The following is a 110,281-nucleotide window of genomic DNA, read 5'->3' on the forward strand; positions in this document are numbered from 1 at the left end:
GCGCAGGTCGGGCAGGACCGGGCCGGTGCGCAGCACGACCTCGCCCGAGAAGTCGGGACTGATCGTCGCCTCGTGGCTGGCGAGGTCGATGGTGCGCTCGCTGCCGGTGAAGATGACCGCGGCGATGGCGAGCGCCAGCACGGCCCAGCCCAGCACACCGAGGACGATCCCCAGCAGGCGGAGCAGCGACGCGCGCGTCATCGGGCCGGACCGGTCAGCGGCGAGCGCGGGCCTCGGAGATGGCGTACAGCGCGACCGAGGCGGCGACGCCGGCGTTGAGCGACTCGAGCACGCCGGCCATCGGGATCGAGAGCAGGCGGTCGCAGTTCTCCGACACCAGGCGCGAGAGGCCGTCGCCCTCGGAGCCGACCACGACCACGAGCGGACCGTTGGCGAGGTCGGCGTCGGCGACCAGCTCCGGGAGGGTCAGGTCGCCGTCGGCGGCCAGGCCGACGACGAAGCAGCCGGCTTCCTGGTAGGCCTGGATCTGCCGGGTGAGGTTGACCGCCTGCGCGACCGGGCAGCGCGCGGCCGCACCGGCCGACGTCTTCCACGCCGCCGCCGTCATCGAGGCCGCGCGCCGCTCGGGGATCACCACGCCGTGGGCACCGAAGCCGGCCGCGCTGCGGACGATCGCCCCGAGGTTGCGCGGGTCCGTGATCGAGTCGAGGACGACGACCAGGGGCGCCTGCCCCGCCTCGGCCGCCAGCTCCAGCAGGTCGTCGGGGTGGGCGTACTCGTAGGCCGGGATCTTTGCGGCGAGGCCCTGGTGGACCGCGCCGTCGGTGAGCCGGTCGAGCTCGCCGCGGCTGACCTCGAGCAGGCCGACGCCGTGCTCGGCGGCGAGCTTGAACACCTCGCGGAGCCGGTTGTCGCGCTCGGCGCCCTCGGCGACGTACACCGAGGTGACGGGCACGCGCTCGCGCAGCGCCTCGAGCACGGAGTTGCGCCCGGCGATCCACTCGGCGTCGCCGGGCTTGCGGCGCGAGCCGCCACGACCGCGCTTGGCCTCCGCGGCCTTCTTGGCCTGCGCGATCTTGTGCGCCTTGTGGTACTCGCGCTCGGTCGCCTTCGGCGTCGGCCCCTTGCCGGCGAGTCCGCGGCGGACCTGCCCACCGGACCCGGCCTGCGGCCTCTTGCTCGACTTGCGGATCGCGCCCTTGCGGGAGGAATTGCCAGCCACGTCAGTGTCCTTGCTCTCGGTGGTCGAGTAGCCCGCCGCGAGGGACGAGCGACGGGCGAATCGAGGCCCCAGTCATGTCAGCTCACCGTCCAGGTGGGTCCGTCGGGGGTGTCGGTGACCTCGATGCCGGCCGCCTTGATGCGGTCGCGGATCGCGTCCGCGCGCGCCCAGTCCTTGTCGGCGCGCGCCTGGGTGCGCTCCTCGAGCAGTCCGGCGACGAGGGCATCGACGGCCGCGGTGAGCCGCTCCTCGCTGTCGGAGCCACCGGTGCCGGCCCACGCGGGGTCGGCCGGGTGCACGCCGAGCACGTCGAGCATCGCGGCGACCGCGCCCGCGGTCGCGGTGGCGTCCTCGCCGGCGGCGAGCTGGCGGTTGCCCTCGCGCACGGTGTCGTAGAGGACGGCGACGGCTGCCGGCGTACCGAGGTCGTCGTCCATCGCCGCGGCGAAGGCCTCCGGCAGGTCGCCGGATTCGGGCGAACCGGCACGGTCGAGGAAGGCCTCGATGCGGCGGTAGCCCACGGCGGCCTCGTCGAGGGCGTCGAAGGAGAACTCCACGTGCGAGCGGTAGTGCGCCGCCACGACGTAGAAGCGCAGCTCGGCGCCGCGGTAGCGCTCGAGGATCGCCGGGATGGAGAGCGTGTTGCCGAGCGACTTGCTCATCTTCTCGCCGGCCGTGGTGATCCACGCGTTGTGCATCCAGTACGACGCGAAGGCGCCGCCCGCGGCCCGGGACTGCGCCTGCTCGTTCTCGTGGTGCGGGAAGCGCAGGTCGACGCCGCCACCGTGGATGTCGAACGCGTCGCCGAGGTACTTGCCGGCCATCGCGGAGCACTCGATGTGCCAGCCCGGGCGGCCGCGGCCCCACGGGCTCGGCCAGCTCGCGGTCTCCGGCTCGGAGTCCTTGCGGCCCTTCCAGAGGGCGAAGTCGCGCGGGTCGCGCTTGCCGCGCGGGTCGGCGTCGGCCGCGGGCTCCATGTCGTCGACGCCCTGGTGGGTCAGCTCGCCGTACGACGGCCACGACCGGACGTCGAAGTAGACGTCACCGGAGCCGTCCTCCGCCGGGTAGGCGTGGCCGCGCTCGATGAGCCGCTCGATGAGGACGATCATCTCGGGGATGTGCCCGGTGGCGGCCGGCTCGTAGGTCGGCGGCGCGACGTTGAGCGCGGCGTACGCCTTGTCGAGCTCGATCTTCATCGCATAGGCGAGGTTGTACCAGGGCCGTCCCTGCTCGGCCGACTTCGTGAGGATCTTGTCGTCGATGTCGGTGATGTTGCGGATGAACGTGACCTCGAAGCCCCGGTGGCGCAGCCACCGCTGGAGCACGTCGAAGTTCACCGCGGAGCGCACGTGCCCGACGTGGGGCTCGCTCTGCACCGTCAGGCCGCAGACGTAGAGACCGACCTTGCCGTCCACAAGGGGCACGAAGTCGCGGACTTCGCGGGTCGCGGTGTCGTACAGCCGGATGCTCACCCGGCAAGTCTAGGGATCCGGCGGGGTCAGTCGCGCATCGTCAGGCTCAGCAGCCGTAGCCGCCGTCGACGTCCAGCTTCTGCCCGGTGATGAAGCCCGCGCGGGGCGAGGCGAGGAAGCACACGGCCTCGGCGATGTCGGCCGCCGAGCCGAAGGTGCGCAGCGGGATGTTGCCGCGGGTGACCTCGAGCGCGCGCTCGTCCAGCTCGCCGCTGCTGATCAGCCGCTCGGCCATGCCGTCGGTCAGCATGCCGGGACCGACGGCGTTGACCCGTACGCCGTAGCGGCCCTCCTCCACGGCGAGCCCGCGCACCAGCGCCTCGACGGCCGCCTTGGGCGCCGCGGAGAGGCCGTCGCGGATCGGGAAGCGGGTGGTCGCGGCGGTGGTCACGGCGGTGAGCGAGCCCCGCGACTCGCGCAGGAACGGCAGCGCCGCGTGCGCGACGGCGAAGAAGCCGGCGGCGTCGACGGCGAGCTGGGTCGCCATGTCGGCCGGCGCCACGCGGGAGAGGTGGACCATCGGCACGTGCGGGCCGGCGGCGTACACGACCGTGTGGAGGCCACCGAGCTCGGCGGCGGCGTGGCCGACGACCCGCGGCACCTCGGCCGTCTCCGCCAGGTCGAGCCCGTACGACGCCACCCCGATGTCGACGGGACGGGAGCGGTGCGTCACCGCGACCCGGGCGCCGCGCTCCTCGAGCAGCTCGGCGATCGCGCGGCCGAGACCGCCCGAGCCGCCGACGACGAGGGCGCCACCGTCGCGGTCGGTGAAGTCCTGCATCCTCATCCCTTCGCGGTGACGTCGATGGTGTGCCAGCCGGTCGCACCGTCGGGCAGCACGTCGGCGACGGCGCCGGTCTGCACCTGGCCGTCGAGGTCGATGGCGCGGACCCGGATCCGGTGGTCGCCCTCGTCGACCCGGACGGTCACGCGCCACTGGACCCACGTGTCGACGTTGGGGGTCGTCGCGAGCTCGGCGTCCTGCCAGGGCCCGCCGTCGACCTGGACCTGGACGCCGGAGATGCCGGTGTGCTGCAACCAGGCGGTGCCGGCGCAGAGGAGCTCGCCGGCCCGGACGTCGTCGCCGTCGTGCGGGAGGTCGATGCGCGAGGCGATCTTGACCGGCCCCTGCTCGGCCCAGCCCTTGTCGGTCCAGTACGCCGTGATGTCGTCGAAGCGGGTGACCTCCATGTCGACGACCCACTTGGTGGCCGACACGTAGCCGTAGAGGCCCGGCACGATCGTGCGGACGGGGAAGCCGTGCTCGATCGGCAGCGGCTCGCCGTTCATCGCGACGGCCAGCATCGCGTTGCGGCTGCGGTCGGTGAGCGCGGCGAGCGGGGTGCCGCAGGTCCAGCCGTCCTCGGAGGTCTGGAGCACCGCGTCGGCGCCCTCCTGCGGACCGGCCTCGGCGAGCAGCCCGGCCAGCCGGACGCCGCTCCACCAGGCGTTGCCGATCAGGTTGCCGCCGACCTCGTTGGACACGCAGTTGAGGGTGATCCAGTCCTGGGTGAGCTCACGCTCGACCAGGTCCGCGTAGGTCAGCGTGATCTCCTTGTCGACCATGCCGTGGATGCGCAGGGACCAGTCAGCGGGCTCGATGGCGGGCTTGATGAAGGTCGTGTCGATCAGGTAGAAGTCCTCGCTCGGCGTCTGCCAGGGCGGCACGTTCTCGATGTCGAACGCGACGCCGTCCGGGACGGCCGGCGCGGTGACACCCTCGATCCGCAGCAGGCGGCGGCTCTCCTCCGCCCGTCGCCGCGCACTGCCCGCGACCCGGCCGACCAGGCCGGCGGCCGCGGCCAGCGCGGCCGCACCGCCGATCGCGACGAAGAAGTGGCGACGGGTGTGGGCCGGCTCGGCCGCCGGGTCGTCCTCCTCGACGACCTCCCAGTTGCGCAGCCACTCGGCGAGCACCGCGAGCGCGACCACCCAGACCAGGAGGCCGACGACGACCGGCGCGAAGTCGATGGGCGAGGGCGTCGGCTTGGTGGCCACGGCGACGACGGCGATCCCGGCCAGCACGGCGTACCCGGCGACGGCCGCCCACCAGCGCCGACGGGCGAGGCGGCCGAGCAGCGCGAACGCCACGGCGAGGAAGAGCAGGATGCCGACGATCAGCACCTTCTTGTCGTCGCGGTCGAAGGTGTTGATCGCCCACTTCACGACGGCGCCGGGCGTGAGGGCCGTGAATCCCTCGGCGACCGCGACGACCGGCGACTCCCGCACGTGCAGCAGTGCCGCGGCGGCATAGCTCATCGCCAGACCGAGCGCGCCGGCCACCAGGCCGGACAGTGCCCACCAGGCACGGGAGGTCCTCACACCCCGATTCTTCCTCAGGCATGATCGGCGCGTGAACACCACCGGGCTGCGCGTCGGGATCGGCTCCGACGTCCACCGTCTCGTCCCGCGCGCCGCGGGTGCCCCTCCCCTCGCCCTCGGCGGCCTCCAGTGGCCCGACGAGGACGTCGTCCTGGAGGGCCACTCGGACGCCGACGTCGCCGCCCACGCCGCCTGCGACGCCCTGCTGTCGGCCTCCGGGCTGGGCGACCTCGGCAGCAATTTCGGTACGGCGGAGCCGGAGTGGTCCGGCGCCAGCGGCGCGGCCCTGCTCGGGGAGACCCGCCGGCGGGTCGAGGCCGCCGGCTTCCGGATCGTCAACGTCGCCGTCCAGGTCATCGGCAACCGGCCGAAGGTCGGTCCCCGCCGGGCCGAGGCCCAGGCGGCCCTGTCGGGCGTCCTGGGCGCGCCGGTGTCGCTGTCGGCGACCACGACGGACGGGCTCGGCCTCACCGGGCGCGGCGAAGGCGTCGCCGCGATCGCGACGGCGCTGCTGTCGTCGTAGGGGCGTCGGCGTCCTGACCTGCGACACGCTGTCGCAGGCGGCGGGCGGCGTGGCAGGCTGGTCCTCCGACACCGACGTCGAGGGGGACCGCATGAGCGACCGCAACGTGATCACCGAGGACGGGCTCCGCATCCACGTGACCGTGCGCGGGCGTGATGACGCCCCGCTGACCGTGCTGCTGTCGCACTGCTGGACCGCCGAGGAGTCGGACTGGCACTACCAGGTCACCGACCTGCTCGCCCGCTACGGCCACGACATCCGGCTGATCACGTGGGACCACCGCGGGCACGGCCGCTCCGACCGCGCGCCCGAGGCGCAGTTGACGATCCCGCACCTCGCCCGCGACCTCGGCCTCGTCGTCGACACCTACGCACCCCAGGGCCCGCTGGTCGTCGCCGGCCACTCGGTCGGCGGCATGACCATCACGGCCATCCCCGAGGAGCGGCCGGACCTGATGCCGCGCATCGTGGGCGTGCTCTTCGTCAGCACCACCAGCGGCGAGCTCTCGAAGGTCACCCTCGGCCTGCCGGCCGCGGCCGGCGCCCTGCTGCGCGACCGGCTCCCGTTCGTGCTCGCCAACCGGGCGCGGATGCTCAGCCTCAGCCGGCGCGAGAAGTACCCCGTCATCGAGCGCCAGGTCACCAAGCGGTTCCTGTTCGGGCGCCCGGCGCGCCCGCGCGACGTCGGCCACGTCGTCGACCAGCTCGTGCACACCCCGCCCGAGACGATGGCGGGCTTCTTCAGGGACATGATGGAGCACGACCGGATCGGCAACCTCGCGGCCTTCGACGACGTCCCGGCCACCGTGCTGGTGGGCAGCCGCGACCTGCTCACCCCGCCCGAGCACGCCGGCAAGATCGCCCAGGGCATCCGCGGGGCCCGGCTCCTCGTCGCCCCCGACGCGGGCCACTACCTGCCGTTCGAGCGGCGTGAGCTGGTCTCCGACGAGCTCTGCGTGCTCGTCGACCGGGCGCTGGCCCGTGCCGCCGCTCAGCCGTCCAGCGAGCGCAAGGCGCCGCGCGGCAAGCACCACGCCCGCGCCTGATCCGGCCTGAACCGGTCCGGGTCTCAGGCCGCGGGGACCTTCCGGCTGCCGATGAGTACGACGCCCTCGACCACCTTGACGTCATACGCCGGGACGGTCACGTGGTGGTCGTCGAGGCAGCGCCCGTTGCGCAGGTCGAAGGCGTGGCGGTGGGCCACGGACGCGACGAACGGGGTCTCCCCCCGCCGGCCGACGATGCCGCGTGAGATCCCGCCGGCGGTGTGCCGCGCGAACGGATCGTGGTTGCCGAGCGCGTAGACCGCGTCGTCACCGGTACGGAAGATCGCAATGGCCTGTCCGTGCACCAGCGCGGTCACACCGCGATCGACCTCCAGCTCGGCCATCCGGCAGACCGGCTGCCACTCCTCCGCGGCGCGGTGGCCCGGGCGTCCCGTCATGCAGCGAACGTAGGCGGCGACTGTTCTCAGCGACGTTTCGCCGTGTAACGGGCGTGAAAACAGGTGCTCTCGGCCGCGGCCGGCCGTCGACCGGTCCTCGCTAGGCTTCGCCCGTGCCGACTCCCACCGCCGCCGTCGTCGTGCTCGCCGCGGGCAGCGGCTCCCGGGTCGGCGCCGAAGTCAACAAGATCCTGCTGCCCCTGCGGGGGGAGCCGCTCATCGCCCGGTCCGTCCGCACCGCCCTGGAGGTGCCCGGCGTCGACCCCGTCGTCGTCGTGTGCCGGCCCGGCGAGCGGGCGCTGGTGGCGGCGGCCGTGCAACCGGTCGTCGAGGAGCGCGAGGTCCTGCTGATCGACGGCGGCGCCACCCGCCAGGCCTCCGAGCAGGCTGCGCTCGACCTGCTCGCGCCCCGGGTCGCCGCGGGCGCGGTCGACGTGGTCGCGATCCACGACGGCGCCCGCCCGCTGGCCGGGGTCGAGCTGTTCGAGGAGGCGATCGCCGTCGCGCGCGAGCACGGCGGCGCCGTACCCGCGTTCGACCTGCCGGGCCTGCTCCCCCGCTCCCCGGGACCGGCGGGCGGCACCGGGGCACGGCTCGCCGGCGTGCAGACCCCGCAGGCGTTCCGCGCGGCCCCGCTGCTGGCGGCCTACGCCGCGGCCAGCGCTACCGGCTTCGAGGGCACCGACACCGCCGCTGCCTTCGCCGAGTTCGCACCCGGCGCGGACCTGGCGATCCGGGCCGTGCCGTCCAGTGCCCGCAACCTCAAGGTCACCTTCGCCGAGGACCTCCCGGTCGCCGAGCGCCTGCTGGGGTAGTCCCGGGCCAAAGCACCGGATCTCGCCGAATTCTGGTGCTTTTGACCCGGGACTACCGCTCAGCGAGGGTCGGTCAGGGCCTGCAGAAGCGCGATGTCGTCGTCCGAGCCGACGCGGCGGGCCTCGGGCGGGGCCTCGACGAGCAGGACCCGCTCGTCGCCGTACCGCTCCCGCAGCAGGCCCACCAACGCGACGAAGTCGGTCGACGGCAGGTCCTCCCCGTCGCCGAGGAGGTCGACGACGACCGCCGGCGGCAGCACGACGGGCGAGCAGACCATGACCAGTCCGTCGCGGTCGACGGTCGCGCCGAGGACGTCGCCACCTGCCCCGGGCGCGACCTCCTTCACGGTGTCGGTGACCGGCCGTACGCCGACGACGACCCGGTCCTCGACGGCGGCCCGGTCCGCACAGGAGGCGAGGAAGGCCGGTGGCGTCATCGGGCACAGCGGGTCGTGCAGCACGAGGGCGTCGCCGCGCTCGGCGAGCACCGACCAGGCCACGGTCAGGTCGACGAGGTCGATCCCGGCCTCGCCGGCCGCCCAGGCGGCGGTGGCGACCAGGGACTCGCCGTGGATCAGGTGGAACGGAAGGGCGCCACGGCCCTCATCGACGACCACCCCGGCGGCGGGGACGGAAATGTCGAAGGCGTCATACGGTTCGGGGCTCATCAGAGTCCCACCGTATGACGCCTTCGATGGTTGGCGAGGAGGTGCCTCAGGTCGCTCGACCCGAACTAGCTGGCGAGCACCTCGTCGAGGATGGTCTCGGCCTTGTCCTCGTTGGTGTTCTCGCACAGGGCGAGCTCGGAGACGAGGATCTGGCGCGCCTTGGCCAGCATCCGCTTCTCACCCGCGGACAGGCCGCGGTCGCGCTCGCGGCGCCACAGGTCGCGCACGACCTCGGCCACCTTCATGACGTCGCCACTGTGGAGCTTCTCGAGGTTCGCCTTGTAGCGCCTCGACCAGTTGGTCGGCTCCTCGACGTGCTCCGCGCGGAGCACCCCGAAGACCCGGTCCAGCCCGTCCTTGTCCACGACATCCCGAACACCCACGAGATCGAGGTTGTCGGCCGGCACACGGACCACGAGGTCCTGCTGGGCGACAATCCGAAGCACGAGGTACTGCCGTTCCTGGCCCTTGATCGTCCGCATCTCGATGTTCTCGATGACAGCGGCCCCGTGATTGGGGTAGACGACCGTTTCGCCGACGGTGAAAGTCATATGAGCAAAACCCCTTCCTAGGGCACCTATCCTACCACGCCCCAACGGCTCACCAGAAAGCGTTTGCGCAGGTCAGCACGGCAATCGGGGCGGCAACGGTGGCTTGACAACCCGGGTGAGGTGTGCGTCCCGGGCACCGTCGGCCTGTGGGACAGATCACCCGACAGGGGTACGACGGCCGCCCCCGGGCCGGCGATCCGGCGGGCGTGTGGGATTGGCGGCCCGATCGGCGGGCCCGCGCCCATGCGGGCGGCCGGTGGTCAATACTGCTCGCCATGGCAAGGATGCAGCGCTGGAAGCGCAGTCGCTCTGCCGGGGAGGGAACAGGCCCGGACGCGGAGGTCGACGAGCACACCGACGAGGAGCTCGACGTCGACCCCGCCGACGAGGCCGGTGAGGTCGATGAGGCCGGTGAGGCCGGTGAGGTCGACGAGGTCGGTGAGGTCGAGCTCGTCGAGGAGCCCGACCCGGCCGAGCCGGACGTCGACCTCGACCCCGCCGCCGAGAGCGACGAGGACCTCGAGGACCTGGACGATGATGTCGAGGAGCTGGACGAGGAGCTGGACGAGGATCTCGACGACGAGCTCGACGAGCTGCCCGAGGACGGCCGACCGCTCCTGCCGAGCGCGACGGACAGCCGGTTCGGCGGCGGGCTGCTCGCCGTCCAGCTGCTCCAGGCGGCGCACGCCAAGCAGGCCATCACCACCGCGCTCGCGATGGGCCTCGCCGCCGCCGTCTCCGGTCGTCCGGCACGCGAGACCGCCGTCGTGCTGCTCACCGTGCTGGTGGGCCAGACCATCCTCGGCTGGCACAACGACATCGTCGACCGGCAGCGCGACCAGGCCCACGGCCTGACCGGCAAGCCCGTCGCGATGGGGCGGATCTCCACCGAGACGCTCTGGTACGCCCTCTTCGTCGCCGCACTGCTGCTCGTCCCGCTCGCGATCACGACCGGCATCAAGGCCGGCTGCCTCTACCTCGCCTCGGTCGCCGTCGGCCTGCTCGGCAACGTCGTGCTGCGCACGGGCTTCTTCTCGTGGTGGTCGTGGGCGGCGTCGTACGCACTGCTTCCGGCCTACCTGTCGTTCGGCGGCTGGGGCGGCCAGGCGGAGGGCAACCCGCCCGAGCCGGTCATCCTCGTCCTCGCCGCCCTGCTCGGCATCGGCGTCCACTTCATGCGCGCGGTGTGGGGCCTGGTGGCCGACCACGAGGACGGCTGGACCTACCTGCCGCTCAAGCTGGGACTGAAGCTGGGCGCGACCCGGCTGCTGGCGCTGTCGACGGTCTACACCGCGATCGTCGCGATCCTGATCGCGGTGATGGGCGCCAAGGTCGGCCTGAGCAAGTAGCGGCCATCCCGGACCGCTAGAGTGTGGCCGCTCACCCGGTTCCACCGGCCGCCCGGCGGCCGACCACGACAGACCAGCGGAGGCCTGCCGACATGCCCCACCTGCGCCCGACCGCGATCGCCGGACTCCTGCTGGCCCTCGTGCCTGCTGCCGCGACGCTCTCGTCCTGCGGCTTCGACTACCCCACCGACCGGGTGAACACGATCGCCGCGGGCGCGAACAACCGCGACCACTCCGTCGACGCGCTCGGCATCCGGGTGCTCGCCACCGCGAAGGGTGAGGGCCGCCTGATCGGCGCCCTGTCCAACAACTACGACGACGACGCGTCGCTCGAGTCCGTCTCGTCCCCCGACGGCACCGCCCGGGCCGCCGACTTCAAGGCCATCGAGGTCGCGGGCCGCGGCACGGTCAACCTCGCCAACGTCGACCCGATCGACCTCACCGGCGACTTCACCGCCGGTGACGTGATCTCCCTCGACCTGACGTTCAGCACCGGCGAGACGGCCAGCCTCGACGTACCGGTCGTCAAGAACTGCTTCCAGTACACCCAGGTGCCGACGCCCGAAGCCGCCCAGTCCGAGGCCGCCGAGTCGGAGGACACCGAGGGCGAGGCCGCCGAGGCCGGCGCCGAGGAAGAGGCCCACGCGGGCGAGAGCCACGAGGAGGAGGGCGGCGACGCCACCTTCAACTGCGCCGACGTCGCGCCGGCCCCCGAGGGTGCGCACTGATGACCTTCACCCTCGTGCTGCTCCGCCACGGCGAGAGCGAGTGGAACGCCAAGAACCTCTTCACCGGCTGGGTCGACGTCGCGCTGACCGAGAAGGGTCGCGGCGAGGCCGTCCGCGGCGGCGAGCTCCTCAAGGAGGCCGGCCTCCTGCCGGACGTCGTCCACACCTCGCTGCAGCGCCGCGCGATCAACACCGCCGCCCTCGCGCTCGACGCCGCCGACCGCCACTGGATCCCGGTGCGGCGCTCCTGGCGCCTCAACGAGCGCCACTACGGCGCCCTGCAGGGCAAGGACAAGGCGCAGGTGCGCGAGGAGTACGGCGAGGAGCAGTTCATGCTCTGGCGCCGCTCCTTCGACGTCCCGCCGCCGGACCTGGCCGATGACGACCAGTACTCCCAGGTGGGCGACCCCCGCTACGCCGACCTCGGTGACGAGATGCCCCGCGCCGAGGCGCTCAAGCAGGTCATCGACCGCCTGCTCCCCTACTGGGACGCCGGTATCGTGCCCGACCTGCGCGCCGGCCACACGGTGCTCGTCGCCGCCCACGGCAACAGCCTGCGGGCGATCGTGAAGCACCTCGACCAGATCAGCGACGCCGACATCGCCGGCCTCAACATCCCCACCGGGATGCCGCTGGTCTACGAGCTCGACGAGGACACCCTGGCGCCCACCGTCCCCGGTGGCCGCTATCTCGACCCGGAGGCTGCCGCCGCGGCTGCTGCTGCCGTGGCCAATCAGGGTCGCTGACCCGTCTGACGCTTCGTGCCAGTTTCACCGGCCGACCGGTGAAACTGGCGCGCTTGGACGACGAAACTCACGCTTGGACGATGAAACTTCGTCGTCCAACCATGAGTTTCACCGGCCGGCCGGTGAAACTCCCACCGTCAGCCCGCCAGCACCCCGTCCGCCACGACCGCGAGCATCGCGTTCGCCGCGGCGGGCTCCAGCTCGCTGTTGTCGACGACCGCGGCGACTCCGCCGACCAGCCGGCACAGCTGCATCGCGTCGACGTCCCCGCGCAGGGCGCCCTCCCCGGCCAGCGCGTCGATGACCCGCTGGTTGGCGTTGAGGTAGGTGCGGCACTTCGCCGCGAAGGGTGAGCCCTCGTCGCCGAGCGCGCTGGTGATCCGCCAGGCGGCGCCCTTGTGGCGGGTGAGGAACTCGACGTAGGACTCGAACCACGCCAGCAGGCGGTCGCGCGGGGTGCCGTCTCCGGCGAGGGCGGTGTCGGCGGCGGCCGTCACGGTCTCGACCCAGGCCTGGATGGCGGCGTCGTAGAGGGCTTCCTTGGTCGGGAAGTGGCGGTAGAGGGTGCCGACGCCGACCCCGGCGCTCTTGGCGACCTCGTCCATCGAGACGGCGTCGAAGCCCTTCTCGCGGAACAGCTTGCGGGCGATGTCCGCGATCCGCTCACGGTTGCGTACGGCGTCGGCGCGCAACGAATTCACCCATCTCCCTTGCTAAACGGAGACACCCTCCGTATCGTTGAGGACTAACCGGAGTCATCCTCCGCTAAAGCCTACCTCGACCTTCCAGGCCAGAACAGGACATCACCCTTGTCTTCTTCAGCAACCACCACGCCGCCCGCCGCGGCACCCCGGGCAACCGCCCGGACGACCACCGCCGCGGGCATCTACATCGTCCTCCTCGCCCAGCTGATGCTGGTGCTCGACTCGGCCGTCATGAACGTCGGCCTCCCCCACATCGCCACCGACCTGAACTTCGGCGCCGCGTCGCTGTCGTGGGTCCTCAACGGCTACGCCCTCGCCTTCGGCGGCCTGCTGCTGCTCGGCGGCCGGCTGGGCGACGTCCTCGGCCGCCTCTCGGTCTTCTGGATCGGGCTCGCGGTCTTCACCCTCTTCTCGCTCCTCGGCGGCCTCGCCACCGAGCCGTGGATGCTCGTCGCCGCCCGCGCCCTGCAGGGTGTGGGCGCCGCGATCGCCGCGCCGTCGGTGCTGGCCCTGATCACCACCAGCGCCCGCGACGAGGCGGCCCGCAACCGGGCGCTCGCGCTGTTCACGGCCGTCTCGTCCGGTGGCGCCGCACTCGGCATGCTGCTCGGCGGCGTCCTGACCGACCTGCTCTCCTGGCGCTGGACGCTGTTCATCAACGTGCCGATCGGCCTCGCCGTCCTCCTGACGGTCCGTCGCCACGTGGCGGACACGCCCCGCCGCCCCGGCCGCTTCGACGTCGTCGGCGCCATCAGCGCCACCGGCGCCGCCGTCGCCCTCGTCTGGACGCTCATCAAGGCGCCCGAGCACGGCTGGGGATCGGCCGCGTCCATCGGCGGCTTCGTCCTCGCCGCGGCGCTGGTCGTCGTCCTCCTCGTCACCGAGGCGCGCCACAGCCACCCGCTGCTGCGCCTGGGCCTGCTCCGCAGCCGGACCCGCGTCGCCACCCTGGTCACCATGGCCGCGCTGTACGGCGGCATGCTGGCCACGTTCTTCCTGATGGTCCAGTACTTCGAGGAGGACCTGGGCTACGGCCCACTGCAGACCGGCTTCGCGTTCCTGCCGATCCCGCTCAGCGTGTTCACCATGTCGCGGATCACGCCCCGCCTGGTGGCCCGGTTCCGGCAGCCGCCGATCATCGTCGCCGGCGCGGTCGGCGTGCTCGGCAGCTTCGTGTTCCTCAACCAGATCGACGCCACGACGGGCTACTGGACCGGCGTCTTCCCGGCCCTGCTCGTGATGGGCCTGAGCATGGGCGGCAGCTTCATGCCGATCACCTCGCTCGCGCTGCAGGGCGTCGAGCCGGAGCACGCCGGTGCCGCCTCGGGCCTGCTGCAGACGATGCAGCAGCTCGGCGGCGCGGTCGGCCTGGCCGTCATCGCGTCGGTCTTCGCCTCGCACGGCGTGGCGGGCGACTTCCTCGTCGGGGCGCACGCCGGCTTCGCCGCGGCGTCGGTCATCGCCGCGATCGGCCTCGCCAGCGCCGCCTCCCTGCTGGCCCGGCCGCGCGCGGTCGTCGTACCGGTCCCGGAGCGGGCGGCGGTGGACGCGGAGGCGGCCTGAGGCCCCGCCGCACGACGAGCAGAGCGGCCCGCCCCTCCCGGGGCGGGCCGCTCCGTGTGTCGGTGGAGGATCAGGCAGCCGGGGCCGGGTTGTGGCCGGTGACCACGAAGACGACGCGATTGGCGACGGACACGGCGTGATCGGCGATCCGCTCGTAGTAGCGGCCGAGCAGGGCGATGTCGACCGCGGCCTCGACGCCGTGGCTCCAGTCGTCGCTGAGCAGCTCGGTGAAGCTGCGGCGGCGCAGCTGGTCCATCTCCTCGTCGTCGCGGCCCAGCGCGATGGCGGCCTCGACGTCGCGGCCGGCGATCACGTCGGTCACCCGGGCGACCATGTCCTCGGCGACGGTGGCCATCCGCTCGACGGTCGGACGGACCTCGGCGGGGATGGCGATGTCCGGGACCCGCAGCCGGGCGATCTTGGCGACGTGGACGGACAGGTCGCCCATCCGCTCGAGCTCGGCGACCATCCGCAGCGCGGCGACGACCGTGCGCAGGTCGCCGGCGACCGGCTGCTGCAGGGAGAGCAGGCTGAACGCGTTCTCCTCGACCTTCTCGCGGGCGCTGTCGATCTGGGCGTCCTCGCTGATGACCCTCTCGGCGATCGAGGAGTCGCCGGTCAACAGGGCCTGGGTCGCGTCCTTGACGGCCGTCCGGACCTGGCGGCTGATGCCGGCCAGGTCCTCGAAGATGGCGTCGAGCTCGACGGTGTACGCATCACGCATGGTGCGAGACTACGGTCGCGAGGTGTCGCGCAGGCGGTGCCCGGTGAACGCAGGATGAACATCGCGAAGCACGGCTTTCCCGATTCCGGGACGCACCTGCGCATCGCCGTACGATCGAGACGTGGACCCGACGACGCAAGCCTTCCTGGCTGCGCTCCTCGGCGCCGTCGTAGCAGGCGGTGCCATGCTCGCATGGCACCTCAGCGACCGCCAGCAGAACCTCTACAAGGCTCCTGAGGAACCGCTCCTCCCCGACGGCGTCGCGGCCGTGCTCTCCGTGCTGCGCAGCAGCGCGGTCGTCGTCGACGAGTCCGATGTCGTCCTCAAGGCCTCGGCGCCCGCCTTCGCGATGGGCTTCGTGCGCGGCTCGACGCTGCTGTCCGACGAGCTCGGCGACCTCATCCGGCAGGTGCGCCGCGACGGGCAGATCCGCGAGACCGAGCTGATCGTTCCCCGCACCACGGGCAGCCCGCGCCACGTCACCGCCCGCGTCGCGCCCCTGGGCTCGCGGCTGGTGCTGGCCCTCGTGGAGGACCGCACGCGCGAGCGCCAGGTCGACGCCGTACGCCGCGACTTCGTGGCCAATGTCAGCCACGAGCTGAAGACCCCGGTCGGGGCCATGCGGTTGCTCGCGGAGGCCGTCCAGGACGCCTCCGACGACCCGGACGCCGTCTACCGCTTCGCCTCGCGGATGCTCACCGAGAGCGACCGGCTCTCGCGCCTGATCCAGCAGATCATCGAGCTCTCGCGGCTGCAGGGCGACGAGCCGCTCGAGTCGCCGGTCCCGGTCTCGATCGACGACGTCGTCGCGTCGGCCGTCGACTTCGTGAGCATGACCGCGACCGCCAAGGACATCTCCGTCATCGCCGAGGGCGAGGAGGGCCTCAAGGTCCTCGGCAGCGAGAAGCAGGTCGGCGCCGCGGTCAGCAACCTCGTCGCCAACGCCGTCGCGTACTCCGAGCCCAACTCGCGGGTCGTGGTGACCCGCAAGCGCGTCGGGCACAACGTCGAGATCTCCGTCATCGACCAGGGCATCGGCATCCCCCAGGGCGAGGTGGAGCGGATCTTCGAGCGCTTCTACCGGGTCGACCCGGCCCGGCACCGCTCGACCGGCGGCACCGGCCTGGGCCTCTCGATCGTGAAGCACGTGGCCGCCACGCACGGCGGGGACGTGCGAGTGTGGTCCGTCGAGGGCCAGGGCTCCACCTTCACGCTCTCGCTCCCCCAGCACCCCCACCAGGACGAGGGGTCGCCCTTCATGGGGCTGGCCCCGCTCGCGTCGTCGCCGGACCACCCGGACCGCCGCAGGCACGACCACCAGGAAGACCAGGAGGAACGCCCGTGACACGGGTACTTGTCGTCGAGGACGAAGAGAGCTACAGCGATGCCCTCGCCTATCTGCTCCGCAAGGAGGGCTTCGAGGTCGCCATCGCGGCCGACGGCAACGACGCGCTGAAGGAGTTCGACCGCAACGGCGCCGACATCGTGCTGCTGGACCTGATGCTCCCCGGCATCCCCGGCACCGAGGTCTGCCGCACCATCCGCCAGACGTCGAACGTGCCGGTGATCATGGTCAGCGCGAAGGACGACGAGGTCGACAAGGTGGTCGGGCTCGAGCTCGGCGCCGACGACTACGTCACCAAGCCGTACTCCCCGCGTGAGCTGGTCGCCCGGATCCGCGCCGTCCTGCGCCGCGGCGCGGGCGAGGAGCTGCTGCCCGACACCCTCGAGGCCGGTCCGGTCCGGATGGACGTCGAGCGGCACGTGGTGACCGTCGACGGCGTGGAGCAGCGCCTACCGCTCAAGGAGTTCGAGCTGCTGGAGATGTTCCTGCGCAACCCGGGCCGCGTGCTGACCCGCGGCCAGCTCATCGACCGCGTCTGGGGCTCCGACTACGTCGGCGACACCAAGACGCTCGACGTCCACGTGAAGCGCCTGCGCGCGAAGCTCGAGCCCGAGCCGAGCGAGCCGAAGTACCTCGTCACCGTGCGCGGCCTCGGCTACAAGCTCGAGGTCTGAGTCCGAGCGCGGGGACCGTCCGAGGAACGAGGACGGTCCCGATCAGCGAGGAGCACGCGTCACGAGACCGGGATGCGTCGTGCGGCAGTGCTCGCCGGCACAGGGACTGCACCGGGGCCAGGAGTCTCGTGACGGTCGCTGCGCGACCTCCTCGACCACCGGGCGAGCGTCGCTGCGCGACCTCCTCGACCGCTGGCGGGATCTCCGGTCAGACCGGGTCGGCCTCCGGCTCCGCCTCGACCTCGAGGACGACGTCCGCGGCCGGCTCCGTGCTGGCCGCGGTGGTCGCGTCGGCCTCCGCGGCCCGGCCACCGGCGGCCACGACGCAGCCGACGAGGATGAGCGGGAAGCCGACCATCATGCCGGTGGTGACCTTCTCGTCGAGCAGCAGCACGCCGAGGACGATCGCCACGGCCGGGTTGACGTAGGTGATGATCGTCGACCGGGTCGGCCCGGCCTCCTTGATCAGCTCGAGGAAGACGACGAACGCGAGCGCGGTGCACACCAGCGCCAGCACGGCCACGCTCCCCCACGCCTTCGCGGGCAGGTCCGTCGGCGGGTCGAGGACGCCGAACGGCGCGTAGACGAGGGCCGTGAGGGTCAGCGCGCAGGCCATCACGCCCAGGCCCGAGACGTCGGCGAAACAGCGCGCGAGCACGAGCGGGCCGGCGGCGTAGCAGATCGCGACGCCGAGCATCTCGGCCACGGCGAGCAGGTCGACGTGGTCGAGGTCCAGGCCGACCAGGCAGGCGACGCCCGCGAAGCCGAGCACGAGACCACCGATCTGCGCGGTGGTGAAGCGCTCCGCGTGCGCGGAGATCAGGAAGGCCAGCGCGCCGAAGAGGGGCACCGCCGCGACCAGCAGCCCGGCCAGCGAGGACGAGATCCGCTGCTCCGCGTGCCCGAGCAGCACCCACGGCACCATGATCTCGATGAAGGCGAACAGGGCCAGCGGCTGCCAGCGGGCCAGCACCGGCGCGACCTCGCGCCGGGCGAGGGCCAGCGGCAGCAGCACGAGCGCCGCGAGCGCCGTACGGAGGAACACCAGGCCCGCGGGCGAGACGTGCTCGACCGCGATCCGGATGAAGAGATAGGGAAGGCCCCAGATCACACACATCGCCAGGAACAGCGACCAGCCGCGCTTCGTCACCGGATCAATCTAGGGACCGGCACCGACATCCGTCGCGCGGGTTTTCGGACAACCCTCTCCGAGATCCCGCCATGAGAAGTCCGGCGAGCGATGTCGAGGACGGAGGTTCGGTTCCGTCCCCGGGGCGAAGGCGGCACGATGGCCGTCTCGGAACCCAAGGAGAGCGTCATGGCGAAGTACCTTCTGCTCAAGCACTACCGCCGCACCACTGGCCCGGCCAACCTGCCCGGCACCGACGTACCGATGGACCAGTGGACGCCCGAGGAGATCGACGCACACGTCCAGTTCATGCGGGACTGGGCGGCCGAGATGGCCGAGCGCGGCGAGTACGTCGACGGGCAGGCGCTCGAGCCGCGCGGCACCTTCGTCCGGTACGACGGCGAGGGCAGGGCGCCGGTGACCGACGGCCCGTTCCCGGAGACCAAGGAGCTGATCGCCGGCTGGATGGTCATCGACGTCGACTCCGACGAGCGCGCCTACGAGGCCGCCGCGTCGTTGTCCGCCGCTCCGGGCCAGGGCGGTCGGCCGATCCACGAGTGGATCGAGGTGCGGCCCTTCTACGGCGAGCCGCCCGTGGTCACCGAGTGACCGGCGACCCCGGCAGCGACGGGCTCGAGGACCTGCTGCGCGAGCTCGGGCCGCAGGTCCTCGGCGTCCTCGTCCGCCGCGGCAGTGACTTCGCGGCCGCCGAGGACGCCGTCCAGGAGGCCCTGCTCGAGGCGGTCCGGCGCTGGCCCGACGCCCGGCCGGACGACCCGAAGGCGTGGCTGGTCACGGTCGCCGGCCGCAAGCTGGTCGACGAGATCCGCTCGGCGGCGGCCCGCCGGCGCCGCGAGGAGCGCCTGCAGCACGAGCCGGAGCCGGGCCCGACGGAGCAGGCCGACGACACCCTGCTGCTGCTCAGCCGCTGCTGTCACCCGGCGCTCACCCCCGCGTCGGCGATCGCACTGACCCTGCGCGCGGTCGGCGGGCTGACGACGGCGCAGGTCGCGGAGGCCTTCCTCGTCCCCGAGGCGACGATGGCGCAACGGATCTCCCGCGCCAAGCGGACCGTGTCGGGCGAGCGCTTCGACCAGCCGGGCGACGTCACCGCGGTGCTGCGGGTGCTCTACCTCGTCTTCAACGAGGGCTTCACCGGCTCCGTCGACCTCGCCCAGGAGGCGATCCGGCTCGCTCGGCAGCTGTCCGCCGCCACCGACGACCCGGAGGTCGAGGGCCTGCTGGCGCTGATGCTGCTCCACCACGCGCGCCGGCGCGCGCGTCGTACCCCCGAGGGCGCGGTCGTGCCGCTCGCCGACCAGGACCGGTCGCTGTGGGACACCGCGATGATCGCGGAGGGGGTCGACATCCTCCAGGCGGCCCTCGCCCGCGACAGGCTCGGCGAGTACCAGGTGCAGGCCGCCATCGCCGCCCTCCACGACGACGCCGCCACCGCCGGCGAGACCGACTGGGTCCAGGTCGTCGAGTGGTACGACGAGCTGGTCCGCCTCGCTCCCGGCCAGCCGGTCCTGCTCAACCGCGCCGTCGCGGTCGGCGCCGCCGACGGCCCGCTGGCCGGGCTGCGGGCGCTCGAGCAGGTCGAGCCGGGCGTCCCGCGCCGCGACGCCGCCGCGGCCTGGCTGCACGAGCAGGCGGGCGACCTCGACGAGGCGGCGCGGCTCTACGCCCTCGCGGCCACCCGGGCCGGCAATGTCGCCGAGCGCGACCACCTCACCCGGCAGGCGGCACGGCTCAGGAGCCGCTGAACAGCATGTTGAGGTCGGTGCCGGGGGCGTCGGCGAAGCCGTCGAAGCTGCCCGCGGCGAGCTGCGCGGCGGCCGACTCGAAGCCCCGCCACGCGGCCTTGGCGAGCGCGCCGCCGACGCTGATCCGGCGGACGCCGAGCTCCGCCCACGCGTTGACGCCGAGCGGGCTGCGGCCCCCGACGAGCACGTTGACCGGCTTCGGCGCGACCGCGGCCACCACGGCAGCGACCTGCTCCGGGTCGCTGACCCCGGGCGCGTAGAGGCAGTCGGCGCCGGCAGCGGCGTAGGCGCGGAGGCGGTCGAGGGTCGCGGGGAGGTCGGGGTGGCCGGAGATGAAGCCCTCGCTGCGCCCGACCAGCAGCACGTCGGCACCGCTCGCGTCGATCGCCTCGCGGGCGGCGGCGATCCGCTCGACGGCCACCGCGACGTCGTACAGGGCACCGCCGGAGGCGTCCTCCACCGACAGCCCGGCCACACCGGTCTCCACCGCGAGCGCCACGCTGGCGGCGACCTCGTCGGCGCTCGCGCCGTAGCCGTCCTCGAAGTCGGCGTTGACCGGCAGCCGGGTCGCGCCGACGATCTCGGCGAGGTGGTCGAGCGTCTCGTCGCGGGTCGCCGAGCCGTCGGAGCGGCCGCGGCTCCACGCGGCGCCCGAGCTCGTCGTGGCGAGCGCCCGGAAACCGAGGTGCTCGAGGAAGCGGGCCGACCCGCGGTCCCAGGGGTTCGGCAGCACGAAGCACCCCCGCTCGTGGAGGGCGCGGAAGGCGGCGCGGCGCTCGGCGACCGGGTCGGCGGAAGTCATGGGGCGACACTAGGCCCTTCGCCGACAGCCGGCGTCACTCGCTGACGCCGGCCTCCAGCCAGCCCCGGAAGGCCTCCAGGTTGGCGGTCGACTCGCCCCGCTCGATCCGCCACTCCCACTCCTTGCGGATGGAGGACTCGAAGCCGAGCTCGAGGATCGTGTTGAACGACTCGTCGGCATAGGTCAGCACCGAGCCGAGCAGCCGGTCGAGGTCGTCGGTCGTGACCGACGACAGCGGCAGCCGGGCGTCGAGGTAGATGTCGCCGTGGTGGTCGATGCCGAACGCGACGGCGTACATCCGCATGTTGCGCTCGAGCAGCCAGCGGTAGACCCGCTCGAACTGCTCGTCGGGGCGCCGGCAGACGAAGGCGTGCACGCCGAGTGCGTGCGGGCCCAGGTCGAGGCGGACCGGGGTCTGCAGCTTCTTCTCGCCGGGCAGCGCGAAGCTGAAGGTGCCCTCCGCGGTCTCCTCGAACTCGATCTCGTTGGTGGCGAGCCAGTCGCGCACGACGTCGATCGGTTGGCTCATCGCAGGGCTCCCGCTTCCTCGCGCATCAGGGAGTGCGCGCGCTGGTAGACGGCCAGGGTCTGGGCGGCGGTGGCCTCCCACGAGAACTGCTCCGCCTGCACGAGCGCGCCGGCCGCCAGACGGTCGCGGTAGGCCGGGTCGGCGACCACGCGCTCCAGCGCGACCGCCCAGTCGTGCGCCTCGTGGCTGTCGACCAGCAGGCCGCTGTGCCCGTCGCGGACGACGGTCGTCAGGCCGCCGACGGCGGCCGCGATCACGGGGGCGCCGCTGGCCTGGGCCTCCGCGGCGACCAGCCCGAACGACTCGTTGTACGACGGCACGGCGACCAGCGACGCGGCGGAGTACCACCCGGCCAGCTCGGCCTGGGGCACCGGCGGCACGAAGCGGACCACGTCGTCGATGCGCAGCTCGGCGGCCAGGTTGGCGAGGGCCGTCGGGCGCTCGAGCCCGGAGCCGGACGGCCCTCCGACCACCGGCACGACCAGCCGTGGACGCAGCTCCGGGCGGCGCACGAGGAGCTCCGCGACCGCCCGCAGCAGCACGTCGGGGGCCTTGAGCGGCTGGATCCGGCCGGCGAACAGCAGCACGAGCGCGTCGTCGGCCAGGTCGCGCTCGCGTCGCGCCCGCAGCCGGTCGGCCGGCGACAGCGGCCGGAACACGCCGGTGTCGACGCCGGGGTGCACGACCTCGACGCGGGCCGGCTCGGCGTCGTACAGGTTGATCAGCTGCTTGGCCTCGAGGTCGGTGTTGGCGATGAGCACGTCGGCGGCCTCGACCACCTGCTCCTCGCCGATCACACGGGCCTCGGGCTCGGGGGTGTCGCCCTCGGCGAGCGCCTCGTTCTTGACCTTGGCCATGGTGTGCATCGAGTGCACGAGCGGCACGCCCCAGCGGTCGCGGGCCAGGGCCCCGACCTGGCCGGAGAGCCAGTAGTGGGAGTGGACGACGTCGAAGTGCCCGGCGGGGTGGGCCGCCTCGGCGCGCAGCACCTCGCGGGCGAAGACGCAGAGCTGGCCGGGGAGCTGCTCCTTGCTGAGCCCCTCGAACGGACCGGCGTGCACGTGGTGCACCGTCACGCCGTCGGTCATCGCCACGACGGGATCGAGGGCGGAGCTGGTGGCGCGGGTGAAGATGTCGACCGCGATGCCGGAGGCGGCCAGCCGGCGGGCCACCTCGACGACGTAGACGTTCATGCCGCCGGCGTCGCCCGTGCCCGGCTGGTCGAGCGGAGAGGTGTGCAGGCTGACCATGGCCACGCGCTCGATCGTCGAGTCCGCCATGCCACCTCCTGCTCGAGTCCGGATTCCGCCGATAGGCCAACCCTCCCAGTGTGCCCGGCATTCCCGGTCCGCTGGATCCGGGGTCGGATGGCGTGGCGAGCGACGTCAGGCGGGTGCGATGGCAAGGCGCGGGCGCGACTGCGGTCCGGCCGACCGTCGAGCGTCCGCAACGCCGCCAGCGCGCCCGAATGACGGTGCTCGGTAGCCAGTCCGGCCCCGGATCCAGCGGTCCGGTTGGATGGGGGTCATGAGCAGCCGCATCGCCGTCGTCACCGGAGCCTCCAGCGGGATCGGGGCCGCCACCGCCCGCCACCTCGCGCGCGAGGGCTTCGAGGTGGTCTGCGCGGCGCGCCGCGCCGACCGGATCGAGGCGCTGGCGGCGGAGATCGGCGGACGCGCGGTCGTCTGCGACGTCACCGACGCCGGCCAGGTCGCCGCCCTCGCCGAGGCCGTCGGCCCGCGCCTCGAGGTGCTGGTCAACAACGCCGGCGGCGCCTTCGGGCTCTCCCCCGTCGCCGAGGCCGACGTCGAGGAGTGGCGCCGGATGTACGACGTCAACGTGCTCGGCCTCATGCAGGTCACCAAGGCCCTGCTCCCCGCCCTGGTCGCCAGCGGGGCCGGCGTCATCGTCAACGTCGGCTCCCTCGCCGGCCGCCGGGCCTACGAGGGCGGTGGGGGCTACACCGCCGCCAAGCACGGCACGAAGGTGGTCACCGAGACGCTGCGCCTCGAGCTGGTCGACCAGCCGGTCCGGATCTGCGAGGTGGCGCCCGGGATGGTGCAGACCGAGGAGTTCGCGCTGGTGCGCTTCGGGGGCGACCAGGAGCGGGCCGACGCGGTCTACGCCGGCGTCGCCGAGCCGCTGGTGGCCGACGACGTCGCCGACGCGATCACCTGGGTGGCCACGCGGCCGCCGCACGTCAACATCGACGAGCTGGTGATCAAGCCGCGCGCCCAGGCGGCCCCGCACAAGGTCCACCGCGCCTGATCGTCCGCCCCACGACGCGGCGCAGCGAGCGCAGCGCCGTCATCGCGCGGCGCGCCAGCGCCCGGGGGACGCCGGTCCAGGCCGTCCGCGCGTCGATCGGGTACGCCGCGTGCGCCGGCAGCACCAGCGCCACGGCCGTGTGCTGCAGGTCGGTCACCGAGCTGCTGGAGGCCAGCCGGTGGCGCAGGCCGATCAGCCCGCCGGCACCTCCCGCGAAGGTTGCCGGGACCGCGACCGCGTGCTGCCGCGCGACCCGCTCGAGGAAGCGCGGCGGCGTCCGGTCCAGCTGGGCGTGCACCGCCGCGGGGACGCCCGCGGGCAGCCCGACCGTCGCCCGGGCCACCGCGAGGGAGCGCACGGCGGCCGGTCGCAAGGGCCGCTCCAGGATCCGCTCGTCGCGGCAGAGCCGGCGCAGGTCGGCCAGCGTCCGCAGCCAGACCCACCCCTCCCGGTGCGCGGCGAGGTGGCGCAGGGCGTCGTACCTGCTCAGGGTGGCGACGCTCGACCCACCGAGGGCGACCTGCTCCGCGCGCCCGAGGAGCACCTCGAACGGAGGGTGCGCGTCCGGGGTGATCTCGAGGCGCCAGTGCAGGTCGACGTCGGCGCCCTGACCGGCGTACGTCAGCGCATTGCCCCACCGGCCGACATGGCGCCAGGCCCAGCTGCCCGGCTCGACCCGGGCGCCCTCGCGCAACCGCCATCCCGCGCCCGTCAGCACCCGGTGCGCGACGTCCAGCCGCTCCGGCGCGACGAGGAGGTCCACGTCGCCGGGTCCGCGGGCATCGGGGCGGCCGGTCGTCTGGACGGCGAGCGGCTGACCCTTGAAGGCCAGCACCCCGACACCGGCCCGGTCCAGCAGCTCCCACGCCCGAACCGTCTCCAGGGCCTGCAGCAGCGTGCGCTGGCGCGCTGCTGCCCGCCACGCGTCGAGGTGGCGGACCAGCCCGTCGGGCAGCCCCAACACCCCGGCGTACGACGCCAGCAGCTCCTCGACGCGGTGCCGCTGGACCGTCGCGAACAGCTCCCGCGGGTCGGTCCCGTCGAGCGCCACGGGCTCGACCGGCAGGCCCTCCTCGGCAGCCAGCGCGGCGCGGCACAGCGCCGTCACGACCGCGAGGGCGGCGTCGCCGGGAGCTGTCACGGGGTCGAGGGTGGCACCCGTCCCGCCGGGCCGGGGACGGAACGGCCGAATCGGAGCCGGCGAGGAGGCCGAGGGGAAAGGTAAAACTTCACCAAATCGAGGCCCGGGCCGTGCCCTCGGGGCTCACAGTTCCGTTTCAGAGGTCAACGGAGACTCTCCCTCCCTCCGTTTCCCATCCCGAGGAGCCGCTCATGAAGCAGACCTACACCCCGCCCGTGCTCGAGTCCCTCAGCCTCCGGGCCACCCAGGACATCGAGCTCGACCTCGACATCATCATCGGCATCGGCAGCTGAGCGCAGCCACCCGACTGGCCGTCGCTGCGGCCTGGGTACTGCTGGGGACCGCCCGGCTGCTGACGCTCGCCCTGCCCTCGACGGTGGTGCGCCACCTGCTGGGCGAGCGACGATCGCCGAGTGCGACGGGACCTGACCCGGGACGGGTCCCGTCGCCTCCCGGGCCGCGTGGGACCGGGCGCGCGCGGCAGATCGGCTGGGTCGTGCGCACCGCCGCCGCCCGGACACCGTGGACGTCGGACTGCTTCCCGCAGGCGCTGACGGCGCGCGTCCTGCTGCGCGCCGCCCGCGTGCCGCACGTGGTCACCTTCGGCGTACGCCGCGACGACACCGGCGCGCTGAAGGCGCACGTGTGGGTGGCCGCCGGCGAGGTCGCCGTGACCGGCGGCTCCGGCTCCAGCTGGACCGGCGTCGGCAGCCACGACTGGGCCCCGCGCCGCCCCTGACTGCCTCGTGACCCCCGCCGCCGCGCGCTCCGCCATGTACTCCGGATACGGACTCCTCGTCGACAGCGAGCTGCCGCTGCCCGAGCTCGGCACGGCCGGCTCCGCCGGGGCGCCCGCGGACGTCGTCGTCCGGGGCGGCACCGTGCCCGCTCCCGGTCCGAGCGCCACCCTCCTCCCCCTCGGGCTCTGGCTCGACGGCGACCGGATCGGCGTCGACGTCCCCGACGTCGGGCGCTTCGCCGCGGACGCGGGCGAGCGGATCACCGTCGACGCCCTCCCCGGTACGCCGCCCGACGTGGTGCGCCTGTTCCTGCTCGGCACTGCCTTCGGTGCCCTCCTGCTGCAGCGCGGCCACCTCGTGCTCCACGGCAACGCCTTCCGCGTCGGCGACGCCTGCGCGGTGGTGCTCGGCCACTCCGGAGCCGGCAAGTCGACCCTCGCCGCGGAGATGCACCGCCGCGGCCACGACGTGCTCAGCGACGACGTCGTACCGATCGACGCCGCGGGGCGCGCGCTCCCCGGCTGGCCGCGGATCAAGCTCTGGCAGGACGCCCTGGACCGGCTCGGCCGCGACAGCGGCGACCTGCGGCGGATCCGCGCCGAGCACGCGAAGTTCCACGTCCCCCTCGACCGCGCGGAGCTCGGTCCGCTGCCGGTCCGCTGGCTCTACGCCCTCGACCGGTACGACGGCCCGCTCCGCATCACGCCCGTGACCGGCGCCGCGGTCTTCACGACGCTCCACGAGCACGCCTACCGCAACGAGCTGCTCGTCGGCGCGCACCGTCGTACCCACCTGGCGCGCAGCGCCGCGCTCGCCGCGACCGCACGCCTGGCCCGCGTCGACCGGCCCCGCGGCGTCGACTCCGTGGCGGCGTCGGCCGACGCGATCCTCGCCGACATCCACCACGACATCCACCACGACAGCCGTCTCGGGCCGACCGCAGCACGAGAGGAACGCCATGTGGCGACGAGCAGCTGAGACCACCCCCGACCGCGCCCAGCGGTGGGTCCGCGACGCGAGCCTGCAGGCCGTCGAGATGAACGGCGAGTTCGTGATGATGGGCGTGGACCAGGGCGAGTACTACGCCGTGAAGGGCGTGGCCGCGACGCTGTGGCGCCACCTCGCCGAGCCCCGCGACCTCGACACGCTGTGCGCCCTGGTCGCCGAGGAGTACGACGTCACGCCCGACGCCTGCCGCGCCGACGTGGCCGCGTTCGTGGAGCAGCTCAGCGACAAGGGCATGGTCGTCGCGGCGGCGTAGGCGTCACACGCGCCCCACAGGCCACAGCGGTCGGGCAGTTCATGCGCTTGTCGGGGGTTGCAACACCCGACAAGCGCATGAATCCCCGGTCGACCGGGGATTCATGCAGACCCGCAGCCCTCACGCCAACGCACGATCCAACGCCGCCGCCACGTGCAGCGTCGTGCACGGGAAGACCGGGATCTCGGAGTCGGCCTGCCGGATGAGCAGCTCGAGCTCGGAGCAGCCCAGGATCACACCACCGGCGCCGGCGTCCCACAGCTCGCTGATCATGCCGACGACCGAGCGGCGGGAGTCGTCGATGACCTTCCCGTGGACCAGCTCGTCGTAGATGATCCGGTTGAGCTCGTCGTGGTGGCCGGCGTCCGGCACGAGGACGCCGAGGCCGTGGCTGGCGATCCGGTCGGTGAAGAAGGTCCGCGACATCGCGAACTTGGTGCCGAGCAGCGCGACGGTCTCGACGCCCTGCTCCTTGCACGCCTCGGCGACGACGTCGCCCAGGTGCAGCAGCGGGATGGAGACGGCGTCCTGCACCTGCTCGGCGACGCGGTGGAAGGTGGTGGTGCAGAGCATCAGGAAGTCGGCGCCGGCACGCTCGACGGACACCGCCGCGTCGCGGAGGATCGCGGCGACGCCGTCCCAGTCCTCTGCCTCCTGCAGCGCGGTGACCTCGGCGAAGTCGACCGACGCCATCACGGTCTTCGCGGAGTGGAAGCCGCCCAGCCGTTCCTCGACGCCGCGGTTCAGCGCCTCGTAGTAGGCCGCACTGCTCTCCCAGGACATTCCGCCGACGAGGCCGATGGTCTGCATTGGTGCAGTCTCCCGCACCGGCCGACCACTTCCAACAGGACCCACCGCGGGGTGGGACGGCGAAAAGCCGCGACTTCCGCTGGGCGGAAGCGTGTCATCGACTTCACCCGGACCGGTTCCTACCTTGTGACGGCGACCACAACGGTCGAACGAGGCCGACCCGGCCGAGTCGAGGAGGAGAGCCCCTTGTCCGCACCCGCCCCCACCGGGACCCCACGCACCGACACCGCGACCGGCGTCGCCGGCAGCAGCGCCAACCGGTGGCCCGTCCTGCTGTGCTGGCTCGCCGTCGCCCTCGACGGCTACGACCTGGTCGTCCTCGGCGCGGTCATCCCGACGCTCGACAAGACCGGCGCCCTCGGCTTCACCGCCGCGTCGCTGACGACGGCCGCCACGATCGGCCTCGTCGGGGTCGGCATCGGCGCCGTGGCCATCGGCCCGCTCGCCGACCGCTTCGGCCGTCGGATCACGCTGATCTCCAGCATCCTGCTGTTCTCGCTGTTGACCCTCGCCATCGCCGCCGCGCCGTCGATGGAGGTCTTCATCGCGCTGCGCTTCCTCGCCGGCCTCGGGCTCGGCGCGTGCCTGCCCACGGCGCTGGCCTTCATGAGCGAGCACGCGGGCGAGCGCCGCTCCGGCTCCGCGATGACCCGGATGATGACCGGCTACCACGTCGGCGCCGTGCTGACGGCGCTCCTCGCGCTGTGGGCGATCCCGCGGCTGGGCTGGGAGGCGATGTTCGTCATCGGCGGCCTGGCCGGCCTCGCCGTCGTACCCCTCATGTGGGCGAAGCTGCCCGAGTCGCACGCCTTCGTGGCCGCCAGCAAGGTCGACCGGGCCCGTCCGGTCGAGGTCGTCCGCGGCCGCTTCCTGCTGATCAGCCTCGGCCTCTGGGTCGCCTCGTTCATGGGCCTGCTGCTCGTCTACGGCCTCAACACCTGGCTGCCGAAGATCATGTCGGAGGCCGGCTACTCCCTCGAGGGCGGCATCGGCCTGCTCCTCACCCTCAACGTGGGTGCCGTGATCGGCCTGTACGCCGCCGGCCGGATCGCCGACGCCCGTGGCAACAAGTCGACGGTGCTGCTGTGGTTCGCCGTCGCCGGCGTGATGCTCGCCCTGCTGTCCATCCGGATCGACAGCACCGTCGTCGTGTACGCCGCCGTCCTGCTCACCGGCGTCTTCGTGTTCAGCGCGCAGGTGCTCGTCTACGCCTTCGTCGGCCACCTCTACCCCGCCCGCGTCCGCGGGACCGCGCTCGGCATGGCCGCGGGGGTCGGCCGGGTCGGCGCGATCGTCGGCCCGTCGCTCGGCGGCGCGCTGGTGACGGCCGGCATCGCGTACCCGTGGGGCTTCTACGCCTTCACGGTGGCGGCCGCGCTCGCGTTCCTGGCCCTGCTGACGGTCCCCGCGCACGCTCCCGCGGATGCTGGGAGTAGCGCCTCGCGCGGATAGGCTGACCCCTCGTGTCCCAGACTCGTCGCACCGATCTCCGCAACGTCGCCATCGTGGCCCACGTCGACCACGGCAAGACCACCCTCGTCGACGCGATGCTGCACCAGGCGGGCGCGTTCAGCGCCCACGAGGCCGAGGGCGTCGCCGAGCGCGTGATGGACTCCGGTGACCTCGAGCGCGAGAAGGGCATCACCATCCTCGCGAAGAACACCGCGGTCCACTACCGCGGTCCTTCGGCGCAGGAGCTCGCCGACGGCGACATGGTCATCAACATCATCGACACCCCCGGCCACGCCGACTTCGGTGGCGAGGTCGAGCGCGGCCTGTCGATGGTCGACGGCATCGTGCTCCTGGTCGACGCGTCCGAGGGCCCGCTCCCCCAGACCCGCTTCGTGCTGCGCAAGGCGCTCAACGCCGACATGCCGGTGATCCTCGTGGTCAACAAGACCGACCGGGGCGACGCCCGGATCGACGAGGTCGTCGACGAGACCTACGAGCTGTTCATGGACCTGCTCGACGACTCGCACAGCCAGGACGCGCTCGACTTCCCGGTCGTCTTCGCGTCGGGCAAGGCCGGCATCGCCTCGCTCACCAAGCCGGACAACGGCACCCTGCCCGAGGGCACCGACCTGGAGCCGCTGTTCCGCACCATCCTGGAGACCATCCCGGCGCCGGAGTACGACGACGAGGCCCCGCTCCAGGCCCACGTCACCAACCTCGACGCCTCCCCCTTCCTGGGTCGCCTCGCGCTGCTGCGCATCAAGCAGGGCACGCTCAAGAAGGGCCAGAACGTCGCGTGGATCAACCGCGAGGGCGTGGCGAAGAACGTCAAGATCACCGAGCTCCTCGTGACCGAGGGCCTCGAGCGCAAGCCCGGCGAGTCCGCCGGCCCCGGTGACATCGTCGCCGTCGCCGGCATCCCCGACATCACCATCGGCGAGACCCTCGCCGACCCGGAGAACCCGGTCGCGCTGCCGCTCATCCACGTCGACGAGCCGGCCATCTCGATGACCATCGGCACCAACACCTCCCCGCTCGTCGGCAAGGGCGGCAAGGGCCACAAGGTCACCGCGCGCCTGGTGAAGGACCGCCTCGACTCGGAGCTGATCGGCAATGTGTCGCTCCGCGTCCTGCCGACCGAGCGCCCGGACGCGTGGGAGGTCCAGGGCCGCGGCGAGCTCGCGCTGGCGATCCTCGTCGAGCAGATGCGCCGCGAGGGCTACGAGCTCACCGTCGGCAAGCCGCAGGTGGTCACCCGCGAGATCGACGGCAAGCTGCACGAGCCCTTCGAGCGCCTCACGATCGACGCGCCGGAGGAGTTCCTCGGCACGATCACCGAGCTGCTCGCCAACCGCAAGGGCCGCATGGAGGGCATGACCAACCACGGCACCGGCTGGGTGCGCATGGAGTTCGTCGTCCCGGCCCGCGGCCTGATCGGCTTCCGCACCGACTTCCTCACCGAGACCCGCGGCACGGGCATCGCGCACTCGATCTCCGAGGGCTACTTCCCCTTCGCCGGCGAGATCCGCTCGCGCCAGTCGGGCTCGCTCGTCGCCGACCGTGCGGGCGCGGCGACGGCGTACGCCATGACCTCGCTGCAGGAGCGCGGCGTGATGTTCGTCGAGCCGTCGACCGAGGTCTACGAGGGCATGATCGTCGGCGAGAACTCCCGCGCCGACGACATGGACGTCAACATCACCAAGGAGAAGCAGCAGACCAACATCCGGTCCGCCACCTCCGACAACTTCGAGAAGCTCATCCCGCCGCGCAAGCTCTCGCTCGAGCAGTGCCTGGAGTTCTGCCGCGAGGACGAGTGCGTCGAGATCACCCCGGAGACGGTGCGCATCCGCAAGGTCGTCCTCGACCAGAACGAGCGCGCCAAGATGGCGAGCCGGGCCCGCAAGGGCACCCGCTGACCCTCGCGTCGGCGGCCCGGCCAGCAGGACTCCCGTCGTCCGCGGCCGGGCGACCCGGCACAGTGTCGGGGTGAGACCGGAGACCGAGGACCGCTGGCTGTTCGCGACCCTCGCGGCGATCAGCGTCGTCACGGCGGTGGTCAGCAGCCTCGGCGCACCGCTCGTCCCCAGCATCGCCACCCGGTACGACGTCCCGCTGGCCACCGCCCAGTGGGTGCTCACCTCCACCCTCATCGCAGCCGCGGCGGCCACGCCGGCGATCGGCCGCTGGGGCAGCGGCCGGCTCCGTCGCCCGGTCGTCCTCGGTGCGCTCGGCGTCGTGCTCGCGGGCGCGGTGCTGGCGGCGCTGCCGCTCGGCATGGGCGCGCTCATCGCCGGCCGGGCCGGACAGGGCATGGGCCTGGCCGTCGCACCGCTGACCCTCGCCGTCGCGCGCGACGTGTGGACCGGCGACCGGCTGGTCTCGCGGCTCTCGCTCCTCTCGATCGCGACCGTCGCGGGGGCCGGCCTCGGCTACCCGTTCACCGGCCTGGTCGCCGAGCACGCCGGCATCGCCGGCGCCTACGGCATGGGGGCGGCGCTGGTCGCCGTCACGCTCGGCCTCGCGATCCGCTTCCTGCCCCGTCAGGCGGACGGTGAGCCGCAGCAGGTCGACCTCGCCAGCGTGGTGCTCGTGGCGGTCGGGATGGTCGCCGTCCTGCTCGCCGTCAGCCAGGGCGAGGCGTGGGGCTGGCTGTCCGCGCCGGTGGTCCTGCTCGCCGCCGGCGGCGTCGTCCTCCTCGCCGGCTGGGTCCTGCGGACCCGCCACCTCGCCACCCACGGCGGCCAGCCGCTGGTGGACCTCCGGCTCGCCGGCCGGCCGGGCGTGCTCGGGCCCAATGCCGTCGCGTTCGCGCTCGCGGTCGGCATGTACGGGTTGCTGACGGTCGTCGTACTCCTCGTGCGGGCCGACGGCAGCGCCGGCTGGGGACTCGACCGGGGTGCCGCCGCCGCAGGTCTCGTCCTCGTCCCGTACGCCGTCCTCAGCGTCACCGGCAGCCGCATCGCGCTGCGCGTGGCCAGGAGGTTCGGCGCCCACCTGCTGCTCCCGATCGGCGCGACGGTGTTCGCGTCCTCGATGGTGCTGGTGGCGTTGCGCCACGACACGCTGCCGCAGGCGCTCGTCGCGATGGCGGTCGGCGGGCTCGGCAGCGGCTTCACCTTCTCCTCGCTGCCGATGCTGATCGTGCCCCACGTGCCGCGTGAGGAGACCGGCAGCGCGATGGCCTTCAACCAGCTGCTGCGCTATCTCGGCTTCTCGGTCGGCTCCGCCGTCACCGTCGCCCTGCTCGAGGTGTACGGCGGCCACGAGGCCGCGTTCCGCGCCACGGTCCTGACCATGGCCGGGATCTGCTTCCTCGCCGGTGCGGGCGTCGCCCTCGGCGGGCGACGGACTCCGGCGCGCGCCTGAGCCACGACCAGCGGATCCGTTGGCCTCGCTAGTCCCCACGGCTCTGACGAGAGGGCGGCACGGCACGGCCCCATCCGCTTGGATGGGGCCGTGCTCGTCGATCTCCAGCTCGATGCCCGCCCCGACCGTGCCCTGGCCCGGGCCCGGGAGCTGACCGCCGCCGGCGCGGCCGGGCTGTTCACCTTCGAGGGTCCGCACGACGTCTTCCTGCCGCTCGCCGCGATCGCCGGCCAGGTCGACGCGGACCTGATGACCAATGTCGCGATCGCGATGCCCCGCTCGCCGATGCACCTGGCCCACACCGCGTGGGACCTGCAGCTCATGAGCGGTGGACGGTTCCGCCTCGGCCTGGGCTCGCAGGTCCAGCCCCACATCGAGAAGAGGTACGGCGCCCGCTGGTCCCCGCCGGCCGCGCGGATGCGCGAGATCGTCGGTGCCGTGCGGGCGATCCTGACCGCGTGGCAGGACGGCACCCGCCTCGACTTCCGCGGCGAGCACACGACGCACACGCTGATGCCGCCGACCTTCGTCCCCGGCCCCAACCCCTTCGGCCCGCCGCCGATCCTGCTCGGCGCCCTGGGCCCGCTGATGACCCGGACCGCGGCCGAGGCCGCCGACGGCCTGCTGGTGATGCCCTTCCACTCCCACCGCCACTTCCACGAGCGGACGCTGCCCGCCGTCGCCGAGGGCCTCGCGCTGACGGGCCGCACGGCCGATGCCTTCGCCGTGTTCCCCCAGGCGATCCTCGCGATGGGCCGCACCGACGAGGAGCTCGCCACCGCCCGCGCCGGCGTCCGGGCCCTGCTGGCGTTCTACGGATCCACGCCCGCCTACCGCCCCGTGCTCGACGTCGAAGGGTGGGGCGAGCTCCAGCCGGAGCTGAATCGCCTCTCGAAGACCGGCGACGTCGCCTCGATGGTGCGCCTGGTCGACGACACCCTGCTGGCCACGATCGCCGTCACCGGCACCCCCGAGGAGTGCGCGGCCGAGATCAGCCGGCGCTTCGGCGGCGTACCGGGGGTCGCGGGGCGGGTCTGCTGCTACTTCCCGGGCCACGACCCGTCGGCGGACCAGGTCGCCGAGCTGGTGGCCGCGCTCGCGGACGCCTGACGGTCACGAGCGATCCACGGTTCGCGTCCTCTCGAGCGGCATCGGTGCCCTCGAGCCTCGAACGGTGGATCCGTCGTGCCTGTGGAGAGGACCGGCACGGCGCCGGCCGGACGGCGATGATCGACCCATGTCCCGCAACGCCGACCCGACTCGCGTGGTCCTGGCCGCGGGCGGGATCTGCGACGCCGCGACATTGCGGGCCGCCTGCTCGGCGCGCGGCATCCGGAGGGCGCTCGACGCCGGCGAGATCGTCTCCCTGCGCCGCGGGAGGTACGGCGTCAAGGGCATCACCGACGCCGATCGCCTCTCCGTCGAGCTGACCGCCACGGTCACCGGGCTGAGCGCGGCGCTCGCGTGGGGGTGGGAGGTGAAGCGGCCCCCCGCCCTGCCGGACCTCACCCTGCTGCGCGGCCGGAAGGTCACCGCGGAGCAGCGCCGCCGGGCAACGCTCCACTGGTGGGACCGCCGCCCCGACGACGTGGTCACCGACGCCCGGGGGGTCCAGGTCACCGGTCGCCTCTCGACGGTGACGACATGCCTGCGCACGCTGCCCTTCGACGAAGCGCTCTGCGTCGCGGACTCCGCCCTCCGTGGAGGCATGCGTCGCGCCGACGTGGTGGCCGCGCTGGAGCGTGGGCCGCGGACCGGGCGCACCGCCGCGCTCCGCGTCGCCGGGTTGGCGGACCGCCGTGCTGCGAACCCGTTCGAGTCCTGCCTTCGTGCGGTCTGCCTCGACGTCCGCGGGCTGACCGTGCGCCCGCAGGTGCAGATCGGGCCCTACCGCGTCGACCTCGCCGACGTCGGCCTGCGCATCGTGGTCGAGGCCGACTCGCGCACCTGGCATGCCGGTCCCGACGAGCACGACGCAGACATCCGCCGCTACACCACGCTCGTGCGCCAGGGCTGGGTGGTCGTCCGGTTCAGCTACAGCGACGTCATGGACGAACCGGGGTACGTCGCCGCGGTGCTCCGTGACGTCGTGGCGATGGCCGCGGCGGGTCGACGAGCCGCCTGAGGCACCCGCTCAGCGGCGGAAGGCCGGCTTCTCCTTGGCGAGGAACGCCCGCACGCCCTCGTTGAAGTCCGGTCCGGTGTAGACCTCCCGCAGCAGCGCCTCCTCGCCCTCGATCGACGCCTCGGCCGGGCGGGAGCGGGCGAGCAGCTGGTGCTTGGTGGTCTCGATCGTCACCCGCGACGCCTGCGCGATGCCGGCGGCGAGGTCGGCGACCTCGGCGTCCAGGGCGGCGGCGTCGGCGACCGAAGCCGTGATCGCGCCGGCGGCGTACGCACGGTCGGCGGAGACGAGCCGGGAGGCCAGCAGCATCTCGCGGGTCAACGACTCCCCGAAGATCGCCTGGCAGCGGTAGAGGACGGTGCCGGAGAGGGCGTTGCCGAGGGTGCGGGCGATCGGGTAGCCGAACCGCGAGGCCGCGGTGGCGACGCGGAGGTCGCAGTGCGTGGCGACGGCGAGGCCGCCGCCGACGCAGACCCCGTCGACGGCCGCGATGGTGACCTGGGGCAGGGCCCACAGGCGGTCGAACATCTCGCGGATCCAGTTCTCGTAGTCGACGGCGTCGGCCTCGAGGAAGTCGCTGATCTCGTTGCCGGCGGCGAACGCCTTCCCGCCCGCGCCGCGCAGCACGACGACGCCGACGGAGCGGTCCTCGGCGGTCTGCTCCCAGAGCTGGCGCAGCTCGCCGTACATCGCCTTGGTGAACGCGTTGCGGCGCTCGGGGCGGTTGAAGGTCACCTCGAGCACGCCGGGGCCGAGGCGGTCGCGGTCGATGAGCAGGTCGTCAGCGGTCACGACGGCGAGGGTACCGGCGGGCGGTTCCCGTCGATCACCGCCGGCTGGAACGCGAGAAGCCCCGCTCGCTGACCGCGAACGCCGCCACCACGCCGGCCACCGCGCCGAACAGGTGGCCCTGCCACGAGACGCCCGGCGTACCCGGGAGGACGCCCCACAGCACGCTGCCGTAGACGACCAGCACCACCAGCCCGATCACGATCTCCGACGGCTTGCGGTCCACGAATCCCTGCACCGCCAGGTAGGTGATCCAGCCGAAGATCAGGCCGGAGGCGCCGATGTGCACGGAGTGGTCGCCCGCGACCAGCCACACGGCCAGGCCACCGAGCAGCCAGATCACCGCCGTCGCCGCCAGCCCGCGGCCGATCCCGGTGGCGAGGGTCAGGAAACCCAGCACCAGCGCCGGCACGGTGTTGGCGACCAGGTGCCCCCAGCCCCCGTGCAGCAGCGGCGCGGCCAGGATGCCCGGCAACCCCTCCGCCTCGCGCGGCTGGATCCCCCACCCGTCGAGCCGGTGCGACGCCGCGACGTCGATCGCCTCGATCGCCCAGAGGAGTACGACGAACGCCACCGTCGCCACCCCGGCGACCTGCCACGCCGGCTTGTCGGCCGTCCTGAGGTCCATGCCGCCAGTGTGGCCGATCCGCCCCACCCACCGCCGACTTGCCACTTTGCTGGGTCGACTTGCCACTCTGGCGCGTCGAGTTGCCACTTCAAGGTACGGAACCGGCAACTCGACCCGACAAACCGGCAACTCGACCCGGCAGAGCGGCAAGTCGGCGAGGGGGGGTCAGGACCAGAGGGCGACCCAGTACTGGACGCCGAAGGGGGCGTCGTCGTACAGGACCTCGGCGTCGGCGAGCGGGGGCAGACCCGGGAGGCAGGCGGTGTCGGCCCACAGCTCCTCGGCGAGGACCGGGTCGATGTCGGCGAACGAGGCCCGCAGCGCGTCGTCGAAGGCGGCCGCGCGCTCGTCGAGGTGGCCGGGCGCCTTCTCGGTACGTCGAGCCGAGCCGTTGCCGACGACGAGGACGCCGGTCTCGCCCTCGTCGACCACCGACCCACCCGCTGCGGCCACCAGTGCGGCGGCGACGCGCGCGCCGGAGCCGCCCGTGGCCTCCGACGCGACGACCCGGACCCGCGGCCCCAGCCGGCCGACGGCGTCGAGGCAGGCGGCGCGGAGGTCGGCGACGGGGTCCTCGATCGACGTGTACGACGGCAGCAGGGCCAGCACGCCGGGGACGAGCGCGGTGGGGGTGCTCACTGCAGCCCCCGGATCGCGCGCAGCGGCGGGCGGCGGCCGGCGATCGACCACACCATGTCGACGGTCTGGCGGGTCTCCACGACCTGGTGGACGCGGTAGATCCGGGCACCGGCGAGGGCGCAGACCGAGGTCGCGGCGAGGGTCCCGAGCAGGCGCTCGCCGACCTCCAGGCCGAGCGTCTCGCCGACGAAGTCCTTGTTGGAGAGCGACACGAGCACCGGCCAGCCGGTGGCGACCATCTCCCCGATCCGTCGGGTCACCTCGAGCGAGTGGAAGGTGTTCTTGCCGAAGTCGTGGGCCGGGTCGATGACGATCGACTCCCGCGCGACGCCGGCCGCCAGCGCCCGCTCCGCGTAGGCCACCGTGTCGGTGATCGCGGAGGCGACGACGTCGTCGTAGTCGATGCGGTAGGGCCGGGTCCGCGGCGTCACGCCGCCGGTGTGGGTGCAGATGATGGCGGCGTCGTACTCCGCGGCGACGTCGACGAGCTCGGGGTCCGCGCCGCCCCACGCGTCGTTGAGGACGTCGGCCCCGGCGGCACAGACGGCGGCGCCGACCTCGGCGCGCCAGGTGTCGACGGAGATCACCAGCTCCGGGTACGACGACCGCACCCGCGCGACGAAGTCGACCACCCGCGCCTTCTCCTCGGCGGGCGAGATCTCGACGCCGGGCGCGGCCTTGATGCCGCCGATGTCGACGATCTCCGCGCCCTGCGCGACCACCTCGGCCACGCGCGCGAAGGCGGCGTCCTCGGCCCAGGTCGCGCCCTTGTCGAAGAAGGAGTCGGGCGTGCGGTTGACGATCGCCATCATCAACGCCTCGTCGTCACCGAAGCGCTGGCGTCCGAGTCTCACAGGTAGGCCTCCGCGGGCGGTCGTTCGAGGGTGAGTACGACGTGCTCGACCGGCTCCAGGAGGCGCAGGTACTGCCGCAGCACCGCCTCCTGGTCGAGCCCGTCCACGCCGGAGCGGCCCAGGGCGGCCGCGATGATCTGGGTGGCCATGCCACCGAGGTCGCGCAGCGCCTGGTGCCGGTGGGCGCGGACCCCGAGGTCGACCTGGGCGATCGCGGACGGCCCGGCGGCGCGGGCGGTGTCGACCAGCGCGGCCAGCTCGACGGCGTACCCGGTCGGGACGGACAGCCCCGCGAACCACGACCGGCGCACGGCCCACTCCCCCGCCAGCGGCTGCACCAGGGTGCCGAGCTCGGGGAACAGCAGGGCGATGAGCGGGCGCGCGACGAGCTCGGTGACGCGGCCGCCCTCGAGCGGCCCGTCGACGCCCGGCCGGTCGTAGAAGCCCTTGACCAGCTCGACCGTCGGGTCCGACAGCAGCGGGCCGAGCAGGCCGGGCACGAAGTGGGTGTCCCAGTCGTGGAGGTCGGCGTCCATGAAGACCACGAGGTCGCCGGTCGTCACGAAGAGCGACTTCCACATCGCCTCGCCCTTGCCGGGGTGGCTGCCGAGGTCCGGCCGGATCTCGGCGGCCCGGTGGACCCGCGCGCCGGCCGACTCGGCCACGGCATAGGTGTCGTCGACCGAGTCGCTGTCGATGACGACGATCTCGTCGACGAGGTCGACGGTCTCCATCAGCGCCTCACGGACCCGGCTCACGACCGCCCCGACGGTGGCCGCCTCGTTGCGCGCGGGGACGACCAGGCTGACCCGCTGCCCCAGCGTCCCCTTGGCCCCCAGCAGGCCCTCGAGGCTCCAGTCGTCCCAGTGGGCGGCGCGGATCCCCATGCCCGTCAACCTACCGGGGCCCCGGCGCGGACCTTCTTCGCAGGTTCGTTGTCAGAACCGACGACCCGGGGTTACGGTGAGGGCTCTCGGGAATTCGGCGGGCGCTCCCTCCCCCCAGGAGATTCCTATGAGCCTTGGACGTTGGCGACGCAAGGTGCGTTGCCTGGTGAAGCACGGCCCGCGCGGCTGTCCGCACATCGAGCGGCACTCGCGGCGACCACGCCGTCGGAGGCGGCAGGCCGAGGCGCCCGGCGGCCGGCACCGCCCGCCGGTCGAGATCATCAGCCCCGCCGACCTCGTCCGCTGAGCCCTACCGGCCCAGGTAGGCCGTGACCGCGTCCGCGATGGCGCGCCCGTAGCGTCGCCGGCCGGCGTCGCTCTCCATCAGCTCCGCATCACCGGCGGCCCGCATGTTGCCGAGCTCCGCCATCACCGCCGGCACGTCCGAGAGGTTGAGCGTCCCGAGGTCGTCGCGCACGTCGATCCCCCGCTCCCCCCGGTACGACGACACACCGATCCCCTCCGCGACGAGCGCGTCGCGCAGGGCCCGCGCCAGGCGGCGCGAGGGCCGCTCGATGTCGTCGGTCCACCCCGCGCGCAGCGCCGGCCGGATGACGTGGAAGCCGGTCGCCGACTCGTCGAGGACGCCGTCGGCGTGGATGCTGACCCGCACGTCGGCGGTCGGACCGGGCTCGCCGGGGTTGCCGATCCGCCCCCGCTCGTCGACGCACGGACCCCACTCGTCGTCGGAGTCGGCGTCCCGGGTGAGCACCACGCGCGCACCCCGCTGCTCGAGCAGGTGCCGCGCCACGACGGCGACCTGCCAGGTGAAGGTCGCCTCGGGGTAGCCGTCGTCGGTCGCGGTCCCCGTCGTGTTGCACTCCTTCTCGAACCCGCCCGCGTCGACCGGCTCAGCGATCGCCGCGGCGTGGTGGCGGTTGCCGAGCTGGTGGCCGGGGTCGAGGACGACGACCTTGCCGGCCAGCCTCCGGTCACTACCCTCGCCGGACCCCGAGGGCGAGGGTGCCGTGGAGCCGGCGCCCGGGGAGGCGGACGGCGTCGTACCGGGGTCGGCGGGAGGGGCCTCCGTCGCGCACCCGGCGGCGAGCGCGGCGACCAGCAGCAGCGCCGCCGCGCGACCCGAGCCCCGCGTGCGGATCACGCGTAGCCCAGCACGTCCTTGCGCTTCTCGCCCCAGGCGAGCGCCGAGGCGATCGCCTCGTCGAGCGAGAGCTCGGTCTGCCACCCGAGCAGCTCGCGCGCCCTGTCGGCGTTGGCGAAGGCGCCCGGGGCGTCGCCGGGCCGCGGGGGCGCCTCGGTCACCGGCACCGGCTTGCCGACCACGCGCTCGACGGCGGCGAGCAGCTCGCGCACGGTGACGCCGTCACCCGCGCCGAGGTTGATGTAGGTGTAGGTGTCGTCGACCTTCGACAGCACCGCGTCGAACTCCTCCACCGCGCGCACGTGCGCCCGCGCCAGGTCCCAGACGTGGATGTAGTCACGGATGCCCGTGCCGTCGCGCGTCGGGTGGTCGGTGCCCGTGATCGTGAAGGTGTCGCGGAAGCCGAGGGCGGTCTGCGCCATGAGCGGGACGACGTGCGTCGCGTCGCGCACGTGGTAGCCGGTCTCGAGGTCGGGGTCGGCGCCGATCGGGTTGAAGTAGCGCAGGATGATCGCGCGCAGCTCGCTCGCCCGGGAGAGGTCCTCGAGGACCTGCTCCATCATCCGCTTGGTCCGTGCGTAGGGCGACGTCGGCTCGACCGGGTCCTGCTCGGTCACCTCGAACTGCGGCGTCATCGCGTAGAGCGACGCCGTCGAGGAGAAGATGATCCGCGGCTTCCCGAGGGCGGTCAGCTCGTCGAACATCTCCAGCGACTTCGCGACGTTGTCGCGGTAGTACTCGTAGGGCTTCTCCACCGACTCCGGTACGACGATCCGGGCGGCCATGTGGATCGTCGCCTCGATGTCGGGGTGCTCCGCGACGATCCGGCGCAGCAGCGCGCGGTCGGCGACGTCGCCCTCGTAGAAGATCCGGTCGCCGACGTACTGACGGGGACCGGTGAGCAGGGAGTCGAGGACGACCGGGACGTGCCCGGACTCCTCGAGCGCCTTGGCGGTGATCGAACCGATGTAGCCGGCACCGCCGGTGACGAGGACCTTCATGCCCGCGACGATACCGACCGACGTCTGCCGGACCGTCCTCGCCGAGCCACCCGCCGACCTACCAGTCGTGCTTCTCGTCCAGCAGCCCCAGCAGGTAGCGGCCGTAGCCGCTCTTCAGCAGGCCCTGCGCCAGATCGGTCAGCTGGGCGTCGTCGATGAACCCCAGCCGCCACGCCACCTCCTCGGGCGCGCCGACCTTCGTGCCCTGTCGCGCCTCGAGCGCGCGGACGAAGTTGCTCGCGTCGTTGAGGTCGTCGAAGGTCCCGGTGTCGAGCCACGCGGTGCCGCGCGGGAGCACCTCGACCTGGAGCCGCTCCTCCTCGAGGTACATCCGGTTGAGGTCGGTGATCTCCAGCTCGCCGCGCGCCGACGGCTTGAGCGACTTCGCCTTCTCGACGACGTCGGAGCCGTAGAAGTAGAGGCCCGGGACCGCGAACGGGCTGCGCGGCTTCTCCGGCTTCTCCTCCAGCGACAGCGCCCGGCCGTCGTCGTCGAACTCCACGACGCCGTACGCCGTCGGGTCGGCCACGCGGTAGCCGAAGACCGCGGCTCCGTCGAGCTCGGCGAACCGGTTGAGCGCGATGCCCAGCCGGGCGCCGTAGAAGATGTTGTCGCCGAGCACCAGGCCCGCGCCCTCGCCGGCGAGGTGCTCCTCGCCGATCAGGAAGGCCTGCGCCAGCCCGTCGGGCGAGGGCTGCACCGCATAGGTGATCTCGATCCCGAACTGCGACCCGTCGCCCAGCAGCCGGCGGAACTGGTCCGCCTCGTGGGGCGTCGTGATCACCAGCACCTCGCGGATGCCGGAGAGCATCAACGTCGAGAGCGGGTAGTAGATCATCGGCTTGTCGTAGATCGGCATCAGCTGCTTGCTGATGGCGTGGGTGATCGGGTGCAACCGGCTTCCGGTGCCTCCGGCGAGGATGATCCCGCGCATGGTGGGGGTTCCCGTTCCTGTCGACGTCGGGGACTGCGGCGCCCAAGGTACTTGAGGAAGCGTCCGCAGGTGGCCGATCGCCCAGCGGGATCCGGCGACGGTCCCTACACTGCTCCGCGTGCAGCGCATCCTCGTCACGGGTGGTGCCGGCTTCATCGGCTCCAACTTCGTCCACCACGTCGTCCGCAACACCGACGCGACCGTCACGGTCCTCGACAAGCTGACCTACGCGGCCTCCCGCGAGTCGCTCGCGGGCCTGCCGGAGGACCGGGTGCGCCTCGTCGTCGGCGACATCGCCGACGCCGCCGTCGTCGACCCGCTGGTCGGCGAGCACGACGCGGTCGTCCACTACGCCGCGGAGTCGCACAACGACAACTCCCTCGACGACCCCTCGCCGTTCATCCGCACCAACCTGATCGGCACGTTCACCCTGCTCGAGGCGGTCCGCAAGGCCGGCGTGCGCTTCCACCACGTCTCCACCGACGAGGTGTACGGCGACCTGGAGCTGGACGATCCCAAGAGGTTCACCGAGGACACGCCGTACCAGCCGTCGTCGCCGTACTCGGCCTCCAAGGCGGGCTCCGACCACCTGGTCCGCGCATGGGTGCGCAGCTTCGGCGTGCAGGCGACGATCTCGAACTGCTCCAACAACTACGGCCCGTGGCAGCACGTCGAGAAGTTCATCCCGCGCCAGATCACCGAGGTGATCGACGGCCGCCGCCCGAAGCTCTACGGCTCCGGCGAGAACGTCCGCGACTGGATCCACACCGAGGACCACTCGTCGGCGGTGCTGACCATCCTCGAGCGCGGCCGGGTCGGCGAGACCTACCTGATCGGCGCCGACGGCGAGAAGTCCAACCTCGAGGTCGTCCGGATGATCCTCGAGCTGATGGGCCGCGAGGCCGACGACTTCGAGCACGTCACCGACCGCGCCGGCCACGACCTGCGCTACGCCATCGACTCGGGCAAGCTGCGCACCGAGCTCGGCTGGACCCCGCAGTACGCCGACTTCGGCTCCGGCCTCGAGCAGACGGTCCGCTGGTACCAGGACCATGCCGAGTGGTGGCGCCCGGCGAAGGCGGCCACCGAGGCGGCGTACGCCGCGAAGGGACAGTGACCGGGTGGCCGAGACCATCGAGACGACCCCCATCCCGGGGCTGGTCGTCCTGCGGCTCGCCGTGCACGGCGACGACCGCGGCTGGTTCAAGGAGAACTGGCAGCGCGAGCGGATGACCGCGCAGGGCCTGCCCGACTTCGGGCCGGTCCAGAACAACATGAGCTTCAACGCCACCGTCGGCGTCACCCGCGGCGTCCACGCCGAGCCGTGGGACAAGCTGGTCTCGGTCGCCAACGGCAAGGTCTTCGCGGCGTGGGTGGACCTGCGCGCGGGCGACAGCTTCGGGGCGACCTACTGGACGGAGATCGACGAGCACGTCGCGGTCTTCGTGCCCCGCGGCGTCGGCAACTCCTACCAGTCGCTCGCCGACAACACGGTCTACTCCTACTTGGTCAACGACCACTACGTGCCCGGGATCGCCTACCCGGCGGTCAACCTGGCCGACGAGACGGCCGGCATCCCGTGGCCGATCCCGCTCGCCGAGGCGGAGCTGTCCGAGAAGGACCGGCACAACCCGCGGCTGGCCGAGGTCACGCCGATGCAGCCGAAGCGCACCCTCATCACCGGCTGCAACGGCCAGCTCGGCCGGGCGCTCGCCCCGCTCTTCCCCGACGCGACGCTCGTCGACCTCGACGAGCTCGACCTGACCGACCCCAAGGCGCTCGAGGCGTGGCCGTGGCAGGAGTACGGCCTGGTCCTCAACGCGGCCGCGTACACCGCCGTCGACCGCGCCGAGACGCCCGAGGGCCGCGCCGCCGCGTGGGCTGCCAACGCCGCCGCTCCCGCGGCACTCGCGAGGATCGCCGCGCGCCGCGGCATCACGCTGGTCCACTACTCGACCGACTACGTCTTCGACGGCGCCGAGGTCGAGGGCGGCCACCGCGAGGACGAGCCGTTCGCGCCGCTCGGCGTGTACGGCCAGACCAAGGCCGCCGGCGACCTCGCCGTCGGCACCGCGCCCAAGCACTACGTGCTGCGCACCTCGTGGGTGATCGGCGAGGGCCACAACTTCGTGCGCACGATGGCGAAGCTCGCCGCCGACGGCGTCGACCCGGCCGTCGTCGACGACCAGGTCGGCCGGCTGACCTTCGCCACCGAGCTCGCCCGTGCCACGCAACACCTCGTCACCAGCGGGGCGGCGTACGGCACCTACAACGTGACCAACGGCGGCCGGCCGCGCTCGTGGGCCGACTACGCCCGCCGCGTCTTCGAGCTGACCGGCCACGACCCGGCCCGGGTCAGCACCGTGACGACCGAGGAGTACGCCGCCGGCAAGGACCTCTCGCCGCGACCGCTCCACAGCACGCTGGCGCTCGACAAGCTCGCGGCGACCGGGTTCGAGAGCGCAGATGCCGACTCCGCCCTCGCCGACTACGTCGCCCATCTAGGCTGACGGGGTGCTCGCGCTCACCTGTCCGACCCAGTCCTACGACTGGGGCTCCACCCACGCCATCCCCGGCTTCCAGCGCCAGGAGGCCGACGGCCGACGCGTCGCCGAGGTCTGGGTCGGCACGCACCCCCTCGGCACCGCCCGGGTGCGCGGCAGCGACGGACAGGAGCGCCCGCTGACGGAGGTCTCCGGCGAGCTGGGCTTCATGCTCAAGGTCCTCGCCGCCGACCGCCCGCTCTCGATCCAGGTCCACCCCGACGCCGACCGCGCGGCCGCCGGCTTCGCCGCCGAGGAGGAGGCCGGCGTCCCGCTGGACGCGCCCCACCGGGTGTTCAAGGATCCGTTCCCCAAGCCCGAGATGGTCTACGCCCTCTCCACCTTCGACACCCTGGTCGGCCTGCGCCGCACCTCGGAGATCGTGCGGATCCTCGAGACCGTCGAGCACCCGCTGACCGACGGGCTCAAGGACGACCTGCTCGACAACACCGGCTTCACCGGCATCGTGCGCCTGATCGAGGGCCTGCTCGCCGATCCCCCGGCGCCCGAGGTGGTCACCGAGGTCGCCGCCGCCTGCCAGAAGGCGCTCGACGGGGGCCGCGACGTGAAGCGGGCCTACGAGACCGCCGTCGAGCTCGCCGAGTCCAGCCCCGGCGACGTCGGCGTGATCATCTCCCTGCTGCTCAACCGGCTCACCCTGCAGGCCGGCGAGGCGGCGTACCTCGCGACGGGCATCATCCACGCCCACCTGCGCGGCCTGTGCCTCGAGGTGATGGTCTCGTCGGACAACGTGCTCCGCGCCGGCCTGACCACCAAGCACATCGACGCCCCCGGCCTGGTCCGCTGCCTCGAGGAGGGCACCTCCCGCGCGGCCCGCGTCGAGCCGATGGTCTTCAACTACTCGACCGACGTGTTCAGCCCGTGCGGCGACTTCGCGCTCTCGGTCACCCAGAGCTCGCCCGCCGACCCCGCCGGCGTCGTGCTGCCCGCCTCGGGCGCCCGGCTGCTGGTGTGCACGGGCGGCGAGGTGGCCCTGGCCAACCGCCGCGACGAGGTGCTGCGGCTGGCTCGCGGCGACGTCGCGTACGCCGACGACAGCGATGGCGAGCTGCGGGTCGCCGGCACCGGCGAGATCGCCCAGGCCTTCGTCCCCGCGGCCGACGCCCGCGGGCAGCTGTTCGACCTGCTGTGACCGTCAGCGGCGGCGCAGTCCGGCCAGCGCCGGACGGACGTCGGCGAGGTAGACGAGTGCCGCGATCAGCATCGCGAGGTTGACGAACGCCAGCGGGATCGGCACCAGGTGCAGCAGCAGGCCGACCCCGAGGATCGCGCACCAGGTGGTCTTGTTGAGCTTGCCCGCCGCGTCGTAGGACTCGTTGGAGTAGAGCAGCGCGCTGACGAGCGCGAACATCTTCACGGCGAGGAGCACGATCCCGACCACGATGAAGATCCAGGCCTCGATCCGCCAGCCGAGCTCGAGATAGTCCGGCAGCTGGGGGAGGAAGACGTCGCGCATGGTGCCCCGATCCTACGTGGTCCCCCGCGATCGGCAGGCGTCCGCGCGATCCCGCGAAAACGACCGCGACCCCGGGGCCGGAGCCTCGGGGTCGCGGTGCGCGGGAGCGGGTCGGCTCACTTGGCGGCGGGAGCCTTCTTGGCCGGCGCCTTCTTCGCGGGGGCCTTCTTGGCGGCCGGAGCCTTCTTGGCCGGAGCCTTCTTGGCGGGAGCCTTCTTCGCCGGGGCCTTCGCGGCCGGGGCGGCCGGGGCCTCGCCGGAGCGGAGCTTCACGACGACGCCCTCACCGCGCTTGGCGAGGTCGGCGTACAGCGCGGTGGCGGTGGCGACGTTGCCGTCGTACGCGCCCTTGACGCTGCTCTGGACCTTGGCCGGGAGGGCCTTGGCGTCGGCCTGCAGCTCGGCGAGCTTGGCCTCGGCCTTGCCCTGCAGCGACTTCGGCTCGGGGAGCTCGAAGCCCTTGACGGTGCTCTGCACGTCGGCGACGCGGGTGGTGACGTCCTTGCGGACCTCGCTCACGCGGGCGGTCACCTTGGTCTGCACGTCGGCGACGTAGGCGATGACCTTCTCGACGGCCAGGTCGGTCGCGCCGACACCGGCGTAGATCGGCTTGGCGGCGGCCGGGGGGAGCTCCGGCAGGTCGATGGACTTGAGGTCGATGGTCGGGATCTCGAGCTTGGGGAGGTCAAGCTTGGGGAGGTCGAGCTTCGGCATTCTTCTTACCCTTCGTTGGTGACGCGGTTGTCGCTGTCGGGATCGATCTCGGTCGTGATCGGGGCGGTGCCCTCGGCGTCGGTCTCCGCACCTGCCGGCGTGGCGTCGTCCGCCCCGTCGGCCGCGTTCAGTGCCAGGAACGATGCGTAGACGTCGAGGAGCGACTGCTTCTGCCGCTCGGTGAGGCCGGTGTCGCTGAGGATGGCCAGCTCCACCGAGCCCCCGACGCCGTCGTCCGGACTGAGGATCCCGGCCCGGATGTAGAGCTGCTCCGCAGAGATCCGCAGCGCCTTGGCGATCTGCTGGAGGACCTCGGCCGACGGCTTGCGGAGCCCGCGCTCGATCTGGCTGAGATAGGGGTTGGAAACACCCGCCTGGTCGGCGAGCTGCCTCAGCGAGAGCCGCGCACCGACGCGCTGCTCCTTGAGGTAGTCACCGAGCGACCCGACGGTCTTCCCGACCTTTCCCTTAGCCATGTCCCCATGGTGCTAGCAATAGTTAGCAAGGTGCAAGCAGGCAGCAAGTGAAGTCGTTCACATGAGCCGTGTTACGGGTCGGCGCGTGCGCAGGGCGGGCGCGGTGCAAGGTCCCACCTGTCAGTCTTGAAATGGGATCAACTCACTCGACTCTGTACGATCGCGAGCGTGTCGAGTCCTTCCGTCCCGCAGCACTGCCCCACGCCCCGGGAGCTCGACGACCTGGAGCTGCTCACCTCGGGCGCCGCCGGCCCGATCGTCGGCTTCAACGAGCCGGGCAGCCCGATCACGCTCGACCTCCCCGAGGCGCTCGAGACCCACCTCGACGAGGGCCACGAGGTCGAGCTCGTCGACCCCGAGGGCCTCCCCCTCGCCCGGATCGCCCGCACCCTGCGCGGCCTGAGCGTCGAGCCCCTCACCCACGCGCAGTTCGGCGCCTTCCGCAGCCTGCACCTGCCGCCGGAGACCGCCCGCGAGCGCTACGCCGGCCGCACCGTCGTCCCCGTGACCGACCTCGTCACGGACACCCAGCTCGAGCAGCTGCGCGGGCTCGGCCCGGTCCTGCTCGCCGCCCTGGTGGGCGCCGGCACTCCTGCCGTGAGCCCCGTCGGCCTGCTGCGCGCGACCGTCCGGGTCGCCGGCATGCTCGACGCGGCCGTCGTGGCGATCCCCCTCACCGACCACGGCTCCGACGCCGACGCGGCCCTGCGCCAGTCGGTCCTCGCCTGGTACGCCGGCGCCGACGACATCGTCGAGCTGAAGCCCGGTGGCCGGACGCTGCCCGAGCTCGCCGACATCGAGGCGCAGGAGCGGCCCGCCCCCGCCGACCAGGGCCTGGTGCTCTTCTTCACCGGCCTCTCGGGCAGCGGCAAGTCCACGCTGGCCCGGGCGCTCATGGACCGCGTCCTCGAGCAGGGCACCCGCTCCATCACCAGCCTCGACGGCGACGTCGTACGCCGCAACCTCTCGGCCGGGCTCACCTTCTCCAAGGAGGACCGCGAGACCAACATCCGCCGGATCGGCTGGGTCGCGGCCGAGATCGCCCGCCACCGCGGCGTGGCGATCTGCAGCCCGATCGCGCCCTTCGACGAGACCCGCCAGCAGGTCCGGGCCATGGTCGAGCAGGCCGGCGGTCGGTTCTTCCTCGTACACGTCGCGACCCCGCTCGAGGAGTGCGAGCGCCGCGACCGCAAGGGCCTCTACGCCAAGGCCCGGCGCGGCGAGATCCCCGAGTTCACCGGGATCTCCTCGCCCTACGAGGAGCCCGAGGACGCCGACGTCCGGGTCGACACGACGGGCCGCACCATCGAGGCCGCCCTCGACGACGTGCTCGCCGGCCTCGCGGCCGCTGGGATCATGGACCTGCGCGGCACCCTGCCGACGCCCGCGCCGCCCGCCGCGCGACGCACGGCCGGCCGTCCGTCGCCCCGCGCCGTCACGACCCCGGCAACCGCCGAGGGCGGTCCGCTGCGGGTGCTCTTCATCTGCACCGCCAACATCTGCCGCTCGCCGTACATGGAGCTCCGGGCGCGGGCGATGCTCGCCGGCGCCACCGACGTCGAGTTCTCCAGCGCCGGGACCCACGGCTTCCGCTCCCACCACGTCGACGCGACGATGGGCGTCGTCCTGGCCGACCGCGGCATCGACGACGAGGCGGCCGAGTCGTTCGCGAGCCGTCGGCTGACGCGCGACATGATCAACGAGGCCGACCTCGTGCTCACCGCCGAGGCGTCGCACCGGGCGTTCGTGCTCGAGGAGGTCCCCGGCGCCTTCCGCAAGGCGTTCACGCTCGGCCAGTTCGCCGAGTCGATCGAGCGGGTCGACCCCACGCTGGTGGGCGCCGCGCTCGTGACCGCGGCCGGGCACCGCCGCGCCGGGGCCGTCGACGCCCACGACATCCGCGACCCCTACCGGCGGGGTCGCGCGGCCGCCGAGGCGTCCGCCGACCAGATCGACGCCCTGCTCAGTGCGGTCCTGCCGCGACTCACCTCCCAGACAGGCATCGCATGAACGACCTGATCACCCTCACCGCGCTCTCGATCGCCGCCGCGGGCTTCTTCGTCGGCATCGTCGTCGGGCTGACGGGCATGGGCGGCGGCGCGCTGATGACGCCGGCGCTGATCTTCCTCGGCGTCGGCCACACCTCGGCGATCGTCACCGCCGACCTGACGGCGGCCGCGATCTACAAGACCGGCGGTGCGATCACGCACGCCCGGGAGGGCTCCCCCAACCTGCGGCTGGCCGGCTGGCTGATCGCCGGCTCGGTGCCGATGGCGTTCATCGGGCCGTGGCTCGTCAACGCCGTCACCGACGACCCGGCGGACCTCGAGAAGACCCTCAAGCTCTGCATCGGCATCGCGCTGCTGTTCGCCGCGTCGACGTACGCCCTGCGCCTCTACATCAACCTCGGCCGGGTCCGCAGCGGCGGCATCCTCCCCGACGACAACCCGCCGATCCGGCCGCTCCCGACCCTGCTCGTCGGCATGCTCGGCGGGCTCCTGGTCGGCATCACCAGCGTCGGCTCCGGCTCGGTCATCATGATCGCGCTGCTGATGCTCTACCCCGGCCTGTCGGCCGTGCGCCTGGTCGGCACCGACCTCGTCCAGGCCGTGCCGCTCGTGCTCAGCGCGGCGCTGGCGAACATCGCGATCCACGGCCTCGAGTGGGACCTCCTGATCCCGCTGGTGATCGGCTCGGTCCCGGGCACCCTGCTCGGCTCGCGGATCGCGCCGCGCGTGCCGCAGTCGATCATCCGCCGCGGCATCGTGATCGTGCTGACCATGTCGGGCACCGCACTGCTCTTCAAGGCCGGCCTGCACCCCTTCGGCCAGGGCCACGAGACCCTCGAGGCCGTGCTCGTCGCCGCGATCGGCCTGGCGATGCTCTTCCTGGTGCCGCTGGTCTGGGGCGTGCTGCGCAAGCGTCACGGGCTGCCGATGTTCGGCGCGCCGACGGTCAGCGAGATCGAGGCGCTGGGCGCGGACGGCAACCGCCGCGGTCGCCGGCAACCGGCGACCGACGAGCGCTAGGTGTTCTGACCACGGACGTTAGGTACGGCGGGTCGGCTGGATCATGACGAAGACCTCCGGGTGAGGTGTGGAGCTACCACGCACCCACACCCACCACGGAGGTCTTCATGACCCACGCTAACGCCACCCTCACCCCGGCCGGACGGCTGCGTCTGGCCAAGCTCGTCGTCGAGCAGGGCTGGACCTATGCCCGAGCCGCCGAGCGATTCTCGGTCGCCATCACGACCGTCCGCCGCTGGGCCACCGTTACCGCCTATCCGGCAAGTCCGGCATGGTCGACCGTTCGTCCCGCCCGCACCGCCACCCGAACCGGCTGCCCCAGCGCACCGAGCGACGGATCGTGGGTCTGCGCGTGACCCGGCGTTGGGGACCGGCCCGGATCGCCTACCACCTCGGCCTGAACCCCTCGACAGTCCACCAAGTCCTGCGCCGCTACGGCTGCCCACGGCTGAAGTGGACCGACCCGGCCACCGGCACCCGGATCAAGACCTCCTCCCGCGACAAGAACCGCTACGAGCACGCCGCACCGGGCGACCTGGTCCACGTCGACATCAAGAAGCTCGGACGGATCCCCGACGGCGGCGGGTGGCACGCGCTCGGACGCGGCACGGCCCAAGACAACCGGGTGCACGCACGACGTAGTCGCGCAGCTCGTGCCGGCGCCTCACCTTCGCGGGGCTACGTCTACCTGCACCACGCCGTCGACGACCACTCCCGGCTGGCCTACTCCGAGATCCTCGCCGATGAGCGCAAGGAGACCGCAGCCGCGTTCTGGAAGCGGGCGCGACGCTTCTTCGCTGCCCACGGCATCACCGTGAAGGCCGTGCTCACCGACAACGGCTCCTGCTACCGCAGCCGGCTCTGGGCCAAGACGCTCGGGCGCCGCGTCAAACACCGCCGCACCCGCCCGTACCGGCCCCAGACCAACGGCAAGGTCGAACGGTTCAACCGGACCCTGCTCGAGGAATGGGCCTACGCAACCACCTACACCTCAGAAGCCGACCGCGCAGCGGCGTACCCCGGCTGGCTGCATCACTACAATCACCACCGCGGCCACACCAGCCTCAAGGGCAAGTCACCCATCGACCGCGTGCCCAACCTCCCGGGTCAGAACAGCTAGGGGTCAGCGGGCCAGCACGCGGTCGTGGTCGAGCCGGAAGGGCTCGTCCTCGGCGGCGGCCCGACCGAGAGCGAGGGTCAGCGCCGTGGCGGCGGCGACCCAGAGGGCTCCCAGTCCGAGCAGTGTCTCCATGTACCAACGGTAGGCACCGGGCCCGACGCAACCAACCCTCAGATCGGTTCAACCTGCAGGGACATTGGTCCCGGGCGTGTCGCCTTGACAGCCGACGGCCCCCGTCGGTCAGTCGCGGCCGTAGATGTCGCGCGTGTAGACCTTCGCCGCCACGTCGGACAGGACGTCGGTCTGCCGGTTGGCGATGATCACGTCGGCGCGCTTCTTGAACTCCCCCAGGTCGCGGACGACCTCGGAGTTGAAGAAGGTGTCGTCGTCCAGCTCGGGCTCGTGGACGATGACCTCGACGCCCTTGGCCTTGATCCGCTTCATCACGCCCTGCACCGACGACATCCGGAAGTTGTCGGACCCGGACTTCATGGTCAGGCGGTAGACCCCGACGACCTTCGGCCGGCGGGCCAGGATGTCGGCCGCGATGAAGTCCTTGCGGGTGGTGTTGGCGTCGACGATCGCGCTGATCAGGTTCTGGGGCACGTGGCGGTAGTTCGCCTGCAGCTGCTTGGTGTCCTTCGGCAGGCAGTAGCCGCCGTACCCGAAGGACGGGTTGTTGTAGTGCGAGCCGATGCGCGGGTCGAGGCCGACGCCCTCGATGATCTGGCGCGCGTCGAGGCCGTGGATCGAGGCGTAGGTGTCGAGCTCGTTGAAGTACGCGACCCGCAGCGCCAGGTAGGTGTTGGAGAAGAGCTTGATCGCCTCCGCCTCGGTGGCCCCGGTGAACAGCACCGGCACGTCCTCGTCGAGCGAGCCGTTGAGCAGCAGCTTGGCGAACTGGTGACCGGCCTCCGTGTCCGAGCCGACGACGATGCGGGAGGGGTGCAGGTTGTCGTACAGCGCCCGCCCCTCGCGGAGGAACTCCGGGCTGAAGATGATCGACGAGCCCAGGTGGCGCTCGCGGAGCCTGCTGGTGAAGCCGACCGGGATCGTCGACTTGATGACGATCGTCGCCGACGGGTTGGCGGCGATCGCGTCGGCGGTGACGCGCTCCACCGTGGAGGTGTCGAAGTAGTTGGTGACGGGGTCGTAGTCCGTGGGCGTCGCGATCACCACGAAGGACGCGTCGCGGTAGGCCTCGTCCTTGTCGAGGGTCGCGGTGAGCGACAGCTCGCGGGTGGCGAGGTAGTCCTGCAGTTCGGCGTCGATGATCGGCGACTCGCGCCGGTTGACCATCTCGACCCGCTCGGGATCGACGTCGAGCGCCCAGACGTCGTGGTGCTGGGCGAGGATGACGGCGTTCGAGAGTCCGACATATCCGGTGCCCACTACGGCGATCTTCACGACGCGAGCGTAAGGCCCGTTCCTTAACCTGTCTGCACATCCCGGTGAACGGCGCGGTGGCCCGGCGAGACGCGGCTCACTGCGCCGCTCACTCCCACACCGAGGCGATCGGCAGGCCCCACAGGCGCGGCCCGTAGCGGTGGCCGACGGACGCCGTGTTGAGCACGACGCCGCCGCGGAAGCGGGAGCCCGCGCGCCGCGCGAGCGCCTCCAGGCGGGCGAACTGGTGCGGCCGGAGGCCCGCCGCCGTCAGCACCTCCAGGCCGTAGATGCTGTCGTCGGGCAGCTCGACCACGAATCCGACCTCCAGCCCGTTGCGCTCACGCAGGTAGGAGACCCGGTGCTCGACGACGCTGGTCGCCTGCTGGCGGAGCAGCTCGGCGGCGACCATCGTGCGCAGCAGCGGCGCGAGCCGGGGCCGACCGGAGAAGGCGGCCAGGGCGGCAGGGTCGTGCCCGGCGAGGTGGCGGGCCAGCGCGGGGTCCTCGAAGACCACCTCGGGGCGACCGATCGCGCGCTTGGCCGCCGACGCCCGGCACCCCGGCAGCAGGCGCACCACACCGATCTCGACCAGCACGTCGACGTACGGCTGGACGGTGGTGCGGGGAATCCCGGCGGCCGCGCCCAGCCGGGCGTGGTTGAGCTCGCCCAGCAACGGGTCCGCCAGGGCTCTCAGCAGGGCCGCCAGCCGTCCCGGGTCCGTACGACGGACCGCGCGGGCCCGCCGGGCGAGGCGGCGCAGCTCGTCGTCGGTGACGGGGCGGGCCGTCGCGGCGACGTACCGCTCGACGTCCCAGGTGGTCCGCACCTCGCCCGGGACGGTTCCCCGGGAGCCCAGACGGGCGACGAAGTCGGCAGCCACGGGCGTCACCCTAAGCGGCTCCCGTGGAAAACTCGTCGATTTGTCTAACGAGGTCGCGCGAATGTCCCGGTGAAAGGCCGCGCATGGCACGATGCAGCCCATGTCCCAGACCCACAGCGACTACCGGCTGAGCCAGCTGGACCAGCTGGAAGCCGAGTCGATCCACATCTTCCGGGAGGTGGCCGCCGAGTTCGAGAAGCCCGTGCTGATGTTCTCGGGCGGCAAGGACTCCATCGTCATGCTCCGCCTCGCGGAGAAGGCGTTCTACCCGGCGAAGATCCCGTTCTCGATCCTGCAGGTCGACACCGGCCTGGACTTCCCCGAGGTCATGGAGACCCGCGACCGCTGGGTCGCCCGGCTCGGCGTGAACCTCGTGGTGGCGAGCATCGACGACGCGATCAAGAACGGGATCATCCCCGACGCCGCGAAGATCAGCCGCAACCGCCTCCAGATCCCGACCCTGCTGAACGCCATCGAGGAGAACGGCTTCACCGCCGCCTTCGGTGGCGGCCGCCGCGACGAGGAGAAGGCCCGCGCCAAGGAGCGCGTCTACTCCCACCGCGACGAGTTCGGCCAGTGGGACCCGAAGAACCAGCGCCCCGAGCTGTGGAGCCTCTACAACGGCCGCCTCCACGAGGGCGAGCACATGCGGATCTTCCCGATCTCCAACTGGACCGAGCTGGACGTCTGGGACTACATCGGCCGCGAGGGCATCGAGATCCCGAGCATCTACTACTCGCACCAGCGCCGCGTCTTCGTGCGCGACGGCATGCTGATGAGCGAGACCCCGCTCAACCCGCTGCGGGAGGGCGAGGTCGTCGAGGAGCGGACCGTCCGGTTCCGCACCTGCGGTGACATCACCCTGACCGGCTGCGTCGAGAGCACCGCGTCGACGATCGCCGAGATCATCGACGAGGTCGCCGTGGCCCGCAAGACCGAGCGCGGCGCGACCCGCGGCGACGACCGGTTCTCCGAGGCAGCCATGGAGGACCGCAAGAAGGAGGGCTACTTCTGATGGCCGGCACCAACATGGACCTGCTCCGCTTCGCGACCGCTGGCTCGGTCGACGACGGCAAGTCGACCCTCATCGGGCGCCTGCTGCTCGACTCGAAGTCGATCTTCGAGGACCAGCTCGAGGCGGTCGAGGCGACCAGCGAGGCGAAGGGGTACGACTACACCGACCTCGCGCTGCTGACCGACGGCCTGCGCTCCGAGCGCGAGCAGGGCATCACGATCGACGTGGCCTACCGCTACTTCGCGACGCCCAACCGCAAGTTCATCATCGCCGACACCCCCGGGCACGTGCAGTACACCCGGAACATGGTCACCGGCGCCTCCACCGCTGACCTCGGCCTCGTGCTCGTCGACGCCCGCCAGGGCCTGACCGAGCAGTCGCGCCGCCACGCGGTGATCCTGTCGCTGCTCCGCGTCCCGCACCTCGTGCTGGCCGTGAACAAGATGGACCTCGTCGACTTCGACCAGTCCGTCTACGACAAGATCTACGCCGAGTTCACCCAGTTCGCGACGAAGCTCAACGTCCCCGACCTCGAGGTCATCCCGATCTCGGCGCTGCAGGGCGACAACGTGGTGACCCGCTCCGAGAACATGCCGTGGTACTCCGGTCCCACGCTGATGCACCACCTCGAGCACGTCCACGTGGCCTCCGACCGCGACCTCATCGACGCCCGCTTCCCGGTGCAGTACGTCATCCGGCCGAAGTCCGACGAGTTCCACGACTACCGCGGCTACGCCGGCCAGGTGGCCGGTGGCGTGCTCAAGCCCGGTGACGAGGTCGTCGTACTCCCGTCGGGGATGACGTCGAAGATCTCGAAGATCGACCTGTTCGACCAGGAGATCACCGAGGCCTTCCCGCCGATGAGCGTGACCGTCCACCTCGAGGACGACGTCGACGTGTCTCGCGGCGACATGATCGCCCGGGTCAAGAACGCGCCGACCCCGAGCCAGGACATCGACGCGATGATCTGCTGGATGACCACCGCCCCGCTGCAGCCGCGGCAGAAGCTGGCCATCAAGCACACGACCCGCACGGGCCGCGCGCTGGTCAAGGACATCCAGTACCGCCTGGACGTCAACACGCTGCACCGCGACCAGGAGACCAAGGAGCTCGGCGTCAACGAGATCGGCCGCGTCACGCTGCGCACCACGGTGCCGCTGCTCGCCGACCCGTACTCCAAGAACCGCACCACCGGCTCGTTCATCCTGATCGACGAGGCCACCGGCGTGACCGTCGGCGCCGGCATGATCAACGGCTGACCGCACCGTCGTACGACGAACGCCCGCTCCCTCGCGAGGGAGCGGGCGTTCGTGCGTTCGGCGCGAAGTGTCGGTCTTTCTCCGCCGAAGTGTCAGTCTTTCTCCTCCGAGGTGTCAGTTCTTCTCCCTCGAGGTGTCACTGCTGCACGCTGCGCCCGTGCAGAAGTGACACCTCGACACAGAACTTGTGACACCTCGACGGAGAACTTGTGACACCTCGACGGAGAACTTGTGACACTTCGACGGAGAAACTGCGCCACTTCGCGGGCGGCGAGGAGCCGTCAGCGCTGCGGGCGGAAGTGCAGACCGACCTCGGGGTCGACGACGACCTCCTGCGCGGCGGGGATGCCGTCGACGACCAGCGGGGCGGCGACGTCGGTGTTGCGCTTCAGGACGGCGAGGGCGATCGGACCGAGCTCGTGGTGGCGGGCCGAGGAGCCGACGAAGCCGGCCGCGCGGCCGCCGTCGGCCGGGAGCACCTCGGTGCCGGCGGCCGGCAGGCGGTTCTCCGAGCCGTCGAGGTGGAGCAGGGTCAGCCGGCGCGGCGGGCGGCCCAGGTTGTGGACGCGCGCGACGGTCTCCTGGCCGCGGTAGCAACCCTTGTCCATGTGCACCGCGGACCACGCCGGCGCCTGCTCGGCGTCGAGCCAGCCGACCTCGTTGGGGATCGTCCGCTCGTCGGTGTCGACGCCGAAGCGCGGCTCACCGCGGGCGATGCGCAGCGCCTCGAAGGCCCACAGGCCGGCAGCCGGCCCCGCCGCCTCGGCGTACGCCGCCAGCTGCGCGCGGGGCACCAGGTCGTAGCGGGTCTCGGACCCCGGCCGCCAGGCGACGGCCAGGTCGGCGGTCACGTCGGTGATCTCGACGCGCATCATGAACTTCATCCGCTCGAGGAAGTCGATCAGCGCCGCGGCCCGGCCGGGCTCGGTGTGCGCCGTGAACGCCTCGCCGTCGTCGACGCCGGTGAAGGCGTGCTCGACGTGGCCCTGGGGGCTCAGCACGAGCGCGGACACCCAGCGGCCGGGCTCGAGGCCCTCGAAGAACTGCGTGGTCAGCGAGTGCAGCCAGGTCAGCCGGTCGGGCCCGGCGACACGCAGCACGTCGCGGTGGGAGAGGTCGACGAAGCCCTCGCCGGCCTCGAGCGCCTTCTGCTCGCCGAACAGGCTGCCGTAGTGGGCGGCGACGGGCGCGTCGATGCCGTCGCCTGCGACCGCGCCCGGCAGGGCGAGGAGCGGGCTGGGCTGGCGGTCGGTGGTCGTGGTCATGTCAGGTCCCGGTAGTGCTCGAGCAGGCGGGTCAGGGTGCCGAGCGCGGTCTGCATCTCCTCGATGTGGACCGGGTCGAGGGTCCGGAGCATCTCCTTGATGTCGGTGCTCGAGACTCCCGACGTGCGCGGCAGGTACCTCACCTCGCAAACGTCGGAGAGGTCGTCGAACTTCCCGGCCCAGTCGTCGCCCATCACGAAGACGTCGACGCCGTGCTCGATGATGTCGGCGCGCTTCTGCTCCCACGCTCGCTCGGGCAGGACCAGGTCGACGCCCTTGATCGCGCCGACGATGGCCGCCCGGTCGTCGTACGAGACGACGGACTTCTTGCCCTTGCCGGCGTTGAACTCGTCGGTGGAGACTCCGACGATGAGCCGGTCGCCCATCGCGGCCAGCCGCTCGATCAGCCGCAGGTGCCCGATGTGGAAGAGGTCGAAGGTGCCATAGGTCAGCACGGTGGTCATGAGGGCTCTCCTTCACAGTCGGCGCAGCGGCCGAAGACGGTGAGATGGCCGAGGTCGGGCACGAAGCCCTTCGCCTCGAGCACCGCGACGAACGGGGCCGCCTCGGCGGCGTCGACCGAGGTGACCGAGCGGCAGCCCCGGCAGACGAGGTGGAAGTGCTCGTGCCCGCGCACCGAGTGGTACGTCGGGGCGCGGTCTGACAGGTGGGCGTGGCGGACCAGCCCGAGCTCCTCCAGCACCTCCAGGGTGCGGTAGACGGTCGAGGCGTTGACCGTGCTCGCGGTCTCCTGGACCTTCGCCAGCACCTCGTCGGGGGTGGCGTGACCGAGCTCGTCGACCGCGCCGAGGATCAGCTCGCGCTGGGGCGTGAGCCGGTAGCCCCGCTCACGGAGGGCGGCGCGCCAGTCGTGGCCGTCGGCGCCCTCCCCGGCGTGCTCCGCCGGGTGGTCGGCCGGGTGGTCCGCGGCGTGGTCCGCCGGGTGGTGGCTATGCACGCTTGAGCCTCGCCCAGAGGTGTGGCTGCAGGGGCTGGCCCATCGCGGCCATGTCGAACGCATAGAGGAGGTCGCCCTCGACGTTGCCGTAGAGGCGCTTGCCGGCGACGTACTCCTTCGCGGTCTCGGTGCGGGCGACCGCGTCGGTCGTCCACTCGAACTTGCCGTTGTCGGCCTCGCCCTCCCAGATCTCCGCGATGCCCGTGTTGTGGGTCAGCAGGATCTCGAAGCGGCCGTCGCCGACCGCGCGGATGAAGCCGGTCTCGATGGCGGCGTCGCGGACCTTCTCGCCGTTCTCGTCGATCACCCAGGCCCGCGCCATGTAGTGGAAGAACGGGCGGCCGTCGTGGGTGAAGATCAGCTCCTGGCCGAACTGGAACGCATCGATCGTCGGGTAGTCGCCGTGGCCGTTGCCGCGCCACGTGCCGAGCATCCAGGCGATGGGTCCGCAGTTGGGGTGCAGGTTGTCGGGGAGTTCGAAGGCCACGACCGGCCATTCTAGGCTGCTTCCCATGGCACGCTCACTCGTCGTCAAGGTCACCTGCGGCACCGATGAGCCGGAGCGCTGCAACCAGGGGTTCACGGTCGCGGCGACGGCCGCCGCCTCCGGCGTCCCGGTGTCGCTCTGGCTGACCGGTGAGGCCGCCTGGCTGGCCGTCCCCGGGCGGGCCGCGGAGCTGGACCTGCCGCTGGCGACTCCCCTGTCCGACCTCCTCGAGACGGTGCTGGCGAGCGGGTCGGTGACGGTCTGCTCGCAGTGCGCCGCCCGCCGCTCGCTCGGCGTCGACGACCTCGTGCCGGGCGCCCGGATCGCGGGCGCGCCGGTCTTCGTCGAGGAGGCCCTCGGCGAGGGCGTCCAAGCGCTCGTCTACTGACGCAACACCAAATTTTCAGGACCGGTCACCAAGAAGGCGGCGGCGCCTCTAGGGTGTGCTCACACCACCGTGCACCCCCCTCCTACGCCACGGTGGTCCGGAGGCTCCCTCGGCGATGTCCGTCACCGCTTGTCCGGCCTGTGGCTCCCCACGGCTGAAGAACTACCGACCCTCGCGGCGCACCGGCCGGAACAACTTCCGGTGCCGTGGATGTGGGCTGGTCGGCTGGTCCGACCGCGCCGACCTCGTGCTCCCCGACACGGTCGGGCTCGACGAGATCAGTGTCGAGGAGCGCGCCGCGTGGGTCGCCAGCAAGCGCGACCACGCCGCCGAGGCCGCCCAGGTCGAGGTGCTCGACGAGCTCGGCGCCCGGCTCGAGGGGGGTCCGCAGGGCCGGCTGCTGTACGACATCGGCACCGGCGACGGACAGTTCCTCGCGGTCGCGAGCAAGCGTGGCTACCAGGTCCGCGGCAACGACCTGATGGAGGCCAACGTCGTCCTGGCCGCCCAGTCCCACGGCGTCGAGGTGGACCTCGGGGACCTGGCCTTCCTCGACGTACCCGCGCAGGACGCCGTCACCATGTGGTGCGTCCTCGCCCATGTCGCCGACCCCGAGGCGCTGCTGCAGAGCTCGTTCGACCTGCTCAAGCCGGGCGGCACGCTCTTCCTCCAGACGCCGCGCCGCTCCAAGGTCGACAGCGCGGCCCTCCGCGTCAGCGCCGCCGCCCGCGGGCGGATGTCACGCTGGGTCGACCGCCGCATCGCCCCGCACCACTGGCACCTGCACACCGCGCAGAGCATGTCCGCCGCGCTGCGCGCCGTCGGCTTCGTCGACGTCGAGGTCATCCCGCGCGCCCGCTACTCGCTCAACTCCGGCGCCTACCTGGCCTCGCTCGGCGTCCCGGCGCGCGCCGCCGGTGCCGTCGGTCGTACGACGGACCGGCTGATCGACCGCGGCTGGGCACCACGGATCGTGCTGGAGGCCTACGCCCGCAAGCCCGGCACCCTCGCCGCGCCGGCCGCCGTACCCGCGGTCGAGCAGGTCCCGGCCGACGGCGGCTCGACCGGCGGCGAGCCGAAGGGCCCGAAGCCCGGGGGCCTCGCGGCGGCCGGCTGAGCGACCGGCAGGATGAGCGCATGCGCGCCGTCCTGCAACGTGTCACGTCGGCATCGGTGGTCGTCGAGGGAAGGGTCGTCGGCGCCATCGACGCCCCCGGCCTGCTGGTCTACCTGGGCGTCACCCACGACGACGGGCCGGCCGAGGTCGCCTGGATGGCCCGCAAGATCCGCGACCTGCGGATCCTGCGCGACGAGCGCTCGGTGGCCGAGGAGGGCGCACCCGTCCTCGTCGTCTCCCAGTTCACGCTGTACGGCGAGGCACGCAAGGGCCGCCGTCCCAGCTGGACCGCCGCGGCGCCCGGTCCCGTCAGCGAGCCCCTCTACGAGGCCGTCTGCGCGGCGCTCGAGGAAGCCGGCACCCACGTCGAGCGCGGGGTCTTCGGCGCCATGATGGAGGTGTCGTCGGTCAACGACGGCCCGTTCACCGTGCTGCTGGAGACTCCGTAGCCGTCGATCTCAGGTGCGGGCGGGACGCAGCCGCAGGCCGAGCAGGTACATCTCGCAGCCCAGGCAGAACGCGAAGGCCGCGTTGAGGAAGGCCGCGACGATGGCGAAGCCGGCGAAGACCTGGCCGAGCAGGGTGGCTCCCGTCGCGAGGCCGATCGTGGCGACGAGGGCGAACACCAGGCCGACGGCCTGCGCGAAGCGGGGCGGCGCCGGGTCCTCGAGGTGGTCCGGCGGGGTGAGCCGCGGCCGGACGACGGAGCGGAAGAAGAGGCCGGTCGGGGTCTTCTGGACGCCGAGGCCGGCGCCGATCGCGAAGAGGACCGCCTGGGCGCCGGTCACCACGGCCGCGATGCCCGGGTGGGCGTCGGACAGCAGCAGCGCCACGGCGAGGACGACGAAGGTCACCGCCGCCGTGAAGCGGGGGCCGCGGGGGTCGATGCCGGTGGGTGCGTCGCTCATCAGGACTCCTGGTGGAGGGGAAGGGCCGCGAGGACCTGCTCGCGTCGCGGTGCACCGGCCGCGCGGGTGATCTCGTTGCCGGCGCGGTCGAGCACCAGCGTGGTGGGGGTACGACGGACGTCCAGCTCCCGGACCAGCTCCAGGTGCTGCTCGGCGTCGATCTCGACGTGGGCCACGCCGTCGTACCGCTCGGCCACGTCGGCGAGCACCACGCGGGTGGTGCGGCAGGGGGCGCAGAACGCGCTGGAGAACTGCACCAGCGTCGCGCGCTCCCCCAGCTCGGCACTCGGCACCGACGCCGCGACGCTCGCCCAGGCCGTCGACTCCTCGACGGCGGGCGCGGGCGCGGCCGCGGGCGCGCCGGCGAAGCGTCCGTCGACCCGACGGCGGTATAGCCCGAAGCCGGCCGCCGCGACGACGGCCAGGACGAGGATGACGAGCCCGGGGTTCACAACTGCCTCCAACGCCGACGGCGGCCCCCGGATTCCGGGGACCGCCGTCGAGTGGTGTGCGTCTCGCTACGCCCGCTCGTTCCTCGCGGGCCACTCGACGAACGGGGAGGGCCTCAGATCGAGATGAGGACCTCGGCGACCGAGCCGGTCTGCGCCTGCACGGCGCGGTCGACCGGGTCGGCCTTGGGAGCGAGCGTCCGCAGCGTCCACTGGCCGTCGCCCGCGAAGAAGCGGAAGTGGCCGGTGGCCGAGGTGGGGACCTCGGCGGTGAACTCGCCGGTCGCGTCGAGCAGGCGGACGTAGGCGCCGGAGACCGGCGTCGCGTCGTCACCCGTGCCGCGCACGACCTGGCCCTGGATCACGGCCTCCTTGGTCACGTTGATGCCCTCGGTGGAGAGGCCACCGACCGTCGCGCCGCACATCAGGCGTCACCGGGCTCGTCGCCGAGCGCGATCGGAACGCCGACGAGGGAGCCGTACTCGGTCCACGAGCCGTCGTAGTTCTTGACGTTCTTCTTGCCGAGGATCTCCTGCAGCACGAACCAGGTCAGCGAGGAGCGCTCGCCGATGCGGCACAGGGCGATCGTGTCCTTGGCCTCGTCGAAGCCGACCTCGTCGTAGAGGGCGGTCAGCTCGTCGTCCGACTTGAAGGTGCCGTCGTCGTTGGCGTTCTTGCTCCACGGGACGTTGACCGAGGTCGGGATGTGGCCGGCGCGCTGCGACTGCTCCTGCGGGAGGTGGGCCGGGGCGAGGAGGCGGCCGGCGTACTCGTCGGGGCTGCGGACGTCGACGAGGTTCTGGGTGCCGATGGCGGCGACGACCTCGTCACGGAAGGCGCGGATCGAGCGGTCCTGCTCCTGCGCCGTGTACGACGTCGCGGCGCGCTGCGGCAGCTCGTCGGTCAGCTCGCGGCTGTCCAGCTCCCACTTCTTGCGGCCGCCGTCCATGAGCTTGACGTCCTGGTGGCCGTAGAGCTTGAAGTACCAGTACGCGTACGCGGCGAACCAGTTGTTGTTGCCGCCGTAGAGGACGACCGTGTCGTCGTTGGCGACGCCGCGCTCGGAGAGGAGCGCCTCGAACTGGGCCTTGTTGACGAAGTCGCGACGGACCTGGTCCTGCAGGTCGGTGGTCCAGTCGAGCTTGATCGCGTTCTTGATGTGGCCCTTGTCGTAGGCCGAGGTGTCCTCGTCGACCTCGATGACGACGACCTTCGGGTTGTCGAGGTTGTCCTCGACCCACTGGACGGAGACGAGCGAGTTCTCGCGGCTCATGGTCTTCCTTACTGGGATTGCGCGGTTGATGGCGGTGCGGATACGAGCGGTGCTGCTGGGCAGCGCGACGGCACACGGGACACAGACGGTCCGGGGCGCAGAGGCGCCAAGAGCGACGGGGACGGCGGAACGGCCGGATTCAGAGACCCGTCAGCAGGGTCGACACAGCGCCGAGCTGACGCGGCAGTTGTCCACCGCGCGCCGCTTGGTCAGCAGCAGAGTCGTCGACATGGGGAAGAGACTAGGCGGCTTTGGCCCGCAGACCCATTCGAGGTTCCAAATGGCGAGACCGTTGTCCATGATGTGGGATGGCTGGCCCGGTGAGGCCCCTCAGCGCACGGTGCAGGACGACGGCACGGTGCCGTTCGAGCTGCTCGGGAAGGCCCCCGGCGTCACCGACAGCCGCACGTCGCCGGTCTGCTCCGGCCCGCTGCTCATGACGAACTCGACCGAGTGCCGCTCCTGGGGCTGGAACTCCAGGCCGATCCGGACCAGGCCACGACCGGCGAGGCGCTCCACGACCGGGTGGGCGACGCGCTGGCCGTCGATCGACAGCTCCGTGACGTCGCCGTCGACGGGCGAGGTCACGTAGATGACCAGCAGCTGGTCGCCCGGCTCCACCCGCTGGTGGCGGTAGCCCTCCCCCGTGATCGACGGGGGCAGCGCGCGTGCGTCGGGCGGGGTGTCGCTGTGGAAGTCGATCGCCCCGGAGATCACCTGGCGGTCGCCGACGCACGAGCGCGAGACCACGCGGGCGTCGTACTTGAGGTAGTACTGCATCTTCGTCGGGCCGCCGTCGTTGATGAAGATCCCGACGCCGGGGTCCTTGCTCGCCTTGTCGGAGAACTCGCCGGCGATCATGGTGCCGGCGATCTCGGCCTCGTTGTCGGCCTCGAAGCTGGCCATCCGGATCCGGCCCTCCATGACGCCGGTGACCAGCCCCCGGATCGACTCCGCCGAATCGCCGCGCCCGGCGGCGAAGGCGTTGAAGACGGCCTTCGCGACGGCCTGCTGGTAGTCGCTGTGGATCTCGCGGTCGTTGGTCAGGCGGTAGATCTCGTTCTCGACGCCCCACACGACGTTGCCGGAGTTGACCGGCCGATACCCCGGTACGGCGACCGGGCCGGTCCCGCGCAGCAGGTAGGACACCGCCACGGGGTCCACGAAGAACATGCCGTCCAGGCGCCCGCCGACCCCACGCTCCCAGCGCTTGCGGATGATCTCGGCGGACCGCTGGAAGTCCGGCGTCAGCGTGGCGTCGACCGCGGCCAGGTTGAGGATCCGCCCGAAGATGCGGTCCTCCTCGTCGGTGAGGGTCACGACCGGTGCGCGGCTGGTCTTCGCGAGCTCCGACATGTCCATCTGCTCGACGATGTCGACGCGGCCGTCCTTCATCCGCACCAGGGACAGGGCGCCGGGGAGTCCGCCGCCGCTGCGCAGCTCGGCGTTGTTCTGCAGGACCATCAGGTAGTAGCGCGGCCGGTCCGTGCCCATCATCCGCGGGATCATCCGGGCGGCGCGGTACGTCGACCCGAGGGTCCCGCGCGCGTCGTCGACCAGGGTGCGCAGCCGGTCGAACTGGTTGCGGACAGGGCCGACGAAGTGGCTGGAGTCGACCTTCGCCAGGGTCGTGGCGGCATCGTCGAACGCCTGCTCGCTGTGCCGGGCCGGCTCCTGCATCGCGGTGATCTGCTCGACCGGGAAGCGGCCGTCGTCCGGCTGGAAGGTCTCGGCCGTCACCAGGTCGGCGGCGTCGGCGATCGGCCCGAGGCCGTCGGTGCCGATGTCGTCGAGCACCTCGGCGACGGTGGCGACGCCCTCGGCGTCGTCGCCGAACACCGGCAACGCCTCGAGGACGGCCCAGGTCGGGCCGGAGGTGTGGTCGCGGGCCGACTCCGCGGCCTCGCGGTAGTCGGCCATCGCCGCGCGGGCGCCGTCGGCGTCGGCGCGGACCAGGGCGGCGCGCATGATCGTCGCGCTGTCCCGCACCTGCGCGAGGTCCCTGTTGGTCGCCCACACGGTCCAGACCGTCCACAGGACGGCGAGCAGCGCGACCACCCCGAGGCCGGCGAGCACCACCAGCCGGGGCCGCTCGCGGCGCAGCTGCCGCAACCGGCGCACGAAGCGCGACGCGGGAGTGGAACGGCGCCGGCGCCGGACCGGAGCGTCGAGGGATCCGTCGGTCACGAGGACACGCCCCGACGGCGGTTCTGGTGGTCACTCACCGGAAGGTGTGTGCTGTTGACTAGGATCACCTCACTTGTCCGTGGCACACGGTACCGACAGCAAGGGTTGGGTCTTGGACTTCAAGCAGTTTCTGGTCGTGCTGCGCCGTCGCTGGCTCACGGTGGTGCTCCTCATCGTGATCGCCCTCGGCGTCGCGGCGGGCATCACCTTCACGCGCACCCCGATGTACGAGTCCAAGGCACAGGTGCTGCTGACGGTCGACGTCTCCAAGGCGAGCGACTCCTACGCCACCTACTTCACCGTGACGCAGCGCGCGACGACGTACGCCAAGGTCGCGAAGAGCACGGAGCTCGCGGAGGAGGTCATCGACGACCTCAACCTGACGATCACGCCGGAGAAGTTCGCCGACCGGGTCAGCGCCGAGGTCGTGGAGGCCACCTCCCTGATCGAGATCAAGATCAAGGACGAGAACGCCCGCGACGCGCAGAAGATCGCGAGCGCCTTCACCGCGCAGTACACCGACTACGTCAAGAACCTCGAGCAGCTCACCGGCACCGAGGCGGCCGTCCAGCTCAAGCAGACGGACCAGGCGACGTACAACCCCGACAAGGTCAGCCCCACCACGCTGCTCAACTTCATCGTGGCCGGCCTGATCGGCCTCCTGCTCGGCATCGGCCTCGCGGTCGCCCGCGAGCTGCTCGACCGCACGATCCGCACGGCCGACCACGTCGCCGAGCTGACCGAGTCGCCGGTCCTGGCCAGCATCGGCTTCGACGGCGACATCCGCTCCGCGCCGCTGCTCACCGACCTCGGTGGCTTCGCTGCCCGCACCGAGGCCTTCCGCCTGCTGCGGACCAACCTGCAGTTCATCGACCTCGACCACCAGCCGCGCTGCCTCGTCATCAGCAGCGCCGTGCCCGGCGAGGGCAAGACGATGACGTCGACCAACCTCGCCGTCGCGCTCGCGCAGACCGGCCGCAACACGCTGATCATCGACGCCGACCTCCGCCGGCCCCGGGTCGCCACGACGCTGGGCCTCGACCCCGCGATCGGCCTCACCACCGCGCTCGTCGGCAAGACCGAGATCCACGACGCGATCCAGGTCCACGAGGCCAGCGGCCTGCACGTGCTCGCCAGCGGCGCCAAGCCGCCGAACCCGACCGAGATCCTGCAGTCGAAGATCACCCACGACCTGATCCGGCGCCTCCGGTCGTCGTACGACATGGTGATCATCGACGCGCCGCCGCTGCTGCCGGTCGCCGACGCGTCGGTCCTGGCCAAGCTCGCCGACGGCGTCATCGTCGTCGTGCGGCACGCCAAGACCACCAAGGACCAGGTCAACGAGGCCATCAACCGCCTCAACCAGGTCGGCGCCCGTCTCTACGGCGTCGTCGTCAACATGGTCGCGAAGCGTGCCGTCGGCTCGTATTACTACTACTACTACGAGGAGACCGCCCCGTCGGGACGCGGCAAGGGTGGCTCTTCCGGCGGTCGTCGCCGGGCCTGATCGGCACTGCTCGGGCGCCGGAACCCACCTGTTCCCGAGAAGTTTCGAAGACGTCGCATCAGTACTGATAAGCCCTGCTATCTTCGCCCGGTGACGACGACCCCCGACGAGCTTCGCGAGCTCTACCTCGACCTGATGAAGCGCACCCTGACGGGCGCCCTGATGGAGGACAACGACTCGATCCTGGGCGGTGTCCGGACCGCCGGATCCCCGTCACTGAAGAAGAAGCTGGCCAACGCGGCCGGCAGCGCGGCGCAGAAGTTCGGCTTCGAGATCTCCTACAAGAAGCCCTACGACCCCGCCCTGCGCGAGACCGGAAGCGACTGGCCGGCCCGCTCGGAGTCGATGATCGGCCTCAAGCGGATGCAGAACATCCAGGACGCGATCAGCGCGATCATCGAGGACGACGTCCCCGGTGACTTCATCGAGACCGGCGTCTGGCGCGGCGGCGCGTGCATCTTCATGCGCGCCAACCTCAAGGCGTGGGGCGACACCAAGCGGACCGTGTGGCTCGCCGACTCGTTCCAGGGCCTGCCGGCGCCGAACGTCAAGGACTTCCCGGCCGACCAGGGCGACACCTTCTACCTCCAGACCGGCCTGTCCGTCGGCGAGGCCGCGGTGCGCCACAACTTCGAGCGCTACAACCTGCTCGACGACCAGGTGAAGTTCCTCGTCGGCTGGTTCAAGGACACGCTGCCCACGGCGCCCGCCGAGAGCTACTCGCTCATCCGCCTCGACGGCGACCTCTACGAGTCGACGATCCAGGCGCTCGACGCGCTCTACCCGAAGCTGTCGCCCGGCGGCTTCTGCATCATCGACGACTACGGCACGCTGCCCGACCAGGCCGGCAAGGCGGTCCACGACTACCGCGAGCAGCACGGCATCACCGACGAGATCATCGACATCGACGGCAACGGCGCCTACTGGCGCAAGTCCTGACCCGAAGGGATCCACGTGCCTGCCCTCCGCAGCACCTCCCACCTCACCAAGCGCATCCGGCAGACGCCGGGCCTGTTCCGCAACTTCCCCACGGTCTTCTGGGACCTCGGGACGCAGCGGACGCGCTTCGCCCGCGACGAGATGACCCTGCACCTGCGCAACGGCTACCAGGTGACCATCCCGAACGCCGACGGTGCCCGTTACCCGATCTACGAGATCTTCGCCGACGACGCCTACGGCATGGCCGAGCTGACGCGGGGCCTGTCGCCGAAGGCGGCCGTGCTCGACATCGGCGGCCAGGTCGGGTGCTTCGCGCTCGCGGTGGCCGCCGAGCTGCCGCAGGCGACGGTCCACGTCTACGAGGCGTCGCCGACCAGTGCGTCGTACGCCGAGCGCAACGTGCGTGACAACGGCCTCGCCTCGCGGGTGAGCGTGCACGCCGCCGCGCTGGCCGGCGAGGACGGCGAGTTCTCGCTCATCGACAACGGCGACGCCAGCGTGCTCAACGGCATCACGGCGCGCGAGGGGAAGGAGGTCGTCGTCCCGGCGGTCTCCTTCGACAATGCGGTCGCCGCCGCGCGGGCCGACGGCAACCCCGTCGAGCTGGTGAAGATGGACGTCGAGGGCGCCGAGTACGACGTCGTGCTCCGCTCCTCCCCCGCGTCCTGGGCGGACGTGCGCGCGGTCGCGCTGGAGTACCACCCGGTGGCCGGCCACTCGCTCGACGAGCTCCTCGCCTTCCTCGCGCCCCTGGGCCTGACGCCGTACCACCAGGAGGACGGCACCGAGCCGGGCCTGGGGATGGTCTGGCTCCGGCGCGCATGACCTCCCGACGATGAGCCGGCTCCCGAGTCGCCTCCAGCCGCTGTGGCCGCTGGTCAAGCGGGGACACCGTGCCGGCGCGCTCGCGATCGGCGCCGTCTCCCGCCACACCACCGGGCCGCTGCGCGACGGGGTGCGGGCGGGGTCGGCGACGTCGCGCGCCACCGCGACCGCAGAGCCCGGCACGGTCACCTTCCACCCGGTGTCGCCGGCGGTCACCCTCGACCGCCCGGCGCCGGCGGGTGACCCCGCGGGCCTGACCTTCCTGTCCTCGCGCACCCGGACCGAGATCCCCGAGCGGTTCGTGCTCGAGCTGGCGGGCGGGCAGCTCATCAGCCGGCACGGCGCGGTCGTCACGGCGGGCGGCATCCTCGACAGCGAGACCAGCCACTACTTCGGCATCTCGTCGTGGCGCGAGCACCCCGTGTTCTGGAACCCGTGGCCGGCGAGGCCCGAGGTCGTCGACGGAACCGTGGCGGTGCTCTCCGCGCGCGGGACGGGCCACAACTTCTACCACTTCGTCACCGACGAGCTGCCCCGCATCGGCCTCCTGCAGGAGGCCTTCGCCGACGTCCGTCCGGACGTGTGGGTGCTCGACCGCCACACCGGCTACCAGAAGCAGCTGCTCGGGATGCTCGGCATCGAGCCGGACCGGGTGCTGACCCCCGGCCCCGGCTTCCACCTGCAGGCGAAGCGGCTGCTGGTGCCGTCGCTGCCCAACGCCGTGATGGACGGGCCGCCGGAGTCGCAGCGCTGGCTGCGCGAGAACCTGCCGGCCAAGGAGACCACGGGCCTGCCGGAGAAGATCTACGTCACCCGCGGTACGACGCCCAACACGCGCCGCATGGTCAACGAGGACGCCGTCCGGGCCGCGCTCGAGCAGCGTGGCTTCACCTGCGTCGACCCCGGCAGCCTGTCGGTGCAGGAGCAGATCGACCACTTCGCCGCGGCTCGCGTGGTCGTGGCCCCGCACGGCGCCGCCCTCACCAACCTGGCGTTCTGCCGCGACGGCGTGCGGGTGCTCGAGCTGTTCGCACCCGGCTACACCGTCCACTGCTACTGGGCGATGACCTCCAACATCCCCGACTCGCGCTACCGCTACCTCGTCGCCCCGACCCCGGTCGGCACGGGCGACAACGAGCTGATGCAGGACATCGAGCTGCAGCCGGGGCCGATCATGGACGCCCTCGACCAGCTGCTCGCGTCATGACCTCCGCGCCGACCGCGCTGGTCACCGGCGTCACCGGCCAGGACGGCATCTACCTCGCCCGGCGGCTGCTCGCGGACGGGCTGCGCGTCGTGGGGGTCGCCCGCCCGGGCAGCGCGAGCGGGCCGCGCGTGGCGGCGTACCTCCCGGGGATGGAGGTGCGCGAGGCCGACATCACCGACGGCGCCACCCTGCGGGCACTGGTCGCCGACATCGCGCCGCAGGAGGTCTACAACCTCGCCGCCCTCAGCTCCGTCGGTCGCAGCTGGGAGGAGCCCGAACTGACCCGCCGGGTCAACCTCGACACCGTCGTCGACCTCGTCGAGGCGGCGCACGCGCTGACGGCTGCAGGCCGCCCGGTGCGCCTCTTCCAGGCGTCGTCGGCCGAGGTCGTCGGCCAGGCCGCGGACAGCCCCTACGCCCGCGCCAAGGCCGACGCCGAGCGTGTCGTGGAGAAGGCCCGGGCGGAGGGCCTGCACGCGTCGTACGCCCGCCTCTACGTCCACGAGAGCCCGATCCGCCCGCCCGGCTTCGTGTTCCGCAAGATCACCCGCGGCGCGGCCGCGATCGCCCTGGGCCGCAGCGACGAGCTGACCCTCGGCACGCTCGACGTCCGGCGCGACTGGGGCCACGCGGCCGAGTACGTCGACGCATTCGTCCGCATGCTGCGCCGCGACGAACCGGTCGACCTGCCGCTCGGCACGGGCATCGACCACTCGCTGGCCGACCTCGTCGAGGTGGCCTTCGCCGCCGCCGGCGTCGAGGACCCGTGGTCGCGGATCGTCCAGGACCCCGACCTGGTGCGGCCCGCGGACTCCAAGGTGCTGCGCGCCGACCCCGAGCCGGCCGCCGAGGCGATCGGCTGGCGGGCGACGACGTCCTTCGCCGACCTCGTGGCGCGCATGGTCGAGGTCGACCTGGAGCGGGTGCGCAGCGGCGTCGAGGACGACCCGCGCTACCTCTGAGTCCTCCTTCGAGTCCTCCTTCGAGTCCACCTTGCGCGGTCGGAGTCCGGGCGGCCCCGGTCGCGGGCGTGGGACGTCATACGAAGCGGTCGCCCCAGCGCGCGATTCGCATGACGCAAACCCGCCCGACCGGTCGCGGGCGTGGGACGTCATACGAAGCGGTCGCCCCAGCGCGCGATTCGCATGACGCAAACCCGCCCGACCGGCCCCGGGCGTGGGACGTCATACGAAGCGGTCGCCCCAGCGCCCGGTTCGTATGACGCAACCCGGCGGCGACCCAGCAGGCCGACCGATCAGCAGGTCAGGCCACCGTCGACGGCCAGCACCTGCCCCGTGACGAACCGGTTGTCGGGCGAGACCAGGAAGAGCGCGGCCCGCGCGACGTCCTCGGCGTCGCCGAGGCGACCCATGGGGGTACGCCGCTCGATCTGGCCGAGCTGCGCCTCGTCGAGGCCGTGGCTCATCTCGGTGCGCAGGTAGCCCGGCGCGATGGAGTTCACCGTGATGCCGCGCGAGCCCAGCTCACGGGCCAGCGCCCGGGTCATGCCGTCGAGGGCGGCCTTCGTGGCGCCGTACACGGACAGGCCGCGGTAGCCGGAGATGCCGACGACCGAGGAGATGTTGACGATGCTGCCGCTGCGCTGGCGCAGCATCACCCGGCTGGCGGCGCGGGTGACATAGGCGGTGCCCTTGATGTTGAGGTCGACGACCGTGTCGATGTCCTCGTCGTTGAAGAGGCCGATCACGCCCTCGCGCGCGACGCCGGCGTTGTTGACCAGGGCGTCGATGCGGCCGAAGCGCTCCACGGCGTCCTTGACGTACGCCGTCGCGTCGGCCTCCTTCGAGACGTCGGCGACCGCGAACCAGAAGCGGTCGGGGTGCTCGCGCTCCCACTCGTCCACCTTGGCGCTGCGGGACCGTGCGCACGTCGCGACCGCGTAGCCCTCCCTCAGGAAGACGTCGATCATGCCGGCGCCGAGGCCCTTGCTGCCGCCGGTGATGAGTGCCACCGGAGTTGCGGTCATCCTTCGATCCTCCTGATCGTCTTGCCGCCCTTGGTCTCGAGGGCGGCAACGAACGTGATGCTGCGCGGGTGCCAGGCCCGCGGCAGGTCCTCGACGGCGGCCCGGACGGCCGCCTTGAGCTCGTCGTGGTCGGCGTCCGCCGACGGCACGATCTCGGCGGCGACGATGGCGCCGGTGAGCCTGTTGGCGCGCCCGAAGACGCGCGCCGCCTCGACCCCGGTCACCGCGGTGATCCGGTTCTCGACGGGCAGCGGGTGGACCTTCACCCCGCCGACGTTGATGACCTCCGAGTCCCGGCCGCGGAACTCGATGCGGTCACCGACCACCTCGACGAGGTCGCCGGTGGCGCGCCAGCCGTCCTCGGTGGCGACGTCGGGCTCGCCGACGTACCCGAGCATGCCGACGCCGGAGCGCACCCACAGCTGGCCGTCGACGACCTTGAGGGTGCCGTCGGGGTTGGCGTCGGAGTGCAGCCGGTCGGCGCTGATGCCGGGCCGGCCGTCGGTCACCGAGGCGACCGAGCCGAGCTCGGTCGACGCGTAGACCTGCGAGACGCGGGCGGTCGGGAACGCGGCGCGGACGGCGGCCAGCAGGTCCGGCGGGACCGCCTCGCCGCCCAGCGTGACCTGCTGCAGCGGGGGCAGATCGACTCCGCGGGAGCGAGCCTCGGCGAGCAGGAAGCGCCAGTACGTCGGCGTCGCGCTCACGCAGTCGACGCCGGGGTCGAGCAGCGCGGCGAGGCCGTCGCGGGGCTGGCGCGGGAAGGGTGCGACGAGCGTGGCTCCGCTGCCCAGGACGTGCATGAGCACCTGCACCCCGGACATCTGGTGCGGACCGTAGGCGAGCAGCCAGCGCTGGCCGGGGCGCTGCCGGGCGCCGGCGACCGTGCCGGACAGCACCCGCCAGTCGTGGCGGGCGGCCTTCGGCGCGCCGGTCGTGCCCGTGGTGCGGATCAGGAGCGGTTGGCCGGCGGACGCGGCGGGTGGCTCCCCCACGTGCGCCAGGAGCGCGTCGGGGTCGACGACCTGGAAGGACTCGCCGAGGTCCGTACGACGGGAGACGACCACGTCGTGGCCCAGCTGCGCCGCGTGGTCGGCGAGCTCGGCCGGGTCGGTGTCCGGCTGGTACTGGCAGGGCTCGGCACCGGCGAGGGCGGCACCGGCCAGCAGCGGCACCAGCCGCGCGGCGTCCTCCTCCACGACGGCGAACCGGGTGATCCCGCGCTCGACGAGTGCCGCGGCCACGTTGCGGGCAGCGGCGAGGACCTCTGCATAGGTCCACGAGCCCCGGTGCGTCACCACGGCCGGGGAGCTGGGCTCCCCTGCCGCGGCGCGCTCGAGGAGATCGATCATGCGGTCGCGGCGGCCTCGTAGAACGCGAGGACCTCGCCGACGGTCTCCGGCATCTCCTCGCCCGCGGAGAACGGGTCGGTGCCGAACTCGTCCTCGAGCATCGCCGAGAGCTCGGCGGCCTCGAGCGAGTCGAGCTCCAGGCCACCGCCGTAGAGGTCGGTGTCGCCCGGCAGCTCGGGGTCGAACGCCTTCTTGGCTCCGGTGAGGAACGTGGCGATCACTCCACGCACACGGTCTGCGGTCACGTCTGGGTCCTTCCGATCAGGGCTTGGCTGCGCCAAGGATGCCGTAGCCGAAGGTGCCGTCGTTCCACAGCCCTTCGAGGATGTCGCACGAGCGGACGAACTCGTCCCGTGCCTGCTCGCCGATGAGCTCCACGATCTCGTGCTCGTGGGTCGCGCAGTTGCTGCGCCAGGCCTCGAACGTCGGGAGCGTCTCGTCGGAGATGTCGGTCGCGTCGGTCACCTGCAGGCCGAGCTCCTCGAGCCAGCCGGTGTAGTCCGACAGGGGCAGCATGTGGGCGTCGCCGAAGGCCGCCCGCAGCACCGCGAAGTCGTCGCGCCGGGCCCGCACCTCGAGGAACGGGATCCGGCGGCGGTTGATGATGTCGCACAGAACGAGGCGTCCGCCGGGGGCGAGCACCCGCGCGGCCTCGGACAGCAGCGCCTTGCGGTCCCGCATCAGGTGCGAGGACTCCAGCGCCCAGACGACGTCGAAGGAGCCGTCCGGCAGGCCGTTGTCGGTGCCGTCGCGCTGCTCGAAGCGGGCACCGTCGAGCCCGCGGCTCGCGGCCAGCTCGGTGGCAGCGGCCACGCCGGCGCCGCTGGTCGTGATGCCGAGCACCCGGGCGTCGTACTCCTCGACGAGGTCGCAGGCCTGGCGGCCGGTGCCGCAGCCGACGTCGAGGACGCGGTCACCGGCGGTGATGGCCGCGCGCTGGAGCATCTGCGCGGTCAGCGCGGCGGTGGCCTGCTCGAGCGGCGTCGTCGGGGTCGCGAAGTATCCGTAGTGGAACTCCTCGCCCATGATCAGGCGCCACGCCTCGTGGACGCGGTCGTAGTGCTTCTCGGGCTCGTGGCTGGCGCCATCGAGATCGGTCGTGCTCAAGGTTGGGGGGCCCTTCTGAGATCAATCCGAACGTCGTCTGCGCGTCGACCGCTACAGTCGCGCCCATCCAACCACCTCAACGGGGGATGCGATGCGACAACTGATCTGCCTGCTGATGGTTATGCTCCCCGGCACCCTCAAACGGCTCGTGGCCTCCCGCCTGCTCGGCTGGGAGATCCACCCCACCGCCCATCTCGGACGCAGCCTGGTCATGGTCGACCGGCTCGTGATGGGCCCGCACGCGAGCATCGGACCCGGCAACACGATCCGCCACCTGTCCGAGCTGCGGATGGGCGAGGGGGCGACGATCTCGTCGCGCAACTGGATCGTCGGCGTGCCCAAGGGCGCGCCCGTCTACCCCAAGCACCCGCACCGCGACCCGTCGCTGGTGATGGACGACTTCGCGCTGATCACCGTCGGCCACAACATCGACGTCACCGACCGGGTCACCCTGGGCAAGCAGGCGGCCGTCGCGGGCTTCGGGTCGCAGATCCTCACCCACAACCTCAACCTGGTCACCGACCTCTTCCAGCCGGGCAAGGTGACGATCGGCGACTACGGCGTACTGATGTCGGGCTGCACGATGCAGAACAACACCGCGATCCCCAACCGCTCGGTGGTCTCGGCCGGCTCCGTCGTGGTCACCAAACTGAAGGACGAGCTCACGCTCTACCGCGGCAACCCGGCCGAGGCGGTGCGGACCCTCCCGGAGACGCTGAAGTTCTTCCACCGGCAGGGCCGCCAGCAGCAGGTCGAGGAGCAGATGACGGAATGGGCCAATGGGGCCTGAGGGTCACCTATAGGCTCTGCGCCCATGAAGCGCGCGCTGATCACCGGCATCACCGGACAGGACGGGTCCTACCTCGCCGAGCTCCTGCTCGAGAAGGGCTACGAGGTCCACGGGCTGGTCCGGCGCCACTCGACCCTCAACCGGTCGCGGATCGACCACCTGGGCGGCACCGAGAACCTCCACCTGCACTACGGCGACCTCACCGACGGCGTCAGCCTGGTCAACCTGGTGCACGCGATCGAGCCGCACGAGGTCTACAACCTCGGTGCGCAGAGCCACGTGAAGGTCTCCTTCGAGCTGCCGGAGTACACCGCCAACACCGACGCGGTGGGCACCCTGCGCCTGCTCGAGGCGATCCGGGCCGCCGGCATCGACTGCCGCTTCTACCAGGCGTCGACGTCGGAGATGTTCGGCGCGACCCCGCCGCCGCAGGACGAGGGCACGGTGTTCTACCCGCGCTCGCCGTACGGCGCCGCCAAGCTCTACTCCCACTGGGTGACGGTCAACTACCGCGAGGCCTACGACCTCTTCGCGGTCTCCGGCATCCTCTTCAACCACGAGTCCCCGCGTCGCGGCGAGTCCTTCGTGACCCGCAAGATCACCCTCGGCGTCGCGTCGATCAAGCTCGGCATCACCGACCACCTCACCCTCGGCAACCTGGACGCGATCCGCGACTGGGGCTACGCCAAGGAGTACGTCGAGGGCATGTGGCGGATGCTGCAGCACGACGAGCCGCAGGACTACGTCCTCGCCACCGGCATCGGTACGACGGTCCGTGAGTTCGCCGAGTACGCCTTCAGCCACGCGGGCCTCAACTGGGAGGACCACGTCCGCTACAACGAGGCCTACGAGCGTCCGACCGAGGTCGACGCCCTCATCGGCGACGCCTCCAAGGCGCGCGAGGTCCTCGGCTGGAAGCCGTCGACCGACGCGAAGGGCCTGGCCGAGCTGATGGTCGACGCCGACATCGAGCAGCTCGGTCGCCTGGTCGCGCACAAGCAGGAGGGCTGAGACCGGGGCGTCCCGGGCACGCGATGAAGATCCTCATCGACGCGATGGCCGCCGAGTTCGGCGGCATCCGGACCCTCATCGACGCCGTGCTGCTGCAGTGGCACGACGTCCACCCCGACGACGAGCTGCACGTGGCCGTGCCGGCCGACTCGACGATCGGCGCCGGGACCCCGCACACCCTGCACAAGCTCCCCGTCCCGCGCCCGTACGTCGTGGGCCGGCCGTGGGCGCAGACGACCCGCATGCGCTCGCTCGCGCGCCGGCTGCGGCCCGACGCGGTGCTGGCGACGGCACCGACCACGTCGGTGCTCTCGCTGGGCGAGGGCCGGCTGGCGACGATCATCCTCGACCTGCGCCACGAGCTGCGTCCCGAGCAGTTCAGCCGCGGCCGCCGGCTGATCCGGGCCGTCTCCTACGGCCGGACCTACCAGATGGCCGACTCGTTCATCGCCATCTCCCAGCGCAGCCTCGACGACCTCCACCGGCTGCACCCGTCGACCGCCCGCAAGCCAGCGGTCGTCGCGCACCTGGGCGCCGACCACGTCCGCGCCTGGCCGCAGCCGGACCGCACCGGGCCGGCGGTGTCCTTCGCCCACCACAGCAACAAGAACCCGGACCTGCTGCTCGACGCCTGGGCCGACCTGGTCGCCCGCGGCGAGAAGGCGCCGGAGCTGCTCGTGCTCGGGGTCGGCGGCGCCCGCAAGCCCGCCCTGCAGGCCGCGATCGACGAGCGCGGCATCGCCGACGTCGTGCGGCTCGCGCCCTTCCTGCCGGACGAGGAGTTCCAGCAGGTCATCGCCGCCGCGCGGATGATCGTGTTCCCCAGCGACTTCGAGGGCTTCGGCCTGCCGACCGTCGAGGGGATGGCGCTCGGCAAGCCGGTCGTGATCGGCCCCGAGCCGGCCTGCCTGGAGGTGGCCGGCGGTCACGCGACGGTGATGGCCGACTGGACGCCGGCGGCGCTCGCCGACGCCGTCCTGCGGGCGGAGTCGGTCGACGACGAGGCCCTCGCCGCTGCTCGCGCGTGGGCGGACACCTTCACGTGGGAGCGCACCATCCGTCGTACCCGGAGCGCGCTGGAGGGCTGAGACCGCAGCGCCGGTCCGGCGCGCGCCTCAGGCCGGCTGGTAGCCGAGCAGCTCCACGAGCCCGGGCGCGACCTCCTCGAGCGCGGCGTGGTGCCGCGGCTCGAAGACCTCCTGGTGGCGCGAGGCACGCTTGCGGTAGTGCGACTCGCTGTCGGCGCTGCGCTGCTCGAGGTCCTTGGCCCGCAGGGCGTCCCTCGAGGTGTCGTTGAGCACCGTTGCGAGGTCGGCCTCCGAGAGCTCGATGCGGCAGTGGGCGAGCATCGCGCGCACCGGGCCCTCCGCGTCGGCACGGACGTCCTCGAGGCGGAAGCGGGCGACCTCGGGGTCGTCGACCCCGGCCCACGACGCCATGGCGGCGAAGTGCTCGCCGCTCAGCTCGATGATGGTCATCATCGCGTCGCCCATCGACATCTGCTTCATCTCCTCGCGCAGCCGCTCGGCCTCCTCGAGGTGGGTCGGGCGGTGCGTCTCCACCGCCGACCAGTAGCCGGAGACCACCAGGTCGCGGGGGTCGCGGCCGAGGTAGACGAGCCGGTGCGGGTGCCGCTTCGGCAGGGCGAGGTACTCCTGGTAGCTGCCGTAGAAGCCGGGCACGAACGTGCCGGCCGGGAAGCCGTTGCGCGGCGGGGTCAGCTGGTAGTCGAGCTGCGGCAGGGTGATCGTGCCGGCCGCACCGCGCACCAGCGGGTGGTCGAAGAGGGCCTTGATCCACTGGCTACCGGCCTTCTGCGGTCCCGCAGCGATGATCACTGCCGGGTCCGGGACCGCGTGGCGTGCCTCCAGGGCCCGGCCGCGCGCCCGCGCGGCGAGGTGGACGGCGCGCTTGGCCGTGTTGCGCGCGGGGGGCCAGTTGAGGGTGCGGGTTGCCCACTCACGGGCGTCGAAGCTGGACATGCTCTGCTCTCTCGGATCGGGTGGCTCGGGGCGACGACGGCGGCTCAGCCGAACATGCCGCCGCGGCCCATGCGCGACGTCACGGCGTTCACGGCCTTGGGGAAGCGCTTCTTGAAGTTGCCGAACTCCTCCGGCATCGACATGCGCGCGCTCTTGGCCGCGTCGACCGACAGCTCCTTGGCGAGGGTCTTCCACGCGCTGCGTCGCCAGGCCGTCCAGGCGGCCGCCTGGGCGGGGTCGAAGGGCGACGGCGGACGCTGGCCGCTGCGGGCCTGCACCCGCCAGGCACGGCGGAGCCGCCGCGGGATCCGGCGGCCCTCGGTGTCGTTCCAGTAGCGGTACGACGGCGCGTCCGGGAGTCGCTCCTCGTGGCGCATCACGTCGGCGGCGTACTCCTTGCAGAGCTGGTCGACCGCGGCGCTCTCGGTGCGCATGTGCGCCGTCGACATGTCGAACCGCGTCGACAGCTCCTGCGGCCGGCTGGTGTCGAAGGCGTGGAAGTGGAACAGCCGGAGCCGGTCGTCGGTGCCGACGATGTGGAAGCCGTCGGCGTCCAGGCCGAGCGGGCGCTCGTGCAGGTTGACGACGCCGACGTTGTAGCCGTGGTGGCGCAGGCTGCGGGCCTCGAAGAGGTCGGAGCCCATGTCCATCCACTTCTGGTCGACGAACAGGCCGTTGAGGTAGTCGAAGAGGCAGTCCCACTGGAGGCGGGCCCACCACCAGTCCAGGGCCGGGATCGCCCGGCGGTCGAAGCCGCAGAAGCCCAGGTTGAACACGCCGACCTGGAGCAGGTGGCCCTCGGTCACGGGCGCCTCGGGCGGGATCGGGTGGAGGAAGTGCGGCGTCAGCAGCACCCCGCCCGTGCTCGCCGCGAGCTCGCCGGGGAGCTCCTCCATCGGCGAGGTCAGGTAGGTGTCGGGGTCGAGGTAGAAGACCTGCTCGCTCGTCTCCAGCAGGCGCTTGAAGAAGAGCGGCTTGATCGCGGTCGCGAACTCGACGAGGTCGTAGTACGTCGTCATGGCCAGCACGTCCTCGAGCGGCAGCCCGAGGAAGTCGGTGCCGACGATGCGGACGCCCGGCAGGTCGGGGAATTCCGGCAGGTCGTGGTCTCGCTCGTGCTGGGCGTCGATGAGCAGGACGACCAGCTCGCCGCGGTCGTGGCGCACGAGGCTGTCGGCGAGCGCCAGTGCCTTCGGCAGGTAGTTGGTGGCAAGGATCGTGCAGTACGTCGGGCCGGTCACGCCGGGAGACCTCCGGTGGGGGTGGGGGGTTGTTCAGGGGGTGGGTTCGACGCGGTGCCGCGCTGGGGTGCGGGAGCGGATGGACAACGCCGACCACCACATCAACGCAGCGAGGACGCTTCCGCTACTCACCCCCCAGTAAGCGCCGTACGCACCGTCGATGAAAACCCCGATCGTCCCGAGCACGAGGGTGACGACGGTGGAGGCGATGTCGATCGGGACGGTCACCGAGACCGCCTTCGACCCGATGAGGTGGGCGCGGGGGCCGGCGATCAGGCCCAGCGCCAGGATCTGGACGCAGGCCGGCAGCAGCAGCGCCTCGGTGGCGTCCCACGTGTCGCTGAGGACGAGCCGGCCGAGCGCGTCGGGCAGGACGAGCAGGATGACGGCGTTCACGGCGGCGACGGCGAGCGACACGATGACGGTCCGCCGCAGGTGTCCGCCGTCGCGGTAGCTGTCGGGGTCGTTGGCGACCTCGGCGACACCGGCCGCGACGGACGCGGTCTGGAAGGTCATGTAGGGCCGCAGCAGGAGGAGGACGCCGCGGACGGCACCCATCGCCTTGGCGCCGGCCACCACGGCGATCACCACGGAGAAGCCGAGGGTCGATCCCTGCAGCGCCACGAACGAGAGCAGGAAGCGCCAGGAGTAGTACCACCGCTCCCGCAGCCAGGCCCGTCCGCCCGCGAGCCGGGGCCGGTGCTGGGCGAAGACCAGCAGCGAGGCGGCGACACCGCTGCCGACCCAGCCGAGGGTGAACCACGGCAGGCTCTCGACGTCGCGCACGAGCAGCACGCCCACGACGCCGAGGATCAGCACCAGCCAGAGCAGGTCCAGCCACAGCGAGCGCCAGGGCCGCTGGGTCGCGAACCCGAGGTACCGACCGAGGTCGTGCAGGATCAGCCCCGGCAGGCCGGCCCCGAGGATGACCAGCTCGACACCCATCGGGACGTCCAGCCACCAGAAGACCCCGCCGATGGCCGCGACCAGCGCACCGATCGCGCCACCGACGATGAGGGCAGCCGAGATCGGCGCACCCGCACGGTGGCGGGCGTCGTCGGGGTGGACCATCAGCGGGTCCCCGACCAGGGACCTGTTCACGCCCTGCGCAGCGGCGTAGATCACCAGGATCATGCCGAAGTAGCCGAAGGCCGCGGTGCCCAGCAGGTGCGCGGAGAGCAGCGCGATCAGGATGTTCGACGCGCCCGACAGCACCTGGTCCACGACGACGACGCTCAGCCGCCGCCCGGCACCTTCAGCGCGCACGGGTCTCCTTCGTGTGGTCCTGCCAGCCGGCACGCAGCCTAGTGGGCAGTGCGCGGATCCGTGGGCTTGACGTCAGGTCTGGTCTCGAGTCCGGGGGCGTGACCCGGCCGTGGTCTACTCGTTGGTCGGACATCGCTGGGGGGCGTTGTCGAGGTCGAGTCCAGCTCGAGTTCCATCTATGAGGAGATACAGCATGAACGCGCCCGTGGACGTCCTGGTCGCCGGTGGCGGCGGTTTCATCGGAGGCCACCTGGTCGCCGACCTGCTCGCCCAGGGCAAGACCGTCCGGTCGGTCGACGTGAAGCCGCTCGACGAGTGGTACCAGGTCCACCCCGACGCGCAGAACAGCGTCGGCGACCTGTCGCTCCTCGACCAGGCCGAGGCCGCGACCAAGGGCGCCCGCGAGGTCTACATGCTCGCGGCCGACATGGGCGGCATGGGCTTCATCGAGAACAACAAGGCCCTCTGCATGCTGACCGTGCTGACCAGCACCCACATGCTCCAGGCCGCGCAGAAGTACGACGTCGAGCGCTACTTCTACTCCTCGTCGGCCTGCGTCTACGCCGCCGACAAGCAGACCGACCCGTCAGTGACGGCCCTCAAGGAGTCCGACGCCTACCCGGCGATGCCGGAGGACGGCTACGGCTGGGAGAAGCTCTTCTCGGAGCGGATGGCCCGCCACTTCCGCGAGGACTTCGGCCTGACCACCCGCATGGCGCGCTACCACAACGTCTACGGCCCCGAGGGCACGTGGACCGGCGGTCGCGAGAAGGCGCCGGCCGCCGTCTGCCGCAAGATCGCGGAGGCGGTCATCTCGGGCAGGCACGAGCTCGAGATCTGGGGCGACGGCGAGCAGACCCGCAGCTTCATGTACATCGACGACTGCGTGAAGGGCTCCCAGATGATCCTGGCGAGCGACCACGTCGAGCCGATCAACCTCGGCTCCGCCGAGCTGGTCTCGATCAACCAGCTCTACTCGATCGTCGAGGACATCGCCGGCATCAAGTGCGAGCGGAAGTACGACCTCTCCGCGCCGCAGGGCGTCCGGGGTCGCAACTCCGACAACACCGAGATCAACGAGGTCTTCGGCTGGGAGCCGTCGATCAGCCTCGCCGACGGCCTCGCGAAGACCTATGCCTGGGTCTACGACCAGGTCAAGCGCGCGCAGGGCTGAGATCCGCTCCCCCGTGCGCATCCTCGTCCACGACTACTCCGGGCACCCCTTCCAGGTCGAGCTGAGCCGCGAGCTCGCCCGGCGGGGGCATGCCGTCACCCACTCGTACTGTCCCGGCTGGGTGTCCGGCAAGGGACACCTCGTCGCCGAGCCCGGCGAGACCCTGACCTTCGACCCGGTCGGCCCGACCGAGCCGATCGCCAAGGACCGCTTCGTCCGCAGGGTGCTCGTCGAGGCGCTCGTCGGCTGGGAGCTGATCCGCCAGGTCCGTCGTACCCGCGCGCAGACGGCGATGCTGTCGAACGCGCAGATCCCGACCCTCGTCGTCTTCGCCCTCGGCATGCTCGTGCTGCGGCGCAAGTGGGTGCTCTGGCACCAGGACGTGTACGCCGTCGCGGTGAAGTCGTTCGCCGGCGACAAGCTCGGCCGGATGTTCCGTGTGGTCGCCGCCGTCTTCAGCGTCGCCGAGAGGTGGGTGTCGCGGCGGGCGTCGGAGATCGTGGTGATCGCCCCGTCCTTCGTCCCGGTCCACGAGGAGTGGGGCACCGCGGACAAGGTGACCGTGATCCCGAACTGGGCCCCCCTCGACGAGATCCGCCCGGTCCCCCGCAAGAACGACTGGGCCACCGAACAGGGCCTCGACGACACCGCGACGCTCCTCTACTCCGGCACGCTCGGCCTCAAGCACAACCCGACGCTGCTGGTGGGCCTGGCCCGCGAGGTGATCGACGCCGGCCGGCCGGTCCGGCTGGTCGTCGTCAACGAGGGACCCGCGGTGGAGGTGATCCGCGCCGAGGCCGAGCGCCTCGACGTGCCGGTGACCCTGCTGCCCTTCCAGCCCTACGAGCGGCTCTCCGAGGTCCTCGGCAGCGGCGACATCCTGGTGGTGCTGCTCGAGCAGCAGGCAGGCGCCTTCTCGGTGCCGTCGAAGACGTTGTCCTACCTGTGCGCCGGCCGCCCGGTGCTCGGCATGATGCCGTCGGAGAACCTCGCCTCGGCGCTCGTGACCCGCGCCGGCGGCCTGGTGGTCGCCCCCGACGCGGAGGCCCTGCCCGGCGCCGCGGCCTGGGCGGCGGGCGTGCTGGCCGACGACGAGCTCCGGGAGGAGCTGGGCGAGGCGTCCCGCGACCTCGCCGAGCTCGAGTTCGCCCTCGCCGGGTGCGCCGACCGGTTCGAGACCATCCTCGAGCGGAGCAGCCGGTGACGGGTCCCGTCGTCCTGGTCGGCCCGAAGACCCGGCTGGGTCGCGAGGTCGTCGCGCAGCTCTCCGGCGCGCCGCTGCTCGCCGTCGCCCGCGACGCGGCCGACGCGACCGTCGTCGCCGGATTGCCGGGCCTCGACCCGTCCCGTGTCGTCGACGCCGGTGCCGGTCAGCTCACCGAGCGGATCGCCGCCCTCGGCGACGGCCCCGTGCGCCTGGTCGTCACCGCGCTCGGCCCCGTGCATCCCGAGACCCCCCGGACGTCGTACGACGCCGCGGGGGTGGTGCGCGACCTGGGCTTCGTCGAGCAGGTGCTCGCGGCGGGCCGGCCGGTCCGGATCGTGCTGGTCTCGACCATCCTGGCCCTCGCGCCCGGCGCCGACCGCCGCTACTACGGCGGCTGGAAGGCACTCGTCGAGCAGCAGCTCCAGGAGCTCGTCGACGAGTGCAACCGCCGCGGTGGCCGGGCGAGCCTCTCGGTCCTCTACCCGGGCCGGCTCCTCGACGCCGCGGAGCGCCGTGGGCGCCTCCGGCTGCACACCAGCTACCAGTCGCTGGCCGCTCGCGCGCTGGCCGCCGGGAGCACGGACCGTGGGGTCGAGCGCACCGTTGGAATTGATTCTCGGATTTGGTTCTTGGTGAGGAGTATCTCTTTAGCACTTCGATCGTTGACGCCTTCAACGAGACGTTCCGTTCCGCCACCCCCCGAGCCCGGCGAAACGGACTAGTACTTCTCCGGGGAAGGTGGGTAGTCGATGCGGACGAAGCGTGTGTTCGACCTGTTCGTGGCCATCACCGCAGCCGTCGCGTGGGTGCCGGTTCTACTCGGATCAGCCCTCATGGTCCTCGTGATGTCGGGCCGTCCGGTGTTCTACCGGTCGAACCGCTGGGTGCGGTCCGGCCAGATGGTGCGGACGGTCAAGTTCCGCACGATGGTCAAGAACGCCGACAAGCTGGTCAACCGCCAGACGGTCCCCGTCGAGGGCGTCCGGTTCCTGAACATCCCGCCCGACTCGCCGCTCTACACGCGGCCGGGCCGGATCCTCGAGAGCCTGGGGCTCACCGAGATCCCGCAGCTGATCCACGTGGTCCGCGGCGAGATGAGCATCGTCGGCAACCGGCCGCTGCCGGAGAACGTCATGCAGTGCCTGCGCGACGAGTACCCCTACGCGGAGGACCGCTTCCTGACCCCCGCCGGCCTGACCGGTCCGGTCCAGCTCGTCGGCCGCGACTCGCTCAGTGACTCCGAGCGGCTGCGCATCGAGGGCGCCTACTGCCGCGCGGTCATGCACGGCTACCGCCTGCGCCTCGACTTCACCGTCCTGCTCTCGACCGTGCTGATCGTGGCCCACATCAAGCAGCCCCTGGACTACCAGGGCGTGATGGACCTGATCGACCGCCACACCAAGCCGACCCGCGAGCGCCGCCACCGCGAGGTGCTCGTCGAGGACGCCCGCGCGACCGACGTCGCCTGACGCTCCACCCCTCCACCGCAGGGACACGACGAAGGCCGCCCCCCATCGGGGGCGGCCTTCGTCGTACGTCGGGGGTGTCGTACGTCGGGGGTCGCGGCCGGGCGCCGCTGGTTTGCGTCATACGAAGCGAGCGCCCTGGCGACCACTTCGCATGACGTCTCCTGCGAGGGTCGTCGACGGCCCCGGGACGTCATACGGATCGGTCGTCCGAGCGACCACTTCGTATGACGCAGACCCGGAGCAGCCGACGCCGACCCGGAGCCACCGACGCAGACCCGCAGCCGGCCGACCCGAGCCGTCAGAGGGCCAGGCGGTGCCGGAAGTAGTCGATCGTCTCGCGCAGGCCGTCCTCGAGCGCCACGGTCGGCTCCCAGTCCAGCTCCTTGCGGGCGAGGCTGATGTCGGGGCGCCGCTGGCGCGGGTCGTCGGACGGCAGCGGGCGGTGCTCGATCCTCGACGGACCGCCGACGAGCCGGATGACGGCCTCGGCGAGCTCCAGCATGGTGTTCTCGGTCGGGTTGCCGACGTTGACCGGGCCGGTGAAGTCCGCCGGGCTCTCCATGAGCCGCCACATGCCCTCGATGAGGTCGTCGACGTAGCAGAAGCTGCGGGTCTGCTGGCCGTCGCCGTAGATGGTGATCGGCTCACCGCGCAGGGCCTGCACGATGAAGTTGCTGACCACCCGGCCGTCGTCGGGGTGCATCCGCGGGCCGTAGGTGTTGAAGATCCGCATCACCTTGATCTCCAGCGAGTGCTGCCGCCAGTAGTCGAAGAACAGGGTCTCCGCGGCGCGCTTGCCCTCGTCGTAGCAGCTGCGGATGCCGATCGGGTTGACCTTGCCCCAGTACTCCTCGACCTGCGGGTGCACCTCGGGGTCGCCGTACACCTCGCTGGTGCTGGCCTGCAGGATCCGCGCCCGGACCCGCTTGGCCAGCCCGAGCATGTTGATGGCGCCGTGGACGCTGGTCTTCGTGGTCTGCACGGGGTCGCGCTGGTAGTGGATCGGCGAGGCCGGGCAGGCCAGGTTGTAGATCCGGTCGACCTCGACGTACAGCGGGAAGGTCACGTCGTGACGCATCAGCTCGAACCGGTGGTTGCCCAGCAGTCCGGCGATGTTGTCCTTCGTGCCGGTGTAGTAGTTGTCGACGCAGAGCACGTCGTGGCCCTCGGCGACCAGCCGATCACAGAGGTGGGAGCCGAGGAACCCGGCGCCTCCCGTCACGAGCACCCGCATGTCAGTTCCTCGCCATCGTCTTGGGGGGTTCGGTGGTGGCCGCCGCGGCCGGCGTGGCCTCGGTCGTGCCGTCCTGGTCGTCGGCTGAGAGCCAGCAGATCGCGGCCAGGCACATCGGGATCCACAGCGTGCGGTCGTAGAGGCTCGGGATCAGCAGACCCCAGCCCATGTAGCCCCACACGGTGTAGCAGAGGCGGCGGTAGGGGCTGGCGCCGAACAGCGGCCGGGCGAAGGCGAACATCACGAGCAGGAACCCGAACAGCCCGAAGATGCCGACGCCGACGGCGACCTGCAGCACGTTGTTGTGGATGTCGAAGAGGTCGATCAGCCCGTCCCCGAAGAACGGGCTCGCCCAGAACCGGTCGACACCGCTCTCGAGCCCGGCGGTGCGGGCCTGGTCGGACCCCGACGCCGAGCCGCCGCCCAGCAGCCGGTCGATGGCCGAGGTGTCGCCGGTGAGCCGCAGGACGAACGGCAGGGCCGCCACCAGGGTCGCGCCGCACACGGCGTAGAAGAAGCCGGTGATCGCCGAGCGCTCCACGATCGGGATCATCACGACGAGCACCGCGACGACGATCGTGGCGCCCCGGCTGCCGCTGAGCAGGATCGAGATCCCGGTGAGGCCGGCGAAGCCGAGGATGACGGTCCTCATGACCCAGTGCTGGTACTCGAAGAACAGGAAGATGAGCAGCGCGATCGCCATGATCGCGGCCTCGGCGAAGTAGTTGGGGTGGTTCGTCATGCCGAAGTGCCGGCCCTGGGCGGTGATGCCGCCTGTCAGGATGCCGCCGGCCCAGCTGGCCATGTGGCCGAGCACGTAGGTCCATGCCAGCCCGCGGATGACCGTGCGGCTCGGCCGCCACAGCAGGATCGCGATCGGGAAGGCGATCATCACGATCAGCCAGAAGACGAGGGCGAAGGCGCTCTCGAGCGAGCGTTCGGAGCGCAGCGTCGCGACCATGCCGAACGCGAAGACGATCACGATGCCGACGATGTAGGTCAACGGCAGCTTCAGCCGGCCCCGGAGCATCTCCGGGAGCAGCAGCGCGAAGCCCACCACCAGCAGCGCGTCGGTCGGCGTGATCGTCGCGCCCTCGGGAGCCAGTCCCTTGTACGCCGGCGCCGTGAAGAAGGCGCCTGCCAGCGTGAGGATGCCGAGACGCGTCGAGCCGAGGACGCTCAGCAGGGCGACGTACAGCGCGACACCGACGGTGACCAGCGCGGTGACCAGGTCGCCGGTGTTGGCGAGGTAGACGAGGCCGACGAGGAGGGCGACGGTCACGAAGGTGATCGCGGCGTTGCTGCCCGCAGGCGCGACGAAGGGCCGGGCCACCTGCTGGGGGCGCGCGGTCGTCTCGTTGGGCACTGCTCTCCTCGGTCAAGCGGCGTCGGACGTCGAAGGCGACCGACCTCGGGGAGTCTAGTGGTCACCCCGGAAGTTGTCCGGGAATGCCCGGTGCTCCGGGTGCGTGCATCGCCAGGCGGCGGCACGACGGCATACCGGTCTCCGATGGTGGGGGCTTGCCGGTGTCCGGCCGGATCAGCCGCCGGCGAAGGGCGGCAGGAACTCCACCGTGTCCCCCGGCCGTACGACGACCGCGGCCGGGTCGCCCGAGGAGACCGGCCGCTCCCCCACCAGCACCGAGCACACCCGGACGACGTCGCCGAACCGGCCGCCGGGGTGGCGGCGGACCACCTCGTCGCGCAGCTCGACCAGCGTCATCGGTCCGCCGGCGTCGACCGTCTCCTCCGCCACACCGGCAGCGGAGCGGGCAGCGGCCCAGTAGCGGACCCTGATGACCTCGGTCTCATTCACCGTCGCGACCCTTCCCGGTTGCCGTGCTGTTTCGCTATCCTTCCCTACACGAAAACCGGCCGGGGCCCAGCGTTGCGTTTCGGTCTCTCGACACGGTCCTGCATGACCTGCAGGTGCCAGTGAGGAGACCCAGGTGAGCACTCTTCTGCTCCTGACCAGTGCCCTTCAGCCTTCCGCGGAGGTGCTGCCCGGCCTCGCGCTGCTCGGCCACCACGTGAAGATCCTGCCGGCCGAGGGCAGCGCCCTGCTCGAGGCGCCCGAGGCCGACCTGCTGCTCGTCGACGGGCGCCAGGACCTCGCCGGGTCGCGTGACCTCTGCCGGCTGATCCGCACGACCGGCACCGACGTGCCGGTCATCCTGGTCGCCACCGAGGGTGGCCTCGCCGTGGTCAACCACGACTGGGGCATGGACGACGTCGTGCTGCACACCTGCGGTCCGGCCGAGCTCGAGGCGCGCATCAAGCTCGCCATCGGCCGGCTCACCGCCGCGCGCGACGCCGCCGACCCGGACGCCCACGTGATCCGCTCGGGCGAGGTCGTGGTCGACGACGCGACGTACACCGCGAAGGTCGGCGGGCGCGTGCTCGACCTCACCTTCAAGGAGTTCGAGCTCCTCAAGTTCCTCGCCCAGCACCCCGGGCGGGTGTTCAGCCGCCAGCAGCTGCTCCAGGAGGTCTGGGGCTACGACTACTTCGGTGGCACGCGCACCGTCGACGTCCACGTGCGGCGGCTGCGCGCCAAGCTCGGCCCCGAGAACGAGACGCTGATCGGCACCGTCCGCAATGTCGGCTACCGCTTCGTGCTGCCGTCCAAGGACAGCGCGGCGGAGGCCGACGCGGCCCGGGTCGCCGAGCGCGAGGCCGCCGCGGCCGAGGGTTGAGGAGCGTCGGCTAGGGCCGAGCCTGCGAGGTCGGAGTGACGCGTCCCGGAACCCGGTCGTTGACCTACGACATCGGCCCGATCACGACGTGTGCCCCTTCTCGTCGAAGTGGTCGGAGAGGTGCATGAAGCGCAGCACCTCCTCGCGCAACGCGGGTCCCAGCTCGCCCCAGCCGTCCTTGTACCCGTAGACCGACGCCAGTGAGCGGGCGTCGTAGTCGCCGTTGAAGATGTCGACGTCGGCGCAGGTGATCAGCGACGGGTGCGCGACGCCGACGGCGGCCGACACCCGGGTGAGCTCCTTGCGCAGTGTGCGCAGGTAGACCGCGGCGCGCTCCGCCTTCGACACCGGGTCCAGGCCGCGCACGAGCCACGGGTTCTGGGTCGCGACGCCCGTGGGGCAGTGGTCGGTGTGGCACTTCTGGGCCTGGATGCAGCCGATCGAGAGCATCACCTCGCGCGCGACGTTGATCATGTCCGCGCCGAGGGCGAACGCCACCGTGGCGTTGTCCGGGAGTCCCAGCTTGGCCGAGCCGATGAAGGTGACGTCGTCGGTCAGGCCGAGCTCGGCGAAGGTGCCGTAGACCCGCGAGAAGCCCATCCGGTAGGGCAGCGAGACGGAGTCGGCGAAGATCAGGGGCGCCGCGCCGGTGCCGCCCTCGCCGCCGTCGACGGTGATGAAGTCGACGCCGCGCTGGCGTGGCTCCATCAACCGGACGAGCTCCTCCCAGAAGTCCATCGCGCCGACGGCCGACTTGATGCCGACCGGCAGGCCGGTCTCCGCGGCGAGCATCTCGACGAAGTCGAGCATCGAGTCCACGTCGTGGAAGGCGGTGTGCCGCGATGGCGAGGAGCAGTCCTTGCCCACCGGGATGCCCCGGATCTCGGCGATCTCCGGGGTCACCTTGGGCGCCGGCAGCAGGCCGCCGAGGCCCGGCTTGGCACCCTGGCTCAGCTTGATCTCCAGGGCCTTGACCGGCGCCGACTCGACCATCGCCTTGAGACGCGGGAGGGAGAAGTTGCCGTGCTCGTCGCGGCACCCGAAGTAGGCCGTGCCGATCTGGACCACCAGCTCCGCCCCGTTGCGGTGGTACGGCGAGATCGAGCCCTCGCCCGTGTTGTGCAGGCAGCCCGCGGCGGCCGCACCCTTGTTGATGGCCGTGATGGCGTTCGAGGACAGGGACCCGAAGCTCATCGCCGACACGTTGACCACGGACCCCGGACGGAACGCCTTCGCGCGGCCGCGGGGACCACCGAGGACCTTCGCGGCGGGCAAGGTCCAGTTGTGGTCCTGGTCGCTCGGCAGCTTGTCGGCGAAGGTGCGCTGCTTGATGTACGCGTGGCCCTGCGTGTGCTCGACGTCGACGTCGGTGCCGAAGCCGAAGTAGCTGTTCTGCTCCTTGCTGGACGCATAGATCCAGGTGCGCTGGTCGCGGCTGAAGGGCCGCTCCTCCTCGTTGCTGGTGACGATGTACTGCCGCAGCTCCGGCCCGATCGTCTCCAGCCAGTACCGGGCGTGGCCGATGACCGGGAAGTTCCGCTGGAGCGCGTGCCTCTTCTGGACCAGGTCGCGCACGGCGACGGCTCCCAGGGCCACGGCTGCCCCACCTACCGCGTGGCTGAGCTTCATGGGGCAGGTCTACCGTGTCGCCCTGTCGCATGTAAACGGTGGGAAACGTCGAGCACCGGGGCCGGTCCGGGGCGCTGTCCCCGGCCGTCGCCGCGCGAGATAGCGTCGAGACGTGCCCCCCGAGACGTTCCTGACCGGTCCCGCCGCGCTCGCCGCGATCGAGGCCGTCGCCGCGGCGGCGGGCATGTACGACGGCGCGGAGCCCCTCGACGAGGCCGCCCTGCTGCGTCTCAAGCACCACGGGCTGGACGGCCTCGACGCGCACGTCACGACCGACGGCTTCGCGCTGCGGCGGGGCACCGAGGTCGACCTCGTCGTCGCGCCCGAGGCCCGCGGCCGAGGCCTCGGCGCCCGGCTGGCCGACCTGGCCGTCGCCGCCCCGGGCGAGCTGACCGCGTGGTCCCACGGCGACCACCCCGCGGCGCGCACGCTGGCCGACCGGCTCGGCTTCGCCCGCGCACGGGAGCTGTGGGTCATGAGGCGCCCGACCGTCGTACCCCTGCCGGCGGTGGCGACGCCCGACGGGATCCGCATCCGCGACTACGGCGACGGCGACGCCGACGCCCTCCTCGCGGTCAACGCCGCGGCCTTCGCCCACCACGCCGAGCAGGGCGCGCTCGACCGCGACGGGCTGGCCGAGCGGATGGCGGAGCCGTGGTTCGACCCGGCCGGCCTGCTCCTGGCCGTCGACGACGACGGCGAGCTCCTCGGCTTCCACTGGACCAAGCAGCACGACCAGCACACCGGCGAGGTGTACGTCGTCGGCATCCAGCCCACGGCCCAGGGACGGGGCCTGGGCCGGCTGCTCACCGTCGCCGGCCTGCAGCACCTCGCCTCCCGAGGGGTGGCCGAGGTGATCCTGTACGTCGAGTCGGACAACGCGCCCGCCCGCCACGTCTACGAGAGCCTCGGCTTCACGCACGCCCCGGCGGACACGCACGTGCAGTACCGGCGGGCGTGAGCGCCGTGATCTGGAACATCCCGCGTAACCAAGCGACTGCTGAGTAGATTTACCTTCCATGAGCTCTGTCACCGACGACGAGCCCGGGTCCGAGGACTCCGGGCTCGACGAGTCGCGCTCGGGGCGCGGCAAGGGACGGAGGGGACGGTTGTGGCGCCGCCACGACAAGGAGACCCCCGTCGTCGGTGAGCTCGACGACGACGACCTTCAGGAGCTGCTGCGGCGCAGCCACACCTCCGGCATGGTCGAGGGCGAGGACGCGCCGGAGCCGACGGCGCCGGCGACCCACGAGCCGGCGGCCGACCTGCTGGACGAGGCCGACCCCGACAACATCGCCGTGCGCGTGGGCAGCCGCACCGGCCCCGCGGCGACCGCGCCCGATGACGTCGACGACGTCGACTGGCGCGCCCTGGTGTCACCCGCCGAGGAGGCCGCAGAGGCTGGCGACGTCGACGGGGCCGACGAGCAGGCGGAGGAGCCGAACCTCACCGCCGTGGACGACGCCGTGGGGGACGCCACGGACGAGGTCGAGCCCACCGCGGACGACGAGGCACCCGTGGACGACGAGGCACCGGTGGACGAGGCACCGGTGGACGAGGCACCCGTCGACGCAGCAGTGGCCGAGGAGGAGTCCCCGGCAGAGGAGACGCCCGCCGACGAGGCCGACGCCGACGAGCCGGCCGGGACCGACGAGGACGAGCCGGCCGAGGACGTCGACTCCGACGACGGTCCCCAGGGCGAGTCCGACGACGACTGGGCGGCGTTGATCGACCGCGCCGTCAGCCGCGAGGAGCCGGCACCGACCGAGGGCGGCCTGGCCGCCCGGATGGCGCGGGTCCGCCAGGACCCGTCGCTCGCCGAGTACAACGGCGAGGCGCCGCCCGCGTGGCCCACGCCCGAGCCGCTCGCCGACAGCGACGGCAGCACCATCGCCGGCGACGACTGGTCGGCGATCATCTCCCGCGCGACCCGGCCCGCGGTCGCGGACCCGCTGACCGACCCGCTCACCGGCCCGCTGGAGGAGCAACCCGTCGACGACGTGCTCGACGAGGCCGCCGACGCCCCCGCGCCGGACCCGCTCACCGATCCCCTCCCCGACCCGCTGACGGACCCGTACGACGAGCCGTCCGACGCCGACGACGCCGGCGACCAGCCTTCGACGGAGGCAGCCCACGACGAGGCCGTCGATGTCGTCCCCGAGGCCCACGGCGACGCAGCCACCGAGGCCGACGAGAAGCAGGCCGCTCCCGCGCCGGCGGCCCGCGCCACCCCGGGCGACCACCACACGACCGACGAGGAGGCCGGCCAGCGGGTCATCGCGGCCGCCGTCGACGGAGGTTTCGCCGAGCCGACCCCGGTCCCCGCGCCGAAGGGCCTGGCGCGGCTGCGCCGCCGCAACTCGCCCGGTTCCGCGCCGCGGCCCGAGGCGCGACCGTTGCAGGACTTCGTCGAGCCGCCCCTGCTCGAGGAGCCGATCCCGGACATCGACGGGCCGCCCGACGTACCGCGTCGCCCCGCCGAGGTCCTCGCCCAGGCCCGTGCGGAGATCGAGGCCGAGCTGGCCCCGGCCGTCGACACCGACGAGGAGACCGCCGAGGGCGTGACCGAGGCCCCGGCGAACGCCGACGTGGTCGCCGCCCTGGCTGCCCGGATGCGACGCGACGCGGAGCTGGCCGCCGCCGAGCAGGCCGCGGAGCGGTTCGCCGCCGAGGAGGCCGCCCAGCGGGCCCACGAGGCGCGTGCCGAGGCCGACCGACTCGCCCAGGAGCAGGCGCAGACCGCCGAGACCGCCCACCGCGCCCGCGCCGAGGCCGAGGAGCTCGCCCGCGCCGAGGCCGCGGCCCGTGAGGCCGCCGAGCGGGCCGCCCGTGAGCGCGCCGAGCTCGCCGACGCCGAGTCCGCCCGCCGCGAGGAGGCCGAGCGCCACGCCATCGCCCAGGCCGAGCTGGCCGCGGCCGCCCACGCCGAGCGTGAGGCAGCCGAGGCCCGCGCCCGCGAGCAGGCCGACCTCGCCGCCAGCGCCGCTGCCGCCCGGCAGGAGGCCGAGACGGCCGCGATCTCGTACGCCGACGCCGCGCGCCAGGCCCACGAGGAGCGCGCAGCGGCCGAGGACCGCGCCCGGGTCATGGCCGAGGCCGCCGCGGTCAGTGCCGCCGAGCACGCCGAGTTCGCCCGGCGCATGCTGGAGGAGCGCGAGGCCGCCGAACGCACCTCCGCCGAGATCGCCCAGGCACGAGCCCTCGCCGAGGAGGCCGCCCGCCAGCAGGCCGCGCTCGCGCAGGAGGCCCACCGCGCCGCGGAGGCCGCCGAGGAGCGTGCCCGCCTGCTCGCCGAGCAGGCAGCGGCCAGCGCCGAGGAGCACGGCGCCCTCGCCCGCCAGGCCGTCGACGAGCGTGCCGCGGCCGAGAACGCCGCGGCCGACCACGCCCGCCTCGCCCAGGAGGCCCACCAGGCCCGTCAGGCCGCCGAGCAGGCAGCGCTGGAGCAGGCCGAGCTCGCCCGGATCGCGCTCGAGACGGCCGAGGCCGCCGAGCAGCGCTCCGAGGAGGCCGCCGCGCGCGCCTCCGAGCAGGCCGCCGCGCGCGTCGCCGCCGACGAGTCCGCGGCCCAGCAGGCACAGCGCGCCCAGGAGGCGCACGAGGCCCGTCGACTCGCCGAGGAGGCCGCGCGCGAGCAGCTGGAGCTGGCGAGCGAGGCGCAGGCCGCCGCAGCCGCTGCCCACGCCTCCGCCGCCGCGCTGGCCGAGGAGAAGAAGGCCGCCACCGAGGCGCTCGCGCTGGCCGCCGAGTTCGCGGCCGAGGCCACCCACGCCCGTACCGAGGCCGAGGCCCGCGCCGCCAGCGCCCTCGCCGAGCTGGAGCAGGCCGCCGCCGCCCACGTCAGCGCCCTCGAGAACGTCCAGGCCGAGCTCGCCCAGGCCCGCGAGGCCGCGCTCGAGCACGCACGCGCCCGGGTCGAGGCCGAGCAGGCGGCCGCCGAGCAGGCGCAGGCCCGAGCCGCCGCGGAGGCCCGCGCGATGGAGCTGGCCGAGGAGCGCGAGCGCGCGCTCGAGGAGGCCACCCGGGCCCGCGAGGCCGCCGAGGCCCGTGCTGCCGAGCTCGCCCGGGCGCGCGAGGAGGCCATCGCCGAAGCGCTCCAGGCGCGCCTCGACGCCGAGGCCAACGCCACTGCCCAGGCCCAGGCCCGCGCCGACGCCGAGACCCGTGCCAGCGAGCTGGCACGCGAGCGGGAGGAGGCGCGCGCCGAGGCGGCCCGCGCCCGCGCGGAGGCCGAGGCCAACGCGTTCCACCTCGCCGACCAGGTCGCCCAGATCCGCGCCCGGCTCGACGCGCACGACGAGGCCACCCCGACACCGGTGCCGGTCGCCCACTTGGCCGCCGCGCCCGTCGAGGAGCCGGTCGTCGAGGAGCCGGTCGCCGAGGAGCCCGTCGCCGAGGAGCCCGTCGCCGAGGAGCCCGTCGCCGAAGAGCCCGTCGCCGAAGAGCCCGTCGCCGAAGAGCCCGTCGCCGAAGAGCCGGTCGCCGAAGAGCCGGTCGCCGAAGAGCCCGTCGCCGAGGACCCCGTCGCCGAAGAGCCCGTCGTCGAGGAGCCCGTCGCCGAAGAGCCCGTCGCCGAGGAGCCCGTCCACGAGCCGTACGTGCTCACCTCGGTCGAGGACGACGGCTCGGATGCCGGCATCCTCGAGGACGACGACTCCTACCTCGTGGCCTCGGCCGAGACCGTGGACACGGCTCCTGAGACCCCCGTCGCCGAGGAGACGCCCGTCGTCGCGGCCTTCGAGCGGCCGCGATCGCTCGTCGAGCAGTGGCGGGCCGGCATCGAGCCGGTCGACGAGGCCATCGAGCCCGAGCCGATCGTCGAGCCCGAGCCCGAGCCGATCGACGAGCCCGAGCCCGAGCCGATCGACGAGGCCATCGAGCCCGAGCCCGAGCCCGAGCCCATCGTCGAGCCCGAGCCGGAGCCCGAGCCGATCGTCGAGCCCGAGCCCGAGCCGATCGACGAGATCGTCGAGCCCGACGTCGAGCCGGTCGACGAGATCGTCGAGCCCGAGGTCGAGCCCGTCGACGAGACGACCGTGATCGAGGTCGCCGAGGAGCCCGCCGCCGAGGAGCCCGCCGCCGAGGAGCCCGTCGCCCTGCGCAAGCGGCCCTCGCACCACGACGCCGGCCGCGAGGCGGTCGCCGCGTTCGCCGAGGCGCCGGCCACGGACCGCAAGCGGATCCCGTTCCACTCCAAGCGCGGCAGCGGCAGCCTCGCCGTGGTCGCCCTGCTGATCGCGGTCGCCTGCGCGGCCGTGGTCGGCCAGATGGCGTGGAAGAAGACGATCCTGGACGACATCCCGTTGAGCGCGACGCTGACCGCCGTCGCCACCGTCCTCCTGCTCTTCGCCCTGCGGGCGATCAACAGCACCCGGGTCGTGGCCATCGACGAGCACGGCGTGCTCAAGGTGGCGGTCGGCGACTTCAGCAGCCAGTTCGACCTGACCAGCCCGAACACCAAGATCGAGCTGACCGGGACGCCGGGCTCACGAAACTGGCGCGTCAACATCCTGCGCCGCAGCATGTCCCCCGTCGCCATCGACAGCCGGATGGTCGACGCCCACACCTTCCTGGAGGCACTGCGGCAATGGCGACCGGACCTCTAGGGACTGACCCCGCCGCGGATCCTGCCGCGGACACCGCCGCGCTCGCTGCCGAGCGCGACGCCCTCGCCCGCCGCTGCGCGGACGCCGAGGCCCGGGTCCGGGACCTGACGGCCGAGCTCGCCGACGCCCACGCCCGGATCGCGTCGTACGAGAACGCCGACGGTGAGCACCTCTCCCTGTTCGACGGTACGACGGACGACCGCATCACCGGCGACGGTAGCGACCCGCGGGTGCTGTCGCTCGTCCTGGGCGCCACGGCCGTCGTCTCCGGCATGGTGGCGCTGCTGGCGCTCGTCAACGGCAAGCTCGGGACGCCGTTCGGCTTCATCATGGTCGCGCTGACCCTCGGCCTCGCCTGGGGCGCGGCCCGGACCAAGGTGGTCCCGGTCGAGGTCAGCGTCGTGCGCGGGATGGTCTACATCCAGCAGGGTGAGTCGTCGCACCGCTTCGACCTGCGCAAGCCCGAGACCGCCGTCGACATGGTCGGCCGTCCCGGCGACGCGGGCTGGGCGGTCCACTTCGGCCGCCGCGGGATGGACCCGTTCGTGATCGACGCCTCGATGGTCGACCCGGACCACTTCGCGCGGCAGGTGCGGGAGTACCGCCCCGAGCTCTGACGGGGCCCGGGCGCCGCTGTCAGCCGAGCGCCGTGCGCAGCCGGTCGGCGATCTCCAGGACGGCGGCGCGGCTGCTGCGCCCCACGCCGACGATGTTCAGGAAGCCGTGGATCTGGTCCACGAAGCGGCGCAGCTCGACCTCGACGCCGGCGTCGGCGAGCCGCCGGGCGTAGGCCTCGCCCTCGTCGCGCAGCGGGTCGAAGCCGGCGGTGACGACGTACGCCGGCGCCAGGCCTGCCGGGAGCTCGACGTCGAGCAGGTTGACCCGCTCGTCGGCGCGGTCCTCGGGCGTCGGGAGGTAGACGTCGTTGAACATCGCGATCGACTCGGCCGTGAGGTAGAGCCCCTCGCCGAACAGCCGGAGGCTCTCCGTGGCGCGGTCGGCGTCGGTGCACGGGTAGACCAGCAGCTGGAACGCGAGCGGCACACCGGCGCGCGCGGCGGCGATCGCGGTCCAGGCGGCGATGTTGCCGCCGGCCGAGTCGCCGGCGACGCCGATCCGCGCGGGGTCGACGCCGAGCTCGGCGGCGTTCTCGACGACCCACTGGACCGCGGCGAAGGCGTCGTCGAAGCCGCCCGGGAACGCGCGCTCCGGCCCGACGCCGTACTCCACCGCCAGCACCGGTACGCCGCTGACCTCGGCGAGCACCCGGCAGGGGCCGTCGTGGGAGTCGAGGTCGCCGTAGAGGAAGCCGCCGCCGTGGAAGAAGACCAGCAGGGGCTGGGCATCGGTCGCGGGACGGGCACCGTGCGGCAGGTAGTGACGCGCGGGGAGCCCGGCGACGGTGAGCTCGCGGGTCGCGCCGATCGGCTGGCGACCGGCGACGAGGGCGGCGTTGTCGCGCATCGCGGCACGGCCCCGGGCGATGTCGGCGGCACCGAGCTCGCTGCGCCGGGCGACCTGCTGCAGCCGCAGCATGAGGTGCAGGTCGGTGGCGAGGGTCTGGCCGTCCAGCACGAGCGGCCGGCCGGCGGCGAGTCGCTGCACGCGCTCGGGCAGGCCCATCACGGTCTTCACGGCGGCGGACTCGACGGTGGCGCGGAGGTTCACGTCGCCAACCTACTCGAAGGTAACTTCCCCGCTCCGCAGGGACACCTCCCGTTCACCCTCGACTGCCACACTCGTCACATGACCACGGAGCCGCACGTCGTCGACGACGACACCGACGTCACCGAGACGCTGAGCGTCGTGCCCGACGACGCCGCCGCCGAGCCGCCGTACACGCCGACCCCCGCGCTCGTGGAGCACATCGAGTCGGTGGACAACCGGTTCGTGGACCGCGAGCTCTCGTGGCTGCGCTTCAACGAGCGGGTGCTGGAGCTCGCCGAGGACGAGAGCCTGCCGCTGCTGGAGCGGGCGCGTTTCCTCGCGATCTTCACGAGCAACCTCGACGAGTTCTTCATGGTCCGGGTGGCCGGTCTCAAGCGCCGGATCGCCACCGGGCTCGCGGTCCGTGCCGCGAGCGGGATGATGCCGCTGGAGGTCCTCGAGGCGATCTGGACCCGCGCCGACGAGCTGAGCCAGCGCCAGGCGCGGGTGTTCCACGACAGGATCGTGCCGGAGCTGCGCGACCAGGGCATCGCCCTGGTGCGCTGGGCCGACCTGGACCGCGACGAGCAGAAGACCTGCAAGAAGCTCTTCAAGGAGCGGGTCTACCCGGTCCTCACCCCGCTCGCCGTCGACCCGGCCCACCCCTTCCCCTACATCTCGGGCCTCTCGCTCAACCTGGCCGTGCTGATCCGCAACCCGAAGACGGGCAAGGAGCACTTCGCCCGGGTGAAGGTGCCGTCGAACTTCGACCGCTTCGTCGCGCTCGGCAACGCCCGCTTCGTGCCGCTCGAGGACGTCATCGGCGCCCACCTCGGCCGGCTCTTCCCGGGCATGGAGGTGCTCGAGGTCCACACCTTCCGGGTCACCCGCAACGAGGACCTGGAGGTCGAGGAGGACGACGCCGAGAACCTCCTCGCCGCTCTGGAGAAGGAGCTGCTGCGCCGCAAGTTCGGGCCGCCGGTCCGGCTCGAGGTCGAGGAGTCGATCGCGCCGTCCGTCCTCGAGCTGCTCGTCTCCGAGCTCGACATCAGCGAGGACGAGGTGTTCCGGCTGCCCGGGCCGCTCGACCTCCGGGGGCTGCACTCGATCGCCGACCTGCCCCGCGACGATCTCAAGTACCCCTCCTTCGTGCCGGCCACCCACGCCCGTCTCGCCGAGGTCGAGTCGTCCGCGCCGGTCGACGTGTTCAAGGCCCTGCGCCGGCGCGACGTGCTCCTGCACCACCCCTACGACTCGTTCGCGACGTCGGTGCAGCGGTTCATCGAGCAGGCCGCGGCCGACCCGCACGTGCTGGCGATCAAGCAGACGCTCTACCGCACGTCGGGAGACTCCCCGATCATCGACGCCCTGATCGACGCCGCCGAGGCCGGCAAGCAGGTCCTCGTCCTGGTCGAGATCAAGGCCCGCTTCGACGAGCAGGCCAACATCCGCTGGGCCCGCAAGCTGGAGAAGGCCGGCTGTCACGTGGTCTACGGCCTGGTCGGGCTGAAGACCCACTGCAAGCTGGCGATGGTGGTCCGCGACGAGCCCGAGGGCATCCGCCGCTACACCCACATCGGCACGGGCAACTACAACCCCAAGACCTCGCGGATGTACGAGGACCTCGGCCTGCTGACCACCAATGTCGCCATCGGCGAGGACGTCGCGCACCTGTTCAACAACCTGTCCGGGTGGTCGCGCAAGGCGACCTACGAGGAGCTGCTCGTCGCGCCCGACTCCGTGCGGACCGGCCTGGTCGAGCTCATCCACCGCGAGATCGAGCACCACAAGGCGGGTCGCGCCGCCGGCATCCGCTTCAAGGCCAACTCGGTCGTCGACGAGCAGATCATCGACGCGCTCTACCTCGCCTCCGGCGAGGGGGTGCCGGTCGAGATCCTGGTCCGCGGCATCTGCGCGCTGCGCCCCGGCGTACCCGGCCTGAGCGAGAACATCACGGTCCGCTCGATCCTCGGCCGCTACCTCGAGCACAGCCGCGTCTTCTCCTTCGAGGGCGGCGGCGAGCCGATCGCCATGATCGGCTCGGCGGACATGATGCACCGCAACCTGGACCGCCGGGTCGAGGTGCTGGTGCGGCTGCCCGAGCAGAGCCGTGACGAGGTACGACGCCTGCTGGACCTGGCGTTCGCCCCGACGACCCAGGCGTGGGAGCTCGGCGCGGACGCCCGCTGGACCCGCAATGCCGGCACGGAGCACCTCCAGGAGACGCTGATCGAGCGGCAGCGCAACCGGCGCAGCAACAGCTGATGAACCCGCGACACGCCGTCTGACCTGCAAGGACGTCGCCGCGGGGCCGTGCCGTGGGCCGCGCCACACCGACCGGCACTGGCGCGGGTTGCGTTCACGGGACCGTGACCCCCTAGCATGATGGCGTTCTTCTCCGCCTCAACGGGAGTCCATGTGGGTCTGCGTCTGCGTCCGGTCGACACTTCTTTCTACGACCTCTTCACCCAGTCCGCGCAGCACCTGGTCGGTGGCGCCGAGCTGCTTGCCGAGATGCTGTCGGACAACTCCGACAAGGCGTCGGTCGCCGAGCGCATGCGTGCCGCCGAGCACGCCGCGGACGAGACGACCCACGAGATCGTGAAGAAGGTCAACAGCACCTTCGTCACGCCCTTCGACCGCGAGGACATCTACGCGCTGGGCTCCGGCCTCGACGACGTGATGGACATGATGGACGAGGCCGTCGACCTGATCCTCCTCTACGAGGTGAAGACCCTCCCGCCCGAGCTGTCCGAGCAGGTCGAGGTGCTCCAGCGGTGCGCCGAGCTGACGGCGGCCGCGATGCCGCGCCTGCAGTCGATGCAGTCGCTCGACGACTACTGGATCGAGATCAACCGCCTCGAGAACGCCGGTGACCGCAACCACCGCCGAATCCTCGCTGCGCTCTTCTCCGGTGAGTTCAAGACCATCGAGGTGCTCAAGCTCAAGGACATCGTCGAGTCGCTCGAGGGCGCCATCGACGCCTTCGAGAAGGTCGCCAACACGGTCGAGCAGATCGCCGTCAAGGAAGGCTGACCGGTCCAGCCATGACCCTCACCCTGGCGATCGTGATCGCCGTGGTCGTCATCGCGCTCGCGTTCGACTACACCAACGGCTTCCACGACGCGGCGAACGCGATCGCCACGTCGGTGTCGACGCGCGCCCTGACGCCGCGGATCGCGCTGACCCTGGCGGCGCTGATGAACTTCATCGGCGCGCTTCTCGGCCAGGAGGTCGCGAAGACCGTCGCCGACGTCGTCACCATCGAGGACGACACCGGCCACCTGCTCGTCGGCGTGCACCACGGGCTGGTCATCGTGATGGCCGGCCTGCTCGGCGCGATCATCTGGAACCTCATCACCTGGTACTTCGGCCTCCCCTCGTCGTCCTCGCACGCCCTCATCGGCGGCCTGGTCGGCGCGGCGCTGGCCGGCGGGGTGAGCGTCAAGTGGGACACCATCGTCCAGAAGGTGCTCATCCCGATGGTCATCTCGCCGCTCTTCGGCTTCTGCGCGGCCTTCCTCGTGATGACCGCGATCCTGTGGATCTTCCGTCGCGGCAACCCGCACAAGATCAACCGCGGCTTCCGCGGCATGCAGACGGTCTCCGCCGCCGCGCTCGCCCTCGGCCACGGCCTGCAGGACGCCCAGAAGACGATGGGCGTCATCCTGCTGACGCTGGTCATCGCCTACCCCGGCTCCTACGACATCGAGACGCTCCCGATCTGGGTCGTCCTCGCCGCTGCCGGCGCCATCTCGGCCGGCACCTACGCCGGCGGCTGGCGGATCATGCGCACGCTGGGCCGCAAGATCATCCACCTCGACCCGCCGCGCGGCTTCGCGGCCGAGTCGGTCGGTGCCGGCGTGCTCTACACGACCGCGTTCGTGTTCCACGCCCCGATCTCGACGACCCACACGATCACCTCGGCCGTGATGGGCGCCGGTGCGACCAAGCGCTTCTCGGCGGTCCGGTGGGGCATGGCCCGCACCATCCTCGCCGCCTGGGTCTCGACCTTCCCGGCCGCCGCGCTCGCCGCGTGGGCCTGCTACGAGATCCTCAAGCTCGTCCTCCTCTGACCGGTCCGGCCTGAGTCAGTCGGGGTCGATGGTGAGGCTGTAGCCCCGCCCCCGGATCCGTCGTACGACGGCGACCGGGCCGAGCCGTGCCCGCAACCGGGTCACGTGCATCGCGATCGTGTTGCCGCCCGGTCGGCGGCCGTGGGTGCCCCAGAGCGCGTCACCGAGCTCGTCGTCGGTGACGATGCCCGGTGAGTGCAGCATCAGCTCGCGCAGCAGCTCGAACTCCTTGAGCGGCAGGTCCGCGATCCGCTGGCCATTGACGCGCACCGTGAACGCGCTGGCGTCGAGCTCGATCGGACCGACCTCGACCCGCGCGTGCTCCGACACCGACCGGGGGCCGTGGGACATCAGCTCCCAGAGCGACTGGGCGGCGTACGGGCGCAGCGCGACGGCGGACGCACCGGCGAGCATCAGCGAGCCCACCCCGCTCCCCCTGCGCGCGGCGGCCGCGGGGTCGGCGAGCTCGCTGAGGTCCTCCGTGCCCGCGATGACGTAGGGCGAGCCGTGCCGCCGGATCAGTCCGACGAACTCCTCGGCCGGGATGCCCGGCGCCTCCGGCGCCACCACGACGGCGTGGGGGTCGGTGCGGCCGAACTCCACCAGGCCGTCCAGGGTCGAGGCCACCCAGGTCACGTGCACGCCGTGCCCCGCCATGCCCTCGGCGAGCGTGCCCTCGTCCACGGCGGGGTCGACCACCAGGAGCTGTGCCCCGGTCGTCTCCGCCCATCGGTGGAGGTAGGCGCGCACGGACTGACGACGGGCGTCGGTACGCCCGTCCCGCTTGCCCATCCCGGCTTCCGTTCGCGGTGTGCCGCCCCCGAGAGCGGTGGACACCGATCAGCCGAAGCGACCAGAGATGTAGGCCTCGGTCGCCGGGTCGTCGGGGTTCGCGAACATCTTCTTGGTGGGGTTGAACTCCACCAGGTGGCCGGGCTCGCCGGTCGCCTTGAGGTTGAAGAAGCCGGTGTCGTCGGAGACCCGCGCGGCCTGCTGCATGTTGTGCGTGACGATCACGATCGTGAACTCGTCCTTGAGCTCGTGGATCAGGTCCTCGATCGCGGAGGTCGAGATCGGGTCGAGGGCCGAGCACGGCTCGTCCATCAGCAGGACCTGCGGCTCGACCGCGATCGCGCGGGCGATGCACAGGCGCTGCTGCTGGCCGCCGGACAGGCCCATGCCCGGCTTGTTGAGCCGGTCCTTGACCTCGTTCCAGAGGTTGGCGCCGCGCAGCGACTTCTCGACCACCGCGTCCGCCTCGGACTTCTTCAGCTTGCCCGCGTTGAGCTTGAGCCCCGCCAGCACGTTGTCGTAGATCGACATCGTGGGGAAGGGGTTGGGCCGCTGGAAGACCATGCCGACCTGGCGGCGTACGGCGACCGGGTCGACCCCGGCGTCGTACAGGTCCTGGCCGTCGACGACGATCTTGCCCTCGACGCGCGCACCGGGGATGACCTCGTGCATGCGGTTGAGCGACCGGAGGAAGGTCGACTTGCCGCAGCCGGAGGGACCGATGAAGGCGGTGACCGCGCCGGCACGGATCGTCATGTTGACGCCCTGCACGGCGAGGAAGTCGCCGTAGTAGATGTTGACGTCGGAGACGTCGATGCTCTTTGCCATTGCTAGTCCCTCTCAGCCCTTCTTCGGGGCGAAGATCTTGCCGACGATGCGAGCCACGAGGTTCAGCACCACCACGATGATGATCAGGATGAAGGCGGCGCCCCAGGCGATCGCCTCCGCGGGGGCGTCGCCCCGCACGTTCTGTCCGTAGATGAGCACCGGCAGCGTGGTCATCGCGCCGTCGAACAGGTTCATGTTGGTGCGGTCGGTCGCGCTGGCGATGAGCAGCAGCGGCGCGGTCTCGCCGATGACCCGGGAGATCGCGAGGGTGATGCCCGTCAGGATGCCGCCGAGCGCGGTCGGGAGGACGATCCGCACGATCGTCTTCCACTTCGGCGTGCCGAGCGCGTACGACGCCTCGCGGAGGTCGTCGGGCACGAGCATCAGCATCTCCTCGGTCGCCCGGACGACGATCGGGATCATCAGCAGCGAGAGCGCCACCGACCCACCGATCCCGGACACGTAGGCCGGGCCGAACACCAGGGTGAAGAGCGCGAACGCGAACAGGCCCGCGACGATCGACGGGATGCCCGTCATCACGTCGACGAGGAAGGTGATCGCCTTGGCGAGCTTGTTCTTCTTGCCGTACTCGACCAGGTAGATCGCGGCCATCACACCGACCGGCACCGAGATGACCGCGGCGCCGAGCGTGATCAGGAGCGTGCCGATGATGGCGTGGTAGATGCCGACCGGCTGGTCGATCTGCGTCTTGAAGAAGGAGTAGCTGAGGAAGGTGCCGTCGATGCGGCCGGCGCCCTTGGAGACCACCCGCCACAGCAGCGAGACCAGCGGCACGACCGCGACGAAGAAGGTGGCCCAGATCAGGCCCGTCATCATCCGGTCGGTCGCACCACGGCGGCCCTCGATGAACAGCGACCAGAGGGGCAGCGCGACGAGGTAGGCGACGACGCCGACGACCACGCCGCCGACCAGGCCCATGCCGAGCACCATCAGCAGCAGGGCGAGCGCGATCGCGATGCCACCGACGATCGCCGGCGCGACCCGCGGGAGGCGGGGCAGGACGAGCGGCGTGTGCGCCCGCTCCTGGATCTCTTCGACAGTGGTCGTCATCGGGCCATCCGCCTCTCGCTGCGGCCGATGATCCACCGGGCCGCGAAGTTCACCAGGAAGGTCAGCAGGAAGAGGACGAGGCCGGTCGCCACCAGGACGTTGAGCAGGTCGGCGCTGCGCTCCTTGTACTTGAGCGCGATGTTGGCCGCGATCGAGGTCGGGCTGGACGTGGCGATGATGTTCCAGGACAGCCCGAAGCCGACCGAGAGCACCATCGCGACGGCCATCGTCTCGCCGAGCGCGCGGCCGAGGCCGAGCATGACGGCGGAGACCATCCCGGAGCGCGAGTAGGGGAAGACCGTCATCCGGATCATCTCCCAGCGGGTGGCGCCCAGCGCGAGGGCGGCCTCCTCGTGCAGCCGCGGCGTGCGGGAGAAGACCTCGCGGGTGATCGCGGTGATGATCGGCAGGATCATGATCGCCAGCACGATGCCCACGGTGAGCCACGACTTGCCGGCCGCGTTCGGCTCCCCGAAGAGGGCACCGAGCACCGGCCACGAGCCGAAGGTGTCGTGCAGCCATTCGTGCATCGGCACGAGCTTCTTCGCGAGGTAGAACGCGCCCCACAGGCCGTAGACGACCGAGGGCACCGCGGCGAGCAGGTCGATGACGAAGGCGACCGGGGTGGCGAGCCACCGCGGTGCGTAGTGGCTGATCACCAGCGCGATGCCGAAGGCGAGCGGCACGGCGATGACCAGCGCGATGATCGACACCGTGAAGGTGCCGACCAGCAGCGGGAAGACGTAGCCCAGGAAGCTCTCGGCGTGCGGCCCGTAGACCTCGGCCGGCTTGCTGAAGCCGGTCGCACCCTTGGCGAGGAGGAAGACGAAGACGCCGGCGAGGGCGCCCAGGATGGTGAGACCGGCAGCGAGCGCAGCGCCGGAGAAGATGCGGTCACCGATGCCACCGCGGACGCTCGCCCACGCGGCGGGCTGGTCCTCGATATCGGCGGTGCGGGCTGTCACTGGGTCACCTCGTGCTCAGGGTGCTCGGGGGGAAGCGGGATGGTGCGGGAACGCCGGTGGAGGGGTGCGGACGGGCCGGGCCCGTCCGCACCCCTCCGGGGCGTCACTTGGCGGAGATCTTGGCGACGATCTCCTGCGCCTTGGCGGCGGTGTCGGCGGAGAGCTTCGCGGAGCCGGCGAAGTCGGCCGCCTCGGCCTGGCCCTCGTCGGACACGATGTACTCGAAGTAGCCCTTGACGTTGGCGGCCTCGGCCGCGTCGTCGTAGGTCTCGCAGGCGATCAGGTACGACAGCAGGATGACCGGGTAGGCGCCGGCCTCGGTCGTGGTGCGGTCGACGTCGACGGCGATGTCGGTGGCGTCACGGCCCTCGACGACCGGCGAGACGTCGACGGTCTTGGCAGCGCCCTCGGGCGACGGGGCGACGTACTCGTCGCCGACCTTCACCGAGACGTGGGCGAGGTCGCCGGTCTGGCTGGCGTCGGCGTAGCCGATCGCGCCCTCGGTGTCGGTGACGGTCTTGACGACACCGGAGGTGCCCTCGGCGGAGAGGCCGCCGGAGACGGGGAACGCGTCCTCGGCCTCGTACTTCCAGTCGCTCGGCGCGACCTTGTTGAGGTAGTCGGTGAAGTTCTTGGTGGTGCCCGAGTCGTCGGCGCGGTGCACCGGCGAGATCTTGGTGTCGGGGAGGTCGACGCCCTCGTTCTGCGAGGCGATGGCGTCGTCGTTCCACTTGGTGATCTTGCCGGCGAAGATCTTCGCGATCGTCGAGGCGTCGAGGTTCAGCTCGGTGATGTCCGGCAGGTTGAACGCGATGGCGATCGAGGAGATGTAGGCCGGGACCTCGACGATGGTGCCGCCGCAGCGCTCCTTGGCCTTGGTGAGGTCCTCGTCCTTGATGTAGGAGTCGGAGCCGGCGAAGGACAGCGCCTTGCTGATGAACTGGCTGCGGCCGTCGGTCGAACCGAGCAGCGCGTAGTCGATGGTGAGGCCGCTGTTCTTGCCCTGGAACGCGGTCTTCCAGGCCTCCTGGGCCTTCTCCTGCGACGTCGCGCCGCCACCCTTGAGGTTGCCGGACAGGCCGCCGGACTCGCCGTCGGTGCCGGTGCCCTCCTCGTTGGAGGCGCCGCAGGCGCTCATCAGCAGGGCGAGGGCGGCAACACCGGGAACCGCGGCGTTGCGGATGGACTTGAAGTTCAAGGAACTTGCCTCTCAGAGGTGAGGGGCGACTCGTTCACCTGCCCCCCGATTCGTACTGGACACCGGTGAAGTTAGGCAGCGTCGGTAACGCAACCCTCCGGCACGTCTGAACGGCCGGTGAACAGTGGCGGTCCGGGTGGCGGCGGGGCGTGTCCCCCGTTACACCGCCGCCGGACGGGCCCTCCCGGCTACGCCGGCGTCGGACGCGGCCGGTGGCGCTCGACGGCGACCACCGCACCCTTGCGCACGTGCAGCACCAGCATCTCGGCAGGCTCGAGCGGACGGTCCTCGAACGCGCCGTCGAGCCCCGCGGCGTCGTACACGAGGGGCAGGACGGGGCGGTGGGTGCACAGCACGCCGCCCTCCTCGGCGTCGAAGAGCTCCTCGACGACCTTGTGCACCGAGCGGGCCGTGGCCCGCTCCTCGCTGAGCCGCGGACGCAGGTCGACCGGGTAGCCGGTCGTCTCCGCGTAGGGCTGGACCGTCTGAATGCAGCGGGTGCTGGTCGAGGTGACGATCCGGGTGACGTCGTAGGCGGCGAGGAGGGGGACGAGCCGGTCCGCCTCGTGCTCGCCGGCCCGCAACAGCGGTCGCGCCACGTCCTCGCCCCGCCACGTGCTGCGCGAGCGCGCCTGCCCGTGCCTGAGTACGACGACCGCCCGGGTCTTGCGACGCACCCGCAGCGCGTCGTCGAGGGTGCCGCGGTCGTGCTCGTAGGTCAGCCGCTCGCGCGCCTCGTCGAAGGGCACCCACGCCACGGCGTCGATCTCTTCGTTGGGGCGGTAGCCGGTCACGTCGTCGTCTCCGACGACGCGGCCCGTCCAGTAGTGGACCGTCTTCATCCGGCGCGCGACCGGGTAGCGCTGCGACGGCAGCGGCGGGCCGAGCCGCACGTGGAGGCCGGTCTCCTCGGCCACCTCGCGCACCGCGGCGGCGACCGCGTGCTCGCCGCGGTCCAGCTTGCCCTTGGGGAACGACCAGTCGTCGTACTTGGGACGGTGGACGAGGAGGACCTCGCGACCGGGTCGGAAGGCGACCACGCCGGCAGCGAGGATGTCGGGCACGGCTATAGGTTAGTGACCCATGAGGTGGTCCCGTCGTCGCTGGCTCGCCGTCGGCGCGGTGGTCGTGGTCGTCGTGGCGGCCCTCGTGGTCGTGTGGGTCGTTCGCGACGACGAGCGCAGCCGCCTCGACCTGGCGCTCGAGCTCGCGCCGGAGTCCAGCCAGCGATTCTCGTGGACGGACTGGTCGGCGGTGCGCGACGAGGTGGGGGCCGACCTGTCGGTGGACTCCTCGGGCGAGGACGTCGACGCCTTCCTGCTGGACGCCTACGACCGCGACCTGAGCAGCACGACGGCCCTCGACGAGTCCGCGGCGACCACCCAGGACGAGCTCGGCTTCTCCCCGGCGACGATCGACTGGGAGCTGTTCGCCCAGGGCGAGGACGGCGCCCTGGTGGCGATGGGCCTGCCCGACGGGTTCGACTACGACCGGTTGCGCGACCACCTGCGTGACGCCGGGTTCGACGAGCCGGCCGACGACGACGGCGTGTGGTTCGCCGGCGCGGACGGGCTCGAGCGGCTCAGCGGCCCGGTCACCCCCGAGCTGGGCGCGCTCGCGATCGACGAGGACGCCGGCATCCTCTACGGCAGCGACGACCGGGGCTACCTCGACGAGCGGGACGACCTGGCCCGTGGCGACCGGGACGACCCCGTGGCGCGTGCCGCCGCCTCCCTCGGTACGACGCCCGGCGCGGTCGTCTACACCGGCGACCACGCGTGCGGCGAGCTCGCCATGAGCCAGGCCGACCCGACGGAGCGGACCCGCGGCGCGGAGCTGATCGAGCAGGCCGGCGGCGTGCACCCGCTGACCGCGTTCGCGATGGGGGCCGAGCCCGGCGGCGACGTCCGCGTGGCCCTGGTGCTCGACAGCGACGACCAGGCTCGTGCCGACGCCGACAGCCGGTCGCAGCTCGCGGCCGGCCCCGCGCCCGGGCAGGGCGGCACCTTTCCCGAGCGCTTCGAGCTCGGGAAGGTGACGGCCGACGGCACGGTCGTGACCATGGAGCTGGCCCCGGTGGACGACAGCCCCGTGCTGTCCGACCTCACCACCGGGCCGGTGCTGTTCGCGGCCTGCTGACGGTCGGCGACGGCGGCCGCGGCGTACGCTGACCGCTCCCCGATCCCATCGACAGGAGCGCCGGATGTCCCGCTTCACGCTGCCGCCCGCCCACGTCCTCGAGGCCCGCGAGAAGCTGGTCCTCGACCACTTCCACGACGAGGTGCGCCAGGACTGGGACGCGACGCTGTCGACCTTCCCCCACCCTCACTACGAGCTCGTGGCGTCGATGACGGTGCACGACGGCGACGACGAGGTCCGTGGCTACTACCACGACACCCGGGTCGCCTTCCCGGACCAGGACCACGAGATCATCGCGCTGCGGCACTCCCACGACGCCGTGATCGTCGAGTTCTGGCTCACCGGGACCCATCTCGGGCCGTTGGGGAAGATGCCGCCGACGGGGTCGGCCCACCGGACCCGGATGACGGCGTACTTCGTCTTCGACGAGCAGGAGCAACTGGTCGCCGAGCGGATCTACTTCGACCAGCTGACGATCCTCAAGCAGCTGGTCGGCGGGCTCGACAAGCGCAGGCCCGCCGACCTGCTGACCCTCGGCCGGGTCGTCGCCGGCGCGCTGGGGATGGCGTCGGGCGACCCCGACCCCCGACTCACGGAGACGACGCCGCCCGACCTCGGGTGATCAGCCGGCCGCCGCCCGGAACGACCGCAGCCGCAGGCTGTTGCTGACCACGAACACCGACGAGAAGGCCATCGCCGCGCCGGCCAGCATCGGGTTGAGCAGGCCCGCGGCCGCCAGCGGCAGCGCCGCGACGTTGTAGGCGAACGCCCAGAACAGGTTGCCCTTGATCGTCGCGAGCGTGCGCCGCGAGAGCCGGATCGCGTCCACGGCGACCTGGAGGTCGCCCCGCACCAGGGTGAGGTCGCTGGCCTCGATCGCCACGTCGGTCCCGGTGCCCATGGCCAACCCGAGGTCGGCCTGGGCCAGCGCAGCGGCGTCGTTGACACCGTCGCCGACCATCGCGACGACCTTGCCCTCGCCCTGGAGCCGCTTGACCACGTCGACCTTGTCGGACGGGAGTACGTCGGCGATCACGTCCGCCTCGTCGATCCCGACCTCCGCGGCGACGGTCCGCGCCACCACGGCGTTGTCGCCGGTCAGCAGCACCGGCCGGAGGCCGAGCTCGCGCAGCTGGGCGATCGCGGCGGCCGAGGTGGGCTTGACCGCGTCGGCGACCACGACGACGCCGCGCGCCCTCCCGTCCCAGCCGACGGCGACGGCGGTGCCACCGGTCTCCTGGGCCTGCTCCAGGGCCGCCTGCAGCTGCGGCGGCAGGTGCTGGGACCACTCCTCCAGCAGGCGTGGCCGCCCGACGAGCACCGCGTGTGACGCGTCGCCGTCGAGCAGCACGCCCTGCACGCCGAGGCCCTCGACGTTGGCGAAGTCCTCGACCGCAGGCAGCGGACCGGCGTCGCGCGCGGCGTCGGCGATGGCCCGGGCGATCGGGTGCTCGGAGGAGTCCTCCAGCGCGCCGGCGTACCGGAGCACCTCGGCGGCGTCCTCGCCCTCGCCCGCGACGACCTCGCGGAGGGTCATCCGGCCGGTCGTGACCGTCCCGGTCTTGTCGAGCACGATCGTGTCGACGGCGTGCGTGGACTCCAGCACCTCCGGCCCCTTGATCAGGATGCCGAGCTGGGCGCCGCGGCCGGTGCCCACCATCAGCGCGGTCGGCGTGGCCAGGCCCAGGGCGCACGGGCAGGCGATGATCAGCACCGCGACCGCTGCGGTGAACGCGGCGGCCAGGCCGTTGCCGGTGCCGAGCCAGAAGCCGAGGGTGCCGGCCGCCAGCAGGATGACGATCGGCACGAAGATGCCGGAGATCCGGTCGGCCAGGCGCTGCACCTCGGCCTTGCCGTTCTGCGCGTCCTCGACGAGCCGCGCCATCTGCGCGAGCTGGGTGTCGGAGCCGATCCGGGTCGCCCGGACGACGAGCCGCCCTCCGACGTTGACGCAAGCCCCGACGACGGGGTCGCCCGTGGCGACCTCGACCGGAACGGACTCGCCCGTCAGCATCGACGCGTCGACCGCGGAGCTGCCCCGCTCGACGACACCGTCGGTGGCGATCTTCTCCCCCGGGCGTACGACGAACAGGTCGCCGACCGCCAGCTGCTCCACCGGCACCTTCGTCTCGGTGACGCCGTCGGGCCCGAGGACCGCGACCTCCTTGGCGCCGAGCTCGAGCAGGGCCTTCAGCGCCGCCCCGGCCCGCCGCTTCGAGCGCTGCTCGAAGTAGCGCCCCGCCAGGATGAAGGTCGTCGCCCCGGCAGCGGCCTCGAGGTAGATGTTGCCGCTGCCGTCGCTGCGCTCGATGGTCAGCTCGAACGGGTGCTTCATCCCGGTCGTGCCCGCGGTGCCCCAGAAGAGGGCGTAGAGCGACCAGCCGAGCGCGGCCAGCGTGCCGAGGGAGATCAGCGTGTCCATCGTCGACGTGCCGTGGCGCAGGTTGGTCCACGCGGCCTTGTGGAACGGGAACGCGCCCCACACCACGACGGGCGCCGCCAGGGTCAACGAGAGCCACTGCCAGTTGTCGAACTGCAGCGCCGGGACCATCGCCATCGCGATGACCGGCACGGTCAGGACCGCGGAGACGAGGAGCCGCTGGCGCAGTGTGGCGACCGGGTCGACCTCCACCTCCGCCGCCGAGCCCTCCGCAGCGGGAGGCTTCGGCAGCGAGGCGCCGTAGCCGGCCGCCTCGACGGCGGCCACGAGGTCGTCGGTGGTCACGCCGGCGTCGTAGGTGACCTTGGCCTTCTCGGTCGCGTAGTTGACCGTCGCGGTGACGCCCTCGAGCTTGTTGAGCTTGCGCTCGATCCGGTTGGCGCAGGAGGCGCAGGTCATCCCGGTCAGCGCGAGCTCGACCTGCTGCTCGGGCGTGGCATCAGTGTGCGTGTCCACTGCTCTCCCCGTGCTCCTCGGTCGTGCTCTCCGCGGTACCCCCGGCGGTGACGGTGAACGCCGCGGTGCGGACGACGCCGTCGTGCTGGAAGTCGAGGTAGAGGTGATAGGTCCCGTTGCTCGGGACCGCGGTGTGGAAGACGACATCGGGCCCCGGGTCCGTCCTGCCGTCGCCGGGCTCACCGTCCGGGTGGACGTGGAGGTAGGCGAGGTCGCCGGTGCGCAGCGCGACCAGGTGGCCGTAGGCACCGAGATAGGGCTGGAGGTCGGTGACCGGCTCGCCGTCCTTGCTGACGCTGAGCGTGAGCCGGGCATCGGCACCGGCGCTCAGGTCACCGTCGAGGGTGACCTCGTAGCCGTCCACGGTCGCGGTCCTGGTGTCGCCCTCCGTCGTCACGGCCTCGAAGCGGCCGT

Annotated in this window: 112 protein-coding genes and 1 pseudogene (2 of these 113 running past the window's edge); 53 read left to right on the forward strand and 60 right to left on the reverse strand. The window is 72.1% G+C overall.

Translation table 11 applies throughout. The annotated features are described in order from the left end of the window. From AC2YHB_RS15015 to AC2YHB_RS15035, 5 genes are all read right to left on the reverse strand, one after another. Window positions 1-201, reverse strand: the start of a protein-coding gene (locus AC2YHB_RS15015; protein WP_487354225.1) for a metallophosphoesterase. It extends 1,350 nt beyond the left edge of the window; the window shows 201 of its 1,551 coding nt (coding positions 1-201); it begins with the start codon at window positions 199-201; its stop codon lies beyond the left edge, outside the window. Window positions 202-214: 13 nt separating this feature from the next. Beyond that, the gene (rlmB, locus tag AC2YHB_RS15020) at window positions 215-1,183 is read right to left on the reverse strand and encodes a 23S rRNA (guanosine(2251)-2'-O)-methyltransferase RlmB (protein ID WP_036551006.1); all 969 of its coding nucleotides are present in this window, start codon (window positions 1,181-1,183) and stop codon (window positions 215-217) included. 77 nt (window positions 1,184-1,260) lie between these two features. Then, window positions 1,261-2,655: a cysteine--tRNA ligase gene (cysS, locus tag AC2YHB_RS15025; protein WP_487354226.1), complete on the reverse strand. Its 1,395-nt coding sequence runs from the start codon at window positions 2,653-2,655 to the stop codon at window positions 1,261-1,263. Between the two features lie 46 nt (window positions 2,656-2,701). Further along, window positions 2,702-3,436, reverse strand: coding sequence for an SDR family oxidoreductase (locus AC2YHB_RS15030; RefSeq protein WP_179652003.1), 735 nt, complete (start codon window positions 3,434-3,436; stop codon window positions 2,702-2,704). A 2-nt stretch (window positions 3,437-3,438) separates the two neighbouring features. Further along, the gene (locus AC2YHB_RS15035; RefSeq protein WP_487354227.1) at window positions 3,439-4,977 is read right to left on the reverse strand and encodes a molybdopterin-dependent oxidoreductase; all 1,539 of its coding nucleotides are present in this window, start codon (window positions 4,975-4,977) and stop codon (window positions 3,439-3,441) included. 31 nt (window positions 4,978-5,008) lie between these two features. Here AC2YHB_RS15035 and ispF point away from each other — a divergent pair, with 31 nt between their 5' ends. Together ispF and AC2YHB_RS15045 are read left to right on the forward strand one after the other, a co-directional pair. Then, window positions 5,009-5,500, forward strand: coding sequence for a 2-C-methyl-D-erythritol 2,4-cyclodiphosphate synthase (gene ispF / locus AC2YHB_RS15040; RefSeq protein WP_487354228.1), 492 nt, complete (start codon window positions 5,009-5,011; stop codon window positions 5,498-5,500). A 91-nt stretch (window positions 5,501-5,591) separates the two neighbouring features. Next, window positions 5,592-6,545, forward strand: a complete 954-nt coding sequence (locus tag AC2YHB_RS15045) for an alpha/beta fold hydrolase (RefSeq protein WP_487354229.1) — start codon at window positions 5,592-5,594, stop codon at window positions 6,543-6,545. A 23-nt stretch (window positions 6,546-6,568) separates the two neighbouring features. Here AC2YHB_RS15045 and nirD read toward each other — a convergent pair whose 3' ends face one another. Beyond that, entirely contained in the window at window positions 6,569-6,943 is a 375-nt protein-coding gene (nirD, locus tag AC2YHB_RS15050; RefSeq protein WP_036551001.1) for a nitrite reductase small subunit NirD, read from the reverse strand. Between the two features lie 113 nt (window positions 6,944-7,056). On the opposite strand from nirD, the gene AC2YHB_RS15055 reads away from it, so the two are divergent. Further along, on the forward strand, window positions 7,057-7,758 hold the full coding sequence (locus tag AC2YHB_RS15055; protein ID WP_179648015.1) for an IspD/TarI family cytidylyltransferase: 702 nt from the start codon (window positions 7,057-7,059) through the stop codon (window positions 7,756-7,758). Window positions 7,759-7,817: 59 nt separating this feature from the next. Here the strand turns inward: AC2YHB_RS15055 and AC2YHB_RS15060 are convergent, their stop codons facing one another. Next, entirely contained in the window at window positions 7,818-8,426 is a 609-nt protein-coding gene (locus AC2YHB_RS15060) for a glycosyltransferase family protein (RefSeq protein WP_036550999.1), read from the reverse strand. A 65-nt stretch (window positions 8,427-8,491) separates the two neighbouring features. After that, on the reverse strand, window positions 8,492-8,977 hold the full coding sequence (locus AC2YHB_RS15065; protein WP_028654642.1) for a CarD family transcriptional regulator: 486 nt from the start codon (window positions 8,975-8,977) through the stop codon (window positions 8,492-8,494). Between the two features lie 275 nt (window positions 8,978-9,252). On the opposite strand from AC2YHB_RS15065, the gene AC2YHB_RS15070 reads away from it, so the two are divergent. From AC2YHB_RS15070 to AC2YHB_RS15080, 3 genes are all read left to right on the forward strand, one after another. Beyond that, window positions 9,253-10,326 (forward strand): UbiA family prenyltransferase, encoded by a 1,074-nt coding sequence (locus tag AC2YHB_RS15070; RefSeq protein ID WP_179648017.1) that lies wholly within the window; start codon window positions 9,253-9,255, stop codon window positions 10,324-10,326. Between the two features lie 92 nt (window positions 10,327-10,418). Continuing rightward, on the forward strand, window positions 10,419-11,054 hold the full coding sequence (locus AC2YHB_RS15075; RefSeq protein ID WP_179648018.1) for a copper chaperone PCu(A)C: 636 nt from the start codon (window positions 10,419-10,421) through the stop codon (window positions 11,052-11,054). Further along, window positions 11,054-11,800 carry a phosphoglyceromutase gene (locus tag AC2YHB_RS15080; RefSeq protein ID WP_036550997.1) on the forward strand — a complete coding sequence of 249 codons (747 nt, stop codon included), beginning with the start codon at window positions 11,054-11,056 and terminating at the stop codon, window positions 11,798-11,800. The genes AC2YHB_RS15075 and AC2YHB_RS15080 overlap by 1 nt, the downstream gene beginning before the upstream one ends. 137 nt (window positions 11,801-11,937) lie before the next feature. Here the strand turns inward: AC2YHB_RS15080 and AC2YHB_RS15085 are convergent, their stop codons facing one another. Beyond that, window positions 11,938-12,501 (reverse strand): TetR/AcrR family transcriptional regulator, encoded by a 564-nt coding sequence (locus tag AC2YHB_RS15085; protein ID WP_242530344.1) that lies wholly within the window; start codon window positions 12,499-12,501, stop codon window positions 11,938-11,940. Between the two features lie 108 nt (window positions 12,502-12,609). Here AC2YHB_RS15085 and AC2YHB_RS15090 point away from each other — a divergent pair, with 108 nt between their 5' ends. Further along, window positions 12,610-14,067, forward strand: coding sequence for an MFS transporter (locus AC2YHB_RS15090; RefSeq protein ID WP_487354230.1), 1,458 nt, complete (start codon window positions 12,610-12,612; stop codon window positions 14,065-14,067). 70 nt (window positions 14,068-14,137) lie between these two features. Here the strand turns inward: AC2YHB_RS15090 and phoU are convergent, their stop codons facing one another. Further along, window positions 14,138-14,791, reverse strand: a complete 654-nt coding sequence (phoU, locus tag AC2YHB_RS15095; protein ID WP_036550994.1) for a phosphate signaling complex protein PhoU — start codon at window positions 14,789-14,791, stop codon at window positions 14,138-14,140. A gap of 121 nt (window positions 14,792-14,912) precedes the next feature. Here phoU and AC2YHB_RS15100 point away from each other — a divergent pair, with 121 nt between their 5' ends. Further along, window positions 14,913-16,136, forward strand: coding sequence for a sensor histidine kinase (locus AC2YHB_RS15100; protein ID WP_207006748.1), 1,224 nt, complete (start codon window positions 14,913-14,915; stop codon window positions 16,134-16,136). Next, window positions 16,133-16,810 carry a response regulator transcription factor gene (locus AC2YHB_RS15105; RefSeq protein WP_036550993.1) on the forward strand — a complete coding sequence of 226 codons (678 nt, stop codon included), beginning with the start codon at window positions 16,133-16,135 and terminating at the stop codon, window positions 16,808-16,810. Before AC2YHB_RS15100 ends, AC2YHB_RS15105 begins: the two co-directional genes overlap by 4 nt. 208 nt (window positions 16,811-17,018) lie before the next feature. Here AC2YHB_RS15105 and AC2YHB_RS15110 read toward each other — a convergent pair whose 3' ends face one another. Next, window positions 17,019-17,960: a DMT family transporter gene (locus tag AC2YHB_RS15110; protein ID WP_036550992.1), complete on the reverse strand. Its 942-nt coding sequence runs from the start codon at window positions 17,958-17,960 to the stop codon at window positions 17,019-17,021. 168 nt (window positions 17,961-18,128) lie between these two features. Here AC2YHB_RS15110 and AC2YHB_RS15115 point away from each other — a divergent pair, with 168 nt between their 5' ends. Together AC2YHB_RS15115 and AC2YHB_RS15120 are read left to right on the forward strand one after the other, a co-directional pair. Continuing rightward, window positions 18,129-18,548, forward strand: coding sequence for a YciI family protein (locus AC2YHB_RS15115; RefSeq protein WP_179648019.1), 420 nt, complete (start codon window positions 18,129-18,131; stop codon window positions 18,546-18,548). Next, the gene (locus AC2YHB_RS15120; RefSeq protein ID WP_487354231.1) at window positions 18,545-19,705 is read left to right on the forward strand and encodes an RNA polymerase sigma factor; all 1,161 of its coding nucleotides are present in this window, start codon (window positions 18,545-18,547) and stop codon (window positions 19,703-19,705) included. Before AC2YHB_RS15115 ends, AC2YHB_RS15120 begins: the two co-directional genes overlap by 4 nt. Here the strand turns inward: AC2YHB_RS15120 and AC2YHB_RS15125 are convergent. From AC2YHB_RS15125 to mshA, 3 genes are read right to left on the reverse strand one after another with little or no spacing between them, the layout of a single operon-like run. Further along, the gene (locus AC2YHB_RS15125; RefSeq protein ID WP_487354232.1) at window positions 19,692-20,507 is read right to left on the reverse strand and encodes an isocitrate lyase/PEP mutase family protein; all 816 of its coding nucleotides are present in this window, start codon (window positions 20,505-20,507) and stop codon (window positions 19,692-19,694) included. The genes AC2YHB_RS15120 and AC2YHB_RS15125 overlap by 14 nt on opposite strands. Before the next feature lie 34 nt (window positions 20,508-20,541). Beyond that, window positions 20,542-21,036, reverse strand: coding sequence for a type III secretion system chaperone family protein (locus AC2YHB_RS15130; protein WP_036550987.1), 495 nt, complete (start codon window positions 21,034-21,036; stop codon window positions 20,542-20,544). Beyond that, on the reverse strand, window positions 21,033-22,316 hold the full coding sequence (mshA, locus tag AC2YHB_RS15135) for a D-inositol-3-phosphate glycosyltransferase (RefSeq protein WP_036550985.1): 1,284 nt from the start codon (window positions 22,314-22,316) through the stop codon (window positions 21,033-21,035). Before mshA ends, AC2YHB_RS15130 begins: the two co-directional genes overlap by 4 nt. Window positions 22,317-22,563: 247 nt before the next feature. Here mshA and AC2YHB_RS15140 point away from each other — a divergent pair, with 247 nt between their 5' ends. Further along, complete coding sequence (locus AC2YHB_RS15140; RefSeq protein WP_487354233.1) at window positions 22,564-23,304, forward strand: SDR family NAD(P)-dependent oxidoreductase; 741 nt, start codon at window positions 22,564-22,566, stop codon at window positions 23,302-23,304. On the opposite strand, the gene AC2YHB_RS15145 is transcribed toward AC2YHB_RS15140, so the two are convergent. Beyond that, window positions 23,258-24,445 carry a nucleotidyltransferase family protein gene (locus tag AC2YHB_RS15145; protein WP_487354234.1) on the reverse strand — a complete coding sequence of 396 codons (1,188 nt, stop codon included), beginning with the start codon at window positions 24,443-24,445 and terminating at the stop codon, window positions 23,258-23,260. The genes AC2YHB_RS15140 and AC2YHB_RS15145 overlap by 47 nt on opposite strands. 307 nt (window positions 24,446-24,752) lie before the next feature. Between AC2YHB_RS15145 and AC2YHB_RS15150 the strand changes: the two genes are divergently transcribed. From AC2YHB_RS15150 to AC2YHB_RS15160, 3 genes are read left to right on the forward strand one after another with little or no spacing between them, the layout of a single operon-like run. After that, window positions 24,753-25,184 carry a lasso peptide biosynthesis B2 protein gene (locus tag AC2YHB_RS15150; RefSeq protein WP_487354271.1) on the forward strand — a complete coding sequence of 144 codons (432 nt, stop codon included), beginning with the start codon at window positions 24,753-24,755 and terminating at the stop codon, window positions 25,182-25,184. Between the two features lie 7 nt (window positions 25,185-25,191). Further along, window positions 25,192-26,163 (forward strand): phosphoenolpyruvate carboxykinase (ATP), encoded by a 972-nt coding sequence (locus AC2YHB_RS15155; RefSeq protein WP_487354235.1) that lies wholly within the window; start codon window positions 25,192-25,194, stop codon window positions 26,161-26,163. Continuing rightward, complete coding sequence (locus tag AC2YHB_RS15160; RefSeq protein ID WP_051932978.1) at window positions 26,144-26,446, forward strand: PqqD family protein; 303 nt, start codon at window positions 26,144-26,146, stop codon at window positions 26,444-26,446. The genes AC2YHB_RS15155 and AC2YHB_RS15160 overlap by 20 nt, the downstream gene beginning before the upstream one ends. Before the next feature lie 120 nt (window positions 26,447-26,566). On the opposite strand, the gene AC2YHB_RS15165 is transcribed toward AC2YHB_RS15160, so the two are convergent. Next, a complete protein-coding gene (locus tag AC2YHB_RS15165) occupies window positions 26,567-27,256 on the reverse strand; it encodes an aspartate/glutamate racemase family protein (RefSeq protein WP_036550979.1) in 690 nt (229 codons plus the stop codon). Window positions 27,257-27,442: 186 nt separating this feature from the next. On the opposite strand from AC2YHB_RS15165, the gene AC2YHB_RS15170 reads away from it, so the two are divergent. The 5 genes from AC2YHB_RS15170 (at window position 27,443) to AC2YHB_RS15190 (ending at window position 34,199) form a co-directional block, all read left to right on the forward strand. Further along, window positions 27,443-28,708: an MFS transporter gene (locus AC2YHB_RS15170; RefSeq protein ID WP_487354236.1), complete on the forward strand. Its 1,266-nt coding sequence runs from the start codon at window positions 27,443-27,445 to the stop codon at window positions 28,706-28,708. Window positions 28,709-28,719: 11 nt separating this feature from the next. Then, complete coding sequence (typA, locus tag AC2YHB_RS15175; RefSeq protein WP_036550977.1) at window positions 28,720-30,624, forward strand: translational GTPase TypA; 1,905 nt, start codon at window positions 28,720-28,722, stop codon at window positions 30,622-30,624. Between the two features lie 70 nt (window positions 30,625-30,694). Beyond that, window positions 30,695-32,074, forward strand: a complete 1,380-nt coding sequence (locus AC2YHB_RS15180; RefSeq protein WP_051932977.1) for an MFS transporter — start codon at window positions 30,695-30,697, stop codon at window positions 32,072-32,074. Window positions 32,075-32,164: 90 nt separating this feature from the next. Next, window positions 32,165-33,184, forward strand: a complete 1,020-nt coding sequence (locus AC2YHB_RS15185; RefSeq protein ID WP_179648028.1) for a TIGR03617 family F420-dependent LLM class oxidoreductase — start codon at window positions 32,165-32,167, stop codon at window positions 33,182-33,184. A 127-nt stretch (window positions 33,185-33,311) separates the two neighbouring features. Then, a complete protein-coding gene (locus AC2YHB_RS15190) occupies window positions 33,312-34,199 on the forward strand; it encodes an endonuclease domain-containing protein (protein WP_179648029.1) in 888 nt (295 codons plus the stop codon). Window positions 34,200-34,208: 9 nt separating this feature from the next. Here the strand turns inward: AC2YHB_RS15190 and AC2YHB_RS15195 are convergent, their stop codons facing one another. From AC2YHB_RS15195 to AC2YHB_RS15215, 5 genes are all read right to left on the reverse strand, one after another. After that, a complete protein-coding gene (locus AC2YHB_RS15195) occupies window positions 34,209-34,991 on the reverse strand; it encodes an enoyl-CoA hydratase-related protein (protein WP_036550974.1) in 783 nt (260 codons plus the stop codon). A gap of 34 nt (window positions 34,992-35,025) precedes the next feature. Further along, window positions 35,026-35,616 carry a rhomboid family intramembrane serine protease gene (locus AC2YHB_RS15200; protein ID WP_179648030.1) on the reverse strand — a complete coding sequence of 197 codons (591 nt, stop codon included), beginning with the start codon at window positions 35,614-35,616 and terminating at the stop codon, window positions 35,026-35,028. A 165-nt stretch (window positions 35,617-35,781) separates the two neighbouring features. Next, window positions 35,782-36,255: a hypothetical protein gene (locus AC2YHB_RS15205; protein WP_487354237.1), complete on the reverse strand. Its 474-nt coding sequence runs from the start codon at window positions 36,253-36,255 to the stop codon at window positions 35,782-35,784. Further along, the gene (gene folP, locus AC2YHB_RS15210) at window positions 36,252-37,109 is read right to left on the reverse strand and encodes a dihydropteroate synthase (RefSeq protein ID WP_036550968.1); all 858 of its coding nucleotides are present in this window, start codon (window positions 37,107-37,109) and stop codon (window positions 36,252-36,254) included. The genes AC2YHB_RS15205 and folP overlap by 4 nt, the downstream gene beginning before the upstream one ends. Then, entirely contained in the window at window positions 37,106-37,996 is an 891-nt protein-coding gene (locus AC2YHB_RS15215; RefSeq protein ID WP_487354238.1) for a glucosyl-3-phosphoglycerate synthase, read from the reverse strand. The genes folP and AC2YHB_RS15215 overlap by 4 nt, the downstream gene beginning before the upstream one ends. A 127-nt stretch (window positions 37,997-38,123) precedes the next feature. On the opposite strand from AC2YHB_RS15215, the gene AC2YHB_RS15220 reads away from it, so the two are divergent. After that, window positions 38,124-38,303, forward strand: coding sequence for a hypothetical protein (locus tag AC2YHB_RS15220; protein WP_179648033.1), 180 nt, complete (start codon window positions 38,124-38,126; stop codon window positions 38,301-38,303). A gap of 3 nt (window positions 38,304-38,306) precedes the next feature. Here the strand turns inward: AC2YHB_RS15220 and AC2YHB_RS15225 are convergent, their stop codons facing one another. The 3 genes from AC2YHB_RS15225 to rfbA are packed head-to-tail and all read right to left on the reverse strand — an operon-like array spanning window position 38,307 to window position 41,093. Further along, window positions 38,307-39,158 carry an N-acetylmuramoyl-L-alanine amidase family protein gene (locus AC2YHB_RS15225; RefSeq protein ID WP_487354239.1) on the reverse strand — a complete coding sequence of 284 codons (852 nt, stop codon included), beginning with the start codon at window positions 39,156-39,158 and terminating at the stop codon, window positions 38,307-38,309. Continuing rightward, entirely contained in the window at window positions 39,155-40,159 is a 1,005-nt protein-coding gene (gene galE / locus AC2YHB_RS15230; RefSeq protein WP_179648034.1) for a UDP-glucose 4-epimerase GalE, read from the reverse strand. The genes AC2YHB_RS15225 and galE overlap by 4 nt, the downstream gene beginning before the upstream one ends. 58 nt (window positions 40,160-40,217) lie before the next feature. Continuing rightward, window positions 40,218-41,093: a glucose-1-phosphate thymidylyltransferase RfbA gene (gene rfbA, locus AC2YHB_RS15235; protein ID WP_036550959.1), complete on the reverse strand. Its 876-nt coding sequence runs from the start codon at window positions 41,091-41,093 to the stop codon at window positions 40,218-40,220. 118 nt (window positions 41,094-41,211) lie between these two features. Here rfbA and rfbB point away from each other — a divergent pair, with 118 nt between their 5' ends. From rfbB to manA, 3 genes are read left to right on the forward strand one after another with little or no spacing between them, the layout of a single operon-like run. Then, window positions 41,212-42,210, forward strand: a complete 999-nt coding sequence (gene rfbB / locus AC2YHB_RS15240) for a dTDP-glucose 4,6-dehydratase (RefSeq protein ID WP_487354240.1) — start codon at window positions 41,212-41,214, stop codon at window positions 42,208-42,210. A gap of 4 nt (window positions 42,211-42,214) precedes the next feature. Further along, window positions 42,215-43,603 (forward strand): sugar nucleotide-binding protein, encoded by a 1,389-nt coding sequence (locus tag AC2YHB_RS15245; RefSeq protein WP_036550956.1) that lies wholly within the window; start codon window positions 42,215-42,217, stop codon window positions 43,601-43,603. 4 nt (window positions 43,604-43,607) lie between these two features. Beyond that, complete coding sequence (gene manA, locus AC2YHB_RS15250; protein WP_051932974.1) at window positions 43,608-44,789, forward strand: mannose-6-phosphate isomerase, class I; 1,182 nt, start codon at window positions 43,608-43,610, stop codon at window positions 44,787-44,789. 3 nt (window positions 44,790-44,792) lie between these two features. Here manA and AC2YHB_RS15255 read toward each other — a convergent pair whose 3' ends face one another. The 3 genes from AC2YHB_RS15255 to AC2YHB_RS15265 form a co-directional block, all read right to left on the reverse strand. Further along, entirely contained in the window at window positions 44,793-45,113 is a 321-nt protein-coding gene (locus tag AC2YHB_RS15255; protein WP_179648037.1) for a DUF2516 family protein, read from the reverse strand. 116 nt (window positions 45,114-45,229) lie between these two features. Continuing rightward, window positions 45,230-45,826, reverse strand: coding sequence for a hypothetical protein (locus tag AC2YHB_RS15260; protein ID WP_179648038.1), 597 nt, complete (start codon window positions 45,824-45,826; stop codon window positions 45,230-45,232). A gap of 5 nt (window positions 45,827-45,831) precedes the next feature. Next, entirely contained in the window at window positions 45,832-46,302 is a 471-nt protein-coding gene (locus AC2YHB_RS15265; RefSeq protein WP_179648039.1) for a helix-turn-helix domain-containing protein, read from the reverse strand. Window positions 46,303-46,470: 168 nt separating this feature from the next. Between AC2YHB_RS15265 and cysC the strand changes: the two genes are divergently transcribed. The 3 genes and pseudogenes from cysC to AC2YHB_RS15280 all read left to right on the forward strand — a co-directional run bounded on the left by cysC (window position 46,471) and on the right by AC2YHB_RS15280 (window position 50,451). Beyond that, complete coding sequence (cysC, locus tag AC2YHB_RS15270) at window positions 46,471-48,312, forward strand: adenylyl-sulfate kinase (RefSeq protein ID WP_179648040.1); 1,842 nt, start codon at window positions 46,471-46,473, stop codon at window positions 48,310-48,312. Next, a complete protein-coding gene (locus AC2YHB_RS15275; RefSeq protein ID WP_179648041.1) occupies window positions 48,309-49,331 on the forward strand; it encodes a sulfite exporter TauE/SafE family protein in 1,023 nt (340 codons plus the stop codon). The genes cysC and AC2YHB_RS15275 overlap by 4 nt, the downstream gene beginning before the upstream one ends. Window positions 49,332-49,438: 107 nt before the next feature. After that, a pseudogene (locus tag AC2YHB_RS15280) lies at window positions 49,439-50,451 on the forward strand (IS481 family transposase). A gap of 3 nt (window positions 50,452-50,454) precedes the next feature. Here AC2YHB_RS15280 and AC2YHB_RS15285 read toward each other — a convergent pair. From AC2YHB_RS15285 to AC2YHB_RS15295, 3 genes are all read right to left on the reverse strand, one after another. After that, a complete protein-coding gene (locus AC2YHB_RS15285) occupies window positions 50,455-50,583 on the reverse strand; it encodes a hypothetical protein (protein ID WP_257026819.1) in 129 nt (42 codons plus the stop codon). Between the two features lie 108 nt (window positions 50,584-50,691). Next, window positions 50,692-51,858, reverse strand: coding sequence for a nucleotide sugar dehydrogenase (locus tag AC2YHB_RS15290; protein WP_179648042.1), 1,167 nt, complete (start codon window positions 51,856-51,858; stop codon window positions 50,692-50,694). 88 nt (window positions 51,859-51,946) lie between these two features. Continuing rightward, window positions 51,947-52,720, reverse strand: coding sequence for a DUF4143 domain-containing protein (locus tag AC2YHB_RS15295; protein WP_036550944.1), 774 nt, complete (start codon window positions 52,718-52,720; stop codon window positions 51,947-51,949). Between the two features lie 100 nt (window positions 52,721-52,820). Here AC2YHB_RS15295 and cysD point away from each other — a divergent pair, with 100 nt between their 5' ends. Together cysD and AC2YHB_RS15305 are read left to right on the forward strand one after the other, a co-directional pair. Then, on the forward strand, window positions 52,821-53,735 hold the full coding sequence (cysD, locus tag AC2YHB_RS15300; RefSeq protein ID WP_036550941.1) for a sulfate adenylyltransferase subunit CysD: 915 nt from the start codon (window positions 52,821-52,823) through the stop codon (window positions 53,733-53,735). After that, window positions 53,735-54,994 carry a sulfate adenylyltransferase subunit 1 gene (locus AC2YHB_RS15305; RefSeq protein WP_257026821.1) on the forward strand — a complete coding sequence of 420 codons (1,260 nt, stop codon included), beginning with the start codon at window positions 53,735-53,737 and terminating at the stop codon, window positions 54,992-54,994. Before cysD ends, AC2YHB_RS15305 begins: the two co-directional genes overlap by 1 nt. Window positions 54,995-55,275: 281 nt before the next feature. On the opposite strand, the gene ygfZ is transcribed toward AC2YHB_RS15305, so the two are convergent. Genes ygfZ through AC2YHB_RS15325 form a run of 4 tightly spaced genes read right to left on the reverse strand, consistent with a single transcriptional unit; the run spans window position 55,276 to window position 57,704 of the window. Further along, on the reverse strand, window positions 55,276-56,259 hold the full coding sequence (gene ygfZ, locus AC2YHB_RS15310; RefSeq protein ID WP_179648043.1) for a CAF17-like 4Fe-4S cluster assembly/insertion protein YgfZ: 984 nt from the start codon (window positions 56,257-56,259) through the stop codon (window positions 55,276-55,278). Next, window positions 56,256-56,723 carry an adenylyltransferase/cytidyltransferase family protein gene (locus AC2YHB_RS15315; protein WP_036550938.1) on the reverse strand — a complete coding sequence of 156 codons (468 nt, stop codon included), beginning with the start codon at window positions 56,721-56,723 and terminating at the stop codon, window positions 56,256-56,258. The genes ygfZ and AC2YHB_RS15315 overlap by 4 nt, the downstream gene beginning before the upstream one ends. Next, window positions 56,720-57,217 (reverse strand): Fur family transcriptional regulator, encoded by a 498-nt coding sequence (locus tag AC2YHB_RS15320; protein WP_308645490.1) that lies wholly within the window; start codon window positions 57,215-57,217, stop codon window positions 56,720-56,722. The genes AC2YHB_RS15315 and AC2YHB_RS15320 overlap by 4 nt, the downstream gene beginning before the upstream one ends. After that, window positions 57,210-57,704: a heme-binding beta-barrel domain-containing protein gene (locus AC2YHB_RS15325; protein ID WP_036550935.1), complete on the reverse strand. Its 495-nt coding sequence runs from the start codon at window positions 57,702-57,704 to the stop codon at window positions 57,210-57,212. Before AC2YHB_RS15325 ends, AC2YHB_RS15320 begins: the two co-directional genes overlap by 8 nt. A gap of 25 nt (window positions 57,705-57,729) precedes the next feature. Between AC2YHB_RS15325 and AC2YHB_RS15330 the strand changes: the two genes are divergently transcribed. The 3 genes from AC2YHB_RS15330 to dtd all read left to right on the forward strand — a co-directional run bounded on the left by AC2YHB_RS15330 (window position 57,730) and on the right by dtd (window position 59,658). Beyond that, the gene (locus tag AC2YHB_RS15330; RefSeq protein WP_179648045.1) at window positions 57,730-58,092 is read left to right on the forward strand and encodes a DsrE family protein; all 363 of its coding nucleotides are present in this window, start codon (window positions 57,730-57,732) and stop codon (window positions 58,090-58,092) included. A 115-nt stretch (window positions 58,093-58,207) separates the two neighbouring features. Further along, window positions 58,208-59,209, forward strand: coding sequence for a methyltransferase domain-containing protein (locus AC2YHB_RS15335; RefSeq protein ID WP_179648046.1), 1,002 nt, complete (start codon window positions 58,208-58,210; stop codon window positions 59,207-59,209). A 20-nt stretch (window positions 59,210-59,229) separates the two neighbouring features. Next, a complete protein-coding gene (gene dtd / locus AC2YHB_RS15340; RefSeq protein WP_036550928.1) occupies window positions 59,230-59,658 on the forward strand; it encodes a D-aminoacyl-tRNA deacylase in 429 nt (142 codons plus the stop codon). A gap of 9 nt (window positions 59,659-59,667) precedes the next feature. Here dtd and AC2YHB_RS15345 read toward each other — a convergent pair whose 3' ends face one another. The 6 genes from AC2YHB_RS15345 to AC2YHB_RS15370 form a co-directional block, all read right to left on the reverse strand. Next, window positions 59,668-60,117: a DUF4395 domain-containing protein gene (locus AC2YHB_RS15345; RefSeq protein ID WP_179648047.1), complete on the reverse strand. Its 450-nt coding sequence runs from the start codon at window positions 60,115-60,117 to the stop codon at window positions 59,668-59,670. Then, window positions 60,117-60,569: a TlpA family protein disulfide reductase gene (locus tag AC2YHB_RS15350; RefSeq protein WP_179648048.1), complete on the reverse strand. Its 453-nt coding sequence runs from the start codon at window positions 60,567-60,569 to the stop codon at window positions 60,117-60,119. Before AC2YHB_RS15350 ends, AC2YHB_RS15345 begins: the two co-directional genes overlap by 1 nt. Before the next feature lie 113 nt (window positions 60,570-60,682). Then, window positions 60,683-60,991, reverse strand: coding sequence for a DUF1416 domain-containing protein (locus AC2YHB_RS15355; protein WP_036550920.1), 309 nt, complete (start codon window positions 60,989-60,991; stop codon window positions 60,683-60,685). Beyond that, on the reverse strand, window positions 60,991-61,839 hold the full coding sequence (locus AC2YHB_RS15360) for a sulfurtransferase (protein ID WP_036550918.1): 849 nt from the start codon (window positions 61,837-61,839) through the stop codon (window positions 60,991-60,993). The genes AC2YHB_RS15355 and AC2YHB_RS15360 overlap by 1 nt, the downstream gene beginning before the upstream one ends. 150 nt (window positions 61,840-61,989) lie before the next feature. Then, the gene (locus AC2YHB_RS15365; protein WP_373366944.1) at window positions 61,990-62,139 is read right to left on the reverse strand and encodes a putative leader peptide; all 150 of its coding nucleotides are present in this window, start codon (window positions 62,137-62,139) and stop codon (window positions 61,990-61,992) included. Window positions 62,140-62,169: 30 nt separating this feature from the next. Continuing rightward, window positions 62,170-64,026 (reverse strand): DUF4012 domain-containing protein, encoded by a 1,857-nt coding sequence (locus tag AC2YHB_RS15370; RefSeq protein ID WP_179648049.1) that lies wholly within the window; start codon window positions 64,024-64,026, stop codon window positions 62,170-62,172. Between the two features lie 112 nt (window positions 64,027-64,138). Between AC2YHB_RS15370 and AC2YHB_RS15375 the strand changes: the two genes are divergently transcribed. The 5 genes from AC2YHB_RS15375 (at window position 64,139) to AC2YHB_RS15395 (ending at window position 69,466) form a co-directional block, all read left to right on the forward strand. Next, entirely contained in the window at window positions 64,139-65,533 is a 1,395-nt protein-coding gene (locus AC2YHB_RS15375) for a tyrosine-protein kinase domain-containing protein (protein WP_179648050.1), read from the forward strand. 90 nt (window positions 65,534-65,623) lie between these two features. Continuing rightward, complete coding sequence (locus AC2YHB_RS15380; RefSeq protein ID WP_179648051.1) at window positions 65,624-66,472, forward strand: TylF/MycF/NovP-related O-methyltransferase; 849 nt, start codon at window positions 65,624-65,626, stop codon at window positions 66,470-66,472. A 15-nt stretch (window positions 66,473-66,487) separates the two neighbouring features. Continuing rightward, window positions 66,488-67,297, forward strand: a complete 810-nt coding sequence (locus AC2YHB_RS15385; protein ID WP_179648052.1) for an FkbM family methyltransferase — start codon at window positions 66,488-66,490, stop codon at window positions 67,295-67,297. 10 nt (window positions 67,298-67,307) lie between these two features. Then, window positions 67,308-68,504: a glycosyltransferase family 61 protein gene (locus tag AC2YHB_RS15390; RefSeq protein WP_487354241.1), complete on the forward strand. Its 1,197-nt coding sequence runs from the start codon at window positions 67,308-67,310 to the stop codon at window positions 68,502-68,504. Then, on the forward strand, window positions 68,501-69,466 hold the full coding sequence (locus AC2YHB_RS15395) for a GDP-mannose 4,6-dehydratase (protein ID WP_179648054.1): 966 nt from the start codon (window positions 68,501-68,503) through the stop codon (window positions 69,464-69,466). Before AC2YHB_RS15390 ends, AC2YHB_RS15395 begins: the two co-directional genes overlap by 4 nt. Before the next feature lie 293 nt (window positions 69,467-69,759). Here AC2YHB_RS15395 and AC2YHB_RS15400 read toward each other — a convergent pair whose 3' ends face one another. From AC2YHB_RS15400 to AC2YHB_RS15415, 4 genes are read right to left on the reverse strand one after another with little or no spacing between them, the layout of a single operon-like run. After that, window positions 69,760-70,491 (reverse strand): SDR family NAD(P)-dependent oxidoreductase, encoded by a 732-nt coding sequence (locus AC2YHB_RS15400; RefSeq protein ID WP_036550902.1) that lies wholly within the window; start codon window positions 70,489-70,491, stop codon window positions 69,760-69,762. Then, a complete protein-coding gene (locus AC2YHB_RS15405) occupies window positions 70,488-71,843 on the reverse strand; it encodes a class I adenylate-forming enzyme family protein (protein ID WP_179648055.1) in 1,356 nt (451 codons plus the stop codon). The genes AC2YHB_RS15400 and AC2YHB_RS15405 overlap by 4 nt, the downstream gene beginning before the upstream one ends. Continuing rightward, window positions 71,840-72,088 (reverse strand): acyl carrier protein, encoded by a 249-nt coding sequence (locus tag AC2YHB_RS15410; RefSeq protein ID WP_179648056.1) that lies wholly within the window; start codon window positions 72,086-72,088, stop codon window positions 71,840-71,842. Before AC2YHB_RS15410 ends, AC2YHB_RS15405 begins: the two co-directional genes overlap by 4 nt. A gap of 16 nt (window positions 72,089-72,104) precedes the next feature. After that, window positions 72,105-72,950 (reverse strand): SAM-dependent methyltransferase, encoded by an 846-nt coding sequence (locus AC2YHB_RS15415; RefSeq protein ID WP_179648057.1) that lies wholly within the window; start codon window positions 72,948-72,950, stop codon window positions 72,105-72,107. A 115-nt stretch (window positions 72,951-73,065) separates the two neighbouring features. Here AC2YHB_RS15415 and AC2YHB_RS15420 point away from each other — a divergent pair, with 115 nt between their 5' ends. The 3 genes from AC2YHB_RS15420 to AC2YHB_RS15430 are packed head-to-tail and all read left to right on the forward strand — an operon-like array spanning window position 73,066 to window position 75,839. Further along, window positions 73,066-73,740, forward strand: a complete 675-nt coding sequence (locus AC2YHB_RS15420) for an LbetaH domain-containing protein (protein ID WP_487354242.1) — start codon at window positions 73,066-73,068, stop codon at window positions 73,738-73,740. 24 nt (window positions 73,741-73,764) lie between these two features. Then, window positions 73,765-74,751, forward strand: coding sequence for a GDP-mannose 4,6-dehydratase (gmd, locus tag AC2YHB_RS15425; RefSeq protein ID WP_036550893.1), 987 nt, complete (start codon window positions 73,765-73,767; stop codon window positions 74,749-74,751). Window positions 74,752-74,774: 23 nt separating this feature from the next. Further along, complete coding sequence (locus tag AC2YHB_RS15430) at window positions 74,775-75,839, forward strand: glycosyltransferase (RefSeq protein WP_179648059.1); 1,065 nt, start codon at window positions 74,775-74,777, stop codon at window positions 75,837-75,839. Between the two features lie 27 nt (window positions 75,840-75,866). Here AC2YHB_RS15430 and AC2YHB_RS15435 read toward each other — a convergent pair whose 3' ends face one another. From AC2YHB_RS15435 to AC2YHB_RS15445, 3 genes are read right to left on the reverse strand one after another with little or no spacing between them, the layout of a single operon-like run. Further along, a complete protein-coding gene (locus AC2YHB_RS15435; protein WP_036550889.1) occupies window positions 75,867-76,733 on the reverse strand; it encodes a sulfotransferase domain-containing protein in 867 nt (288 codons plus the stop codon). A 44-nt stretch (window positions 76,734-76,777) separates the two neighbouring features. Next, complete coding sequence (locus AC2YHB_RS15440; RefSeq protein ID WP_179648060.1) at window positions 76,778-77,974, reverse strand: hypothetical protein; 1,197 nt, start codon at window positions 77,972-77,974, stop codon at window positions 76,778-76,780. A gap of 33 nt (window positions 77,975-78,007) precedes the next feature. Next, the gene (locus tag AC2YHB_RS15445) at window positions 78,008-79,240 is read right to left on the reverse strand and encodes an MATE family efflux transporter (protein WP_179648061.1); all 1,233 of its coding nucleotides are present in this window, start codon (window positions 79,238-79,240) and stop codon (window positions 78,008-78,010) included. Window positions 79,241-79,433: 193 nt separating this feature from the next. On the opposite strand from AC2YHB_RS15445, the gene AC2YHB_RS15450 reads away from it, so the two are divergent. The 4 genes from AC2YHB_RS15450 to AC2YHB_RS15465 are packed head-to-tail and all read left to right on the forward strand — an operon-like array spanning window position 79,434 to window position 83,090. Next, the gene (locus AC2YHB_RS15450) at window positions 79,434-80,414 is read left to right on the forward strand and encodes an NAD-dependent epimerase/dehydratase family protein (RefSeq protein WP_036550882.1); all 981 of its coding nucleotides are present in this window, start codon (window positions 79,434-79,436) and stop codon (window positions 80,412-80,414) included. Window positions 80,415-80,427: 13 nt separating this feature from the next. Beyond that, complete coding sequence (locus AC2YHB_RS15455; RefSeq protein ID WP_179648062.1) at window positions 80,428-81,618, forward strand: glycosyltransferase family 4 protein; 1,191 nt, start codon at window positions 80,428-80,430, stop codon at window positions 81,616-81,618. Further along, the gene (locus AC2YHB_RS15460; protein ID WP_179648063.1) at window positions 81,615-82,343 is read left to right on the forward strand and encodes a hypothetical protein; all 729 of its coding nucleotides are present in this window, start codon (window positions 81,615-81,617) and stop codon (window positions 82,341-82,343) included. Before AC2YHB_RS15455 ends, AC2YHB_RS15460 begins: the two co-directional genes overlap by 4 nt. 27 nt (window positions 82,344-82,370) lie before the next feature. Next, a complete protein-coding gene (locus tag AC2YHB_RS15465) occupies window positions 82,371-83,090 on the forward strand; it encodes a sugar transferase (RefSeq protein ID WP_036550875.1) in 720 nt (239 codons plus the stop codon). 298 nt (window positions 83,091-83,388) lie between these two features. On the opposite strand, the gene AC2YHB_RS15470 is transcribed toward AC2YHB_RS15465, so the two are convergent. The 3 genes from AC2YHB_RS15470 to AC2YHB_RS15480 all read right to left on the reverse strand — a co-directional run bounded on the left by AC2YHB_RS15470 (window position 83,389) and on the right by AC2YHB_RS15480 (window position 86,140). Continuing rightward, window positions 83,389-84,324 carry a UDP-glucuronic acid decarboxylase family protein gene (locus AC2YHB_RS15470; RefSeq protein ID WP_036550872.1) on the reverse strand — a complete coding sequence of 312 codons (936 nt, stop codon included), beginning with the start codon at window positions 84,322-84,324 and terminating at the stop codon, window positions 83,389-83,391. Between the two features lies 1 nt (window position 84,325). Continuing rightward, the gene (locus AC2YHB_RS15475; RefSeq protein WP_179648064.1) at window positions 84,326-85,690 is read right to left on the reverse strand and encodes an O-antigen ligase family protein; all 1,365 of its coding nucleotides are present in this window, start codon (window positions 85,688-85,690) and stop codon (window positions 84,326-84,328) included. 174 nt (window positions 85,691-85,864) lie between these two features. Further along, on the reverse strand, window positions 85,865-86,140 hold the full coding sequence (locus AC2YHB_RS15480; RefSeq protein WP_179648065.1) for a MoaD/ThiS family protein: 276 nt from the start codon (window positions 86,138-86,140) through the stop codon (window positions 85,865-85,867). A gap of 133 nt (window positions 86,141-86,273) precedes the next feature. Here AC2YHB_RS15480 and AC2YHB_RS15485 point away from each other — a divergent pair, with 133 nt between their 5' ends. Further along, entirely contained in the window at window positions 86,274-87,020 is a 747-nt protein-coding gene (locus AC2YHB_RS15485; protein WP_036550867.1) for a response regulator transcription factor, read from the forward strand. An 81-nt stretch (window positions 87,021-87,101) separates the two neighbouring features. Here the strand turns inward: AC2YHB_RS15485 and AC2YHB_RS15490 are convergent, their stop codons facing one another. Further along, window positions 87,102-88,616 carry an FMN-binding glutamate synthase family protein gene (locus AC2YHB_RS15490; protein ID WP_308645491.1) on the reverse strand — a complete coding sequence of 505 codons (1,515 nt, stop codon included), beginning with the start codon at window positions 88,614-88,616 and terminating at the stop codon, window positions 87,102-87,104. A 145-nt stretch (window positions 88,617-88,761) separates the two neighbouring features. On the opposite strand from AC2YHB_RS15490, the gene mshD reads away from it, so the two are divergent. From mshD to AC2YHB_RS15505, 3 genes are read left to right on the forward strand one after another with little or no spacing between them, the layout of a single operon-like run. Continuing rightward, window positions 88,762-89,610 (forward strand): mycothiol synthase, encoded by an 849-nt coding sequence (gene mshD / locus AC2YHB_RS15495; RefSeq protein WP_308645492.1) that lies wholly within the window; start codon window positions 88,762-88,764, stop codon window positions 89,608-89,610. Between the two features lie 58 nt (window positions 89,611-89,668). Next, window positions 89,669-94,255 carry a prolipoprotein diacylglyceryl transferase gene (locus AC2YHB_RS15500; RefSeq protein WP_487354243.1) on the forward strand — a complete coding sequence of 1,529 codons (4,587 nt, stop codon included), beginning with the start codon at window positions 89,669-89,671 and terminating at the stop codon, window positions 94,253-94,255. Further along, window positions 94,237-94,872: a hypothetical protein gene (locus tag AC2YHB_RS15505; protein ID WP_036550864.1), complete on the forward strand. Its 636-nt coding sequence runs from the start codon at window positions 94,237-94,239 to the stop codon at window positions 94,870-94,872. Before AC2YHB_RS15500 ends, AC2YHB_RS15505 begins: the two co-directional genes overlap by 19 nt. A 19-nt stretch (window positions 94,873-94,891) precedes the next feature. Here AC2YHB_RS15505 and AC2YHB_RS15510 read toward each other — a convergent pair whose 3' ends face one another. After that, a complete protein-coding gene (locus AC2YHB_RS15510) occupies window positions 94,892-95,923 on the reverse strand; it encodes an alpha/beta hydrolase (RefSeq protein ID WP_242530353.1) in 1,032 nt (343 codons plus the stop codon). A 78-nt stretch (window positions 95,924-96,001) separates the two neighbouring features. Here AC2YHB_RS15510 and AC2YHB_RS15515 point away from each other — a divergent pair, with 78 nt between their 5' ends. The 3 genes from AC2YHB_RS15515 (at window position 96,002) to AC2YHB_RS15525 (ending at window position 99,978) form a co-directional block, all read left to right on the forward strand. Beyond that, complete coding sequence (locus tag AC2YHB_RS15515; RefSeq protein WP_179648068.1) at window positions 96,002-98,167, forward strand: RNA degradosome polyphosphate kinase; 2,166 nt, start codon at window positions 96,002-96,004, stop codon at window positions 98,165-98,167. A 153-nt stretch (window positions 98,168-98,320) separates the two neighbouring features. Then, a complete protein-coding gene (locus AC2YHB_RS15520) occupies window positions 98,321-98,938 on the forward strand; it encodes a DUF47 domain-containing protein (protein WP_036550858.1) in 618 nt (205 codons plus the stop codon). 11 nt (window positions 98,939-98,949) lie between these two features. After that, window positions 98,950-99,978 (forward strand): inorganic phosphate transporter, encoded by a 1,029-nt coding sequence (locus tag AC2YHB_RS15525; RefSeq protein ID WP_036550856.1) that lies wholly within the window; start codon window positions 98,950-98,952, stop codon window positions 99,976-99,978. A gap of 15 nt (window positions 99,979-99,993) precedes the next feature. Here AC2YHB_RS15525 and AC2YHB_RS15530 read toward each other — a convergent pair whose 3' ends face one another. The 6 genes from AC2YHB_RS15530 to AC2YHB_RS15555 all read right to left on the reverse strand — a co-directional run bounded on the left by AC2YHB_RS15530 (window position 99,994) and on the right by AC2YHB_RS15555 (window position 105,896). Continuing rightward, on the reverse strand, window positions 99,994-100,770 hold the full coding sequence (locus AC2YHB_RS15530) for a winged helix-turn-helix transcriptional regulator (RefSeq protein WP_051932968.1): 777 nt from the start codon (window positions 100,768-100,770) through the stop codon (window positions 99,994-99,996). 48 nt (window positions 100,771-100,818) lie between these two features. Then, on the reverse strand, window positions 100,819-101,598 hold the full coding sequence (pstB, locus tag AC2YHB_RS15535; protein WP_036550853.1) for a phosphate ABC transporter ATP-binding protein PstB: 780 nt from the start codon (window positions 101,596-101,598) through the stop codon (window positions 100,819-100,821). Window positions 101,599-101,610: 12 nt separating this feature from the next. Beyond that, complete coding sequence (gene pstA / locus AC2YHB_RS15540) at window positions 101,611-102,669, reverse strand: phosphate ABC transporter permease PstA (protein ID WP_051932967.1); 1,059 nt, start codon at window positions 102,667-102,669, stop codon at window positions 101,611-101,613. After that, a complete protein-coding gene (gene pstC, locus AC2YHB_RS15545; RefSeq protein ID WP_036550851.1) occupies window positions 102,666-103,634 on the reverse strand; it encodes a phosphate ABC transporter permease subunit PstC in 969 nt (322 codons plus the stop codon). The genes pstA and pstC overlap by 4 nt, the downstream gene beginning before the upstream one ends. 103 nt (window positions 103,635-103,737) lie before the next feature. Next, entirely contained in the window at window positions 103,738-104,832 is a 1,095-nt protein-coding gene (gene pstS, locus AC2YHB_RS15550; protein ID WP_036550850.1) for a phosphate ABC transporter substrate-binding protein PstS, read from the reverse strand. A gap of 188 nt (window positions 104,833-105,020) precedes the next feature. Further along, window positions 105,021-105,896, reverse strand: a complete 876-nt coding sequence (locus AC2YHB_RS15555) for an NUDIX hydrolase (protein WP_179648069.1) — start codon at window positions 105,894-105,896, stop codon at window positions 105,021-105,023. A 19-nt stretch (window positions 105,897-105,915) separates the two neighbouring features. Here AC2YHB_RS15555 and AC2YHB_RS15560 point away from each other — a divergent pair, with 19 nt between their 5' ends. Together AC2YHB_RS15560 and AC2YHB_RS15565 are read left to right on the forward strand one after the other, a co-directional pair. Further along, complete coding sequence (locus AC2YHB_RS15560) at window positions 105,916-106,971, forward strand: hypothetical protein (protein WP_179648070.1); 1,056 nt, start codon at window positions 105,916-105,918, stop codon at window positions 106,969-106,971. Window positions 106,972-107,035: 64 nt separating this feature from the next. Beyond that, complete coding sequence (locus AC2YHB_RS15565) at window positions 107,036-107,593, forward strand: ester cyclase (protein ID WP_179648071.1); 558 nt, start codon at window positions 107,036-107,038, stop codon at window positions 107,591-107,593. On the opposite strand, the gene AC2YHB_RS15570 is transcribed toward AC2YHB_RS15565, so the two are convergent. Both AC2YHB_RS15570 and AC2YHB_RS15575 read right to left on the reverse strand, forming a co-directional pair. Continuing rightward, a complete protein-coding gene (locus AC2YHB_RS15570) occupies window positions 107,594-109,810 on the reverse strand; it encodes a heavy metal translocating P-type ATPase (RefSeq protein ID WP_487354272.1) in 2,217 nt (738 codons plus the stop codon). 40 nt (window positions 109,811-109,850) lie between these two features. Then, a protein-coding gene (locus AC2YHB_RS15575; protein WP_179648072.1) for a hypothetical protein crosses the window boundary here: on the reverse strand, window positions 109,851-110,281 show its end. 511 nt of this gene lie beyond the right edge of the window; only the last 431 of its 942 coding nucleotides appear in the window; its start codon lies off the right edge, out of view; it ends in the stop codon at window positions 109,851-109,853.

The sequence above is a fragment of the Nocardioides sp. SRI_004 genome (genome assembly GCF_057586415.1).

Coding starts and splice junctions, on each gene's coding strand:
- AC2YHB_RS15515 (WP_179648068.1), top strand. CDS start 96,002: ATGACCACGGAGCCGCACGTCGTCGACGACGACACCGACGTCACCGAG.
- dtd (WP_036550928.1), top strand. CDS start 59,230: ATGCGCGCCGTCCTGCAACGTGTCACGTCGGCATCGGTGGTCGTCGAG.
- AC2YHB_RS15360 (WP_036550918.1), bottom strand. CDS start 61,839: ATGAGCCGCGAGAACTCGCTCGTCTCCGTCCAGTGGGTCGAGGACAAC.
- AC2YHB_RS15365 (WP_373366944.1), bottom strand. CDS start 62,139: ATGGACAACGGTCTCGCCATTTGGAACCTCGAATGGGTCTGCGGGCCA.
- AC2YHB_RS15355 (WP_036550920.1), bottom strand. CDS start 60,991: ATGTGCGGCGCGACGGTCGGTGGCCTCTCCACCGAGGGCATCAACGTG.
- AC2YHB_RS15335 (WP_179648046.1), top strand. CDS start 58,208: ATGTCCGTCACCGCTTGTCCGGCCTGTGGCTCCCCACGGCTGAAGAAC.
- nirD (WP_036551001.1), bottom strand. CDS start 6,943: ATGACGGGACGCCCGGGCCACCGCGCCGCGGAGGAGTGGCAGCCGGTC.
- cysD (WP_036550941.1), top strand. CDS start 52,821: ATGTCCCAGACCCACAGCGACTACCGGCTGAGCCAGCTGGACCAGCTG.
- rfbA (WP_036550959.1), bottom strand. CDS start 41,093: ATGCGCGGGATCATCCTCGCCGGAGGCACCGGAAGCCGGTTGCACCCG.
- AC2YHB_RS15045 (WP_487354229.1), top strand. CDS start 5,592: ATGAGCGACCGCAACGTGATCACCGAGGACGGGCTCCGCATCCACGTG.
- AC2YHB_RS15220 (WP_179648033.1), top strand. CDS start 38,124: ATGAGCCTTGGACGTTGGCGACGCAAGGTGCGTTGCCTGGTGAAGCAC.
- AC2YHB_RS15130 (WP_036550987.1), bottom strand. CDS start 21,036: ATGAGCCAACCGATCGACGTCGTGCGCGACTGGCTCGCCACCAACGAG.
- AC2YHB_RS15530 (WP_051932968.1), bottom strand. CDS start 100,770: ATGGGCAAGCGGGACGGGCGTACCGACGCCCGTCGTCAGTCCGTGCGC.
- AC2YHB_RS15400 (WP_036550902.1), bottom strand. CDS start 70,491: ATGACCGCAACTCCGGTGGCACTCATCACCGGCGGCAGCAAGGGCCTC.
- AC2YHB_RS15260 (WP_179648038.1), bottom strand. CDS start 45,826: ATGCCGAAGCTCGACCTCCCCAAGCTTGACCTCCCCAAGCTCGAGATC.
- AC2YHB_RS15030 (WP_179652003.1), bottom strand. CDS start 3,436: ATGCAGGACTTCACCGACCGCGACGGTGGCGCCCTCGTCGTCGGCGGC.
- gmd (WP_036550893.1), top strand. CDS start 73,765: ATGAAGCGCGCGCTGATCACCGGCATCACCGGACAGGACGGGTCCTAC.
- galE (WP_179648034.1), bottom strand. CDS start 40,159: ATGAAGGTCCTCGTCACCGGCGGTGCCGGCTACATCGGTTCGATCACC.
- AC2YHB_RS15435 (WP_036550889.1), bottom strand. CDS start 76,733: ATGTCCAGCTTCGACGCCCGTGAGTGGGCAACCCGCACCCTCAACTGG.
- AC2YHB_RS15255 (WP_179648037.1), bottom strand. CDS start 45,113: ATGCGCGACGTCTTCCTCCCCCAGCTGCCGGACTATCTCGAGCTCGGC.
- mshA (WP_036550985.1), bottom strand. CDS start 22,316: ATGGCGGACTCGACGATCGAGCGCGTGGCCATGGTCAGCCTGCACACC.
- AC2YHB_RS15285 (WP_257026819.1), bottom strand. CDS start 50,583: ATGGAGACACTGCTCGGACTGGGAGCCCTCTGGGTCGCCGCCGCCACG.
- AC2YHB_RS15305 (WP_257026821.1), top strand. CDS start 53,735: ATGGCCGGCACCAACATGGACCTGCTCCGCTTCGCGACCGCTGGCTCG.
- AC2YHB_RS15165 (WP_036550979.1), bottom strand. CDS start 27,256: ATGCAGACCATCGGCCTCGTCGGCGGAATGTCCTGGGAGAGCAGTGCG.
- AC2YHB_RS15115 (WP_179648019.1), top strand. CDS start 18,129: ATGGCGAAGTACCTTCTGCTCAAGCACTACCGCCGCACCACTGGCCCG.
- AC2YHB_RS15125 (WP_487354232.1), bottom strand. CDS start 20,507: ATGACTTCCGCCGACCCGGTCGCCGAGCGCCGCGCCGCCTTCCGCGCC.
- AC2YHB_RS15560 (WP_179648070.1), top strand. CDS start 105,916: ATGAGGTGGTCCCGTCGTCGCTGGCTCGCCGTCGGCGCGGTGGTCGTG.
- AC2YHB_RS15500 (WP_487354243.1), top strand. CDS start 89,669: ATGAGCTCTGTCACCGACGACGAGCCCGGGTCCGAGGACTCCGGGCTC.
- AC2YHB_RS15215 (WP_487354238.1), bottom strand. CDS start 37,996: ATGGGGATCCGCGCCGCCCACTGGGACGACTGGAGCCTCGAGGGCCTG.
- AC2YHB_RS15395 (WP_179648054.1), top strand. CDS start 68,501: ATGACCTCCGCGCCGACCGCGCTGGTCACCGGCGTCACCGGCCAGGAC.
- AC2YHB_RS15200 (WP_179648030.1), bottom strand. CDS start 35,616: ATGGACCTCAGGACGGCCGACAAGCCGGCGTGGCAGGTCGCCGGGGTG.
- AC2YHB_RS15060 (WP_036550999.1), bottom strand. CDS start 8,426: ATGAGCCCCGAACCGTATGACGCCTTCGACATTTCCGTCCCCGCCGCC.
- pstB (WP_036550853.1), bottom strand. CDS start 101,598: ATGGCAAAGAGCATCGACGTCTCCGACGTCAACATCTACTACGGCGAC.
- AC2YHB_RS15080 (WP_036550997.1), top strand. CDS start 11,054: ATGACCTTCACCCTCGTGCTGCTCCGCCACGGCGAGAGCGAGTGGAAC.
- AC2YHB_RS15070 (WP_179648017.1), top strand. CDS start 9,253: ATGGCAAGGATGCAGCGCTGGAAGCGCAGTCGCTCTGCCGGGGAGGGA.
- AC2YHB_RS15140 (WP_487354233.1), top strand. CDS start 22,564: ATGAGCAGCCGCATCGCCGTCGTCACCGGAGCCTCCAGCGGGATCGGG.
- AC2YHB_RS15570 (WP_487354272.1), bottom strand. CDS start 109,810: ATGACCTGCGCCTCCTGCGCCAACCGGATCGAGCGCAAGCTCAACAAG.
- AC2YHB_RS15275 (WP_179648041.1), top strand. CDS start 48,309: ATGAACGACCTGATCACCCTCACCGCGCTCTCGATCGCCGCCGCGGGC.
- AC2YHB_RS15470 (WP_036550872.1), bottom strand. CDS start 84,324: ATGCGGGTGCTCGTGACGGGAGGCGCCGGGTTCCTCGGCTCCCACCTC.
- AC2YHB_RS15315 (WP_036550938.1), bottom strand. CDS start 56,723: ATGACCACCGTGCTGACCTATGGCACCTTCGACCTCTTCCACATCGGG.
- AC2YHB_RS15345 (WP_179648047.1), bottom strand. CDS start 60,117: ATGAGCGACGCACCCACCGGCATCGACCCCCGCGGCCCCCGCTTCACG.
- AC2YHB_RS15430 (WP_179648059.1), top strand. CDS start 74,775: ATGAAGATCCTCATCGACGCGATGGCCGCCGAGTTCGGCGGCATCCGG.
- AC2YHB_RS15405 (WP_179648055.1), bottom strand. CDS start 71,843: ATGATCGATCTCCTCGAGCGCGCCGCGGCAGGGGAGCCCAGCTCCCCG.
- AC2YHB_RS15390 (WP_487354241.1), top strand. CDS start 67,308: ATGAGCCGGCTCCCGAGTCGCCTCCAGCCGCTGTGGCCGCTGGTCAAG.
- AC2YHB_RS15565 (WP_179648071.1), top strand. CDS start 107,036: ATGTCCCGCTTCACGCTGCCGCCCGCCCACGTCCTCGAGGCCCGCGAG.
- AC2YHB_RS15420 (WP_487354242.1), top strand. CDS start 73,066: ATGGTTATGCTCCCCGGCACCCTCAAACGGCTCGTGGCCTCCCGCCTG.
- AC2YHB_RS15505 (WP_036550864.1), top strand. CDS start 94,237: ATGGCGACCGGACCTCTAGGGACTGACCCCGCCGCGGATCCTGCCGCG.
- AC2YHB_RS15525 (WP_036550856.1), top strand. CDS start 98,950: ATGACCCTCACCCTGGCGATCGTGATCGCCGTGGTCGTCATCGCGCTC.
- AC2YHB_RS15160 (WP_051932978.1), top strand. CDS start 26,144: ATGTGGCGACGAGCAGCTGAGACCACCCCCGACCGCGCCCAGCGGTGG.
- AC2YHB_RS15065 (WP_028654642.1), bottom strand. CDS start 8,977: ATGACTTTCACCGTCGGCGAAACGGTCGTCTACCCCAATCACGGGGCC.
- pstA (WP_051932967.1), bottom strand. CDS start 102,669: ATGACGACCACTGTCGAAGAGATCCAGGAGCGGGCGCACACGCCGCTC.
- AC2YHB_RS15075 (WP_179648018.1), top strand. CDS start 10,419: ATGCCCCACCTGCGCCCGACCGCGATCGCCGGACTCCTGCTGGCCCTC.
- ygfZ (WP_179648043.1), bottom strand. CDS start 56,259: ATGACCACGACCACCGACCGCCAGCCCAGCCCGCTCCTCGCCCTGCCG.
- AC2YHB_RS15190 (WP_179648029.1), top strand. CDS start 33,312: ATGTCCCGCAACGCCGACCCGACTCGCGTGGTCCTGGCCGCGGGCGGG.
- AC2YHB_RS15330 (WP_179648045.1), top strand. CDS start 57,730: ATGGCACGCTCACTCGTCGTCAAGGTCACCTGCGGCACCGATGAGCCG.
- phoU (WP_036550994.1), bottom strand. CDS start 14,791: ATGCGTGATGCGTACACCGTCGAGCTCGACGCCATCTTCGAGGACCTG.
- AC2YHB_RS15450 (WP_036550882.1), top strand. CDS start 79,434: ATGAACGCGCCCGTGGACGTCCTGGTCGCCGGTGGCGGCGGTTTCATC.
- AC2YHB_RS15465 (WP_036550875.1), top strand. CDS start 82,371: ATGCGGACGAAGCGTGTGTTCGACCTGTTCGTGGCCATCACCGCAGCC.
- AC2YHB_RS15265 (WP_179648039.1), bottom strand. CDS start 46,302: ATGGCTAAGGGAAAGGTCGGGAAGACCGTCGGGTCGCTCGGTGACTAC.